The sequence below is a fragment of the Bacillus sp. KICET-3 genome (genome assembly GCF_033261025.1).
Taxonomy (GTDB): domain Bacteria; phylum Bacillota; class Bacilli; order Bacillales; family Bacillaceae; genus Bacillus; species Bacillus sonorensis.
This window is the reverse complement of sequence record NZ_CP137345.1, coordinates 461,371-576,713: the sequence shown is the minus strand read 5'-3', so window position 1 is coordinate 576,713 and position 115,343 is coordinate 461,371. Positions and strand designations below refer to the sequence as shown.

General features: G+C 46.7%; 104 protein-coding genes and 3 pseudogenes (2 of these 107 only partly in view). 44 read left to right on the top strand and 63 right to left on the bottom strand.

What is annotated here, in order from left to right:
• The 13 genes from R5H20_RS02845 to R5H20_RS02785 all read right to left on the bottom strand — a co-directional run.
• Positions 1-589 carry the beginning of a PTS mannitol transporter subunit IIBC gene (locus R5H20_RS02845; RefSeq protein WP_006638728.1) on the bottom strand. 845 nt of this gene lie to the left of the window's left edge, so 589 of the gene's 1,434 nt are visible here — the first part of the coding sequence; its start codon is at positions 587-589; its stop codon lies beyond the left edge, outside the window.
• 252 nt (positions 590-841) lie between these two features.
• The gene (locus tag R5H20_RS02840; RefSeq protein WP_224254456.1) at positions 842-1,480 is read right to left on the bottom strand and encodes a GDSL-type esterase/lipase family protein; all 639 of its coding nucleotides are present in this window, start codon (positions 1,478-1,480) and stop codon (positions 842-844) included.
• Between the two features lie 86 nt (positions 1,481-1,566).
• On the bottom strand, positions 1,567-2,316 hold the full coding sequence (locus tag R5H20_RS02835) for an IclR family transcriptional regulator (protein ID WP_006638726.1): 750 nt from the start codon (positions 2,314-2,316) through the stop codon (positions 1,567-1,569).
• 22 nt (positions 2,317-2,338) lie between these two features.
• A complete protein-coding gene (locus R5H20_RS02830) occupies positions 2,339-3,352 on the bottom strand; it encodes a 5-oxoprolinase subunit C family protein (protein ID WP_006638725.1) in 1,014 nt (337 codons plus the stop codon).
• Entirely contained in the window at positions 3,349-4,080 is a 732-nt protein-coding gene (gene pxpB, locus R5H20_RS02825) for a 5-oxoprolinase subunit PxpB (RefSeq protein WP_006638724.1), read from the bottom strand. Before pxpB ends, R5H20_RS02830 begins: the two co-directional genes overlap by 4 nt.
• 79 nt (positions 4,081-4,159) lie before the next feature.
• Positions 4,160-4,933, bottom strand: a complete 774-nt coding sequence (locus tag R5H20_RS02820; protein WP_236836295.1) for a putative hydro-lyase — start codon at positions 4,931-4,933, stop codon at positions 4,160-4,162.
• Between the two features lie 24 nt (positions 4,934-4,957).
• The gene (locus R5H20_RS02815; protein ID WP_006638722.1) at positions 4,958-6,169 is read right to left on the bottom strand and encodes an NRAMP family divalent metal transporter; all 1,212 of its coding nucleotides are present in this window, start codon (positions 6,167-6,169) and stop codon (positions 4,958-4,960) included.
• A gap of 24 nt (positions 6,170-6,193) precedes the next feature.
• Positions 6,194-6,955: a 5-oxoprolinase subunit PxpA gene (pxpA, locus tag R5H20_RS02810; protein ID WP_006638721.1), complete on the bottom strand. Its 762-nt coding sequence runs from the start codon at positions 6,953-6,955 to the stop codon at positions 6,194-6,196.
• A 310-nt stretch (positions 6,956-7,265) separates the two neighbouring features.
• Complete coding sequence (locus tag R5H20_RS02805; RefSeq protein ID WP_206702656.1) at positions 7,266-7,970, bottom strand: Cof-type HAD-IIB family hydrolase; 705 nt, start codon at positions 7,968-7,970, stop codon at positions 7,266-7,268.
• Positions 7,971-8,103: 133 nt separating this feature from the next.
• The gene (locus tag R5H20_RS02800; RefSeq protein WP_006638719.1) at positions 8,104-9,477 is read right to left on the bottom strand and encodes a PTS ascorbate transporter subunit IIC; all 1,374 of its coding nucleotides are present in this window, start codon (positions 9,475-9,477) and stop codon (positions 8,104-8,106) included.
• 5 nt (positions 9,478-9,482) lie between these two features.
• On the bottom strand, positions 9,483-9,764 hold the full coding sequence (locus R5H20_RS02795) for a PTS sugar transporter subunit IIB (protein WP_006638718.1): 282 nt from the start codon (positions 9,762-9,764) through the stop codon (positions 9,483-9,485).
• A 16-nt stretch (positions 9,765-9,780) separates the two neighbouring features.
• The gene (locus R5H20_RS02790) at positions 9,781-11,829 is read right to left on the bottom strand and encodes a BglG family transcription antiterminator (RefSeq protein WP_006638717.1); all 2,049 of its coding nucleotides are present in this window, start codon (positions 11,827-11,829) and stop codon (positions 9,781-9,783) included.
• A 325-nt stretch (positions 11,830-12,154) separates the two neighbouring features.
• Positions 12,155-14,692: an isopeptide-forming domain-containing fimbrial protein gene (locus R5H20_RS02785; protein WP_176463744.1), complete on the bottom strand. Its 2,538-nt coding sequence runs from the start codon at positions 14,690-14,692 to the stop codon at positions 12,155-12,157.
• A gap of 691 nt (positions 14,693-15,383) precedes the next feature.
• Here R5H20_RS02785 and R5H20_RS02780 point away from each other — a divergent pair.
• On the top strand, positions 15,384-16,100 hold the full coding sequence (locus R5H20_RS02780) for a YrpD family protein (RefSeq protein WP_141231099.1): 717 nt from the start codon (positions 15,384-15,386) through the stop codon (positions 16,098-16,100).
• A 47-nt stretch (positions 16,101-16,147) separates the two neighbouring features.
• Here the strand turns inward: R5H20_RS02780 and R5H20_RS02775 are convergent, their stop codons facing one another.
• Positions 16,148-16,540, bottom strand: coding sequence for a 3-hydroxyacyl-ACP dehydratase FabZ family protein (locus R5H20_RS02775; RefSeq protein WP_006638713.1), 393 nt, complete (start codon positions 16,538-16,540; stop codon positions 16,148-16,150).
• Positions 16,541-16,639: 99 nt separating this feature from the next.
• On the opposite strand from R5H20_RS02775, the gene R5H20_RS02770 reads away from it, so the two are divergent.
• Positions 16,640-17,038 carry a VOC family protein gene (locus R5H20_RS02770; protein WP_006638712.1) on the top strand — a complete coding sequence of 133 codons (399 nt, stop codon included), beginning with the start codon at positions 16,640-16,642 and terminating at the stop codon, positions 17,036-17,038.
• 417 nt (positions 17,039-17,455) lie between these two features.
• Complete coding sequence (locus R5H20_RS23505; protein ID WP_368409240.1) at positions 17,456-17,503, top strand: DUF3967 domain-containing protein; 48 nt, start codon at positions 17,456-17,458, stop codon at positions 17,501-17,503.
• Positions 17,504-17,635: 132 nt separating this feature from the next.
• On the opposite strand, the gene R5H20_RS02765 is transcribed toward R5H20_RS23505, so the two are convergent.
• Positions 17,636-19,273, bottom strand: a complete 1,638-nt coding sequence (locus R5H20_RS02765) for an SLC13 family permease (RefSeq protein ID WP_006638711.1) — start codon at positions 19,271-19,273, stop codon at positions 17,636-17,638.
• A gap of 224 nt (positions 19,274-19,497) precedes the next feature.
• Here R5H20_RS02765 and R5H20_RS02760 point away from each other — a divergent pair, with 224 nt between their 5' ends.
• Positions 19,498-20,175 (top strand): GntR family transcriptional regulator, encoded by a 678-nt coding sequence (locus R5H20_RS02760; protein ID WP_040348452.1) that lies wholly within the window; start codon positions 19,498-19,500, stop codon positions 20,173-20,175.
• Between the two features lie 14 nt (positions 20,176-20,189).
• Entirely contained in the window at positions 20,190-21,173 is a 984-nt protein-coding gene (locus R5H20_RS02755) for a glycerophosphodiester phosphodiesterase family protein (RefSeq protein WP_006638709.1), read from the top strand.
• A 29-nt stretch (positions 21,174-21,202) separates the two neighbouring features.
• On the opposite strand, the gene cobA is transcribed toward R5H20_RS02755, so the two are convergent.
• From cobA to nirB (R5H20_RS02725), 6 genes are all read right to left on the bottom strand, one after another.
• Positions 21,203-22,666 (bottom strand): uroporphyrinogen-III C-methyltransferase, encoded by a 1,464-nt coding sequence (cobA, locus tag R5H20_RS02750; protein ID WP_006638708.1) that lies wholly within the window; start codon positions 22,664-22,666, stop codon positions 21,203-21,205.
• 33 nt (positions 22,667-22,699) lie between these two features.
• Positions 22,700-22,864 carry a hypothetical protein gene (locus tag R5H20_RS02745; protein WP_155910130.1) on the bottom strand — a complete coding sequence of 55 codons (165 nt, stop codon included), beginning with the start codon at positions 22,862-22,864 and terminating at the stop codon, positions 22,700-22,702.
• The gene (gene nirD / locus R5H20_RS02740; protein ID WP_006638707.1) at positions 22,854-23,174 is read right to left on the bottom strand and encodes a nitrite reductase small subunit NirD; all 321 of its coding nucleotides are present in this window, start codon (positions 23,172-23,174) and stop codon (positions 22,854-22,856) included. Before nirD ends, R5H20_RS02745 begins: the two co-directional genes overlap by 11 nt.
• Positions 23,175-23,204: 30 nt before the next feature.
• Positions 23,205-25,625, bottom strand: coding sequence for a nitrite reductase large subunit NirB (nirB, locus tag R5H20_RS02735; protein ID WP_006638705.1), 2,421 nt, complete (start codon positions 25,623-25,625; stop codon positions 23,205-23,207).
• Between the two features lie 114 nt (positions 25,626-25,739).
• On the bottom strand, positions 25,740-27,899 hold the full coding sequence (gene nasC / locus R5H20_RS02730; RefSeq protein WP_006638704.1) for an assimilatory nitrate reductase catalytic subunit NasC: 2,160 nt from the start codon (positions 27,897-27,899) through the stop codon (positions 25,740-25,742).
• A 1-nt stretch (position 27,900) separates the two neighbouring features.
• Positions 27,901-30,216 carry a nitrite reductase large subunit NirB gene (gene nirB, locus R5H20_RS02725; protein ID WP_006638703.1) on the bottom strand — a complete coding sequence of 772 codons (2,316 nt, stop codon included), beginning with the start codon at positions 30,214-30,216 and terminating at the stop codon, positions 27,901-27,903.
• A 212-nt stretch (positions 30,217-30,428) separates the two neighbouring features.
• Between nirB (R5H20_RS02725) and R5H20_RS02720 the strand changes: the two genes are divergently transcribed.
• The 5 genes from R5H20_RS02720 to R5H20_RS02700 all read left to right on the top strand — a co-directional run bounded on the left by R5H20_RS02720 (position 30,429) and on the right by R5H20_RS02700 (position 34,850).
• Positions 30,429-30,725, top strand: a complete 297-nt coding sequence (locus R5H20_RS02720; protein ID WP_006638702.1) for a hypothetical protein — start codon at positions 30,429-30,431, stop codon at positions 30,723-30,725.
• Between the two features lie 250 nt (positions 30,726-30,975).
• Positions 30,976-31,548 (top strand): DeoR family transcriptional regulator, encoded by a 573-nt coding sequence (locus R5H20_RS02715; RefSeq protein WP_006638701.1) that lies wholly within the window; start codon positions 30,976-30,978, stop codon positions 31,546-31,548.
• Positions 31,549-31,556: 8 nt separating this feature from the next.
• Positions 31,557-33,203, top strand: a complete 1,647-nt coding sequence (locus R5H20_RS02710) for a copper resistance CopC/CopD family protein (RefSeq protein ID WP_040348468.1) — start codon at positions 31,557-31,559, stop codon at positions 33,201-33,203.
• Between the two features lie 2 nt (positions 33,204-33,205).
• Complete coding sequence (locus R5H20_RS02705) at positions 33,206-33,841, top strand: YcnI family copper-binding membrane protein (RefSeq protein ID WP_006638699.1); 636 nt, start codon at positions 33,206-33,208, stop codon at positions 33,839-33,841.
• Positions 33,842-33,962: 121 nt separating this feature from the next.
• Positions 33,963-34,850, top strand: a complete 888-nt coding sequence (locus R5H20_RS02700; protein WP_006638698.1) for an EamA family transporter — start codon at positions 33,963-33,965, stop codon at positions 34,848-34,850.
• Between the two features lie 57 nt (positions 34,851-34,907).
• Here R5H20_RS02700 and gabD read toward each other — a convergent pair whose 3' ends face one another.
• From gabD to gabT, 3 genes are read right to left on the bottom strand one after another with little or no spacing between them, the layout of a single operon-like run.
• On the bottom strand, positions 34,908-36,302 hold the full coding sequence (gene gabD, locus R5H20_RS02695; protein ID WP_006638697.1) for a succinate-semialdehyde dehydrogenase: 1,395 nt from the start codon (positions 36,300-36,302) through the stop codon (positions 34,908-34,910).
• Positions 36,277-37,668: an APC family permease gene (locus R5H20_RS02690; protein ID WP_006638696.1), complete on the bottom strand. Its 1,392-nt coding sequence runs from the start codon at positions 37,666-37,668 to the stop codon at positions 36,277-36,279. Before R5H20_RS02690 ends, gabD begins: the two co-directional genes overlap by 26 nt.
• A 28-nt stretch (positions 37,669-37,696) precedes the next feature.
• Entirely contained in the window at positions 37,697-39,013 is a 1,317-nt protein-coding gene (gene gabT / locus R5H20_RS02685) for a 4-aminobutyrate--2-oxoglutarate transaminase (protein ID WP_006638695.1), read from the bottom strand.
• Between the two features lie 101 nt (positions 39,014-39,114).
• Between gabT and R5H20_RS02680 the strand changes: the two genes are divergently transcribed.
• Positions 39,115-40,530, top strand: coding sequence for a MocR-like transcriptional regulator GabR (locus R5H20_RS02680; protein ID WP_006638694.1), 1,416 nt, complete (start codon positions 39,115-39,117; stop codon positions 40,528-40,530).
• Between the two features lie 49 nt (positions 40,531-40,579).
• Here R5H20_RS02680 and R5H20_RS02675 read toward each other — a convergent pair whose 3' ends face one another.
• Entirely contained in the window at positions 40,580-40,876 is a 297-nt protein-coding gene (locus R5H20_RS02675; RefSeq protein ID WP_040348450.1) for an ArsR/SmtB family transcription factor, read from the bottom strand.
• Positions 40,877-41,054: 178 nt separating this feature from the next.
• On the opposite strand from R5H20_RS02675, the gene R5H20_RS02670 reads away from it, so the two are divergent.
• The 5 genes from R5H20_RS02670 to R5H20_RS02650 all read left to right on the top strand — a co-directional run bounded on the left by R5H20_RS02670 (position 41,055) and on the right by R5H20_RS02650 (position 45,460).
• Positions 41,055-41,339: a putative quinol monooxygenase gene (locus R5H20_RS02670; RefSeq protein WP_006638692.1), complete on the top strand. Its 285-nt coding sequence runs from the start codon at positions 41,055-41,057 to the stop codon at positions 41,337-41,339.
• A gap of 23 nt (positions 41,340-41,362) precedes the next feature.
• Entirely contained in the window at positions 41,363-42,100 is a 738-nt protein-coding gene (locus R5H20_RS02665; RefSeq protein ID WP_006638691.1) for an NADPH-dependent oxidoreductase, read from the top strand.
• Positions 42,101-42,214: 114 nt separating this feature from the next.
• Positions 42,215-43,042, top strand: coding sequence for an isocitrate lyase/PEP mutase family protein (locus tag R5H20_RS02660; protein WP_006638690.1), 828 nt, complete (start codon positions 42,215-42,217; stop codon positions 43,040-43,042).
• A 109-nt stretch (positions 43,043-43,151) separates the two neighbouring features.
• The gene (locus R5H20_RS02655) at positions 43,152-44,033 is read left to right on the top strand and encodes a TetR/AcrR family transcriptional regulator (protein ID WP_006638689.1); all 882 of its coding nucleotides are present in this window, start codon (positions 43,152-43,154) and stop codon (positions 44,031-44,033) included.
• An 11-nt stretch (positions 44,034-44,044) separates the two neighbouring features.
• Positions 44,045-45,460 carry an MDR family MFS transporter gene (locus R5H20_RS02650; RefSeq protein WP_006638688.1) on the top strand — a complete coding sequence of 472 codons (1,416 nt, stop codon included), beginning with the start codon at positions 44,045-44,047 and terminating at the stop codon, positions 45,458-45,460.
• 80 nt (positions 45,461-45,540) lie between these two features.
• Here the strand turns inward: R5H20_RS02650 and R5H20_RS02645 are convergent, their stop codons facing one another.
• The 4 genes from R5H20_RS02645 to R5H20_RS02630 are packed head-to-tail and all read right to left on the bottom strand — an operon-like array spanning position 45,541 to position 49,142.
• On the bottom strand, positions 45,541-46,479 hold the full coding sequence (locus tag R5H20_RS02645) for a siderophore ABC transporter substrate-binding protein (protein ID WP_029418940.1): 939 nt from the start codon (positions 46,477-46,479) through the stop codon (positions 45,541-45,543).
• Positions 46,480-46,499: 20 nt separating this feature from the next.
• On the bottom strand, positions 46,500-47,258 hold the full coding sequence (locus tag R5H20_RS02640) for an iron ABC transporter ATP-binding protein (RefSeq protein WP_006638686.1): 759 nt from the start codon (positions 47,256-47,258) through the stop codon (positions 46,500-46,502).
• A complete protein-coding gene (locus tag R5H20_RS02635; protein WP_006638685.1) occupies positions 47,258-48,199 on the bottom strand; it encodes an iron chelate uptake ABC transporter family permease subunit in 942 nt (313 codons plus the stop codon). Before R5H20_RS02635 ends, R5H20_RS02640 begins: the two co-directional genes overlap by 1 nt.
• Positions 48,192-49,142, bottom strand: coding sequence for an ABC transporter permease (locus tag R5H20_RS02630; RefSeq protein ID WP_006638684.1), 951 nt, complete (start codon positions 49,140-49,142; stop codon positions 48,192-48,194). The genes R5H20_RS02635 and R5H20_RS02630 overlap by 8 nt, the downstream gene beginning before the upstream one ends.
• Positions 49,143-49,388: 246 nt before the next feature.
• Here R5H20_RS02630 and R5H20_RS02625 point away from each other — a divergent pair, with 246 nt between their 5' ends.
• The 3 genes and pseudogenes from R5H20_RS02625 (at position 49,389) to R5H20_RS23495 (ending at position 52,602) form a co-directional block, all read left to right on the top strand.
• Positions 49,389-50,750, top strand: coding sequence for an aspartate kinase (locus tag R5H20_RS02625; protein WP_006638683.1), 1,362 nt, complete (start codon positions 49,389-49,391; stop codon positions 50,748-50,750).
• 115 nt (positions 50,751-50,865) lie between these two features.
• Positions 50,866-51,600: pseudogene (locus R5H20_RS23500) on the top strand (MCP four helix bundle domain-containing protein); the annotation flags it as partial.
• Between the two features lie 48 nt (positions 51,601-51,648).
• Entirely contained in the window at positions 51,649-52,602 is a 954-nt protein-coding gene (locus R5H20_RS23495) for a methyl-accepting chemotaxis protein (RefSeq protein ID WP_373870239.1), read from the top strand.
• A gap of 40 nt (positions 52,603-52,642) precedes the next feature.
• On the opposite strand, the gene R5H20_RS02615 is transcribed toward R5H20_RS23495, so the two are convergent.
• Both R5H20_RS02615 and R5H20_RS02610 read right to left on the bottom strand, forming a co-directional pair.
• Positions 52,643-54,067 carry a sensor histidine kinase gene (locus R5H20_RS02615; RefSeq protein ID WP_006638681.1) on the bottom strand — a complete coding sequence of 475 codons (1,425 nt, stop codon included), beginning with the start codon at positions 54,065-54,067 and terminating at the stop codon, positions 52,643-52,645.
• Positions 54,057-54,746 (bottom strand): response regulator transcription factor, encoded by a 690-nt coding sequence (locus tag R5H20_RS02610; RefSeq protein WP_006638680.1) that lies wholly within the window; start codon positions 54,744-54,746, stop codon positions 54,057-54,059. Before R5H20_RS02610 ends, R5H20_RS02615 begins: the two co-directional genes overlap by 11 nt.
• A gap of 215 nt (positions 54,747-54,961) precedes the next feature.
• Between R5H20_RS02610 and R5H20_RS02605 the strand changes: the two genes are divergently transcribed.
• Both R5H20_RS02605 and R5H20_RS02600 read left to right on the top strand, forming a co-directional pair.
• The gene (locus R5H20_RS02605; protein WP_006638679.1) at positions 54,962-56,422 is read left to right on the top strand and encodes an ABC transporter permease; all 1,461 of its coding nucleotides are present in this window, start codon (positions 54,962-54,964) and stop codon (positions 56,420-56,422) included.
• Between the two features lie 16 nt (positions 56,423-56,438).
• Complete coding sequence (locus tag R5H20_RS02600) at positions 56,439-57,122, top strand: ABC transporter ATP-binding protein (RefSeq protein ID WP_006638678.1); 684 nt, start codon at positions 56,439-56,441, stop codon at positions 57,120-57,122.
• Between the two features lie 54 nt (positions 57,123-57,176).
• On the opposite strand, the gene R5H20_RS02595 is transcribed toward R5H20_RS02600, so the two are convergent.
• From R5H20_RS02595 to R5H20_RS02580, 4 genes and pseudogenes are all read right to left on the bottom strand, one after another.
• Positions 57,177-57,905: a MerR family transcriptional regulator gene (locus tag R5H20_RS02595; RefSeq protein ID WP_006638677.1), complete on the bottom strand. Its 729-nt coding sequence runs from the start codon at positions 57,903-57,905 to the stop codon at positions 57,177-57,179.
• 47 nt (positions 57,906-57,952) lie between these two features.
• The gene (locus tag R5H20_RS02590; RefSeq protein WP_224254454.1) at positions 57,953-59,062 is read right to left on the bottom strand and encodes a GerAB/ArcD/ProY family transporter; all 1,110 of its coding nucleotides are present in this window, start codon (positions 59,060-59,062) and stop codon (positions 57,953-57,955) included.
• Between the two features lie 25 nt (positions 59,063-59,087).
• Positions 59,088-60,311: a Ger(x)C family spore germination protein gene (locus R5H20_RS02585; RefSeq protein WP_006638675.1), complete on the bottom strand. Its 1,224-nt coding sequence runs from the start codon at positions 60,309-60,311 to the stop codon at positions 59,088-59,090.
• Positions 60,295-61,939: pseudogene (locus tag R5H20_RS02580) on the bottom strand (spore germination protein). Before R5H20_RS02580 ends, R5H20_RS02585 begins: the two are co-directional and overlap by 17 nt.
• A 127-nt stretch (positions 61,940-62,066) precedes the next feature.
• On the opposite strand from R5H20_RS02580, the gene R5H20_RS02575 reads away from it, so the two are divergent.
• On the top strand, positions 62,067-62,288 hold the full coding sequence (locus tag R5H20_RS02575; protein WP_006638674.1) for a YczF family membrane protein: 222 nt from the start codon (positions 62,067-62,069) through the stop codon (positions 62,286-62,288).
• A 33-nt stretch (positions 62,289-62,321) separates the two neighbouring features.
• On the opposite strand, the gene R5H20_RS02570 is transcribed toward R5H20_RS02575, so the two are convergent.
• Positions 62,322-64,058 carry a right-handed parallel beta-helix repeat-containing protein gene (locus R5H20_RS02570; protein ID WP_029418935.1) on the bottom strand — a complete coding sequence of 579 codons (1,737 nt, stop codon included), beginning with the start codon at positions 64,056-64,058 and terminating at the stop codon, positions 62,322-62,324.
• 295 nt (positions 64,059-64,353) lie between these two features.
• On the opposite strand from R5H20_RS02570, the gene R5H20_RS02565 reads away from it, so the two are divergent.
• Both R5H20_RS02565 and R5H20_RS02560 read left to right on the top strand, forming a co-directional pair.
• Positions 64,354-65,844 carry a peptide MFS transporter gene (locus tag R5H20_RS02565; RefSeq protein ID WP_006638672.1) on the top strand — a complete coding sequence of 497 codons (1,491 nt, stop codon included), beginning with the start codon at positions 64,354-64,356 and terminating at the stop codon, positions 65,842-65,844.
• A 369-nt stretch (positions 65,845-66,213) separates the two neighbouring features.
• Positions 66,214-67,365, top strand: coding sequence for a phytase (locus R5H20_RS02560; RefSeq protein WP_006638671.1), 1,152 nt, complete (start codon positions 66,214-66,216; stop codon positions 67,363-67,365).
• Positions 67,366-67,415: 50 nt separating this feature from the next.
• Here the strand turns inward: R5H20_RS02560 and R5H20_RS02555 are convergent, their stop codons facing one another.
• On the bottom strand, positions 67,416-69,488 hold the full coding sequence (locus R5H20_RS02555) for a beta-galactosidase (protein ID WP_155011492.1): 2,073 nt from the start codon (positions 69,486-69,488) through the stop codon (positions 67,416-67,418).
• A gap of 312 nt (positions 69,489-69,800) precedes the next feature.
• On the opposite strand from R5H20_RS02555, the pseudogene R5H20_RS02550 reads away from it, so the two are divergent.
• Both R5H20_RS02550 and R5H20_RS02545 read left to right on the top strand, forming a co-directional pair.
• Positions 69,801-70,718 (top strand): annotated as a pseudogene (locus R5H20_RS02550) (GNAT family N-acetyltransferase).
• Positions 70,719-70,734: 16 nt separating this feature from the next.
• Positions 70,735-72,000, top strand: a complete 1,266-nt coding sequence (locus tag R5H20_RS02545; RefSeq protein WP_006638668.1) for an MFS transporter — start codon at positions 70,735-70,737, stop codon at positions 71,998-72,000.
• 210 nt (positions 72,001-72,210) lie between these two features.
• On the opposite strand, the gene mmsB is transcribed toward R5H20_RS02545, so the two are convergent.
• From mmsB to R5H20_RS02515, 6 genes are all read right to left on the bottom strand, one after another.
• Positions 72,211-73,422, bottom strand: a complete 1,212-nt coding sequence (mmsB, locus tag R5H20_RS02540) for a multiple monosaccharide ABC transporter permease (protein WP_006638667.1) — start codon at positions 73,420-73,422, stop codon at positions 72,211-72,213.
• The gene (gene mmsA / locus R5H20_RS02535; RefSeq protein ID WP_006638666.1) at positions 73,397-74,965 is read right to left on the bottom strand and encodes a multiple monosaccharide ABC transporter ATP-binding protein; all 1,569 of its coding nucleotides are present in this window, start codon (positions 74,963-74,965) and stop codon (positions 73,397-73,399) included. The genes mmsB and mmsA overlap by 26 nt, the downstream gene beginning before the upstream one ends.
• Before the next feature lie 4 nt (positions 74,966-74,969).
• The gene (gene chvE / locus R5H20_RS02530) at positions 74,970-76,049 is read right to left on the bottom strand and encodes a multiple monosaccharide ABC transporter substrate-binding protein (protein WP_006638665.1); all 1,080 of its coding nucleotides are present in this window, start codon (positions 76,047-76,049) and stop codon (positions 74,970-74,972) included.
• Between the two features lie 126 nt (positions 76,050-76,175).
• On the bottom strand, positions 76,176-77,384 hold the full coding sequence (locus R5H20_RS02525; RefSeq protein WP_040348446.1) for a response regulator transcription factor: 1,209 nt from the start codon (positions 77,382-77,384) through the stop codon (positions 76,176-76,178).
• Complete coding sequence (locus R5H20_RS02520) at positions 77,371-79,134, bottom strand: cache domain-containing sensor histidine kinase (protein WP_006638663.1); 1,764 nt, start codon at positions 79,132-79,134, stop codon at positions 77,371-77,373. The genes R5H20_RS02525 and R5H20_RS02520 overlap by 14 nt, the downstream gene beginning before the upstream one ends.
• A complete protein-coding gene (locus tag R5H20_RS02515) occupies positions 79,127-80,119 on the bottom strand; it encodes a substrate-binding domain-containing protein (protein WP_006638662.1) in 993 nt (330 codons plus the stop codon). Before R5H20_RS02515 ends, R5H20_RS02520 begins: the two co-directional genes overlap by 8 nt.
• Before the next feature lie 482 nt (positions 80,120-80,601).
• On the opposite strand from R5H20_RS02515, the gene R5H20_RS02510 reads away from it, so the two are divergent.
• The 5 genes from R5H20_RS02510 (at position 80,602) to R5H20_RS02490 (ending at position 84,643) form a co-directional block, all read left to right on the top strand.
• On the top strand, positions 80,602-80,985 hold the full coding sequence (locus R5H20_RS02510) for a YwqH-like family protein (protein WP_006638661.1): 384 nt from the start codon (positions 80,602-80,604) through the stop codon (positions 80,983-80,985).
• 14 nt (positions 80,986-80,999) lie between these two features.
• Positions 81,000-81,278 (top strand): YwqI/YxiC family protein, encoded by a 279-nt coding sequence (locus R5H20_RS02505; protein WP_006638660.1) that lies wholly within the window; start codon positions 81,000-81,002, stop codon positions 81,276-81,278.
• A 16-nt stretch (positions 81,279-81,294) separates the two neighbouring features.
• Entirely contained in the window at positions 81,295-82,920 is a 1,626-nt protein-coding gene (locus tag R5H20_RS02500; protein WP_006638659.1) for a ribonuclease YeeF family protein, read from the top strand.
• A 379-nt stretch (positions 82,921-83,299) separates the two neighbouring features.
• On the top strand, positions 83,300-84,103 hold the full coding sequence (locus R5H20_RS02495) for a hypothetical protein (RefSeq protein ID WP_006638657.1): 804 nt from the start codon (positions 83,300-83,302) through the stop codon (positions 84,101-84,103).
• 93 nt (positions 84,104-84,196) lie between these two features.
• Positions 84,197-84,643 (top strand): hypothetical protein, encoded by a 447-nt coding sequence (locus R5H20_RS02490; RefSeq protein WP_006638656.1) that lies wholly within the window; start codon positions 84,197-84,199, stop codon positions 84,641-84,643.
• A gap of 33 nt (positions 84,644-84,676) precedes the next feature.
• Here the strand turns inward: R5H20_RS02490 and R5H20_RS02485 are convergent, their stop codons facing one another.
• From R5H20_RS02485 to R5H20_RS02470, 4 genes are read right to left on the bottom strand one after another with little or no spacing between them, the layout of a single operon-like run.
• Positions 84,677-85,135 carry a pyridoxamine 5'-phosphate oxidase family protein gene (locus tag R5H20_RS02485; RefSeq protein ID WP_006638655.1) on the bottom strand — a complete coding sequence of 153 codons (459 nt, stop codon included), beginning with the start codon at positions 85,133-85,135 and terminating at the stop codon, positions 84,677-84,679.
• 14 nt (positions 85,136-85,149) lie between these two features.
• The gene (locus R5H20_RS02480) at positions 85,150-85,377 is read right to left on the bottom strand and encodes a non-oxidative hydroxyarylic acid decarboxylases subunit D (protein WP_006638654.1); all 228 of its coding nucleotides are present in this window, start codon (positions 85,375-85,377) and stop codon (positions 85,150-85,152) included.
• Positions 85,378-85,396: 19 nt separating this feature from the next.
• Entirely contained in the window at positions 85,397-86,818 is a 1,422-nt protein-coding gene (locus R5H20_RS02475) for a non-oxidative hydroxyarylic acid decarboxylases subunit C (RefSeq protein ID WP_006638653.1), read from the bottom strand.
• A gap of 13 nt (positions 86,819-86,831) precedes the next feature.
• Positions 86,832-87,401 (bottom strand): non-oxidative hydroxyarylic acid decarboxylases subunit B, encoded by a 570-nt coding sequence (locus tag R5H20_RS02470; RefSeq protein WP_006638652.1) that lies wholly within the window; start codon positions 87,399-87,401, stop codon positions 86,832-86,834.
• A 126-nt stretch (positions 87,402-87,527) separates the two neighbouring features.
• Between R5H20_RS02470 and R5H20_RS02465 the strand changes: the two genes are divergently transcribed.
• Positions 87,528-88,400, top strand: coding sequence for a LysR family transcriptional regulator (locus tag R5H20_RS02465; RefSeq protein ID WP_006638651.1), 873 nt, complete (start codon positions 87,528-87,530; stop codon positions 88,398-88,400).
• Positions 88,401-88,581: 181 nt separating this feature from the next.
• On the opposite strand, the gene R5H20_RS02460 is transcribed toward R5H20_RS02465, so the two are convergent.
• The 3 genes from R5H20_RS02460 to R5H20_RS02450 are packed head-to-tail and all read right to left on the bottom strand — an operon-like array spanning position 88,582 to position 90,225.
• Positions 88,582-89,205 (bottom strand): FMN-binding negative transcriptional regulator, encoded by a 624-nt coding sequence (locus tag R5H20_RS02460; protein WP_006638650.1) that lies wholly within the window; start codon positions 89,203-89,205, stop codon positions 88,582-88,584.
• 24 nt (positions 89,206-89,229) lie between these two features.
• The gene (locus tag R5H20_RS02455; RefSeq protein WP_006638649.1) at positions 89,230-89,748 is read right to left on the bottom strand and encodes a spermidine/spermine N(1)-acetyltransferase; all 519 of its coding nucleotides are present in this window, start codon (positions 89,746-89,748) and stop codon (positions 89,230-89,232) included.
• A gap of 24 nt (positions 89,749-89,772) precedes the next feature.
• A complete protein-coding gene (locus R5H20_RS02450; protein WP_006638648.1) occupies positions 89,773-90,225 on the bottom strand; it encodes a MarR family winged helix-turn-helix transcriptional regulator in 453 nt (150 codons plus the stop codon).
• Positions 90,226-90,339: 114 nt separating this feature from the next.
• On the opposite strand from R5H20_RS02450, the gene R5H20_RS02445 reads away from it, so the two are divergent.
• Positions 90,340-90,984 carry a YczE/YyaS/YitT family protein gene (locus R5H20_RS02445; protein ID WP_081605391.1) on the top strand — a complete coding sequence of 215 codons (645 nt, stop codon included), beginning with the start codon at positions 90,340-90,342 and terminating at the stop codon, positions 90,982-90,984.
• 467 nt (positions 90,985-91,451) lie between these two features.
• Here the strand turns inward: R5H20_RS02445 and rocF are convergent, their stop codons facing one another.
• The 3 genes from rocF to R5H20_RS02430 form a co-directional block, all read right to left on the bottom strand.
• A complete protein-coding gene (gene rocF / locus R5H20_RS02440) occupies positions 91,452-92,345 on the bottom strand; it encodes an arginase (RefSeq protein ID WP_006638646.1) in 894 nt (297 codons plus the stop codon).
• Between the two features lie 11 nt (positions 92,346-92,356).
• Positions 92,357-93,751 (bottom strand): amino acid permease, encoded by a 1,395-nt coding sequence (locus R5H20_RS02435; protein ID WP_224254514.1) that lies wholly within the window; start codon positions 93,749-93,751, stop codon positions 92,357-92,359.
• A gap of 240 nt (positions 93,752-93,991) precedes the next feature.
• Positions 93,992-95,194 carry an ornithine--oxo-acid transaminase gene (locus R5H20_RS02430; RefSeq protein ID WP_006638644.1) on the bottom strand — a complete coding sequence of 401 codons (1,203 nt, stop codon included), beginning with the start codon at positions 95,192-95,194 and terminating at the stop codon, positions 93,992-93,994.
• A gap of 231 nt (positions 95,195-95,425) precedes the next feature.
• On the opposite strand from R5H20_RS02430, the gene R5H20_RS02425 reads away from it, so the two are divergent.
• From R5H20_RS02425 to R5H20_RS02410, 4 genes are all read left to right on the top strand, one after another.
• Positions 95,426-96,835: a sigma-54 interaction domain-containing protein gene (locus R5H20_RS02425; RefSeq protein WP_006638643.1), complete on the top strand. Its 1,410-nt coding sequence runs from the start codon at positions 95,426-95,428 to the stop codon at positions 96,833-96,835.
• A gap of 132 nt (positions 96,836-96,967) precedes the next feature.
• Positions 96,968-97,774, top strand: coding sequence for a cystine ABC transporter substrate-binding lipoprotein TcyA (gene tcyA, locus R5H20_RS02420; RefSeq protein WP_006638642.1), 807 nt, complete (start codon positions 96,968-96,970; stop codon positions 97,772-97,774).
• Positions 97,761-98,462: an amino acid ABC transporter permease gene (locus R5H20_RS02415; RefSeq protein WP_029418926.1), complete on the top strand. Its 702-nt coding sequence runs from the start codon at positions 97,761-97,763 to the stop codon at positions 98,460-98,462. The genes tcyA and R5H20_RS02415 overlap by 14 nt, the downstream gene beginning before the upstream one ends.
• A 14-nt stretch (positions 98,463-98,476) precedes the next feature.
• Complete coding sequence (locus R5H20_RS02410) at positions 98,477-99,220, top strand: amino acid ABC transporter ATP-binding protein (protein WP_006638640.1); 744 nt, start codon at positions 98,477-98,479, stop codon at positions 99,218-99,220.
• 37 nt (positions 99,221-99,257) lie between these two features.
• On the opposite strand, the gene R5H20_RS02405 is transcribed toward R5H20_RS02410, so the two are convergent.
• From R5H20_RS02405 to R5H20_RS02395, 3 genes are all read right to left on the bottom strand, one after another.
• Positions 99,258-100,979 carry a methyl-accepting chemotaxis protein gene (locus R5H20_RS02405; RefSeq protein ID WP_006638639.1) on the bottom strand — a complete coding sequence of 574 codons (1,722 nt, stop codon included), beginning with the start codon at positions 100,977-100,979 and terminating at the stop codon, positions 99,258-99,260.
• Positions 100,980-100,994: 15 nt separating this feature from the next.
• Complete coding sequence (locus tag R5H20_RS02400) at positions 100,995-102,659, bottom strand: pyridoxal phosphate-dependent decarboxylase family protein (protein ID WP_006638638.1); 1,665 nt, start codon at positions 102,657-102,659, stop codon at positions 100,995-100,997.
• Positions 102,660-102,993: 334 nt separating this feature from the next.
• On the bottom strand, positions 102,994-103,851 hold the full coding sequence (locus R5H20_RS02395) for a LysR family transcriptional regulator (protein WP_006638637.1): 858 nt from the start codon (positions 103,849-103,851) through the stop codon (positions 102,994-102,996).
• A 125-nt stretch (positions 103,852-103,976) separates the two neighbouring features.
• Between R5H20_RS02395 and R5H20_RS02390 the strand changes: the two genes are divergently transcribed.
• From R5H20_RS02390 to R5H20_RS02370, 5 genes are all read left to right on the top strand, one after another.
• The gene (locus tag R5H20_RS02390; RefSeq protein ID WP_006638636.1) at positions 103,977-105,095 is read left to right on the top strand and encodes a Gfo/Idh/MocA family protein; all 1,119 of its coding nucleotides are present in this window, start codon (positions 103,977-103,979) and stop codon (positions 105,093-105,095) included.
• Positions 105,096-105,240: 145 nt separating this feature from the next.
• The gene (locus tag R5H20_RS02385) at positions 105,241-105,903 is read left to right on the top strand and encodes a YczE/YyaS/YitT family protein (protein ID WP_006638635.1); all 663 of its coding nucleotides are present in this window, start codon (positions 105,241-105,243) and stop codon (positions 105,901-105,903) included.
• Positions 105,904-106,302: 399 nt separating this feature from the next.
• Entirely contained in the window at positions 106,303-107,271 is a 969-nt protein-coding gene (locus R5H20_RS02380) for a hypothetical protein (protein ID WP_006638634.1), read from the top strand.
• On the top strand, positions 107,226-108,536 hold the full coding sequence (locus R5H20_RS02375) for an MFS transporter (protein ID WP_317907762.1): 1,311 nt from the start codon (positions 107,226-107,228) through the stop codon (positions 108,534-108,536). The genes R5H20_RS02380 and R5H20_RS02375 overlap by 46 nt, the downstream gene beginning before the upstream one ends.
• A gap of 18 nt (positions 108,537-108,554) precedes the next feature.
• A complete protein-coding gene (locus R5H20_RS02370; RefSeq protein ID WP_006638632.1) occupies positions 108,555-108,956 on the top strand; it encodes a hypothetical protein in 402 nt (133 codons plus the stop codon).
• 136 nt (positions 108,957-109,092) lie between these two features.
• On the opposite strand, the gene R5H20_RS02365 is transcribed toward R5H20_RS02370, so the two are convergent.
• The 4 genes from R5H20_RS02365 to R5H20_RS02350 form a co-directional block, all read right to left on the bottom strand.
• Complete coding sequence (locus R5H20_RS02365; RefSeq protein WP_006638631.1) at positions 109,093-109,251, bottom strand: YrzI family small protein; 159 nt, start codon at positions 109,249-109,251, stop codon at positions 109,093-109,095.
• A 20-nt stretch (positions 109,252-109,271) separates the two neighbouring features.
• Positions 109,272-109,757 carry a GyrI-like domain-containing protein gene (locus R5H20_RS02360; RefSeq protein WP_224254453.1) on the bottom strand — a complete coding sequence of 162 codons (486 nt, stop codon included), beginning with the start codon at positions 109,755-109,757 and terminating at the stop codon, positions 109,272-109,274.
• A 63-nt stretch (positions 109,758-109,820) separates the two neighbouring features.
• Positions 109,821-109,964, bottom strand: a complete 144-nt coding sequence (locus R5H20_RS02355; protein ID WP_236836333.1) for a helix-turn-helix transcriptional regulator — start codon at positions 109,962-109,964, stop codon at positions 109,821-109,823.
• A gap of 246 nt (positions 109,965-110,210) precedes the next feature.
• On the bottom strand, positions 110,211-110,963 hold the full coding sequence (locus R5H20_RS02350; protein WP_006638629.1) for an alpha/beta hydrolase: 753 nt from the start codon (positions 110,961-110,963) through the stop codon (positions 110,211-110,213).
• Between the two features lie 106 nt (positions 110,964-111,069).
• Between R5H20_RS02350 and R5H20_RS02345 the strand changes: the two genes are divergently transcribed.
• Positions 111,070-111,741 (top strand): 4'-phosphopantetheinyl transferase family protein, encoded by a 672-nt coding sequence (locus R5H20_RS02345; RefSeq protein ID WP_006638628.1) that lies wholly within the window; start codon positions 111,070-111,072, stop codon positions 111,739-111,741.
• A gap of 40 nt (positions 111,742-111,781) precedes the next feature.
• Here the strand turns inward: R5H20_RS02345 and R5H20_RS02340 are convergent, their stop codons facing one another.
• The gene (locus R5H20_RS02340) at positions 111,782-113,131 is read right to left on the bottom strand and encodes an aminotransferase-like domain-containing protein (RefSeq protein ID WP_006638627.1); all 1,350 of its coding nucleotides are present in this window, start codon (positions 113,129-113,131) and stop codon (positions 111,782-111,784) included.
• Positions 113,132-113,243: 112 nt separating this feature from the next.
• Between R5H20_RS02340 and R5H20_RS02335 the strand changes: the two genes are divergently transcribed.
• Positions 113,244-114,191, top strand: coding sequence for a DMT family transporter (locus R5H20_RS02335; protein WP_051056692.1), 948 nt, complete (start codon positions 113,244-113,246; stop codon positions 114,189-114,191).
• 29 nt (positions 114,192-114,220) lie between these two features.
• Here R5H20_RS02335 and R5H20_RS02330 read toward each other — a convergent pair whose 3' ends face one another.
• Positions 114,221-114,952 (bottom strand): thioesterase II family protein, encoded by a 732-nt coding sequence (locus R5H20_RS02330; protein ID WP_006638625.1) that lies wholly within the window; start codon positions 114,950-114,952, stop codon positions 114,221-114,223.
• Position 114,953: 1 nt separating this feature from the next.
• Positions 114,954-115,343, bottom strand: the 3' portion of a protein-coding gene (locus R5H20_RS02325) for a non-ribosomal peptide synthetase (protein WP_006638624.1). Its footprint extends 3,456 nt past the window's final position; only the last 390 of its 3,846 coding nucleotides appear in the window; its start codon lies beyond the right edge, outside the window; the stop codon is at positions 114,954-114,956.

Here is a 115,343-nt window from a genome sequence, read left to right as displayed (position 1 = left end):
TCGCATTATTCAGAAACAGAACTTTTGCCGGTTCGACAAAGATGCTCGCCAGCGGAAGCAAATTGGCATTTACGATCACTTCAACCCCGGCTGCCAGTGTTTTATTCAAGCCGAGTACAACCGGACCGATCGCGAAAAACGCGAGGACGGTCAGAATAAATCCGAGGATTCCGGCCGTAAAGTTGTTAATGAGCATTTCAAAGCCTGAGCGAACCTTATCCTTAAAGAGCTTGTCTACCTGTTTGATCAAATAGCCGCCAAACGGTCCCATGATCATGGCGCCCAGAAACATCGGGATGTCTGCTCCGACAATGACCCCGATTGCCGCCGTTGCCCCGACGACGCCGCCGCGGTGATCGTACACCATCTTACCGCCGGTATAGGCGATCAAAAGCGGAAGCAAATACTTGATCATCGGGTCCACCAATGTAGCCAGCGCCTCGTTTGGCATCCAGCCTGACGGGATAAATAACGCGGTAATGATTCCCCAGGCGATAAATGCGCCGATATTCGGCATGATCATGCCGCTTAAATGGCTCCCGAACCGCTGAATTTTCACCTTTACATCTGATTGTTGTTTGTCTTGCATTGCATAACCCTCCTTTATTGTCCTTTCGATTGCATATAAAAAATAATGTCGAATAATGTCGGCCTTACCTTTATGTTAAAACGCTTACACCCCTTGTCTCAATTGAAAGAAAGCGCTGTTTTGTCATAGGCGGTGTGACAAAATTTAAGAGACTGATTTTCCAGTATGTCAGCAGATGCCGCTCTTCATTCCCCGAAGCCGCTTATGAAGGCATAAAAAAAAGACCTTCATAATCAGAAGGTCTTTCTTTCATCAGCTTTTTACCGATTCATAGCCGGAAGCTCTCAGTTTTTCCGCTATGGCTTCATATCCCCTGCAGTTCGGATGAACGTTGTCAAAGGATAAATATTCTTCCTCATGTCCTTTAAACACCGAATACGTGTCAACCACCTTGATGTGCGGAGCTGACTCCAACTGCCTTAAATGACTGTTAAAGCTCAAGATCCATTTTTCCGCCAATTCGATTTCAGGAAAAGGATTATATAAATTGAGCAGCCGGACAAAATAGCGTGGATTCTCTTCTCCTTTGATGTCTTTAATCTTTTTCAGCATGGCTGAATAGTTTTCCTGACAGTGTGAGGAAGCTTCCAAAAATACATGTTCATCCTTTTCCTGTTCATAATCATCAAGAGATTGAAGCAGATCGTTCCCGCAGCCCGTTATCGTGATGGCCTCCGCCTTTTCGAGTTGGTCTCTGATGAAAGGCTGGTCAAGCATACTGAGGATTTCGGCCGTTTTAAGACCCGATTTAGCGAACACCGCCAATGAAACATGCTGTTTGATGTCTGCTTCCATCTTCCTTTTATAGCGCAGAACAAATCCCGGTTCAAAAAGACCGGCGCCGACCCCGACGGTTAAGGAGTCGCCGAGAGCCGTATAATGAAGTGCCATATCCTCTCCCCCTCTGAAATTGCCGTTTCACTCGCGCATACGATATATGTACTCGCCAGAGGGGGAAAAGGATACTGCTTTTTCTTTTAAAAACCTAATTTCCGGGAAATGTCAAGCGCTGCCTGTTTTACTCTCTCTGTCAAATAGGGGAGCCGGTCTTTCTGAAAGCGGGCTTCAAATCCGGCGATGCTGATGCCGGCTGCGACTTGGCGCTTATGGTTGAATATCGGCGCGGCGACGGCGGACGTATAGTCTTCAAGCTCCGAATGGCTGACAGTGACGCCGTTTTGATATGATTCATCCAGCACACGGGCAAGCTCGTTCTTATCGCGGATCGTTCCCGAGGCGATCGGCACCAGTTCTGTTTTTCCGATATACTCCTCCCGCTCCTCCCGCGGGAGAAATGTCAAAATGCTTCTCGCACAGGCACCGGCGTATAATGGGGACCGCCTGCCAATCGCGGTGTAAAGGCGGACCGTTTGCGTGCCTTCGATTTTTTCTATATACATGGCCTCATTTCCGTCTTTGACGATTAAATGGACGGCTTCATCCACGTCATCGCGCAGCTGTTCCATAATGGGCAAGGCGATCTTCCGGATATCAAGCCTGTCAGAGACCAGCTGGCCGTACTGTAAAAACAGGAGCCCCAAAGCATACATCCCGTTTTCATCCCGATCCAGAAATCCCATGTCTTCAAGAGAGCACACCATCCGATAAACAGACGTTTTCGGCATGCCTGTAAGCTCAATCATGTCATTGAGCGACAGCTTGTCTCTCGTCAAAAACAGATTGAGCAGGGTCATTGCTTTGACAACCGTTTTATTCTTGCTTTCCAATCCCTTCCCCTCCTGATACACATCATACCATGGATTCAAGCTTAATTCTGGCTGCAAGTTCAACGATTTTTGTCTCTCTTTCAATGAATAGCCGTTCCGCTTCATATACAGAAACAGGCTGAAATTGCACCTGCTCTCCCGGCATCATCTGGGTGACGGCAGATCGATCGGCAGAGATGATATGAGCGATGCGCGGATAGCCGCCGGCCGTCTGCCTGTCTGCGAGAAGAATAATCGGATTGCCGTCGGGAGGCACTTGGACAGTCCCGAAAGTTACGGCTTCAGAAATCATTTCTAGCGGGCTCTTTAGTTCAAGCGGTTCCCCTTGCAGACGGTACCCCATCCGATCGGATTTTGCCGTCACACGGAATGCATCGGCAAAAAGCCGTTCCTGTGAAGCCTCTGTAAAATGATGGTACTGGTCGCCTTTGATGACGCGAATTACCGGATTTTTCTTCAGCGGAAGGAAATAATGGCGATTGACAGCCCAGTTCGGCGCCGCAAAACCGCAGGCTGTCATTTTTGTTTTCAGCCTGTCTTTCATATTTTCCGATAAAGGCGTGCTCTCTCCGAAGGTTAAACGGTCTCCCTTTTCCAGGGGCCTTCCCTGGTGGCCGCCGATTCCCGCTCTTACATACGTACTTTTGCTGTTCATGACAGACGGAACGTCAATTCCACCGGCGATTGCCATATAAGCGCGGCTGCCCCGCTTGCACATTCCGAAATTCAAAACGCTTCCTTCTTTGATCAAGATCGGCCGCCACAGCGGCACTTCCTCATCATCAATCATCAGTGAAAAATCCGCTCCCGTAACCGCTATCAGCGCTGTTTCGGCAAAACGGAGAGACGGGCCGGGGCCCATCAGCGTCACTTCAAGAGCCGCTTCATCCCCGCTGTTTCCGACAAGGAGATTGGCAAGGCGCAATGAATCCGTATCCATTGCGCCGCCTACGATGACGCCGTATTTTTGAAATCCGGTTCGCCCGAGATCCTGGACGGTCGTCAGAAGCCCCGGCTTCAACACTTCTATGCTCACGATTCTCCCTCCTTTAATCTGTCATACTCTTCTTCTGTCACGCGGACAAACGTTACGATATCCCCCGCCTTAAGCAGGCTCGGTGGCTGTTGGTAAGGCCGGAATAAATCAAGGGGCGTGTTGCCGATCAGCTGCCAGCCGCCAGGTGTTGATAACGGATAGACGCCTGTCTGCTTGCCTGCGATGCCGACAGAACCGGCCGGAATAGACGTTCGCGGCGAAGACCGGCGCGGAGCCGCTATTTTTTCAGACATTCCGCCTAAGTAAGGAAATCCCGGCGCAAAGCCGATCATATATACAAGGTATTCCCCCGATGTATGAATCTCAATGACCTCTTCAGGCGTCAGGCCATTGATTCGGGCAACTTCCTCCAGATCGGGGCCGAAGCTGCCTCCGTAGCACACGGGAATTTCTACTGTTCGTTTCGCGGTTTCTTCTTCAGCAGTCATCTCTTTGAGGCTTTTCTTCATGAAGGCTTTTACCTTTTCATAAGGAGAGTTACATGCGGAGCCTTTCATTTGTTCATGAACTTTTAATGGGTGGTAAAAAACTGTCAAGCTCGTGAAGGCCGGCACACATTCGATAAAACCGGGAAACGGATGGTTTTCAATATGCTTGGTCAGCGCACCGATCAGGCGGTGCGTCCGCTCATTGATTTCCGTTCCAAGCTGAATGAGGACCGCCGAATCTCCAAGCGGTGTTATCTTTGCATCAAATAGATTGTTCAATTCTACATCACCTTGCCTTTCATCCCCCAAAAATCAAAAATCAATACAGAAGCACTGCCCCGTATTGATTTGAAATCGATTATAAAACGCCAAACTGTTCATCACGCACGTCCGTGATCAGCATATGCCCCGGCGCATGCGTAATGACCAGCTCCGGCTTGACATGCATCGCGACAGCCTGAGGCGTGACACCGCATGCCCAAAATACCGGAACCTCCCCTTTATGAATCGTAACCGCATCGCCGAAGTCGGGTTTTGCAATGTCTTGAATACCGATGGCTTCGGGATGTCCGATATGAACCGGCCCGCCGTGGACGGCCGGAAACCTTGATGTGACCTGGACGGCGCGCACCGTCTGCTCTTCCGGAACCGGTCTCATGCTGACGACCATCGGACCTTGAAAACGGCCGGCCTTTACACAAGGAATATTGGTTTGATACATCGGGACATTCCGGTTCTCTTCAATGTGTCTGACAGGAATTCCGTTGTTTAATAACGCTTGCTCAAATGTAAAGCTGCAGCCGATCAAAAACCCGACCATATCATCCTCCCATAAAGAGGTGATATCGGTCACTTCATCGGCCAGCTCCCCCCTGCGATACACGCGGTATTTTGGGAAGTCAGTCCGAATATCAGCGCCAGGCGCTACAATCGATGGAACGGGAGATCCCGGTTCCGTTACGTCAAGTATCGGACACGGCTTTTGATTTCGCTGGCAAAACAGAAGAAATTCAAAAGCCAGCTCCTTTTTTAAAATAACCAAATTTGCCTGGGTGTAGCCTCCGGCCATGCCGGCAGTCGGCCCTGAAAGCTCGCCGCTCCGAATCAAGCTGCGGACTTCTTCAGGCCGCATCGCATTCAAGTTTTGCATATTTGATCATCCCCATAATTTAGGAATTTCATTGATCAGCGTATAGCCGCCCATTATCGCCATGACTATGACGACGGCAATTCCCGGAACGGTAAGCCAGATCGGATGTCTGTAATCACCGACGATGTTCTTTTTATAAGCACCGATTAGAAGTGCGCCCAGAGCGATCGGCAAAATCAAACCGTTTAAGGCGCCGGCAAGCACAAGCAGGTTGACCGGTTTTCCAATGGTTACAAAGCAAAGCGTGGAAATCACGATAAATGCGATAATAATGCCCCGCGAATTTTTTTCGATTTTAGGAGAAAATGTTTTGAAAAAGGATACGGATGTATAGGCCGCACCGACGACAGATGTAACGGCTGCCGCCCACATGACGATTCCGAACATTTTAAAGCCGATATTTCCGGCAGCCAGCTGAAAAACTGAAGCAGGAGGGTTGTCCGGATTAATATGCAAACCCTTTGATACAACGCCAAGAACGGCCAAAAACAGGGCAATTCTCATAACGGATGTAATGAGGATACCGGAAACAGAGCTTTTCGTCACTTGAGAAATCGCGTCTTTTCCTTTGACTCCGGCATCAAGCAGACGGTGCCCTCCGGCAAATGTAATATAGCCGCCGACAGTTCCGCCGACGAGCGTCACAATCGCAAGGATGTCGATTTTTTCAGGCATGACCGATCTAGCCAGCGCTTCTCCCGCAGGCGGATTCGTCGTAATCGCCACATAAACGGTCAGCAGAATCATGACGGCTCCCGCAATAAGGGTGAAGCGGTCCATCGCTTTTCCGGCTTCTTTAATGGCAAAAATCAAAATCGCAATGACGGCGCTGATCAACGCACCCGTCTGAGGAGTCACGCCAAATAAAACCTGCAATCCCAGTCCGGCGCCGCCGATGTTTCCGATGTTGAAAGCAAGTCCGCCCAACACGACGAGGGCTGCGACAAAATAGCCAAGTCCCGGAAAGACGAGGTTGGCGATTTCCTGCCCCCGTTTTTCAGAAACAGCAATGATTCTCCAAACATTGGTTTGAGCGATAATATCTAAAATAATGGAAACTAAAATGACAAACCCGAAGCTTGCGGCCAGGTTTTGCGTAAATACTGTCGTTTGGGTCAAAAATCCGGGTCCGATGGCTGATGTGGCCATTAAAAAAGCCGCACCCAATAATAACGTCCAGTTGCTTGAAGTTGTTTTTGTTTTTTTGTTTTGCTTCAAATGGCATTCCTCCTTTTGACTGTATCATGTTGAAAAAGCTTGTATGTTGATGTCTGCCTGTTCGAGTTCTTTGCGGATCTTTTTCGCAAATTGGAGGGCATGTGCGCCGTCTCCGTGAATGCATATCGTATCAGCCTTGAGAGTGACATCCGTCCCCTGGCGGCTGCGGACTTTCCCTTCTTTGACCATTCGGATGACCTGGCGGACGGCCTCATCATCATCTTGAATCAGCGCATCAGCCTGTGTACGGGATGTCAATGTTCCGTCTTCCTGGTAAGTACGGTCGGCAAACACTTCATGGGCCGTTTTCAGACCGAGTTTTTCTCCGGCGCGGACGAGTTCGCTCCCCGCCAGACCGAACAGGATCAGCTCTGGATCGATATCGTAAACCGCTTGAGCGATCGCATCCGATAACTCCCTGTTTTTTGCCGCCATATTGTAAAGCGCTCCATGAGGCTTAACATGCTGCATGGCAATACCTTCTGCTTTTAAAAAACCGGAAAGGGCGCCAATTTGGTAAACAACGAGATCATATGCTTCCTCAGCCGTGATCGCCATATTGCGCCGGCCGAATCCGGCTAAATCCGGAAGCCCGGGATGAGCCCCGATTTGAACCCCTTTTTCCGCTGCCATAGCGACGGTTTTCCTCATGACGCTCGGATCGCCTGCATGAAACCCGCAGGCAATATTGGCTGATGTAACAAATGCCAGAATATCTTCATCCAACCCTATTCGATAGGCGCCGAAGCTTTCTCCAAGATCACAGTTCAGATCAACAAGATTCATCGAATCCCCCCTATTGATTCGTGCACGATTCGTCGAATTTTAGTACTTTCCCCTTTTTGTTCCGATTATCGGAACATTAATTCCGAATAATCAAACTTAAGGTTGATTATAACAGGGATTTGTTGTCTTGGCATCAGTTTGTTAGAAAAGCTCACATAAAATAAATCGATTTGACTAAACATCATCCTGCCTAAAAGACCGTTTTTTCCCGCATTCCCATGGATGTTTGCTTATTTTATCTCGAATTCAATTTTTTTATATGTTGATTGTACCCATAAAAAAAAGAGCCGCTTTTCGGCCCTTTTTCATATCACGCCAGCACCCAATGCCTGATCGCTTTGGCGACGCCATTTTCATTATTTGTATCTGTAATCCAGTCCGCCGTTTCTTTGACGATGTCCTGGCCGTTCCCCATTGCAACGCCGAGCCCCGCTTCCTTGATCATGGCGATATCATTCAAGCTGTCGCCGACTGCCATGACATTCTCCATCGTAAAGCCGAGACGCTCGGATACTTTCGCCAAAGCCGCCGCCTTATTGATGCCGATCGCATTGACTTCGATGTTGGTCGGGCTGGAATTGGTGACTTCCAGTTCTTTGTTCTTTTTCAGCGCCTCCAGTACAAGGCTTCTTACGTCATCATCGGGTATATCAAACCCGAATTTCAGCCATTCATACGAATGGATATCTTCGGGAAATTCGCCTCTCCATACTTTATCAACGCTCGCCGCCCAAAAATCGGTGTTATGCAGATTCCGTAACTCCCACATCATTTTCACATGATCCGGATGAAGGAGCTGTCGTTCGACCAGCTGAAATGAGGAATCCCAGATTTCACTGCCGTTTGCGGTAATCAGAAAAGAAGACAGTTCCAGGGATTCCGCGAATTCCCTGCACGTCATCAGCGTCCGGCCGGTACTGAGCACGACATAAACCCCTTTTGCCTCGGCTTCTTTTATCGCTTTCCGATTTTCTTCCGAAATGGTCTGTTCATCATTCAATAACGTCCCGTCCATATCCAGTGCAACAAGTTTCACATCTTTTTGATTGATTGCCACGATATAAGATACCTCCACTTTTTTTAGGCTCCTTATATTCTAATATAAAAACCGGCCAGGACAAAGAAACCAGGATAAAAGGCGGTATGATTTATGCTTCAGCTTTCGGATCTGAGTCCCTCCGTTTTTCGTGTTGAAAGCCGAACAACACGAGAGCAACTGCAACAATCGCCAAGCCAATTGCTACGCCCGCCGGGCCGAGAAGCTTCACTGCATTCCCCAAAACAATGCCCGCCGCCGCAAAATCGGTATCGGAAAACGTCGTATTCGCAAAGCCAAAATCGCCAAGAACCGGCAGCAAAGCGACAGGGAGAAATGTAATGATCAATCCGTTGGCAAAGGAACCAAGGGCGGCTCCCCGAATGCCGCCGGACGCGTTTCCAAACACGCCGGCAGAGGCTCCGGTAAAGAAATGAGGAACCACTCCGGGAAGAATGACGATAGAGCCGGAAGCGCCAAGGATGAACATGCCGGTGATTCCTCCCAAAAAACTGCAAAAAAATCCGATCAAAACGGCGTTTGGCGCATATGGAAAAATAATCGGGCAATCAAGCGCCGGCTTAGAATCAGGGACAAGTTTGTCTGATATTCCTTTGAAGGCCGGAACAATTTCGGCAAGCACCAGCCTTACGCCTGAAAGAATGATAAACACGCCGGCCGCAAATGTGACCGCCTGTATCAGTGAGAAGACAAGGTAATGCGTCCCAGCGCTCAGCTCGCTCTCTACATAAGCCCGGCCGGCAAAAAAAGCGATCAATACATATAAAACAGTCATCGTAAGCGCAATGCTGACAGAGCTGTCCCTTAGAAACCCCAGGCCTTTTGGAAAACGGATATCTTCGGTTGAACGCGAGCCTTTCCCGGCCGCTTTTCCGATCAAGCCCGATATCGCGCAGCCGATCGCAGAAAAATGACCGAAAGCGACTTTGTCATTGCCGGTTATGTTTCTCATAAAAGGCTGTACGAAGGCAGGAAAGATGCCCATCATCAGGCCGAGGGCGATCGAGCCGGCGACGACCAGCAGCGGGCCTTTCAGTCCTGCCGCGATAAGAATGACGGCTATCAGACAAGCCATGTATAAGGTGTGGTGCCCTGTTAAAAAAATATAGGTAAAGCTTGTGAAACGGGCGATCAGGATGTTGGACAGCATACCGAAAAACATAATCAGGGCGATCGCCGTTCCGTATTCTTTGAGCGCCATCGCGACAATCGCTTCATTATTCGGAACAACGCCGTTTACATGAAAAGCCGCCTGAAACATTTTTCCAAACGGTTCCAGTGAATCGACAAGAATACCGGCGCCTGCAGAAATGACGATAAAACCCAAAAATGATTTCGTCGTTCCTTTTACAACTTCATTGGCGGGCTTTTTCTGCAGAATAAGGCCAATCAGAGAAATTACCGCTATTAGAACGGCAGGCTGACTCAGCATATCTATTATCAGCTTTAATGATCTTTCCCCCATCTGTTTTACAACACTCCCTTATCCTGCAATGTTCTCAACAATTTTGTCTTCAGTTCATCCAAATCAATGATACTGTCAAGCACGACGACTTCCCCCAAGTGGGAAGCTCCTTCTGCAATATCTTTTGCAACGACAAACAGATCAGCCTGATCTCGGGATGCTGAACTCAAATCAGAATGGCTTACGTCAATGCCGGCTACTCCGAGCTCCGTTAACAAATCGCGAATATTCATTTCCAGCATAAAGCTGCTTCCAAGTCCTGATCCGCAGACCGCCATGATTTTCATGATTTCCCCTCCCGTTTTAGTTGGTTGAATAGGCTTTTATTACACTCCTGACCTGTGCCAACGACTCGGTTTCTTTTAACAGTTCCTGATTGTCTTTTTTGCTAAGAAGGCGCGTTAATTGAGAAAGCGCCTTCAAATGAGTGGTATGGTCAATGGCCGCGATACAAAATAAAAGCTTTACAGGATATTGTTCATTATTCAAGAAATAGACGGGTTCTTTCAGTTTCAGCAGACTCATCCCCACATGATTCACCCCCATTTCAGGCCGCGCGTGGGGGATGGCAATCTCCGGGCCGATGATCATGTAAGGGCCCAGTGTTTTGACATTGTCGATCATGGCGTCTATGTAATGTTCCTTAATCAGTTCCTGATCAAGCAAAGGTTTTGCGGCCAGTCTAATCGCTTCCTCCCAGCTTTCGGTTCGTTCGGCCATTTGAATGGTTTTCTCTGTCAACAGCTCGTTCAGCACTGGTCGTTTCCCCCTTGATTCCGTCACTTTTTCAAAAAACGCAATCTGTTTCAATGATTCTCTCAGGCCTTTTTCATCGATGATATGCACGTATTTTTTCAGAAGCTGGAGAAACTCGTCTGTCAGTATCTCCCTCTGTTTGACCCCAAAAAGATGCCGATAGACTTCATTGACAAGCCTGCTCTTTTCGGCGGGCGTCATCAGCGGCCCCGCCATGTAATAACACCTTTCCGTTTTCAGCTCAATGGTTGAAAACACCGCATCATACTGGTCAAAGAGCTCTGGTGTGAATTCTTGCAACGACAGCGTCTTTTCTACACATATTTCAGAAAACAAAGATTCAAGCTGATGTTTGACCATTAGCGAGGAACTGACACCGCTCGGACAAATGACGACAGCCGTCTTTTTGAATGATTTCATCTGTGATGGTTCCTCAAGCATGGCCCAGAAGTGGATCGTAATAAAGCCGATTTCTTCTTCCGGTATCAGAATGTTCAACAAAGATTCAAACGGCTGCATAAGCTTTTGTACGATCGTATACAGTTCTTTATGCTCTTTCTTTATTTTGGTTAATAGAGGGTTGTGGATCGGAATGCGGTATTTCATCCTGAAATACGCCGGCTTCATGTGGCGGTACAGGGATTCAGCCACTTCATCCCGTCTTGAGAAGGTGACACAGGCTCTGGATTCAAAATTGAGAACAAGCTGCTCGCACAGCTGAAAAAGAGGATCATCTGCCGAATGGCTTCCAAAAGAAAGGCCCAAAAGCTGGATCATGACATAGCACAGTTCAGTTTCATGTTTTGGCATGTGCAGCTCATCCATAAGCTTTTCCGCCGCATGTTTCAGCGGATTTTGTTTGAAAGCCTCCATTTCTTTCTGATGAAATCGGACAATCTTGCCCTCAGCCACTCTCCGGGAATACAGGATAAGAAAGTGGATAAATTCATTCAGCCTTTCTTCAACGAACTGAAGATTGCATTCTTTGGAGATGCGTTCAACCGCTTTTTCCGCATCTTTACCGCAGCAGTCGGCACCGGACGTTTTGAAAATATACTGAAGCATTTCCCGTCCGTACGGCTTTTGTAAAAAAGAAGATAAATAATGCATGACAGGAACCCTTTTATCAAATTCGCTTCCTATTAAGTGATACCCCTGCTGTCTTGTATAATGAACAGATACTAAAAATGGGCGAAGCGCTTCATTCGCTTTTTTCACATCATTCATCACCGTGTTTTTGCTGACCTGCAACAGCTGGGTTAAATGAACGGATGAAATGGGCTCCCGCCTGATAAAAAGGAAGATATACAAAGCTTGGACCCGTTCTTCCTGAGTGAAAATAAAGAAGCGGTTACCCGCTGTTCCGGTTGAATTCCTTGTCAATTGAAGCACTTCTTCCGGAATGACCAGCCTGTTCTTTCTTTTATAATCGATTTCAGGCAGCTCATTCCCCGCCAGCCAGTGATTGATTTTTTCCAAATCGTAATAGATTTGGCGTTTTGTTAATTGAAAATGATCGATCAGTTGATAGATCGTAGCTTCTTTCACACGAACTAAATATTGGAGTAGATGAGCTGGACGTTTTTCTGTGATCATCTATATGTCCTCCTTGCTGTCATCTTACAATAAAATGTTTTGATTCCGTTTGCTGTTTGAGTACAAATAACGGGACTTCGGATCTACAAAATTGTGTTGAAATCAAAGCAGCCAGGCTGAAACCATTTCAGCTATGAAAAGCAAACCGGGAAACATCATCGTGATATAAGATTGATTCAAGGTATAAGCCGGATGATTCATCCAGCCTTTTATAACAATATGTATTCATATGTTCATGTTGATTGTCAGATAAAATCGCGAGGCATGTAAAAAGGGCGCCAAAATGTTGATTTGGCGCCCCTTCCAGCCCTAAAACCATGTCGATCTAGACATTTCGTTTTCTTCTAAAATACCAAAGACCTGTCCCGGCTAATAGCAGCACGAGACCTGCAAGAAGCAGATTAAACGTATCTGTTGCCGTATTCGGCAGCTCATTTCCTCCATCTGTCTTCTGATCTGTAGGCTTTTCTGGTTTGTTTGGTTTATTTGGTTCGCTTGGTTTTTCAGGATCAGGATCCTTCGGTTCTACGGTGATGCTTGTTCCCGGCTTATCAGGAGTTTTGACATTATCGCCGCCTGCGACCGCCACGTTTTTAATCGTTTTGCCCGCATAACCGGACTCGATTTTCGCTTCGAATGTCACCGTCCGCCATTCGGTGTCTGTGACATCGCCGAAGTTCGCCGTGATCTTGCCGTCTTCGATTTTCGCTTCTCCGCCGTTGCTTGCTTTTAAGCTGCCTTCCACATATGTCAGGCCGGCCGGAAGTTTGTCTGAAATCGTCAGGTTTTCTACCAGGCTGTCTGTTACCGTATTGCGGGTTTTAATCGTGTAGACCACCGTGTCGCCTGCTTCATATTTGTCCTTATCTGAATCAAGATTTTTCGCTGTTTTCTCAGATTCAAGCTTTGGCTCTTTCGGATCGACTTTGATGTCGGTTCCCGGCTTGCCAGGAGTCTCGACATTATCGCCGCCTGCGACCGCCACGTTTTTAATCGTTTTGCCCGCATAACCGGACTCGATTTTCGCTTCGAATGTCACCGTCCGCCATTCGGTGTCTGTGACATCGCCGAAGTTCGCCGTAATTTTGCCGTCTTCGATTTTCGCTTCTCCGCCGTTGCTTGCTTTTAAGCTGCCTTCGACATACGTCAGGCCGGCTGGAAGTTTATCGGAAATGGTCAGATCCTCTATCGTGCTCTCCGTAATTTTATTTCTGGTCTTGATCGTGTAGACTACCGTGTCTCCCACTTCAAATTTTTCCTTGTCCGCATCAAGGTTCTTCGCCGTTTTCTCTGACTCTAACACAGGATCCCGCGGATATACTTTGACCTCGTGATTCGGCTTATCTGGTTTGTCAATATTGTCACCTGTCACGTTTGCGGTGTTGACGATATCTTTACCGGATTGGCCGGACTTTACCTTCGCTTCGAATGTCACGGTGTGCCATTCGGTATCATTGACATTCCCAAATTGGCCTGCCGCTTTGCCGTCGGCATAATGTCCCTTATCGCCGTCTTTGGCATCGCTCACCGCAGTGCCGTCCACTTTCAGTGTGCCCGGGACATATTCCAATCCTTCTGGAATGGCATCTGAAATGACAAGATTTTTCACTTGACTGTCTTCAAGCGTGTTTCGTGTTTGAATCGTGTACAGAAGCGTATCTCCCACTTCCGGATGATCCGCATCGGTGTTCCCAGCCGCTTTTTGTTGAATGGATGCCGTTTTCTTTGATTCCAGCTTAGGCTCATTAAAGATGATCGGCGTCGTCACTTCATTTGATTCCGTTTGTTCATTTTTGTTCGTCAACAAATTATTGTAGTTAATTTGCGCCTTATTGTTGACTTTTGTAACGGCATAATCCGTCTTCGTCTTCACCTTAAATTGTACGGTGACTCCATTAGGCAATTGGGTTGTATTTGGCAAATTGCCGAGCTTGGCGTTGACCTTTTTACCGTCAAAATGGCCTTCATCATTATCGGCCGCATCCGTTAGATTTTTTGTGGTCGAACCGTTGATCAATTTTAATGATCCAGGGACATATTCCGTTCCTTCCGGGATCAGATCTGAGAAGTTCGCATTTGAGGCGATATCTCCGCCTTCGTTTTTGACTTGAACCGAATATGTCAGCTCATCGCCGGCATGCACCTCTCCCTGTGGAGAAACCGTTTTATTCGCAGTTACGCACGGCTCTGTACCAAGGAAGATATCGTCCAAAAAGTTGCCGGCTCCTATGCTTCCGCTGGCTACGCTAACAGCCTCAAAACCGAATCTTGTTGTTGTTTGCCCTGCTGGAACCGTATAAGCCCCCGTATAAGTTCCCCATTTGGTGTTTCCATCAGACATTTTTCTTTGCACCACGGTATCGTAAGGGTTAGCCGTTGCTGCACCAATGCGGAGCTGCATGGTATCAACCCCTCCGCGCCCCATGTGCGATAATCGCCAGTAGATGGTCTGTCCAGGCGTTGTCTTGACATCTTGATACAACATGCCATTTTCATAAGCGTTTAGTTCCGCCCACCGGTTTCCATCAGGAGGAGCTGGATAACTTTTTGCTGCCTCTGGATAACCCAGCTGATGATTCCAAATCTCAATTACTTTCTGGCCTGTAGGTGAAGCATTATCGGTTGTCTTCCACCCTGGAACCTCGGATTCCAGGAAAAAGTAAGGTGCACCGGCAGATCCCTTGGCAGGACCTTGTTCAAAGCTGCCGTTAATCAGTGCAACCGGTGCCGGGCAAGCATCTACTGCCGCCGGGGTTACCCCGGTATTATCCTCAGCATGGATCTGCTGAGGTAAAACGGTCAGCAGATTGCTGACGACTAATAAAAAGACCGCTAATAGCATGAAACTTTTTTTGATCTGCATTTTGCAAGACCTAGGAATAAAGCCCTTTCGCATCAACATCTCACTCCAATAGTCCTTTTTTAAAACATGACATTTACCATAATCGATACGCAAAATTCCAAATATTAATAATATTTCGAAATTTATTCTTAATATGACCCCCTTTCGGTGATTAAAATATAACAAAATAGTTCTATTATTCACAATGTGACAAAATATTCATATTTTTTCGTATATTGTAGATTATTGACGAAAAAAATGGCTTTTATAGCCCTTGAACCTGCTTTTTTGCAGTCATTAGGTGAAAGGGGATTTAGATCGCAGTATCGTTCGTTGCTTACATCAGCAGTGTTTTTTATATCATTTTCAGCTTATCCAGCCGAAACGTTTTTTCTGGGATAAATGACTTATGATGGATTTTTTAATGAACAGAGGAATGTCTTATTTTATCAAGTCATCATGATGTTTTTACCTGTTACCACTACTGTTTTCAGGCTATTTATCTACTAAAAACAAAAAAACAAGCTGTTCCTCAAGGATCATCTTATAATAAAACCTGAATGTTTTGATTGTCGATTGAGCACAAATGATGGTACTTCATATTTACAAAATTGGTCTGAATCCGACATCACATTTTGTCGATTTATTTCCACAAAAGGAATTCCAAAAAAAGGTATAATTAAAATTGATACTACGATGAACAGGGGGAATTTTGTTGAAAAAATGGTTGATGGCAAGTGCAGTTGGTATAGCGATGCTTTTCGCAGCATTTTCTGCGGGGATACCGGGTCTTCCAGGAGCAGACACTCACGTCGCAAAAGCGGCTTCCCAGCTTCCTAATGGCATCGGCGGGCGCGCCTACCTGAACAGTACAGGCTCTGTTTTCACGGCAAAAATTAAGCTTCCCGATACCATACAAATCAATAACGCTACCGCTTATATTTATTCCGGGTTCCGCGCGAAAAATGGAACAGAGTCAGATATCGGTCTTCAATACAGCACCCTGTACAAAGTCTGGAAGCCGCTCATGAAGGTCGGTGCAAAAAATGAGGAAACGTATATCGAGGGAAAAGACCAATTCACGAATCATAAAGGCTTCCGTCCTGGGAGCACGGTGCAAATGACGATCTATAAAAACATGAACGGCAATACCCGCGCCACCTTCTGGGGAACGAACAATGAGGGCTACACCGGACGAATCATCATGGAAATTCAAGGAACGAACGTCGGCACTCTTTTAAAATGGAAAACGCTTGCCACCGCAGCGGTGTCGTCTGAGAGCCAGCGATCTTCCATCAAAGCCGATTTTTCTGCCTCTTTTACCAATATCACAATCGATCAAAAGGCGGTCACACCTGTCGTCGATACACAGGATTTTGCAAAGGTTGTCCCTTCCGGCAACAATGTCAAGATTTGCGTGAAGAAATAACGAAAAACGGCATAAGGCCGCCGGCAATGCCGGGCGGCCTTTTCCTGTTATTTTCCGCTTTCTATAAAAATCCCCAGTTCGGCTTCCGCAATTTTTCTGCCGTTTACAGACGCCTGTCCTTTCCCAAATAAAAATCCCCGTTTATAGCGCGTCACTTCAAAATAAAGATCAAGCTTGTCCCCAGGAAGCGCCTGTCCGCTGGATTCAGCCTTTTTGACAGAAGAAAGAAATCCGAGCTCAGTGCGATCCCCCATGGCGGTAAACGCCGCGATTTGCGCCAGTGCTTCGATGATAAGGGAAAACGGCATATCCTTTTGGGTTTCCGTTATAAACCAGTCGTTTTCCGATATCAATTTATACCCTTGCGCCGATTTTCCCGGTTCATTTTCGACAACGCGGTCTACCAATAAAAATGGGTATTGGTGCGGCAGTGCATTCATCTTCACAGTCTTCATCCTTTTTATTCTTATTATACCGCAACCCGTACGTGATCACTTCTCTTATCTTAGGTATACTAAGAAAAAAAGGAGGAATCCGAATTGAAAAGCGCAAATCCTTATCTTTTTATCGACGGCTGTCAAGAAGCGGTCGCATTTTATCAAGAAGCATTGGGCGGAGACATTCGAAATGTCCAGCTTGCTGACGGCGTCGAAATGTTCAAGGGGCACGAAGGAAAATATCTGCATGCCGAGCTTCATCTCGGAGACAGCATCATCCATTTTTCTGACGTTTTTGGACAGGTTGAAAAAGGAGACCATGTCAGCATCACATTGGAGTGTGAAAGCGAGGATGAAATCCGCCGGGTATATGATATGCTGAAAAGCGGCGGACATGCGGCTCTGGAACTGCAAAAAACGTTTTGGGGCGCTCTTCATGCCAATGTGACCGACAAATATGGGGTCAAATGGCTGCTGAATTATCAAATGCCTGAAAGCTGACCGTTCTGTATGAAACAGAACGGCTCCCCTTTTTATCCGGCAGAGCGGTCTTTGCCCCGCTCTTGAAACACCTGTTTTGCGACATTCACTCCGTTCAACACTCGGGGAAACCCGAATAGAGGCCGTTACAGTCCGAAAGTATTCAAAGCTGCTTGAGTCTCACGGCTATTCTTTCGAACGCGATACCAAGGGATGGCGCCTCTTAAGCAAGAATGATTTATCCGCTATAGAGAACCTCTACAGCATGAACAAACCGGACGGCCACCCCCTTAAAAAAGCCGCTGAACATATAGCGCATCTGTATCGACCAGAAGAATTCAATCAAAAAATATTAGAGCGTATTGAACGTTTCGAACACGGCAGCGGGAAAGGGAAGAAACGCTGATGAATTCTCTCCGCGAATAAGAAACTCAAAAAATGATTGCTGCAGCTCGCGAAAAAAAGTGGTGGCAATTCTGGAAGTAATAAAAAACCAGGGCCGTCGGACAAACTGCAGCGCCACTTAGAAAAGATCGATGCGAAAATCGATTTTTTCTCATCTTTTCAAAAAGGAAAGGACAAGCATTAAAAAAGCCGGGCATCATGTGCCCGGCTTTTTTATGGCTTGAGCTGATCAGGAAAAACGGTCAGGTCCACTCCCCAAAGATGCGGGAGAATATAGAATACGGCTCCGATGATTAAGATTAATGTAAAGATGTTAATAACAAAGCCTGTTTTGACCATTTCGCTGATTTTAAGTTTTCCCGAGGCGAAAATAATCGCATTCGGCGGTGTTCCCACAGGAAGCATAAACGCGCAGTTCGCCGCCATTGCGGCAGGCACCATCAGCGCAAACGGATGCACATTGAGGGCCAGCGCAAGCGATGCCAGCACCGGCAGAATCATTGTAGCCGTTGCCGTATTTGACGTAATTTCAGTCAAGAATAGCACCAATGCTGTTGATACGATGACGATGACAACGAAATGAAACCCGTCTAATACGGTCAGCCTTCCGCCGATCCATTCCGCCAATCCCGTTTCTTTAAATCCGGCCGCCAGCGCGAGGCCGCCTCCGAACAGCAGCAGAATGCCCCACGGCAAATCTTTTGACACATTCCAGTCCAAAATCCGGCCGCCTTTATTCAGCGATGGGATCAGGAAAAGCAATGAAGCGGCAAAAATCGCAATCATCGTATCATCAATACCCGGTATTTTTCCGTCCCACAGAAATGTTCTCGTTACCCACATAAACGCGGCAAAGCTGAAAATGAGGAGCACCATCGATTCTTCAAAACTGATTTTTCCAAGCTTTCTTTTTTCTGCTTGAATCAGTTCCTTCCCGCCCGGAAGCTGTTTCATCTGAATCGGATGAGCGACTTTTGTCAAGTACAGCCAGACAGCCAAAAGCAGAATGACGACGACCGGAACGGCAAAAGCCATCCATCCGCCAAAGGAGATCTCAACTCCGTACAGCGTTTTAAAGCTGGCGGCCAAAATGAGATTCGGCGGCGTACCGATCAATGTCCCGAGACCGCCGATCGTCCCCGCGTAACCGATGCCGAAAATGAGCGCCTTTGAGAATTTTTCTTTTTCTGCCGCCAAATCCTTTCGTTCGGCTTTCATTACATCTGAGACTTGATAAATGATGGCAGTTCCAATCGGCAGCATCATCATCACTGCAGCGGTGTTTGACACCCACATGGACAAAAAGCCCGTCGCAGCCATAAACCCAAGGACGATTCTTGATGTGCTGGTCCCGACAACAGAAATGATGTGAAGCGCAATGCGTTTATGAAGATTCCATCGCTCCATCGCAAGCGCAATCAAAAATCCTCCCAAAAATAAAAACACAATCGGATCGCCATAGCTTGCCGTGACAACAGATCCCTCCAGAGCTCCTGTCAGCGGAAGCAGCACGATCGGCAGCAAGGATGCCGCGGGAATCGGAACGGCTTCAGTGATCCACCAAGCAGCCACCCATAAGGTGGTGGCCAATACCATTCTCCCTTCATGGCTCAAACCTTCCGGGAAAAAGAACAGAATAACGGCGAAAAACAATGCGGGCCCGAGCAGCAGGCCGATTTTCTGCGGCGTTTTATAGCCCGGCGGCATGTCTTCTTTCATGATCTGATCGGTCGTTATATTCAATCCGGCCTCTTTTCCCGCCTTCATAGGCATGGTGAACAACAGCAGCCTTTTGGCCTCCCGGTGAGACTTCCAAAGCGCCCCCCATGCGGACGCAACGCTAGTTTTCATCAACATCCCCTTCCCCTCTGTCGTTAAAGCGCTTACAATAGTAGTCAAATAGAAAAACTGCCGACTGTCGACAGGTTATAATTTTATTATAGCTGACCGTTGGTAGCAGTCAATCTTTTTTGTCACAAAATGGTCAATTTTATGGTAAATTAAGGAGTGTTGTCATACCGATTGCTGTTCGGTTTGCCGGCCCTTTGACAGTAAAAATGAAAGAGGTGTTCATCGTGACTTTTTCAATCCAGCGTCCCGTCTCTTACCATGATCAGGTTCACCGCTATTTAAAAGATATGATTATAAAAGGAAGGTATCAGCCGGGCGAACGGATCTATGAATCTAAAATCGCCAAAGAACTGCAAGTGAGCCGCAGCCCTGTAAGGGAAGCCATTCGGACGCTTGAACAGGAAGGCCTGCTTATGATTGATGAGAAATCCAAAATTACAGTTTACGAGCCAACGCTGAAAGATTTGGAAGACATTTATCAGTGCCGGCAAGCGCTTGAATCTCTTGCCGTGTCTTTGGCAACCCAGTCTGCCAAAAAGGAAACGCTCGAGCTCATAGAAAGGACACTGCGCGAAGCAAACCGGGAATTTGAGCAAAACAGCTGCCAATCAGCTCAGGCTTTGCTCCATTTAAATACAAGGTTTCACGATTTGATTATTGAAGCCAGCCAAAACAGACGTCTGCAAAAGCAGCTGCATGATTTGCGGTCACTGACTTTTTTTTACCGAAGCAAAAATATTGAAAAACGTGAACGCTGCTTTGAGATCATCAGCCAGCATCAGGGCATTTACCGCAGCATGCAGCAAAGAGACGAAGCAAAAGCGGCAGAATTGATGAGAAGACATATTGAAGCAGATCTTTGCTATTTAAAAACGGTGCTGTTCGGCGAAAAAAGCGAATGAAGCAAGAGGGCATCATGAACACACGAAAAAAACGCTTGAAAAGGCGGGCCGCTATGATCTTTCTCATATTCATCGCCTTTATCTATTTCAATAATTCATCCTTTCTCACGAAAGAACGCGGCGGAAAACCGCTGCTCTTGGCGCATCGGGGGCTGTCGCAGACCTTTTACATGGAAGGCGTAACAAATGATACGTGCACAGCCCGGCGGATCCACAGGCCTGAACATGCTTATCTTGAGAATACACTGCCTTCAATGGAAGCTGCTTTTAAAGCCGGAGCCGATATCGTCGAGCTTGATATCAAACCGACAAAAGACGGACGTTTCGCCGTTTTTCATGATTGGACGCTCGATTGCCGGACAAACGGCACAGGGACGACAAACGACTATACAATGGCTGAACTGAAAACATTTGATATCGGCTACGGCTATACAGCCGACCAAGGAAAATCATATCCGTTCCGCGGCAAGGGCATTGGCCTGATGCCGTCGCTTGATGAAGTTCTGGCACATTTTCCGAACCGCTCCCTTCTCCTTCATATCAAAAGCAATGACCCAAACGAGGGGATTCAGCTTGCCAAAAAGCTTGCCGCACTCCCTCAGAAGCGGCTTGATCAGCTGACCGTGTACGGGGGAGACGAACCGGTTGCAGCTTTACAAAAGAAGCTGCCTGAGCTTCGGGTCATGTCAAAAGAAACCATGAAACACTGCCTCATTCCATATCTCGCCGGCGGCTGGACGGGATATATACCGAAAGCGTGCAAGCATACTCAATTGCATATTCCTGAAAACGTTGCGCCTTGGCTGTGGGGATGGCCTGACCGTTTTTTGAACAGGATGGATCGAGCAAATACGCGGGTGATTGTTACAGGAGACAGTGACGGTGATTTTTCAAGCGGCTTTGACGCGCCTGAAGACATCCAGCGTCTGCCGGATCATTATACAGGGGGGATTTGGACAAACCGGTTCGACAAGATTGCGCCCATATACGGCAAATAACCAAAAAAGCAGGGGAATCCCCTGCCATTTTATTTCGGCAACAAAACCTTTGCTGCGCTGTTTTTTAGGTCTTTTAAACAGGCTTCAAGCGAAACCGTTTCTTCCGGAGCGTGAACAAGCTTAAACCCGCGGTCTTTTGCGGCTTTTTCCGCCTCGCCGCTGAGACAGACCGCGTGAATGGAGTCTTTCGCCTTTTGCGGAGACATGCCGATGCTAACCGCCGCTTTCACAAAAAGATCGATGCATTGCTTTCCTGAAAATATGATGGCATCAATGGGGAATTCTTCGATTTCCCGTTTGATCATCGAGGTAAAACGGCTGTCGATCATGTGATCGTGAGTCACGAATGTCGCGGATTCCTGATATCGTTTGTCTTGGACCGCCCGGCGGCTGCCGATGACAAGGCATGATCCCGGATCAGGGATGTCTGTCTGCAAAAAGGCGGCGAATCCCCGCTCCTCAAGCGCTTCTTTAATAGATGGTGCACTCGCATAAAGCTGCCCCCGGATGTCTCTGATGTCGATCTTCAGGAACTTCAGACGGCTGAAAAGCTCTTGAACCGCTCTCCTTGAGGTGAACAACAGGCTGTCAAAACGGCCGATATTCCTTAATTGCCCATCATCTGACACCGTTTTTTGCGGTTTCCATTTCGGCCATTCAATGACTTCCGCACCCTGTTCCCGGAGCTCTTCTTTCGGCAGATTTTCTTCTTCTCCGCTTTGAACGGCCAGGATGTTCAGTCCGATTAATGGCTTATCTTCAAACCAGCTGTGCTGCCTGAAGGACACGATATCGCCGATCACGATGATGGCGGGATTTTTAATATGATGTTCTGTTATTTTTTTATGAATGTCCTGCAGCGTCGCTTTTACGCTTCGCTGTCTGCCCCATGTGCCCCATTGAATAACCATAACGGGAGCAAGGGGGGATTTTCCGTGTTTGATCAGCTGCTCGCATATATAAGCCAGGTTTTTGATGCCCATATAAAAAACGAGGGTTTGAACGCTTCTGGCAAGCCCTTCCCAGTCCATATCCGGTCTGCCTGTTTTATCATGGGCGGTGATGACGGCAAAAGAAGAAGCAAAATCGCGGTGAGTCACCGGCAGTCCCGCGTAAAGGGGCGCCGCGATTCCCGACGTAATGCCCGGCACCATTTCATACGGAATACCGTGCTCGCTGATGGCTGCTGCTTCTTCTCCGACTCTGCCGAAAACACTGGGGTCCCCGCCTTTCAGCCTGACGACATTGAGACCTTTCAAGCCATTTTCAATCAGGTGTGCATTGATTTCATCCTGTTTCATATAATGCCGGTTTGGAAGCTTTCCGCAATAGATGAATTCGCATGATGCTTTCGCATGCTCAAGCAGCCGGGCATTGACCAGCCTGTCATACAGAATGACGTCGGCTTTCTCGATCAAAGCCTTTCCCCTGAGTGTAATAAGTCCGGAGTCTCCAGGTCCGGCCCCTACAAAAAATACTTTCCCATTCCCCATCAACCGTCATCCTTCCATCTGCCGATTCTTCCTTTAGTGAATTAAAACTGAAGAGGACCGCGCAAACGCTATCCAATGAGGCTCGCGGTCAAATTTCTCATGTGCTCTTTTGTTGGCCGCGATGCCCGGCGTCATCAGCATGACATGAAGCCCGCTGCAGCGGATGTTTTCGTGTCTGCCTGGAGCCTCAATAAACAATAAACAGGTCCTCCCCGTCAACAACCGTTTCATACGTTTGAATGCAGCCGGTGTCAGGCTCTTGAACTTTTCCGTCTTCAAGACTGATCTTCCAATCGTGCATCGGACAGAATACAAATTTTCCGCTCACCATTCCTTCGGCAAGCACGCCTCCTTTGTGGGGGCAGCGGTTTTCAACCGCGCGGACGCTGCCGTTTGAAAGCTTGAAGACCGCAATTTCCTTATTATCGATAACCACTGTCTTTCCCAGCTGATCCGGCAAATCGCTGATTTTCGCGACGAATACCTTTGTTAAATCTTTGTTCACCATGTGAATTCCTCCTCAAAATGGTTTCCGATATTAAGATGTGACAACATTTTCAAACAATTGTTTCGTTGTCTTTTCATCTTCCAGAAAATCCTTCCACGGATCTTTGTGGATAGACAGCGCTTCATTCATACGTCCGTTTAATTCTTTCCGTTTTGCTTCATCATTTAATACGGATTGAACGTGGGACAAGCCGACCCGCTCGAGCCATGCGGAAGTACGCTCTAAATAGTTGGCCGTTTCCCTGTAATATTGAAGATAAGCGCCTGTGATTTCCATGACTTCTTCAGTCGTTTTGACTTTCATCAGCAGATCCCCGGCGCGCAGATGTGTACCGCCGTTTCCGCCGACATAGATCTCCCAGCCTCCGTCAATGCCGACGATGCCGACATCCTTAATACCGGACTCCGCACAGTTTCGCGGACATGCGGATACCGCCATTTTGATTTTATGAGGTGCGTAAAGGCCTTCGAATTTTTTCTCAAGCTCGATTCCGAGAGCCATGGAATCCTGTGTACCAAAGCGGCAGAATTGTTCACCCACACAGGTTTTAACTGTTCTGAGCGTTTTTCCGTAGGCAAATCCTGAAGGCATGTCAAGGTCTTTCCACACTCTCGGAAGGTCTTCTTTTTTGACGCCGATCAGATCGATCCGCTGACCTCCTGTCATTTTTACAAGAGGAATGTCGTATTTGTCGACAACATCAGCAATCCGGCGCAAATCGCTGGAATTGGTGACACCGCCGTACATCCGCGGAACGACGGAATATGTGCCGTCTTTTTGGATGTTGGCGTGCATCCGTTCGTTGACGAAGCGGGATTCCCTTTCATCTTCATATTCTTTCGGATTGATCATGCCGAGATAGTAGTTAAGCGCAGGGCGGCATTTTGAACAGCCTTCCTCCGTTTTCCAGCCGAGCACGTTCATGACTTCTCTTGTATGGGTGAGACCTTTTTCTTTAATGGCGGCAACTACTTCGTCTCTTGAAAGATCCGTACAGCCGCAGATTGCTTCTTTTTGCGCGGATGCGTCAAATTCCGATCCGAGCGTATGCTGAAGAATCTCCGCGACAAGAGGCTTACATCCTCCACAGGAACGTGACGCACCGGTGCATGCCTTGATTTCATCCGTTGATCTACATCCCTGCTCTTTGATCGCCTGCACGATCATTCCTTTTGAGACGCCGTTACATCCGCAAACGATCTCATCGTCGCTCATTGCAGCCGTAATGCTCATGCCTTCCTCCTGATTCAAAGGCTGCAGAATTGAAACTTTGGAAGTCTCAGTGACGTCCGCCCCTTTTTGAATCATGGAAAACAGCCTGTTGCCGTCGCTGCTGTCGCCGAACAGCACGGCTCCGATTATCTGGTTGCCGCGGAGAACGACTTTTTTATAGATGCCGTCCTGATCATCAAACACCTTGATCGCTTTTTTGCCCTCGTCATCATCCTCATTAAAATCGCCCGCGGAAAAGACCTCGACTCCCGAAACCTTTAATTGGGTCGATAAAACAGAACCTTCATACGGTCCGGTTTCAGCTCCGCAAATTTTCTTCGCAAGCACCTTTGCCTGTTCGTAAAGAGGGGCGACAAGCCCATAGGCGATTCCTCTATGTTCGGCGCATTCGCCGACAGCGTAAATATGTGGGTTTTTCGTCTGCATGTAGTCATCGACAATAATACCTCTGTTCACCGGAAGACCGCAGTCTTTTCCAAGCTGAGCGTTCGGCTTGATGCCGACGGCCATGACGACCAAATCCGCTTCCAGTGTTGAGCCGTCTTTAAATTTCAATCCTTCTACTCGTTCGTTCCCGTAAATTTCTTCCGTTTGTTTTTCAAGTAAAAACTTCATGCCCTGCTTTTCCAGTTCTTTTTGCAAAAGACGGCCTGCAGTCGCATCAAGCTGGCGCTCCATCAAGTATGGGGCGAGGTGAATCACGGTCACATCCATTCCCAGATTGAGGAGTCCGCGCGCGGCTTCAAGTCCCAACAGACCGCCGCCGATAACCGCCGCTTTTTTGTACGTTTTGGAAGCCTCAAGCATCACATCTGTATCCTTAATATCCCGGAAAGCCGTTACGCCTTCTTTATCCGCTCCAGGCAACGGCAGAATAAAAGGGAGAGAACCTGTCGCCAAAATCAGTTCATCATACGGCTGAATCCTGCCCGAATCCGTTGTCACGGTTTTGTTTTCAGGGTCGACTTTGATGACTTCTTCACCCGTATAAAGCTGAATGCCGTTTTCTTCATACCAGTTCCAATCATTTAATGTAATGTCTTTGATGTCCGTATCTCCCTGCAACACTTTGGAAAGAAGAATCCGGTTGTAGTTCGGATGGGGTTCATTTCCGAAAATCGTAATTTGAAATTGGTCGCTTGAAACTTTAAGAATTTCTTCAATGGCCCTTACCCCGGCCATTCCGTTCCCAACAAGAACGAGCTGCTTTTTTTCCACTATGATCCTCCCCTTTTTCATAACAATTCACACTATCGCTCAAAAGATGTATTTCATCTACATCTTTAAAACTATCACAAAATATATTTAATTTTGTAAACTTTTTATGACTTTTTATGACAATTTATTCACATTTTTGTCATAAAAGGGACTTATACGGACGGAACACACCTTAAAACCGGGCATTTGGCAAGTCGGATCCAAATCTTCAGCAACCAGTCTGTTCACATTTTGCGAATCGCCCCAATGCATCGGCACAAAAACAGTATCCGGCCTGATCGCTTCAGTCCATTTGCTTCTGACGACAATGCTTCCCCTTTTTGATTCGATTTTGACCAAAACACGGTCTTCAATTTTATATGTCGCGGCGGTTTTCGGATGGATTTCCATAAAAGATTCAAAGTGTCTGGCCGCGAGCGCTGCGCTCTTTCTTGTCTGCACACCTGTTAAATAGTGTGGCATCACTCTTCCCGTCGTTAAATATAAAGGATACTCTTCTGTCGGCCGGTCCTTTTTGACGGCAGGCTCATTTGGGACGACGCACATGTCCGCTTTTTTATCCGGATGGGCGAATTCCGCTTCAAACAGGCGCGCTGTACCTGGATGCCCCTGTTCTGGACAGGGCCACAAAATGCCGCCTTCCTTTTTGAGGCGCTCATATGTGATCCCGGAATAATCTGCGATTCCCCCGCGGCTCGCTTTCCTTAATTCATTGAAAATCTCCTCGGCAGACTCATATGAGAAAAAACGGCCTTTGCCGAGCGCGCCCGCAATATCACAAATGATTTTCCAATCGTGCCTGACTTCGCCCGGACACGGTTTTGACGCTTCCCTCAGCATCACCCTGCCTTCCACGTTCGTCATTGTGCCTTCATCTTCAAGATAGGATGAAGCCGGCAAAATGACGTCGGCAAGCCTTGCCGTTTCTGATATAAACAAATCGATCACTGCAAAGAACTTCAATTTTTTCAAAGCCGCTTTGACAAAATTGGCGTTCGGATTGGATACGACAGGGTTTGAGCACATCAGAAACAGCCCTGTTATCTCTCCTTCATGAACCTTTTTGATCATCTCATAAGCGGAAACGCCTTTTCGCGGCAGCTCCTCGGCCGAAATTCCCCAGACATCCGCAATATAAGCGCGGTCTTCTTCATTTTCAATCGAACGATACCCCGGCAGCTGATCAGCTTTCTGGCCGTGTTCTCTCGCTCCCTGTCCGTTCCCCTGGCCTGTGATGGCTCCGTACCCGCAGGCAAATTTTCCGATTTTGCCAACTGATATTAGAATATTCAGTAAATTCCTGACAGCAGCGGTCCCATCTGTCTGCTGCTCGACGCCTCTCGCGGTAAACAGCATCCCCGTTTCTTCCCGGGCGAATTTTACAGCCGCTTTTCTGATCTGTTCTATCGGCACGCCCGTCCGGCCGGATATCTCTTCAAGGCTTAAGGTTGTGACATAGCGCTCGATTTCTTCAAAGCCGGATGTCCTCTGTTTGATGAACGACTCATCTATCAGCCCCTCTTCGATGATGATTTTCAGCATGTCGTTTGCAAGGGCCGCATCTGTTCCGGGCTTTACTTTCAGATGAAGGTCGGCGATGCGGGCAGTGGCCGTTTCACGCGGATCAATCACGATAATGTAAGCCCCGTTTTCCTTTGCCTCTTCAAAATACGGCATGATGGTCGGCTGGCATTCAGCGATATTCGATCCCGCAAGCATGATCACCCTGGCATGGGGAACCTCACTGAGCGCGTTCGTGAACCCGCGGTCCATTCCAAACGTTTGATTTGCCGCTGTCGCCGCAGCCGACATACAGAGCCTTCCATTGTAGTCAATATGCCTCGTTTTTAATGCGACACGGGCGAATTTTCCTAGCAGATAGGCCTCTTCGTTTGTGATTGAGGCGCTCCCGTAAACCCCTACTGCGTCATGTCCGTCTTCCTGCTGGATGCTCACGACTTGTTCTTTGATGAATTGAAGCGCCTCTTCCCACGATACACGGACAAATTCGCCGTTTTTTTTCAGCAGCGGATGAGTGATTCGCTCCTGGTGAAGCGCATGCTGATGGGCATTCATGCCTTTCATGCATAAGCGGCCCTTTGTCGTCGGATTCTCTTTTCCGACAGCGATATACTTCTTTCTCGTCACAACCGTTTGTTCGATCAGCTGCATTTTGCATTGCATGCTGCAAAAAGGACATTGTGTGTCATACGTCTTCTCTGATTGCACCTCTTTTTGCTTTGTGCGAAAGTATTTCAGCAGTAATTCTGTCACATCACATCAGCCCTTTTATCATTTCTTGCTCTGGCAGCCGGCTTTCTTCCTCAAGCCGCTCCATCAGCTGCCTGCGAAGTTCGTCATCAAATAAAACTTCCCTGACATGAATGAGGCCGGCGCGTTCGATCCATTGTCCGACCTGTTCGAGGTAATTCGCCGTTTCCCGATAATACTGGAGAAAACCTTTGATATATTCTCCGGCTTCTTCCAGTGTGCCGGCAACTGAAAGCAGCTCTCCGGCCCGGGCGTTTTGACCGCCCTGGCCGCCGGCGTACAGCTCCCATCCCCCGACCGCCTTCACGATTCCGATGTCCCTTACGGCTGCTAAGGCACAGTCATCCACGCATGCGGAGATCGCGATATCGATCTTTGCCGGCATTAACAGGGAGTCTGTATGTTTCTCCAGTTCGGCTGCCGCAGCTTGCACAGATTCCTGATGGCTGCACGGACATGTTTTGATCGGGGCGATCGCCTGCTTTTTCCGGGGGAAGACCGGCATATGCAGTTCTTCTTTTATATGCTGCAACTCGTCGCGCCTGATTCCCGAAAGCTGCAATCTCTGGTCATGCGTCAGGACAGCCTGCGGTATTTGGTATTTTTCCATGACATCCGCGATCCTTCTCAGCTCATCTTTATTTGTCAGCCCTCCGTACATTTGCGGAACAAGTGTGCACATGCCATCTTCCTGCTCCGTTTCCTCAAATGGGGTGGCCGCTTTTATGTCCGGCCTGATCATCCTTAAATAATAATCGATCGCCGGCACACAGACAGAGCATCCGCTTGTTTTGTTCCAGCCCAATGCAGAGATGACGTCCTGAACAGAAGAAAGCTGTCTCATCTGGATTTCCTGAACGACTTCATCTTCGGTTAATACAGTGCACGGGCACATCGTGTTTGCGCCTGCAGGCTCTTGATGGCTTCGTTCCGCAGTGTGGATCAGCAGCTCCTCGATGATCGGTCTGCACCCTCCGCAGGAGCCGGAAGCTTTTGTACAGCGCTTCACATCCTCGGCCGTTTTCAAATGATGGCGTTGCACGGCTTCGATGATCGCTCCTTTTGATACCGCATTGCATTGGCAGATCGTTTCTCCCAGCGGCATCGAAGCGACCGCGCTTTCTGCGCCCGATTGAAAAAAATCTTTTTTCACAACTGTGATATCCCTTTGTTTGACAATGCTATCCAGCAAGTTTTGCTTGTTTGCAATATCTCCGTACAACATCACGCCAACCATTTTATCTGCCTGAAACATCGCTTTTTTATAAATTCCCGCCGATTCGTCTATAAGTTGAATGGCTGTTGTCGTATCATCCTCTTTGATTTTCCCTGCTGAAAATACGTCGACTCCCGCAATTTTCAGTGTTGCCGATTGAACAGAGCCCCGGTACCGGCCGCATTCCAAGCCGCAAATGTGCTTGGCCAGCACCCGTCCCTGCTCATATAAAGGCTTGATCAGCCCGTATACGACTCCGTTATGTTCAGCGCATTCCCCGACAGCATAAACATTCGGAACGTTTGTCTGCATATGATCGTTGACGATAATGGCCCGGTTCACAGCGAGCCCGCTCCCCTTTGCCAGCTCTATATTCGGCCTGACACCGGCAGCCATCACAATCAGATCAGCCCGCATCTCCGTCCCGTCTTGGAAACGTACCCCTTCTGCGCGGGATTTCCCCAAAACGGCGTTTGTGTCTTTTTCTAAAAGAAAACGGATGCCCTGCCGTTCAAGCTCGCGCTGCAGCATGGCTGATGCGGCCGGATCAAGCTGATTTTGCATGATATGGGAAGAATGATGGATCACTGCAACCTCCATTCCAAGATTCACCAAGCCTCTCGCCGCTTCAAGCCCGAGGATTCCCCCGCCAATGACGGCCGCTTGATGAAAACGCTTTGAAGCGTCTATGAATGCCCGGCAATCTTCAATCGTCCGAAAACCGTATACCCCTTCTTTGTCTGCACCCGGAACCGGAAGGATAAACGGGGAAGACCCCGTGGCGATAATCAGCTTGTCATATGCCAATTCACGGTTTTTGTCCGTTGATACCGTCTGTTTATGCGTATCAATGTTGACAGCCGTTTCCCCCGTATAAAGAGTAATCCCGTGCTCTTCATACCATTTGCGGCTGTTCAGCGTAATATCCTTCAAGTTCGTTTCGCCCTGCAGGACGGAAGATAACAAAATGCGATTGTAATTTGGATGGGGCTCACTGCCGATAATGACAATATCAAACGCATGCCCGCCATGTTTTAAAATTTCTTCTATCGTACGAACCCCCGCCATGCCGTTTCCTATGAGAATCAGCTTTTGTTTCCCCATATTCTCCCTCCCCTCTGCTGCAGTTCCGATTTTATCATTTCACATCGCTGCACTAAAGCGTTCAAACCTGTTACATTTCCTTACAAATTATTTTAAGATCAGTCCTCGTCTCGATTTAGCTCTAATCTCCCAATATACTTTTTTTGTAATTTTTCAGGTTCGTACACGAATATGAATGACCGTAGTCTTAAATGTGGAAAGGAGTATGTCTGATGTATTATTACTATTATCCTTACGGGGTTCAACAGACGGAGCCGCAATGGGGGTGGGAAGATCAGCGGCAAGGGCGGTTCAGACAATACGTGGGAACATTTGTCAGCGCTACAGTAGAAGGGTTGATCACGACTGAAACACGCATTTTCATTCACAGGTCAACAATGCGGGGAGGGAGAGAGAACGTGACGATCGTGTTTCCCAGAAGAGAGGGCGGAACATGCACCATACGCTCTGCCACAGTCCCGGCTCGGCGCATTACGGTAATCTCCGGCAGAGACTGGGAGAATTCATGAGCGAAAGTAACATATCCTCAATTTTTCCGGATGTAACAGCACTCAGATAGGATTATTCCTTTTGCCGGCAAAAGTGTACAGCGAGATTCTTTCACGATTGAAATGGAAAATGCGATGTACACTTTTTGGTCGAATGTTTCAATTTGTTACTGTTCAACATTATTTCACATTTTTTATCATATTCGCGCTTGTTTCTTTCCCTTTCATCTAATAGGCTTATACATATAGGAATAAAGAATGGAGGGGGAGAATGTTACCGATCAAACGGAGGCAGCAAATTTTATCATGGATCAAAGAAGAGGAAACGCTTCGTATTTCAGATATTTCAAAAAGGCTTAACGTCTCGGAAATGACGGTATACCGCGATATTAAACCGCTGATTGATAACGGACAGGTCATCAAAACAGCCGGCGGAATCGCCTTGAATCGGCCGAAGCAGCAGCCTGGACAAATGTGTTCAGTTTGCGGAAAAGGACTGAATCCGAGACTTTCCGTGCAAATCGTCAAAACTGACAGTCTCATTGAACAGTTTTGCTGCGCCCACTGCGCAATGCTCCGCTATGAAAAAATCAAGAATGATACAGCACAGATCATTTGCAGGGATTTTTTAGTCGACACGACGATCAGTGCAAAAATGGCCGTTTTTCTGCTTGATGCGGAGATTCATCTGAATTGCTGCAGACCGCAGGCAATCCCATTTGCCTCGGTCACAGACGCAGAGAAATTTAAAAAGGGATTTGGCGGAAGGCTTTTTTCCTTTGAAGATGCGGCACATGAAATTCAAAAAACCATGAAAGAAAACTGCTGCAGCCTGAAAACATGAAAGATTGGATGAATGCTATGAAAAAAGCAACAATCTGGGCGGTACTGGCCGTTCTTTGTCTCGTCCTGATGCCCAAAGCAGCTTTTGCGCACGCTTATATCGTCAATTCAACACCTGCCCAAAACCAGGAATTGAAAAAAGCGCCTGTCCAAATCAAGATCGAGTTTAACGAAGCGATTCAGGAAGGGTTCCACTCCATCACGGTCAGAAACTCTTCCGGGGAACGGGTTGATTCAGGCGAAGCGCAGATCGATCCGAAAAACGCAAAAATCCTGACGGCAAAGCTGGACAAAAAGCTGAAGAACGATATCTACACGGCTGAATGGAGGGTCGTATCGGCAGACGGCCATCCGGTCTCAGGGACGATTCCTTTCAGCGTCGGAAACATTCAAGGCGGATTGCCGAAAGACCAGGGAAGCGCCTCTGCCGACCTGCCGAAAGCGGATACGGTGATCGAACGCGTCTTGCTTTATACGGGCTTTTCCCTCTTTATGGGATCGATTCTTTTTCAGCTTGTTTGGTATCGTCCGAAAAACAGCTGGGCTGAAAGGATGCGCAGCCGTCTTCAGCGGATCATAAAGCTCGCCCTTGTCATGATCGGCGCGGCCATCGTCATCCAGCTCCCGCTTCAGACCAAAGCAAACGCGGGCGTCTCTTGGGCGGAAGCTTTTCAGCCCGCTCTTTTGAAAGAAACGCTGCTGCGAACAACAGGGGGAGCGCTTTGGCTGGCCAGCATCGGCTTGATTGTTTTGCTTGCTGTTTGTTCGCGAAAAACCGGACGGACGGAAAATATACTCAAAATCATCTTTTTTGCCGGACTTTTGCTGGCAAAATCACTCTCCGGCCACGCCGCATCGACGAGCTACAGCTATATGACGGCAGCCATGGATTTCATCCATTTGGCGGCGGCTTCTGTATGGACAGGTGGGCTTGCAGCGCTTGTGCTGTTTTTCGGAAGGGACTGGCTGAAGCCGGATAAAGGCCATATTTGGGAGGCGATTCGGCGCTTTTCTCCATGGGCGCTTGGTTCAGCCGGGCTGCTCGTATTTTCCGGGCTGTTAAACAGCTTTTTCATTGTCCACACAATGGATAATCTGTTTCAGACCAATTATGGAAAAGCACTGCTGATCAAATCAGCACTCGTCCTGCTGATGATTGGATTTGGTGCGCTCCACTATTTCCGCTTCAGAAAAAAACCGGAACACTCGCGCGGGAACACGATCAGAGCCGAATGGGCGATCGGACTGCTCATTCTTGTCACAACGGCCGTTTTCACCAACATTCCGAGTCCTCCGGCACCGCTTCCGCAGCCGTTTAATGAAACAAAGCAGCTTGCGGACGGAGAAACCCTTTCTTTAAGGATCAGTCCGAACATGCCCGGCTCAAACACGTTTGAAGTGGTTGTCAGGAACCGGAATGGAGACGTAATCACCGATATCCAGAAAATCGAATTGACGGTTTCGAAAACCGGGATTTTCGGCGATAACAAGGAAAGCACTTTCACCCTTTCTAAAAAAGAAAAGGGCGTTTTCCAGACGAAAAATTTACATTTGAACGAAGAAGGCATCTGGAAAATCCGGGTTCATGGATTAACAGCGTCATTTGATGAAATCAGAACGGTTTTTAATGCCAAAATCAATAAAAAGGAGTCTTGATGATGTTGAAACGAAATATGTTTTTTTTAAGCGCCGTTTTTGCAGCGCTTCTGCTTATCACCGTGCCTGTCAGCGCCCACGTAACCGTAAAGCCGGATGAATCTGCGGCTGGGTCGTGGGAAACATACACAATCAAAGTGCCTGTGGAAAAAAATATGGCAACGACAAAAGTCGTCCTCAGCATGCCGGACGGTGTTGAATTTCAGCAGTATGAACCGGTTCCCGGCTGGAAAACAAGTACGGAAACCGCCAAAAATGGAAACGTCACAAGGGTGACATGGGAAGCTGCGAACGGAGGCATCAAGCCGGGCGAATTCCAGCAGTTTACCTTCACGGCGAAAAACCCCGACAAAGAACAGAAAGCCGCATGGGATGCCTACCAATATTATAAAGACGGAAGCATTGTCGAATGGACAGGTGATGAAAACGCCGATACGCCGCACTCAATCACAAACATAGTCGATGCTTCCAAACTCGGCAGCAAAACGGTTGATGAACACGGTGCGACAAAAAAAGAGGCACCGGCTGAAGCCCAGGGCAATTCAGGCATTCAAACCGCATCTCTGATTTTGTCAATCCTTGCCGTCCTGCTTGGAGGAGCCGCCCTGCTCATGGCAGTGCGCAGAAAAAAATCATAATCATGCAGAAGAGGCCTTTGGCCTCTTTTTTGCAGCCGTCATTTCCAATCATTCAGGCATGCTTTACAATAGAGAGAGTTCTAATGTTCGAGTTTTTTGTGTGAGAGGGAGAGATCGGGGGATGAAGATATCGGTTCTTTTGGTCTTGCTGGCCGCGGTATTGTGGGGAACGACGGGGACGACGCAGGCATTTGCCCCAAAGGAGGCGGAGCCTGTTGTATTCGGTGCCGTCAGAATGGCCGTCGGCGGGGTTACTCTGCTGGTTTTCGCGGCGGTCCGCGGACAATTGAAACGGCGGGGCTGGCCTGTTAAAACGGCGGTCATCGCAGCTTTAAGCATGGCGTTTTATCAGCCCTTCTTTTTTTCAGCCGTAAGCTTGTCAGGCATTGCCGTCGGAACGGTCGTCGCGATCGGAAGCGCACCGATTATCGCCGGCTGCCTCGAATGGCTGATCTTTCAAAAAATCCCCCGGGCCAGATGGTGGATTGCGACGTTTGCAGCGATAGCGGGTGTTTCCTTATTGTTCATTCCGTCCGCCGCTTCCGCCGGAAACGTTCTCGGCATTTTGCTTGCGCTCGGAGCGGGATGCTCCTTTGCCGTTTACACGCTGACAAGCAAACGGCTTCTTCAGCATCAGCGGCCCGAAGCTGTAACAGGCGTCGTGTTTTCCTTGAGCGCCGTTATGCTGGCGCCATTGCTGTTTTTATATGATCTCAGCTGGATATTTTCCGTTCAGGGTATGGCGGTAAGCCTTCATATCGGCGTCATTGCAACGGGAGCGGCTTACCTGCTCTTTACAACAGGGCTCGAAAAAGTGCCCGCTTCGACAGCCGTCACCTTGTCTTTGGCCGAACCGCTCACAGCTTCGCTCCTGGGAACGGTGCTTGTCAAAGAATCGCTGCCACTTGTGTCATGGGCCGGTATCGCGCTTTTATTGCTAGGAATTTTTTATGTATCTTACACACCTAAAAAGAAGCGGAAAATCGCCGGCTGTGAGAAAGAATCATGAAAGCCCATGTTCTTTATTAAAAAAGCCTGCCCGGCAAATGCCGGACAGGCTCTGTTTTTATTCATCCAAACCGATCGATAGATATTTTGTCTCCAAATACGGCTCAATTCCTTCTTGTCCGCCTTCGCGGCCGATTCCGCTTTCCTTCATGCCGCCGAACGGCGCCTGTACAGTGGACGGGCCTCCGTCATTCCAGCCGAGAATCCCGTATTCGAGACGCTCTGACAAATAGATGCCGCGGCGGTAATTTTCCGTAAAGAAATAAGCGGCTAAACCGTATGGAGTATCATTGGCAATCTGAATCGCCTCATCCAGCGTGTTGAAAGTAATAATCGGTGCGACGGGACCGAATGTCTCCTCATGCATAATAGTCATGGATAGATCGACATCCGTCAGCACTGTCGGGTGAACAAAATAGCATGATTTCTCGTCATCGCTCTCATATTCGGCTCCGATCAACACTTTGGCTCCTTTATCGACCGCATCATTAATTTGATCGACGATTTTTTGGAAGCCTTTTTTATTGATGATCGGTCCGACTGAAACGCCTTCTTCAAGTCCGTTGCCCACTTTGAGCTTGGCGACTTCCCGGCGGAGTTTTTCGGCAAATTCGTCCTTCACCGATTCATGCACAATCAGGCGGTTCGCACAGACGCACGTTTGTCCGGCATTTCTATATTTGGACAGCATCGCCTGCTTCACCGCGAGATCGATGTTGGCATCCTCGTCAACGATCAGCGGCGCATGGCCTCCAAGCTCCATTGATACGTGTTTCACCGTATCGGCGCTGTTTTTGATTAAATGCTTGCCGACAGGCGTTGAGCCTGTAAAGGTGATTTTGCGGATCAGCGGATGACTCGTAAAAATGCTGCCGATCTCCGCGCCATCGCCGATCACGCATTGGAGGACATCTTTCGGAATGCCCGCCTCATGTCCGAGTCGGACCAGCTCAAGAGCCGTTAACGGGGTGTCCGGAGCGGGCTTGATGATGAAAGTGCAGCCCGCTGCAAGTGCAGGCGCAGCTTTGCGGGTGATCATCGCCGCCGGGAAATTCCACGGCGTAATCGCCGCAACCGGACCGACAGCCTGCCGGGTCACGATAATCCGCTTATTGGTGACAGATGCAGGAACCGTCCTTCCGTAGATGCGCTTCGCTTCCTCCGCATACCACTCAATATAGCCCGCCGCATACATCACTTCACCTAAAGCTTCCTGATAAGGCTTTCCGTTTTCAAGCGTGATCATTTTAGCGAGCTCTTCTTTACGCTCAACCATCAAGTCAAACCACTTTTTCAACAATGATGCTCTTTCAGAAGCGGATGTTTTGGACCATTGCTGAAAAGCCTCATGCGAGCGTTCAATGGCGGCTTCGACTTCCTTTCCGGACTGTTGGGGAACGGTCTCGATTTTTTCTCCAGTTGCCGGGTTAAACACTTCTAGCATGCTGGTCATGTTGAATCTCCTCCCCTTTTTCTTTTGAATTGATGTTGTATAATACAATGCCGATCAATGTCCATCCCGCCAATATCAGCCATTCATACGGCCACGAAAGCGCAGCCGGCATGCCCGGCAGATAAAAAGCAAGGAAGATAACACTTAAGAGGATAGCAGATAAACCCGTGGTTTTCCACTGATTGATTTTATATGGTCTGTTTAAGTTAGGCTCCGTTTTTCTCAGTCTCATGAACGCAGCCGAGACGATCAGGTATCCGACAATGATGCCGGTTCCCCCGGCATTGACGATCCACACGAGGGCCGGCCGTCCCAAAAGCGGTGCGAAAAATGCCAGCGCCCCGAGAAACAAAATCGCATGTGTCGGTGTTTGATACTTCGGATGAATGTAGCTGAACCATTTCGGAACCATCCCTTTTTCAGACATCGCATACAAGATGCGGCTCGCCCCAATGATGAACGCATTCCAGCTCGTAATGATCCCCGCAACCCCTCCAAGGACCAGCACCGTTCCGAACACCTGGCTGCCAAACAGGTTGACCATCGCATCAGCAGTCGCCAAAGAGGTCGAAGCAAGCTCGCTTTCGGATAATCCCATCGTCACGCCGAAAACGATCAATAGGTAGAACAAAACCGCGCTGACGATCGAGATGATGAGCATTTTGCCGATGATTTTTTTGGGAGCATTGATTTCAGCGGCAACCTGCGGAATCACATCAAAACCGACAAACAAAAACGGGATCATGACGAGCACCGACATCATCCCGGAAAACCCGTCCTTAAAAAGCGGCTGCATATTTTCATAATCGCCGTTGACCAAAGCGCCGCCCAATAGCAAAAAGCCAGTGGCGATGATCGCAATCGTAAATACCGATTGAAAAATGGCAGCCGGCTTGACGCCGAAGTAATTGAGAGCGGTCAGAACGACCGCTCCTCCGGAACCAATCAGGGCCCAAGTGAAGTAGACATCCCAGCCGCCAAGCGTCCACATCAGACCTTTGTGTTCAACAGGCAGCACATAATCTATGACAGTCGGCAGGGCGACCGCCTCAAACGCAATGACCGACACATATCCAAACAACACACCCCAAGCCGCGATAAACGCGGGTTTCCGGCCAAACGCCCTGTAGACGAAAATCATGCCTCCACCCGTTTCGGGGATCGCAGAAGACAGCTCCGCATATGTTAATCCGATCAATATCACAAGAATTCCGCCGATGATGAAGGCGATGGCGCTTCCTAAAAAACCAGCCGTCGAAATCCAGTCTCCTGAAAGAACGACCCAGCCCCAGCCGAGCATGGCTCCGATCGCCAGAAATAATACATCCATTTGTGACATTGATTGTTTCATTTGCTGTTTACTCATGAAAATCCGCCCCCTTCTTGAAAGATGTTCACCTAGATCGTTCCAGCGCCTCTTCAATGATGCCGAGCCCTTCATGAAGCAGCTCGTCAGTGATCACGAGCGGAGTCAGAAAGCGGATGATATTGCCGTTGATTCCTGCCGTCAATAAAAGCAGTCCGTGTTCATTTGCGTACTTGGCGATGGCGGCTGCAGCCGCTTTATCCGGCTCACGCGTATCTTGATCCTTAACGATTTCGATCGCTGCCATTGCGCCGAGTCTGCGGACTTCGCCGATCTGCCGATAGTTCTCCCTCCAGGCGAGCGCCTGAGCTTCTATCGCTGTTCCGATTTCTTCAGAGCGTTTGTTGAGCCGCTCCTCCTCAATGATGTCCAGCACTGCAAGAGCGGCTGCGCATCCGAGCGGACTGCCGGCATATGTCCCGCCAAGCTCGCCTGGGGCCGCGGCGTCAAGCATTTCCGCCCTGCCGATCACCCCGCTGAGCGGCACGCCGGCTGCAAGCGATTTCGAGACCGTAACCAGATCCGGCACAACATCAAAGTGCTCGATCGCAAAGTACTTGCCTGTTCTCGCAAATCCCGTTTGAATTTCATCAGCCACAAAGACGATGCCGTGCCGCTTGCAGAAGTCTGCGACATGCTGAACGAATCGTTTGGAAGGAATGATAAAGCCCCCCTCTCCCTGAACAGGCTCCATGACAACGCAGGCAACCGTTTCCGGTGCGACGGTGGAAACAAAGAATTGATCAAACGCCTGGATGACCGTCTCGTCATAGCTTTCATCAGTCATTCCCTGCGGCTTTCTGTAATAGTATGGAAACGGAGCCTGATACACTTCAGGAGCGAATGGCCCGAAACCGAATTTGTAAGGCTTGACCTTGCTCGTCATGCTCATCGTCATATTGGTGCGTCCGTGAAATCCGCGGGTAAAGGAAACAACGGCTTGGCGTTTTGTATATTTTCGTGCGATCTTGACGGCGTTTTCCACAGCTTCTGCTCCCGAATTTAAGAAAATCGCTTTTTTCTCATGAGTACCGGGTGTAAGATGACACAGCTTTTCCGCCAATTCGAGGTAAGCCGTATACATCATGACGTTAAAGCCGGGATGTATCAGCTGATCGGCCTGCCTTTTGACCGCTTCCACGACTTTCGGATGGGAATGACCGACGTTTAATGTGCCGATCGCGCCTGCGAAATCGATAAAACGGCGGCCGTCTATATCATATAAAACAGCTCCTTCTCCCCTAGCCGCCAAGTGGCGGTTTCCATTGCTGACGCCTCTGGCCACATACTGATCCCGTTTGGCCTGCCAGTCACGCGTTGTGAATACTGTTGTGTTAAGACTCATCATCATCTCTCCCCTTTGTTTATTTCTTATAATTCTGAATATTTTTTGGTATGATGAAAAGTACCAACTTTTTATTTTTGATGGTACCAGAAGGAGGGGCTATGATTACGATTCCGATCGACCGCTCTGAGCAGGCGGATTTTATTTATCATCAGATTTATCAAAAGATCAAAGAAGAAATTTTCAGCCGAAACCTTCTGCCCGGCAACAAACTCCCATCAAAACGGGAGCTTGCCAAAGCATTGAAGGTCAGCATCAATTCCGTCAATGCGGCCTACCAGCAGCTTCTCGCCGAAGGATATCTTTATTCAGAGGAGAGGAAGGGCTTTTTCGTGGAACAAATTGAAACGTTTCATGCCGGACGGCACCCGGCTTCGCTTCAGCTTGAAGAAGAATTGCTTGAAACGGACGAAAAAAAAGACGGCTGGATTTCGTTTTCCCATATGAGCGTGGATACGGCGCATTTCCCTTTTAAAACATGGTTTCGCTGTGAACAAAAAGCGGCCGCTTCCCATACCGTTGAATTGGGGGAAATGACGCATCCCCAGGGCGTCTACAAAGTGCGCCAGACGATCGCGCGCTTCATCGCATTAACGAGGGGCGTCAAATGCCATCCCGAGCAAATCGTAATCAGCGCCGGCACACAGCCGCTCATCCACACCATCCAGGATCTCCTTCCGGAATCGGCGGTATATGCGATGGAAGAGCCGGGATACAGCCGGATTTATCAGCTATTGAAAAATGCGGGCAAACAGGTGGTCACCATTGAGCTGGATCATAAAGGGATGCGGATCGGCGATATTCACAGCCTCAATCCGGATGTTCTGTTTGTCACCCCCTCACACCAGTTTCCAACAGGGATTATCATGCCCGTTTCCCGGCGGATTCAGCTTTTAAATTGGGTATCTGACGGAGAAAACCGCTATATCGTAGAGGATGATTATGACAGTGAATTCAAATACGGAAGTGACACGATTCCGGCTCTGCAAAGCCTTGACCGTTCCGAAAAGGTCATCTACATCGGCACCTTTTCAAAGTCGCTGCTCCCGGGTTTGAGAATCAGCTATATGGTGCTGCCGCAAAAGCTTTTAAAACAATACAGAAAAAGGCATCATTCCTCCATTCAATCAAGCAGCGTTATGACGCAATTCGCGCTGCAGGAACTGATTGAATCAGGCGAGTACCAAAAGCACATCAAAAAAATGAACCAGATTTATGAAGAAAAACGGACAAGATTGATCGGCAGCCTTGAGAAAACATTCGCCGGCCGGGTGAACATCAAAGGGGAAAGCGCAGGCCTGCATTTTGTGGCTGAATTTGAAACAGACCGCCCTGAGGAAGAAGTATTGGAGCGGGCCAGAGAAAACCGTGTGGAAGTATACGGCATGAACCGGTTTATCTTACAAAAGAAAACGAAAACAAACGGCCCGGTTTCCCTTGTACTTGGATTTGCCAAAATCGGCATGGATCAAATCGATGACGGAGTCACAAAGCTTTATGAAGCGGTGTACGGCTGAACATAAAAGCACCGGCAGAGCCCATGCCTGCCGGTATCTGTTTTTTTCGTTACCATTGTTTTTTTTCAACCTGAAGGATCGCATGGATCAAACCTGGAAACTGCTGCTCCATCTCATCTTTGCAAAGCGAATAGTAATGATGCTTCCCTTCGATTCGCACCTTGAGAATGCCGGCTTCCCTCAGCACCTTAAAATGATGCGACAAGGTTGATTTTGCGACGTTTATGGTGGTGCACGAGCCGCACGTCTTTTCCGGTGTGTCAGCCAAAGCCTTGACAATTTCCAATCTGATCGGATCACTCAGCGCGTGCAAAACGGACGTTAGCTTCATTTCTTTTGTACTCATGGGTTAAATGTATCATAATCTTTATTTCAAGACAATGAGCCCCACCATGCAAAATGGTTGCAGCATGACAGCCGAGCATGATACGATTCAACTGTTCGATGATTTTCGAACAATGAGAGAAATCGTATACAACATAAATGAGAAGGCACCCTATATTTTATGATGGAGGTTTTAATCAATGATCGTATTGCAGGCTTATATGAAAGTAAAACCGGAACAGCGCGAATCCTTTTTGGAAAGCGTCCAGCCATTGCTGAAGCATTCAAGAGCCGAAGCGGGAAATGTCCAATACCAGCTATTTGAAGATACGGAAAATGCCAATACATTTGTCATGCTTGAGCAATGGAAAGATCAAGAGGCACTTGACGCCCATAACCAAACAGACCACTTCCAAACGTTTGTTAAAGCGGCAGGAAATCTCTTGACAGAGCCACTCAACGTCGTGCGCACTGAAACGCACTAAATCAGAAAGGACGGGATGAACATATGAATGAAGTGTTGAAAACATTAACAGATCACAGATCGATCCGCAGCTATACAGATGAACCGGTAAGCCCGGAACAGCTTGACGCCATCATCGAGGCGGTTCAGGCCGCACCAACATCTATCAACGGTCAGCAGGTCACCGTTATTACGGTGCAGGATCAAGCGCGGAAAAAGAAAATCGCCGAACTTGCTGGAGGTCAGGCCTGGATTGAACAGGCTCCCGTTTTCCTCTTGTTCTGTGCGGATTTCAACCGGGCCAACATCGCCCTTGAGAAAAGCGGTCAAAAACTTGCGATCACAGACGGAATCGAATCTGTGCTCGTCGGAGCGGTTGATGCCGGAATCGCCCTGGGAACCGCTACTGCCGCCGCCGAATCAATGGGGCTCGGCACCGTACCGATCGGGGCAGTCCGCGGCCGCGCCGAAGAGCTGATTGAGCTTCTCGACATTCCTGAATTCGTCTTTCCTGTTGCAGGGCTTGTCGTCGGCCACCCGGCGGACCGCTCGGCGAAAAAGCCGCGTCTGCCTGAACAAGCGGTAAGGCACAGCGAAACATATCACCATGACTTGAAACCTTTGATCGATGCATATGATGAAGAGATGTCCGACTACATGAAAAAGCGCACAAATGGAGAAGAATCAAGAAACTGGTCGCAAGGCATCTCCTCTTATTACAACCGCGTCTACTATCCTGACGTTCGGACAATGCTTGAAAAGCAAGGATTTAAACTTAAATAGACGAACTTTTAGGCTATCGGCAGTCGATAGCCTTTTTTCATGCTTTGTATTCCACATTTCGATGAGCATCGAAAGATACAGCTTCTATACTGATTTAAAAAAGGAGTGGAATACATGAAGCAATTTGCGGCATTCAAGACATTTCAAGAGCTCCATCATCAATCAGCCCCTTTTCTTCTGCCAAATGCGTGGGATGCGGCAAGCGCCCGGGTGTTTCAAAGAACAGGATATAAAGCCATTGGAACAACCAGCGCCGGAATCGCCATGTCGTTAGGCTATGCGGACGGAGAAAACCTTCCATTTGAAACATTGCTTGTAGCCCTCAAAACCATTGTTGATTCGGTCGATATACCCGTAAGCGCAGACATTGAAGCAGGCTACGGCACATCTCCGGAAGAAATCAGCGAAAACGTCAGAAAAGTCGTTTCAACAGGTGTTGTCGGCATCAATATTGAGGATGGTACTGGCAGTCCCGGCCAGCCTTTAAGAGATGCTTCACTGCAAGCTGACGCAATTGCCGCCGTCAGGCAACTGGACCTCCCCCTTTTCATCAATGCGCGCACTGATGTGTATTGGCTTGGAATCGGCGATCCCGCTTTCCGCTTTCAATCAGCCGTCAAACGGGCGAACATTTACAGAGAAGCGGGTGCAGACTGCATATTCATCCCCGGAGTTGATGATATTGAGACCATTGTCAGGCTGAGGAAAGGCATTTCCGGCCCGCTCAATGTCCTGGCGGGTTCAGACACCCCTTCAGTCAAGCAGCTTTCTGACACGGGAGTTGAAAGAATCAGCTGTGGATCTGCGCCTTTCAGAGCCTGTCTGACCTTGCTGAACACAATCAGTGAAGAGATCATCACCCGCGGAACCTTTCAGCACATGACTGACGGTGTGCTCTCCTATCATGAAACTGCGGAATGGATGAGTCCGGCAAAAAAATAAATCAAAATCATTGACTGAGCAGGAGTGCTTCTGCTAATATATCGTTTATGAAAACTCATGAGTTTTTTTGTGACTCATGAGTTTTATCATTGTGAAAGAAGGAGCACGGATGAGGGATAAAAAAGCCGATATTTTAAAAGCTGCCAAAAAACTGTTCGCTGAAAAAGGCTATTTGAACGTTTCCATGCAGGCAATCGCCGAAGAATGCAAAGTGTCAAAAGCTTCGATTTATAAATTGTTTCAGTCTAAAGAAGATCTTTTACTGGCATTAATTAAATTTAAGCAGCAGGAAATGCTGAAAAGAAGCGCACTGCTGAACGCGGAATCCTCGCTTACCCCAAAAGAGAAATTCGCCAAAAAAATCGCCTTGGAGATTACGGAATTCAGGGAAAACCGCCAATTTATCAACATGATCACTAATGATGGATCTCCGCATACCGCGGTATTAAGAAAGCATCTCAAACAGACGAAATCGATGATCATCTGCTGGCACAGGGATTCCATCCTTCAAGCGTATGGAGAAGAGGTGGAGCCGTTCATATGGGACCTCGTCATTATTTTTCACGGTTTAATGAGAGAGTTTCTTTTCCTTGTCGCCGTTGAAAAGACACAGGCGGATATTGAGACGATCCCACATTTCATCATGACGGTAATCGATCTTGTCGTAGAGCAAAAAAAAGCCGGTGATCCGAATACCTCATTGAATGAAGATATTATTGCTTTCTATAGAAATGCGGCTTCATGCCGGATGCCTAAAAAAGAGGAGCTTCTCGCCGGCCATTTGCAAAAGCTGAAGGACATGATCGGCGCGCTCTCAAAAGATGAGTATGATGTCAAAGAACTTCTGTCTGCCGCCGAACTGCTGAACGGGGAATTGTCAGCCAAGGAGCCGCGCATGTTTTTGATTCAGGCCCTCCTTGATTACTTGAACCAAATCGAGATATTGCAGAATTCCATTTCACAAATCAAAACAATATGTATGAAAGAATAAGAGGGATGCACATGAGTATAGAATCAGAACAACACACATACAACAGGAAGATCATCGTAGGTTTACTTATGGCCGGAGCGTTTATTGCCATTTTGAATCAGACGCTTTTGGTCACCGCACTGCCTCATATCATGTCAGATTTGAACATCGATGCAACAAAGGGGCAATGGCTGACGACGGCATTTATGCTGACGAACGGCATTCTCATTCCGATTACCGCTTTTTTAATTGAGAAATTCTCAAGCCGCGCCCTTGTTATTACCGCAATGGGAATCTTTACGGCCGGAACGATCGTCGGCGCGTTTGCGCCCAATTTCCCGGTTCTATTGGCGGCGCGCATTATTCAGGCCGCAGGCGCAGGAATTATGATGCCGCTGATGCAAACGATCTTTTTAACGATTTTCCCGGTTGAAAGACGGGGAGCCGCGATGGGAATGGTCGGGCTGGTCATCGCCTTCGCGCCTGCCATTGGTCCGACTTTGTCAGGCTGGATCGTTGACAGCTTTACATGGAGATACTTATTCTACATTATTCTGCCGATCTCCCTCATCGACCTCGTGCTCGTCATCATGCTGATGAAAAACGTAACGACATTAAGAGAAACATCTCTTGATATCCTGTCGATCATCCTGTCAAGCTTAGGCTTCGGCGGACTTCTTTACGGGTTCAGCAGCGCAGGGTCAGATGGCTGGGGAAATCAGACTGTCCTGATTTCTTTTGCAGTCGGCGCCGTTTCTTTGCTCTTCTTTATCATGAGGCAATTGAAAATTAAAAGACCGATCCTCGAATTCCGCGTCTTTCAATCATGGACGTTTAGCATCACCACATTGCTGGGAATGATCGTATTTGCTTTAATGATCGGAACGGAAACGATTTTGCCGCTGTACACGCAGAACGTCAGAGACATTTCCGCTTTTGATTCGGGATTGATGCTGCTGCCTGGTGCTATCGCAATGGGCATTATGTCTCCGATCATCGGCAGAATTTTTGACAAGATCGGTGGAAAAGGGCTGGCTATTATCGGCTTTGCCATCTTGCTGCTGACGTCGATCCCGTTTACGGATCTTGCGGACGATACATCCATACCGTTCATTGTCATCATTTATACGGTGCGCATGATTGGAGTTTCCATGATCATGATGCCGCTGACGACGGCCGGCATCAATTCATTGCCTCAGCATCTTATCGCACACGGAACTGCGATGAACAACACAATGCGCCAAATCGGCGGATCAATCGGTACGGCTGTATTGATCTCCGTAATGAGCAGCTCAGCTAAAAACGCAAGTACAACCAATCCGTTAAATGCGGTCATTCACGGCATGAACACTGCCTTTATCGTCGCCGCTCTTATGGCGCTGGCCGGCTTCATCCTCTCCTTTACGCTGAAACGCAAGGTGCAGAAAGCAGGACAGCCGGCTCGTTAGCCTTTGACGCCAGTTCAACATTGAACTGGTGTTTTTTCTTTCCATAAAAAAAAAGACTGCCGATATGGCAGCCTCTTTTTTTATTTCAAACCGTTTTCGATTTCTTTCACCATTTCAGACACGGACTCGAGCCCGCCGCCGGATAAATACCAGTAGCCCGGGTCAAGGTATATGATGTGTCCTTTTTTATAGGCATTTGTCGATTTCACAATTTCGTTTTCGATGACTTCTTTTGCTGATCCTTTTTCGCCGATGGCGGCGCTTCTGTCAATGACGAACAGGTAATCCGGATTTTTTTCTGAGATATACTCAGATGAGACGCTTTGGCCGTGAAGTGAAGCTTTAATATTTTGATCGGCTGGTGCGACACCGAGTACGTCGTGAACCAAGCCGAATCTTGATCCTTTTCCATAGGCGCTGATATGTTTATCATTTGTCAGGACGACCAGTCCTTTTCCGCCTTTTTCTTTTGCCAATTTATTGGTTTTTTCTACTTGAGCATCAATTTTGGCGAGGGCATCTTTTACAGCGTCTTCTTTTCCGAAGATTTTTCCGATGCTTTCAGTATTTTCTTTAAAGCTTTTCATGTAGTTTTGATCATCAAGCTCAATGTTAATCGTCGGAGCGATCCTCTTGAACTCATCGTATTGTTCTGCCTGTCTGCCTTCAATGATGATCAGATCGGGAGCAAGCTCCGCGATTTTCTCAAAATCAGGTTCTTTCAGGCCGCCGACGCTTTCATATTTTTTATCCTTATATTGTTTAAGGTAAGACGGGATATTTTGCTTCGGCAGGCCGACAACGCGGTCGCCGAGCCCCAATTGATCAAGCGTGTCGAGCACTCCGAAATTGAAGACGACGATTTTCTTCGGGTTTTTTGGAACATCTGTTGAACCGCTGCTATGCTGAATCGCAACCGTTTCTTTCTTTTTCGCATCAGATTGTGCATCTTTGCTTCCGCAAGCGGCTATCACGAAAACTGCAATAATGGCCATGAAACATAATGATAGTTTTTTCAATGTAATCACCTCATCCTTTTTTATGAAAAATAGATACATATTTTTTGATCACCGATTTGCTGAATCGGGATGTCCATGTCATAGATTTCTTTCAGCACCGGTGTTTGAATGATATCCTCTGCCGGCCCTTCTTTGACGATCTGCCCGTTTTTCAGGGCGACAATCCGGTCGGAATAGACAGAGGCGAAGTTAATATCATGAATCACGATGGCAATCGTTTTGCCGTGCAGAACGACGAGTTCCTTCAGAAGCTTCATAATTTCAACCGAATGCTTCATATCAAGATTATTTAATGGTTCATCAAGCAAAATATAATCGGTGTCCTGGGCGATGACCATCGCGATAAACGCCCGCTGGCACTGGCCTCCGCTCAATTCGTCCAAATGTTTGTGTTCAATGTCTTTCAGTTTCATATAATCGATCGCCTTGTCGACGTATGTCCAATCTTCCTTCGTCAGCCTCCCCTGTGAATACGGGAACCTTCCGAAGCTGACGAGCTCTCTGACGGTCAGCCTGATATTGATCTGGTTGGACTGCTTCAAAATGCTGATTTTTTTGGCCAAATCATTGCTTTTATATGCGCTGATACCCTTTCCGTCGATCAAAACCTTTCCCGAGTCCATCGTGATCAGCCTGCTGATCATGGAAAGCAGTGTGCTTTTTCCGGCTCCGTTCGGCCCGATAAAGGATGTGATCGTCCCTTTTTGTATCGATACCGTCGCATGGTCCACAACGGCCTGGTCTCCATATTTTTTATTCACATCTATGACTTCTATCATCATTTACGCTCCTTCAGCAGCAGGTAGATAAAGTAAATCCCGCCGATAAAATCAATGATCACTACCAAGGTCGAGGTTAGGCCGAACAGCTTTTCAACGATGAACTGCCCTCCGACAAGCGCGATGATGCTGAAAAGAACAGCTCCGGGAATCAATATGCTGTGCTTGTATGTCTTGAAAAATTCACGGGCGACATTGACAACGAGCAGCCCCAAAAAGGTTATCGGTCCGACGAGCGCAGTTGATACAGAAACAAGCACCGCTACAATGATCAGCATCTTCTTCACTGTTCGGTCATAATCGATGCCAAGATTGACGGCCTGGTCTCTTCCAAGTGAAAGCACGTCAAAATAGCGGCGGAACCGCCATGCATACATCAGAACACCGGTAATGACGACGGAAGCGAGCATTAATATATCCGTATTGACATTATTGAAGCTGGCAAACATCTTATTCTGCACAACCTGAAATTCATTCGGATCGATCAGCATCTGCATAAATGAAGACAGGCTTCTGAACAGTGTGCCAAAGACGATCCCCACCAGAAGCAGCAAAAAAATATGCCGTCCGCCGCGGCGGAACATCAAAGCAAACAGCACGAATGAAAAGGAGATCATCAAACCCGTCGACAACAGGAAATTCCCGTTTTTTCCGAGTTCGTTCAACTGTGCAGCGCCAAAAAAGAAAATAACCGCGGTTTGCAGGAGAACATAAAGCGAATCAAGCCCGAGAATGCCCGGCGTTAAAATTCTGTTGTTTGTTATCGTTTGAAAGATCATCGATGAATAGCCGATCGCCGTCCCGACGAGGATGATGGCCAAAACCTTGGCCGCTCTTCGCGGCAGCGCGTATTCCCAGACAGACGGCAATCCGTAAAACAAAAACAAGCAGATACAGACGGCCGCCGCTGCGATGAGCACATACATTTTCTGTTTATGCATAGGCTTTTCTCCTTAAAAGCAAGTAAAGAAAAATGCCGCTTCCGATGATGCCGACCATCAGCCCGACCGAAATTTCATACGGATAAATGATGATCCGGCCCAATATATCACACAGCAGGACAAAGACGGCGCCGAGAACCGCCGTGTGAGGCAGGCTGTTTTTCAAATGGTCCCCGCGATAAATCGAGACAATGTTTGGAATGATCAGCCCTAGAAAAGGAAGCGTGCCGACCGTCAAAATTACGACCGATGAGATGACCGATACAATGATCAGGCCGGTGTTGATCACCCGCTTGTAATTGAGCCCCAAATTGACGGAGAAGCTCTCACCCATTCCGGCCACCGTAAACTTATTGGCAAACAGATAGGCGATAATAACGAGCGGGATGCTCACGTATAAAAGCTCATACCTCCCTTTCATGATCAGTGAAAAATCCCCCTCAAACCACGCATTGACATTTTGAATGAGGTCATACTGATAAGCCATGAACGTAGATATGGCGCTGACGACGCCGCCAAGCATCAATCCGACAAGCGGAATAAACACGGCGTCCTTAAACCTGATCCTGTCCAAAATCTTAATGAACAGAAAGCTGCCAAACAGTGAAAAAGCAAAGGCAAACAGCATTTTCACAAAAATACCCGCCGAAGAAAAAAGCAAAATCGAGATGATAATGCCGAGCCTGGCCCAGTCCATCGTTCCGGCCGTCGTCGGCGAAACGAATTTATTGCGCGTCAGCTGCTGCATGATCAGTCCGCAGATGCTGAGGCTCATGCCCGCGAGCACGATGCTGATCATGCGCGGAAACCGGCTTATGTACAGCGTTTTTACGGCATCCTCATTGAACCTGAATAGATCCAGAGGCGACAGCTGTTTGACGCCGATGAAAATGGAACTGAAAGAAAGAATGATGAGCAGAAGCAGTAAGTATCGTAATTTCATGACGCAATCGCCTCCCCCCGCGACAAAAACACATCCTGCATCAATCGTTAATGATTATCATTATCAATAGGATCCATCCATCATATTATCACTTTTTCTAACATAGTCAATATGAAAACCGAGTTCCGTCCTCCCTAAAAGCACATTTGTTTCCTACATAAAGAAAACCCTTGATTCTTCTTCTAAAAAGCGTAATAATAAAAATTAAATTTATTGCGAAAATTTAAACTTTAGGAGATGTCAGAAATGAAAGTCGTTAAATTTGGCGGCAGTTCGCTCGCAACAGGTGCGCAGCTTGAAAAAGTGTTTCAAATTGTCACAGCAGATCCCGAACGGAGAGCTGTCGTCGTATCAGCGCCGGGAAAACGTCACCCACAAGACATAAAAGTAACCGATCTGCTCATCGCTTGCGCCGAGCAGTATGCAGCAACGGGAGAAGCCCGCGAGCTCGTTGAAACGATTATTGGACGCTATGCCGATATCGCCCGGGAGGTTGGACTGGGCCATGATGTGATCGACCAGATCCGCGCAGATTTGCTTCGTCTGCTTCAAAGTGATCAACAAAACCCGGAACGCTTCATCGATGCGGTCAAAGCAAGCGGTGAAGACAACAATGCCAAGCTGGTCGCGGCTTATTTCCGGCATCGGGGGGCTGACGCCCACTATGTCAATCCGAAAGATGCTGGCCTATTTGTGACGAGTGAGCCCGGCAACGCCCAAGTGCTGCCCGAATCCTATGATCATCTGTTCCGGCTCAGACAGCGGCAGGGCATTATTGTATTCCCCGGATTCTTCGGCTTTAACAAAGAGGGCGAAGTGATTACCTTTTCCCGGAGCGGCTCAGATATTACGGGCTCGATTTTGGCGAATGGCCTAAAAGCAGAGCTGTATGAAAACTTCACCGACGTGGATGCCGTCTATTCGGTCAACCCTTCGATCGTGTCAAACCCGAAAGAAATCCGGGAACTGACGTACAGGGAAATGCGCGAGCTGTCCTATGCGGGCTTTTCCGTCTTTCATGATGAGGCACTAATACCCGCTTATCGCGCGAACATACCGGTGCAGATTAAAAATACGAACAATCCGGCCGCAGAAGGGACAAGAGTCGTTACAAAGCGCGACAACACCAACGGCCCTGTCGTCGGCATCGCCAGTGACAGCGGATTTTGCAGCATATATATCGGCAAATACTTGATGAACCGTGAAGTCGGATTTGGGCGCCGCGTTCTTCAGATTCTTGAAGATGACGGACTGACATACGAACATATCCCTTCAGGCATTGACGATATGACGATTATTTTGAGACAGGATCAGATGGATGAAGCGATTGAAAAACGGATCATCCAGCGGATCAAAGAAGAACTGGATGCTGATGAAGTCGCGGTAGAGCACAACATTGCCTTGATCATGGTTGTCGGTGAAGCGATGCGCCACAATGTCGGAACGACGGCCAGAGCGGCAAAGGCTCTGTCTGATGCACATGTAAACATTGAAATGATCAATCAGGGCTCCTCTGAAGTCAGCATGATGTTCGGCGTCAAAGAAGCTCAGGAAAAACAAGCGGTCCGCGCTTTATACCAGGAATTTTTCGCAAAAGTGCTCGTCTAAAAACCCCTTTTTTTATGGGGTTTTTTTGTTGTCAGAAAATCTCCCCTCCTCCAAAAAACTCTTTCAAATTTTATTTCAAATTAATCTGCAAAAATCCGATATATAAGATAAACAAATGGATGGGAGACATAATATGAAGCTTCTTAAAAATATAAAAATCAGAAGTAAACTATTTATCATTATCGTGATTTCTGCACTTGCCCTGGCAATTGTCGGAATTCAGGGCATTACTGACCTCAGCAGGGTTTCAAAGGGGTCGGAGAAGATTTATGAAGGCCAATTAATTCCGAACCAATTGTTTTCAAAATTAAGGGTGAACAGCCTTGAAATTGATACGAATAACTTCGAACTGATGGTAACGAAGGACAACAGCATCAATGAAAAACTGCAAAAAAACGTTCAGGAAAAAAGCGAAGAAAACATTGCCGCGATGGAACAGATTGACAAGCTGAATTTAGCGGAAAACATAAAAGAAAAATATGAAACGTTTAAAACAAAATATACAGACCTGCAAAATGCCAGCAAGAACATGCTTCAATTGGCGCTAGAAAATAAAAACAAAGAAGCATATGCCGTTTACCAAAAAGATGTGGAACCGCAAAGAACCGCCGTCAATCAGCTGTTCGAGGAGATCCAGGCATTAAATTCAGAGAACGCCAAAACCATCTATCAGCAAGATTCCAAAGATGCAGGCTCAACGATCACCCTGCTGATCATTATGATAGCCGCATCCCTGATTTTATCTATCTCCGCCGGTCTTCTGATGACAAGATTGATTGTAAGACCGATTCGGGAGATTCAAAGTTTGTTTGCCAAGACTGAGAAAGGCGATTTTACGGTTGAAGGAACCTATCAATCAAAGGATGAATTGGGACAATTGACAACATCTTTTAACAATATGGTCTCCGGCGTGCGTTCGATTATTGAAACAGTCGGCGAGACTTCCCATCAGGTTGCCGCTTCCTCTCAGCAGCTAAGTGCAAGCGCCGAGGAAAGCACGAAAGCCAGTGAATACATTTCCACGACCATTCAGGAGCTTGCATCAGGTTCTGAACAGCAGGCTGAAAGCGTCGAAAGCAGCAGAACGGTCATCAAAGGGATGACGGAGTTTGCCGGAAGGATTTCTTCAAACGCCGAACAAGCGGCTTCAACCGCCGGTGAATCGGCTCAAATGTCGATCGAAGGAACGAAAGCGATTGAAAAAGTCAGCACGCAGATGAAATCCATCAATGAAACGGTTGTTTCTTTATCAGAAGCGTTCAGACATTTGTCAGAGCGTTCTAACGAAATCGGCAATATTACAGAAGTGATTACGAGCATCGCCGAACAAACGAATCTGCTGGCGTTAAACGCGGCAATAGAAGCGGCAAGAGCAGGTGAACAAGGAAAAGGGTTTGCCGTCGTGGCGGATGAAGTCAGAAAGCTTGCCGAACAGTCGGCACATTCCGCAGAACAGATCACCAAATTGATTACCATCATTCAACATGATACAAAACAAACGATGAATACGGTCATGTCGGCGACCAGCGAAGTCAAGGAAGGTCTTGTCGTCGTCAACGAAGCCGGCGGCGCCTTCGGCAAAATCGAAGATTCGATCAAAGAAGCGGTCGCGCAAATCAATGATGTCACAGCTTTAGTCAAGAGTCTTACAGCCGGCACAAACGAAATCGAAACATCCATTTCCGATGTAAAAGCAGTGGCCGAATCAGCGGCTGAAAGCACGCAGACGGTAAGCGCGGCGACGCAGGAGCAGCTTGCTTCAATGGAGGAAATCGCATCTTCTTCGCAAATTCTCGCGCAAAACGCTGAAGAATTGCAGCAATTAATCGAGAAATTCAAAATCAAAGCGTAAATAAGAAAAGCCGCCCGTATATCGCCGGGCGGCTTTTTTTCTAATCATCATCCCTTGATGTCAACGGCAGACGAATGACAAACTTCGTTCCTTTGTTTTTCTCGCTCGAAAGCTCCACTGTTCCTTGGTGAAGGGCAACGAGCTGTCTGACGATCGACAGACCGAGCCCGTATTCTCCATAAGGCGTGTTCGTCCGCGACAGGTCCGCTTTGTAAAAACGGTCCCAAATGCTTTCAATATCCTTTTCATCGATGCCGATTCCGGTATCCTCTATTTCAATCACCGTTTCTTTGTAGTCTTCCCATCCTCTCAGCCAAACCGTTCCGTCACTAGTGAATTGAATGCTGTTTTTCGTGATGTTGACGAGAATTTGAATCAGTCTGTCATAGTCGGCATTCACCATCACTTGCTCGTCTACATCGAGAATCAGTTGATTGTTTTTTTCCTCCGCTTGAATCGCAAGCTGTTCTTTAATAATTTCAAAGACCTCGATCAGCGGATAATGCAGCTTATTCAGCGAAATCTGGTTGGAGCGGATTTTTTCATAATCGAGATTTTCATTGACAAGGCGGATGAGCCGTTTCGTTTCTTCCGTAATCAGCTTGAGGCATTTTTCCTGCTGATTTTCCGGGATGGTCTGGCTGTTCAGTCCTTCCACCAAACCGCTGATCGTCGTCAAAGGCGTCTTTAATTCATGGGAGACATCAGTGATGAACTGGCGCCTCCGCTTCTCAAGCCGATCGATTTCTTCGCTTGAACTTTTTAGTTTCTGCGCCATGACATTAAAATCTGCGCCGAGATCGCCGATTTCATCCATGTTGCGGTTTTCGATATGGATGTTATAGTCGCCCGCGGCTACCTTTTTCGTGGCGTCGCGAAGCTTTTGGATGCGGCCGACATGAAATTTTGACGTCAGCCAGCTCAATAGGAAGGCGAGCATGATGACGCCTGCCGCCGTATAGAGCATAAACTGGTTCATTTGGCTGATCATTTCCTCCGTCCCGCTGATCGGAGCGGTGAGCATGATTCCTCCCTTGAACTCATTGTTGACGAAGTTGGGGAGCGCTACGACCGATACTTCCTGGTTAAAGCGCTGAAGATCTGTTTTGATGACAATGGGCTTGCCTTCTTTCAGCTCTTTCCACTCTTCATCCTTCAGCAGCAATTTTCGCGGACGCAAGTGATCCGGTGTCATCAAGGCTTCTTTTTTTTCATTAAAAAGAAAGAAACTGATCTGCCTGCTTTTTAAAATTTCCGCAAACGGCTTCATGATCGGCTGATCTCCAGGAGGCCGCTGCTCCATTTCCCCCATGATGCGGTATCCGTAGGACGTCAGTTCGCTGACTTTGTTCTGGTACGCGAAATCTTTGACAAAGTGGGAAAACACCGCACCTGAAATGAGAAAAGCCAGAACTAAAATGCTGATGTGGCTGGCCAGCAGCTGATACAGATACTTAATCTTCATCAAACTTGTACCCTACTCCCCAAACGGTATAAAGAAAAGGCCGCGACTCGCTGCCCAGTTTTTTTCTCAGCCGTTTAATATGAACATCGACGGTCCGCTCATCTCCGTAAAATTGATATCCCCACACTTGCTCAAGAAGCTGCTCCCTTGAAAACACCTGTTTCGGACTTTGCACCATATAGTACAGCAAATCAAATTCTTTAGGCGTCAGGTTCTTGATTGGAACGCCGTTTAAGAATACCTCTCTTGTTTTTTTATTGATTATAAAGCATTCGGTTTCGAGAATGTCCCGGTCGTCGGCGCCACCCTGCTGCTCTGTGCCCTGATACCTTCTGCTGACCGCTTTGATCCGGGCCACAAGCGCGAGCGGGCTGAACGGCTTCGTCACATAATCGTCGGCGCCGAGTTCAAAGCCGAGCACCTGATCGGATTCCGTATCCTTTGCCGTCAGCATAATAATCGGAACCATGCTTTCTTCCCTGACCTTTTTGCAGATCGTGACGCCGTCCATGGACGGCAGCATCAAATCGATGATCAGCAGATCCCACTTTTCCTCCCTAAAACGGTTATATCCTTCAAGGCCGTCATGGACAAATTCGGTCTCAAAGCCTTCTTTCGCAAAAAACATTTCAGTCATTGTACATACGCTCAGATTATCTTCAATCATTAATATTTTCATCGCAACTGCGCCTCCGCTAGACAAACGTTAGATTCATTTTACACATGGCGTTATCAATTCTCAATTCTTTGGCGGATATTTAAAAGACCGGCAACAGTTTGGTCATAATTTTTTCATAAGTAGCCGCTAATATGGAGGCAGACAGTAAGGCAAAAGTCCTGCTGCTCCAATTTGACAGCAATAACAATCATATAGATATGGGGGAATCACATGTTATGAATTTTTTCAAACGCGCCTTTTGGAGCATGAAATCGAAGAAAGAAAAAACACTTTTACAATTATTTGTCTTTACGATGATTTGCGTTTTGGTTCTTACAGGACTTACGATCCAGTCAGCCGCCACGAAATCGAGCGAATTGGCGAGAGAACAGCTGGGAGGCAGCGTCACGCTTAAAGCCGACAGGGAAAACATGATGAAACAACAGCAAAAATCTGGAGAGCGGCAGCGCTTTGAATCAACTCCCGTTTCCATCAAGTCAGCTGAAAAAATCGCGAAGCTTGACTATGTCAAAAGCTATAATTTCATCTCTTCAACGTCTGCTTTAGCCGGTAACTTCGATCCGATCGAAAGCGGTGACGAGGATTCATCTTCTGATACATCGGATTCAAACAGCAGCCGGCAGTCTGTCGGACCTGGCGGCAATGAACAAGGCGGACGCCAGATGATCCAGGCGGATGTATCAATCGAAGGTGTGACAAGCACATCCCTTGTGGATGATTTTTCTGACGGCACGTCAAACATCACGAAAGGGCGCGCTTTGACGGAGGATGATGTGAATAAAAAAGTCGCCGTCATTGAAAAAACCCTTGCTGAGGAAAATGATTTGAAGGTCGGCGACACGATCAAACTCAAAGCAAGCACAAATGAAGACACAACAATCAACTTGAAAATTGTCGGCATTTACAAAACGACGTCTTCAGGAGATAACCATGCGCAAAATTTCGCTTTTCTCAATCCGTATAACAAGATTTACACACCTTATACGGCCGCTTCCGCCTTAAAAGGCGACGACTATAAAAACGCGATCGACGAAGCCGTTTACAACATGGACGATGCTTCAAACATTGACACTTTCATTGCGGCCGCAAAAAAAACAGGCATCGATTTGGACACATTCACATTGGACGCAAACGATCAATTGTACCAGCAGATGGTCGGTCCCATCGAAAACGTAGCCTCTTTCTCCAAAAATGTCGTCTATCTCGTTACAATTGCCGGCGCGGTGATACTCGGACTGATCGTGATGATGTCGATTAGGGAAAGAAAATATGAGATGGGCGTCTTGATGGCCATTGGTGAAAAACGCTGGAAGCTGATCGGGCAATTTTTGACCGAAATCTTGATGATCGCGGTCCTGGCCGTCGGCATTTCAGCATTAACCGGAAGCTTTATTGCAAATCAAATCGGAAATCAGCTCTTATCACAGCAGCTTGAGCAAACGTCAAACAGCCAGTCCGCAAGCGGTATGATAGGCGGAGGTATGCCGGACGGCGGATTCTTTGGACAAAGCTCAGCCCAAGTCGAAGCTATTGACCAGCTTAACATTCAAGTGTCATTCGGGGACTTAATGGCCCTTGGCGGCATCGGCCTTCTCATCGCCGTATTCGCGACATTGCTGCCATCGATATCCGTTTTGCGGTTCCATCCGAAAACGATTTTAACGAAACAAGAATAGAAGGAAGGGGAACATCATGACTACTATTTTAGAGTTTAAGGATGTTTGCTATTGGTATAAAAATCAGGATCAGACCCTGTTTGAAGATGCCAATATCGAATTCAAGCAAGGGAAGTTTTACACGATTGTCGGAACGTCCGGTTCCGGCAAAACCACCTTTTTGTCCCTTGCCGGGGGGCTGGATGTTCCGAAAGAAGGCGACATCCTCTATAAAGGCCGGAACATTTCCAAAATCGGGTTGACCCATTACCGCAACCAATATGTATCAATCGTGTTTCAATCATATAATCTCCTGCCTTATATGACAGCGCTGCAAAACATCACATCAGCGATGGAGATTACGGGATCTAACATCAAAAACAAAGATCAATACGCATTGGACATGCTTGAAAAAGTCGGCATCAGTGAAGAGAAGGCGCGGCAAAAAGTGCTGACGCTGAGCGGCGGGCAGCAGCAGCGGGTTTCCATCATCCGCGCATTCTGCTGCAATGCCGATCTGATTGTCGCCGACGAGCCGACGGGAAACCTGGATGAAGACACGTCAAAAGATATCGTTAAGCTGTTTCAAAACCTGGCCCATCAAGAAAACAAATGCGTGATCATGGTCACCCACGACGAACAAATCGCCAAGGTTTCAGATGTCAACATCAGACTCTCGAGAGGCGGCTTTACGATCAAGCATAGAAAACCAGCGGGATAACAGACACAAATAACGGCGGCGTCCATTCGGAACGCCGCCGCTTTTTGATATTTCTCACCCGGCAAATGCTTCAGCCGCCGCCAGCATATAATAGGAAAGCCCTGTTTGCTGATGCTCAAGGACGCTGCGATGAAAATCGTCTTCGATAAAAAAACGCGCCTGCATCTGAAAATCAGCGGCCGTTATTCCCAAAAAGCCGATATGCTGTTTAATGGAGTCCTGCACTTGTTCATGATCGTGCTTCAGCCCCGATCTGAGCGCATCTGCCATCCCATTCATAAAACGGCTCGCTTCCATGGCCTTGTCATTCATCTCTTCCGCTTCAATCGGCCTTTCCTCGAGCAAATTATAATCATATGTCTTCTGCAAATATTGGTTCTGCTCCTGCAGCGCTTCCTCCCACTCTTTCCCGCTGGAAAAACCTTTAAACATTTCTGACTGATCCATAGCTTCTCCTTTCTCGGCGTGCCTGATCGATTCATCAAGCGTTTGAATGAGCTCGTTCATTCTTTTCTGCCTCGCAAGAAAAAGCTTTTTTTGCTCGTTCAAAACCGCCAGTCGATCAGCATCGCCATCAAGCATTTGTTTAATGTCCTTTAGAGGAAATTCCAGCTCCCGGTAAAACAAAATCTCCTGAAGCCGCTCCAGTTCTTCCATTCCATACAGGCGATAGCCGGCTTCCGTCACCGTGCATGGATACAAAAGACCGATTTTGTGATAATGGTACAGCGTTTTGATCGTGACGTTTGCCATTTCCGCCGTCTGTTTTACCGAATAGAGCATATGAAATCACCTCGTTTGTCATGTTAAAGGCTGCCCTAAGGTCGGGGTCAATACTTTTCGCTTTTTTTATTTTTGCGTTTTTTCCAAAGCGCTGCAAGGCAAATCAAAGCAGGCAGAATAATCTGCATGGGCAAATGCACGTACACAGGGACGAATTCGATCCCTTCTTTTACATGTTCGGAAATGTTGCTGGCGATAGAGACCGATAAAATCAAAATGACAATGCCGATCACATGGACGACCTTTGACGGCTTTGTCATTTTGAATAAAACAGAGACCCCTTCTGTAACAGCATACATGAAAACACTCATCTTAAAGAATCCGCCTATCACCAGGACGAGCATGAAAAATACATCAAGCCTGTCCAAAAACTCAGCCACTTGAATCGTCTGGATCGTACTGAGCAAAGGAAAGCGCGAGCGCATATTGAGATCAACGCCCAGCACGCTGATGTTAATGGCTACATTCAGCGCCAAAATGATGCCGCTGATGCCAATCGCCCACAAGCCGGTTTTTTTCACTTTTTTCGGCTCATTGAGATAGGGGAGGATTAAAGTGAAGACGATGATTTCCCCAAACGGAAAATACAAGGTTTGCGTAAACACGGCATCCATTACCGGTCCGATACCGTTTCCCAGGACAGGCCTTAATTCGTTCAGATGGATCAAGCCTGAACAGATAATCAGTATAAAGCCTGTCGCGGCCAATACCAGCATGATGCCAAACAGCAGCTCACCGGATCTCGCCAACACTTCAATCCCTTTGCGTACAGTAAAAATGCAAACTGCGATTAACAATCCATTGGCAAAAATAATCGGTGTATTCGGATAAGCCGATGTTAACAGCATTTCGCCGAAATCACGCAAAATCCTTGCCGCAACATATGCGTAATAAATAATGTAGAGAAAAGACAACCCCCAGCCGAGCGGCTTCCCCAGCACCTTCATCATCGTTTCATAAGGCGATGATTGTGGATCGACCTGATAAAAAAAATGATGCATCGAAAATAGAACAAGACCGCCGGCGGTCACGAACAAAATCGCCAGCCAGGCGTCCTGTTCGGCAGACTGTCCAGGGAAAATCAGCAGGGAACTGCTTAGTTCAAACAGGATGATCAAAACGAACAGCTGCTTGTTGCTGATTTTTGCCTTCTCCATTTGTATATCCTCCTTTACCTTCCCGTTAAGATCGTCCTTCCCCGTGGTCCAAATTGTTTGGATTGTTTCTTAAACCGGTTCTGCGGACATAGGCATCCACTGTGATGTCCACATCGAGATCAGGGAAATATCGATTGCTCCATTGATGTTTCATTTTTCCCCATAGTCCGGGATAAGAGCGGTAAATGATATCGCCGAATTGAAGGACATCGGTTTTGTTTTGCTTGGCGACGCTGATCGAATGCTGCAGTTCCTTTTTTAATTCCTGTCCAGCCGATTTTTCAATTTTATTGAGCACTTGCGGATCATCAAGATGGATCGGTATGGTCGTTTCGCCGATATCCCCCTCCATTTCCACATGGACGGAGATGGCCGGCCGGTTATGTTTCAGTTTCGCAGAAACATTCGTTTTTTGCCTTATCACATCGTATGTGACCGATTGTTTCTGCTGGCCCCATTCAAGGGTGATGTAGCTTCTGTTCACTTTATTCCGCAGCCATAAAACGCCTCTCGCCGTCTCTCCTTCAAGCCAATTGACAAGCTTCCCTTCCTTGAAAACGGCGAGGCCGTCCGCTTCCACCGTCGCCGCCGGAGCGGTTGACTGAACATTCTCCATTTTGTCCGCCTTTTTTAAATCCCCTTTCACCCGAAAAGATGTGATGATCGGATGCCTGGACTGGGATGTTAAGCATTTGATCACATCTTGAACGCTTGTTTTCAAATGCTCCCCCAGCTGCTGTTCGGTAAATTGCAGTGTTTTGTTCACTTTGTTTGATGGAACCTTATCAACCGGCGTAAGCGTTTTGATGAAAGTTTTTGCTTTATGTCCGCGGGAGATGATGATCGTCGCAGACGAGCGGAAATCCGTATCCCGGTCAAGCACATCCAAGATTTGAATAAGCCCTTCATCCTTGGCCAGTTCTTCGTCAACGACAACAAGGTTTGTATGCGAGTAATATATTTGCCGTGAAATTTTGGCTGAAGCATGGCGGCTCATCTCTGTCAGATTGTTCCCGGCAATCGAATAGTTGGTCACGGGCGGGCGGTCTCCTCCCTGCCCCCCTTGGAGGCCCCCCGTCACGTTGATGGGGTTGACGATCTGAAAACTCAATTCATATTTGGTTTTTTCACCTTTATCGATGCCAATGGCAGAAATAAGCAACAGGTCCGTCAGTTCTTTTTTATCCCAGCATCCTTGAAGAAGGATAACGGCGGCAAGCATGATCAACACTTTAATGCTGCGGTTCATTTCCATCACCCTTTTGTTGGTCAGTCTTCATATCGCCCGGTTCTGGAGGCTGCGGTTTTTGATCATGGCCTTGGCGAAGCTTATTGTCATTGCCAAGCAGCTCCGGCCTTTTTTCATGCGTCCACCAAGGCGAACGGAAAATCGTATCGCCCCAGTTTTTCGGAATGAATGGAGCAAAAGGCGTCATATATGGAACACCGAAGGAACGCATGCTGCTTAAATGGACAAACATGATGATCAGTCCAAGGATGATGCCGTAGAATCCGGTCGTCGCCGCAGCGATGATAAAGAAAAAGCGGACGATCCGGGCGGAAATGGCCATCGCAAAGGCCGGCGTCGCAAAGCTTGAAATCGCCGTAATCGCCACGATGATAACCATCGCCGGCGAGACGATCCCGGCCTGCACCGCAGCCTGTCCGATTACGATGGCTCCAACGATCGAAACGGCCGAGCCGATCGCCTTCGGAAGGCGGATGCCCGCTTCCCGCAGTATTTCAAAGGAGACTTCCATCATTAAAGCCTCCACAACGGCCGGAAAAGGAACGATTTCACGCTGGGCGGCAATGACAATGAGCAGCTCCGTCGGAATCATTTCCTGGTGAAACGTCGTTGCTCCCACATAAACGGCGGGGGCGATTAATGAAATAAAGAATATCAACACCCGCAAAAAGCGGATAAACGTCGCAATATCAAATCGGGAATAGTAGTCTTCAACAGATTGAAAAAACTGAATAAATACGGCGGGAACGAGCAAAACAAACGGCGTCCCGTCAACAAAAATGGCAATTCTCCCCTCAAGCAGGTTTCCCGCGACCATGTCAGGCCTCTCCGTATGGTAAATGGTCGGAAAGGTCGTAAACGGGACATCTTCGATCAGCTGTTCAATATAACCCGATTCCAGTATGCTGTCGATTTCGATGCCCCCGCCAGCCTTTTTTTGACTTCCTTCACCGTTTTTTCATTGCAGATTCCGTTGATGTACATGAGCGCGACATCGGTTTTTGTCACGCTGCCCATCGTCATCTTTTCGACCCACAGATTTGGATTTTTGACGATTCTTCTCACTAACGAAAGATTGGTATCAAGTGATTCTATAAAACCTTCCCTTGACCCGCGAAACGCCTGCTGGTTTTCTGGTTCCTTGATGGAGCGCTTCTCGCCGCCTTTTGTGCTGGCAACTACAGCAAACTGCGCTCCGTCCGCTAAAATAACCGTATCTCCGGCCATTAAAGAATCGAAAACTGAAGCAAGCCGTTCTTTCTGATGGACACCGCCCAGCGCCACTGCATCTGCGGCAATCGAATCAAGAATGTCCCGGCTGTCTTCCTTTTTTTTCAGCTCCTTGGAATTCAAAATCGATTCAATCAGGAATTCATGAATGGCTTTTTCATCGGCGATTCCGGCGACATACACAATGGCTGTTTCGACTTGCCCACCGAGACCTGTTTTCAGCTGGCGGACCACGATATCAGAACTGTTCCCCGTTTTTTCTTTATAATATTCAGATTTTCAGAAAGGGACTGACGGATGTTGCCTGTGACATGGTCGTTTTCCGGGCTGCTATCATCTGTCTTAAGAGATTCCTGATTTTTTTTCGCTTTCTGGTTGCCTTTAAAAAAGAATGGCATAGCTGTCAGAATCCCCCCTTTTTCTCGTTTTTTCGTATTTTTCCTTACAACTGAACATTTATACTTGTCCCGCGCATAGCGCTGTGTGAAAACAGAAAAAATAACGGGGAACGGAGAGTGGTTTTTTGTGAAAGTAATCGGAATCGGGGTTTTGCTGTTCATCTGCTTGATGGGCATGTCTGTCATGCTTGATTTTTTTCAAGGGATGTCATTGTATGAAGCGGTAATCAACAATCTGTCATTCAACATATTGGAAATAGGAGAATGGCTGATGATCCTGTTATATATATCGATTGTATTTGCGGAAGCCTTGGGGGATCTGAAGAGGAAAAAGAAAAAAAGAACATAAAAACGGCTCCCTCTATCATGGGAGCCTTGTTTTTCATACAATGACATTGCCGCTTACGACATCTGTCTGATGACTCTGGATCGTCCCTTTCGCAATCGTGTTTCCGAGGATCATGGATTGTCTTGAGGTATTCGTTTGAATGGCTGTAATGCCGTCTGCCGAACGGCTGCGGATGGTATTGTTCATAATGGCTGTGCCTGATGATTGGGTAAGGTAGAGAATGACGGCCGGTCTAGACGCCCTCATAAGAGTAATCGTATTGCCGACGATTTCATGAGTCCCATTGGTGATATAAATCGTGACGACAAGCGGGGAATCTTCAATCGTATTCCTGATCAGTTTCGTTTGCTTTTCAGTTGAACAATAAATCGGGAAATTGGTAAAACCGCTGATGCTGTTATTCTGTATGACAGCGGAGGCTTGATTTGTGACAGATATTGAATAGGATTCGGGGACAATCTGAAAAGATGCCGGGGAAATAAAGTTTCCATCGATGACTGCACTGCCTTGTGATATCCATATTCCTCTCGAGAACCGGGTGATGACGTTTTGTTTTATATGCGCGTCGTCCGCTTCGCTTCTCACCGCAAGGATCACATTGGCGATGTTGTTATTGGAAAAGGTGATATTGACTGATTGGGTCATGCTGAGGCCGATGCTCATCTTTTTTTCCGGTACGCCATTTTTAATATCATTTCCTTCGATGAAGACGTTTGTTGCTTGATAAACGGAGATGCCCGCATTTTCAAAATTGATGATTTTGTTGCCTGAGACAAAAACGTTTTCCCCGCGGATATCAATTCCTGTCGAAAAGCCGCTGATCAGGTTTCCTTTAATCACCGCTTCGCGGGTCGATCCCGAGGTGTTTGCCCCTTGGCCGGAAATGCCCGTATTCTGCCCCGAAACTTCGGGATTGTTTTCGATTATATTACCGGAAATGATCGTCCCGGTTCCATATCCGTAGGAAATGGTGCCGTCTGTTTGATTTCCTTCAATACGTACAGAGGCTCCGTTGAAATTTGTAACCGCGCTGTTTACATTGCCTTTAAAGGTATTGTTGCGAATGATAATATTGACGGGCTTTTCGTAGATGACAGCTCCTTCGCTGTACCCTTCAATATCGATTCCAAACCGCGGGGACGTTCCATTCCCGGTTCCTGCATCCACAATGCTGCAACCTTCAATCAAAACGCCGTCACAGCCTGTCATCGAGATGTTGTTTCTGCGGGAACGGCTGATTTCACAATTTCTTACCGTTACACGCTCTGAAGATTTGTAGCCTTGGCCGCCGGCGCTGATGATGATGCCGTCGCCGGTAAAATCTGCGATTCTCACATTTTCGATCAGCACGTTTGACGCTCCTTCGACACAGATGCCGAAGCCCCACTCATGCGTCGGCCTCGGTGATGCCGTATAGGTATGTTCATCCCTGTCGCCTATAATGGCGCCTCCGGTTATTTTGACGTTTGATTCACCTCCTATATAAAAAGCAGAGTACCCCCATGAGCTGTTCGGTTTGATTTTTATTACAGTTTCGGCATCCATCAGGATTGAAATGTTGCTTGGAACATTGATTCCCCCGTTTCGAAACGGGAATCCGGGATCGCCGTTCAACGTCCCGTCGATCAAATAGACTCCATTCGGTATCCATACTGTATGCAGCCCCATAGATTTTGTCCAGTCCAGACATTCATTGATTGCTTTCGTGCTATCCGTTTTGCCGTCGCCGACGGCGCCGAATTTCGTCACATCGGCAATGATCATGGTCATGTCTTCAAGTTGCCGATCTGGCATGTACATCCATCCTCCTTTTAGGAAAATCCACTCTTCTTATTAATATGGCAATCTAGTAACATTCGCTTGTACAAAATAGATAAAATTTTATCAAAAAATCTTTATATCAAACCGGATTTCCAAAATCTTTTTTTCACCGCATGTAAAGCGCTTTTACAAAAAGAGCCTAATGTCCTATTCGATCATCAAATCAATTTGCGATCTATTGACAGGATCATTATATAAGAATATGATTTTTATAATAAGCTCAGAAAAAGAAGGAGTATTGCGAATGTCTAATCATCAAAATGAAAGTATTCAAAACATTCCGCAAAAGGGGTTTTTTGGACATCCCCGCGGACTCTTCACTCTATTTTTTACTGAATTTTGGGAGCGCTTCTCATATTATGGAATGAAAGCGATCCTTATCTACTATTTGTATACTGAAATTAATAAAGGCGGCCTCGGCTTTGATGAGGCCACGGCCAACAGCATCATGGCCGTATACGGCTCCCTCGTCTACATGTCGGGAATCATCGGCGGCTGGATTGCGGACAGGCTGCTGGGAACGGCAAATACCGTATTTTACGGCGGTGTGCTCATTATGTTCGGCCACATTCTGCTCGCTTTCCCAGGCAGCGTACCCGCTTTCTTCGCCAGCATGTTTTTGATCATTATTGGGACAGGCCTTCTGAAACCAAACGTTTCAAGCGTTGTCGGCGACCTGTACAGCTCTGAAGATACACGCCGCGATTCCGGCTTCAGTATTTTCTACATGGGAATTAACTTGGGTGGATTTCTGGCGCCTCTTATTGTCGGCACAGTCGGCCAAACTTATAATTACCATCTCGGGTTCAGCCTTGCCGCCATCGGTATGTTCCTCGGACTTGTCACCTATTTGCTGACGAGAAAGAAAAATCTCGGACCTGCGGGAAAGACCGTTCCAAACCCGCTGGCACCATCTGAGCGGAAAAAAGTGTTCGGCCGCATCGGCCTCGGTGTTCTTGTTATTGCAATCATCGGCGCTTATTTGATCTCAAAAGGCATTTTGACAATCAGCGTGTTTACGATGCTTGTCAGCATTCTCGGCATTTTGATTCCTTTGCTTTATTTCATCGTGATGTTTTACAGCTCGAAAACGACAAGCGATGAAAAATCACGGCTTATCGCCTATATCCCGCTGTTTGTCGCATCGATGATGTTCTGGGCGATCCAGGAGCAGGGTTCCAATATTTTAGCGACATATGCGGACAAACGGACTCATTTAGAATTTATGGGACTGCAATTGCAATCATCATGGTTTCAATCTTTGAATCCACTGTTTATCGTCGTGCTCGCACCGGTCTTTGCGTGGCTGTGGATGCGTCTCGGAAAACGCCAGCCGTCAACACCGACGAAATTTTCACTCGGTTTGATATTGGCCGGCTTGTCATTCATCGTGATGATTTTCCCTGCCTATATCAACGGCACTGAGTCACTGGCAAATCCAATGTGGCTCGTACTCAGCTTCCTGATTGTCGTGCTTGGGGAATTGTGCCTCTCTCCAGTCGGTTTATCTGCAACGTCAAAGCTTGCTCCGGCCGCTTTCTCCGCGCAGACCATGAGCCTGTGGTTTCTATCAAACGCTTCTGCGCAGGCCATTAACGCGCAGATCGTCAAGTACTACAGCGCAGATACCGAAATCGCCTACTTCGGCGTCATCGGAGGTATATCAATCTTATTAGGATTGATTCTGTTTATGCTTTCTCCTAAAATTCAAAAATTTATGAAAGGCGTTAATTAACAAAAAAACGGCAGGCTGTCTCTAAGGCAGTCTGCTTTTCTTTTTTCATGTTCCCCCTTGACATATACCTGTATAAGACACCCTCAGCATAAGAACTCCGAAGCGGCCTATCAAAAAATCGATCGCAGGGTTTCCTATTCCGAAGCTTTCCCCGATGAATCAGGATCTGCCTGTAAAAAGGCCGGGAATTCTGATACACAGCAGCCGCGGCAAGCGATTCAAATAGCACAGACGATCATGTGACATTAGTTCAATATGCATGATCATATTGGTTTATTTTAGAATTTTGATCAAAAATTCACACTTTCTTAAACTTAATCTTACATAAATTTGCTAACATGAATGTCATCATAAAGGAGGGGATAGAACATGAAACAAAACCTTTACAAAACGATCACAGCCTCAGCTCTTGCAGCAGCAATTTTCGTTCCTTCATGGAGCGGAGCGCCGCATGCAAGGGCAGCTGCCATAAACGATTTTACAGTGACTGCCGATATGGAGACGGAACCGGTGAAAACCGCTGATGACGCGGCAGATGATCCGGCCATCTGGGTTCATCCAAAACACCCGGAACAAAGCAAATTGATTACTACAAACAAAAAATCCGGCTTAATAGTTTACAATCTGGATGGAAAACAACTCTCTTCCTATTCATTTGGAAAATTAAACAATGTCGACCTTCGCTACGATTTTCCACTCGGAGGCAAAAAAGTCGATATTGCCGGCGCTTCCAACAGGTCAGCCGGAAAAAACACAATAGAAATATACGCTTTTAACGGAGACAAGGGCGAATTAAAAAACATCGTCAATCCGGACAAACCAATCAAAACGTCCATTAACGAAGTCTATGGATTCAGCTTATACCACAGCCAAAAAACGGGTAAGTTCTATGCGATGGTAACGGGAAAGGACGGCGAATTTGAACAATACGAGCTATTCGATAACGGCAAAGGACAAGTTGAAGGCAAAAAAGTCCGTGCGTTTCAAATAGGCTCCCAGACGGAAGGAGTTGTGGCAGACGATGAATATGGCGCATTGTACATCGCAGAGGAGGATGTTGCGCTTTGGGAGTTCAGCGCCGAGCCGAATGGCGGTCAAGATGGAAAGATCATCGACCGTGCAGGCGGCAAACATCTGACCGCCGATATTGAAGGACTGACCATTTATTATGGAGCAGACGGCAAAGGATATTTGCTTGCATCAAGCCAGGGCGATAACAGGTATGCCATTTACGACCGGCGGGGAAATCATGAATATCTCGGCGCATTTTCGATCGGAGGCGGCCAACAAATCGACGGGACAAGCGATACAGATGGAATCGATGTCCTCGGTTTCGGGCTGGGCGAGAAATATCCGTATGGAATCTTTGTTGCCCAGGATGGTGAAAATATCGAAAACGGCCAATTGGCAAACCAGAATTTCAAAGTCGTCTCTTGGGAGAAAATCGCAAAATCATTGCATTCTATTCCAAATCTAAACGAACAGGTCAACCCGCGCACCTTGAAAAACCGCGCAAATTAACGGTGAATTTGAAACATCCGGAGAAGCGTTCTCCGGATGTTTTTGATCTTTCATTCCGCCTGACGGCTCCGGCGGAAAATGACGGTTCCATACGGAGGCAATTTGACAGTGCCTTTCTTGCGGGTCCCTTTCAGCATATCTGTATATGTTTCATCAGGAAGGGCGACGCTCCGGTTTTCTTCTGTAAAGTTCAGAAGAAAAACATAGTCATGCTTGCCGTCTGTGCGAAGCTGGGCTGTAACACCGTCCGGAAGATCTGTGTCGAGCACCTTTGCGATCCCGGTTTCTTCAATCAGCTTGGATATGAAAGCTTTCTGAAAAGACGCTTCATTTCTCGATGCGATATAATAGGCTTTTCCTGCCCCGAACAGATTGACTGTCAAGGCCGGCCGCCCCGCGTAAAAATCTTTGTCGTAAAAGGCGAGCGCTTCGGCTCCCTCCAAATGTACCAAGTCGCAAAGCTCAGACGCTTCATAGCTTCCGCTCAATCCAAGCCGGTTATCGCTGTCCATCACAACTGTGTTCTTCTGTCCATCGTAAAGGGCATCGATTTCTTCAGACCAGATGCCGAGCGTTTTTCTCAGCCCGCCCGGGAAGCCGCCGAGAAAGGCGAGATCATGTTCATCAACAATCCCTGACCAATATGTCGCGACAAATGTACCGCCGTCTTGAACAAACCGCTCGATCCGTTTGGCCGTATCCTTTTTCAGCATGTAGAGCATCGGCGCAATCACAAGCTTATATTGTGAGAAATCACCATCCATATGAATGACATCGACCGGGACCCCTTCCTCCCAAAACGGCTGATAAAACGATTTAACGGTGCGTTCATAATGGCTGATATTGCGCGGCCCCTGGGCATCTTCCAGCGCCCAGTGGTTTTCCCAGTCAAATATGACCGCTACTTCCGGTTCCACTGTCGTACCGGCGATTTCATCAAGCTTGGCGAGCTTTTCACCGAGCTTTTTGACATCTTGAAAGACGCGCGTATGCTCTGATCCTTCATGGTCGACGACAGCACCATGCAATTTCTCGCTTGATCCGCGGCTTTTCCTCCATTGGAAATACTGCACGGTATCAGATCCGTGGGCGATCGCCTGCAGTGAAGATAATTCATGCATCCCCGGACGCTTCAGCTTGCTGACATCCTGCCAGTTTGTCATGCTTGGCGTACTTTCCATCAGCATGAACGGCCGGCCGCCTTTTAAGGAGCGGTTGATGTCATGGACAAACGCAATGTCGGCGCCCAGCTCGCTTTCTTTCTGGCGATTGTTGTGCCACGCCGGGTATGAGTCCCAAGATATGACATCAAGCAGGTCTGCGAATTTCCAATAGTTCAGACCGGCGTATGTCCCCATGAAATTCGTTGTGACGGGAAGTTCCGGATGAAAAGAGCGGACATGGGCGATTTCATGGCGGCAAAAATCAACCGTCTGATCGGTGACAAAGCGCTTCCAGTCCAAATTCAGCCCGTGCACGGCGTCTTCGCCGTGGGGAGCAGGCGATTCAATCTCATCCCAATCGGTATAGGTATGGCTCCAAAATGCCGTCCACCATGCATGGTTAAGCTGATCAAGCGTTTTGTATTTCGCCAGCAGCCATTCTCTGAATTTGGCCTGGCATAAATCACAATGGCATTCTCCGCTGTATTCGTTGGAAATATGCCAGCCGATGACAGCCGGATGATGGGCATACCGCTCTGCAAGCTTTCCATTCATAATCGCCGTTTTTTGGCGATAGACAGGTGAAGTATAACAATGGTTGTGCCGCTTTCCATGAAGATTGCGAACCCTGTTTCGCTCCGTTCTCAGTACTTCCGGATACTTCTTTGACATCCATGCCGGCCTTGCGCCGCTCGGCGTAGCCAAAAACGAATATATGCCATTTTCTTCAAAAGAATCCAGCACTTGATCAAGCCAGTCAAATGTAAACCTTCCTTCTTCAGGCTCGAGGGAAACCCAGGAAAAAATACCGACAGACATCACATTGCAGCGGGACAGCTTCATTAAGCGGATATCCTCTTTTAACACATCGGGATATTTGAGCCATTGATCCGGGTTGTAGTCGGCTCCATGCAGTAATCGGGGAACTTTCCGGCTAATCGGGGGAAATGGTGTCACCATCCGCGATTCATCCTTTCTTCATCATATTCTTGGAACGCGATGACAGCGGTGTTTATTAAGTGGAACGCTTTCAAAAAACAGGTTCGTATGTTGCGGGATTGTCCGTTTGTTAGGTTATATACGATTCCGTCTGTCCGCTTTCCTGCCCTGCAGCGCCGGATTTTATGGAATATTTGTAAAATATATTCTATAATTGTTATTGTCTACAAAAACGGAATGACCCTCTACCTGCTGCCATATATATACTTGACTTAATCAACTATTTTATTATAATTGATTCAAGCAACTATTTAAGGGAGAGAGGTTCTCAATATGGCGGAAGTCGACCATTCGATCACATTAGAATTCAGAAAGTTCAATCGATTCTACACAAATGTTCTAGGTTTTCTAAATGAACATATTTACGACAGTCCGTTTTCTTTAACGGAAACACGGATCGTATTTGAGATCAAAAACACCCCCCATTGCACGGCCAAGCTTCTTCAAGACAGGCTCAACCTTGACCGCGGCTATGTGAGCAGAATCATCAAGCGGTTTGAAAGAGAAAACATCCTCTACAAGGAAAAAAGCGAGGAAGACAGCCGCAACCATTACCTGTATTTAACGGATTTCGGCCAAACGATTTATAAAAAACTGGAGACGAAAGCAAATCAGCAAATCGAATATATGCTCAAGCATGTGGACGCCAAAAGCCAGGAACAGCTTGCCCGGGCGATGCAGACGGTCGAAAGCATATTGTCAGAGCAGCTGTCGCCGCAAGAAAACACGATTTCAATTAGGGATTAATATCTATCAGACGATATAAAGCTGATGATTGAAAAACAGCGGACATTTTATGCCGAGGCGCACGGGTGGGACCAGACATTTTCAGACTATCTGCAAGAAACGTTTGACGCCGACATCGAAAAAATTTGGATCGCCGAAAGTGCGGGAAGGTTCGCGGGATGCGTCGGACTTGTCAAGCACGATGATCGGACAGTGCAGCTCAGATGGTTCCTTGTCGATTCCGCTTTTCGCAATCAGGGAGTCGGCAGCCGCCTGCTCGGGGAGCTCATCGATTATTGCCGGGAAATGCGATTTGAACGGATCTTTCTTTGGACAGTCAGCACAATGGCTGAAGCCCGCCCTCTATATGAAAAATTCGGATTCAGACTGACTGAAGTCAAAGATGAGGCGCCGTTATGGGGGCAGCGGCTCCAAGAGGAACGATGGGACAGAGAATTAGACTGATGATACGGGAGGATTTATGAAACGAAAATTACACTATGCTTGGATTATCGTTTTTGTGACGTTTTTGACGCTTTTGGCCGTTCAGGGAGTCCGCCTTTCATTCGGGGCCTTTATCCAGCCGTGGGAGGAAGAATTTTCGCTGGACAGAGGGACAATTTCACTCATTTCCACGCTAAGCTTTATTATCTACGGGGTTTCTCAGCCTGTAATCGGAAGGCTGGTCGACCGGTTTGGCCCGAGGGTCATTTTGTCGTTCAGCACGCTGCTGGTGGGTCTGAGCATCTTTTTTACATATCTTGTCACATCTCCATGGCAGCTGTTTATCCTTTACGGCATCATCGCTTCCCTTGGGGTCGGCGGAGCCTCGAATGTCGCTTCAACCGTAATTGTGACAAATTGGTTTAATGAAAAACGGGGCCTTGCCTTCGGCATTATGGAAGCGGGGTTTGGCGCGGGGCAGATGCTTCTCGTGCCGGGGTCCTTGATGCTGATTCACTGGTTCAACTGGAAGATCACTGTGATCGTGCTGGGGATTTTCTTAATCCTGATCGTATTTCCGATCGTCTTATTGTTTTTGAGAAATAGTCCTTCCGAAAAAAACTTGCAGCCGATTGGAGGGGCGAATAAGGAAAGTACGAAAAGCGAACCAGCTGATAACAACCAAATTCCGTACCGGGCCGTTTTTTTCAGCAAAAAATTTTGGTTTCTCATTTTGCCGTTTTTTATATGCGGATTTACGACAACCGGATTAATGGATACCCATCTGATTCCATTTTCACATGACCACGGTTTTTCAACCGGAGTCACCAGCGCGGCTGTCAGCCTTCTGGCGGGCTTTAACATCATCGGCATTTTAATATCAGGGGTCGTCGCTGACCGCTGGAGCAGCCGAAAAATCTTATGTTTTCTATATGCCGTGCGGGCGCTGTCCCTTGTCATTCTGCTGTCAAGCCATCAGCCCGTTCTCCTGCTCGGGTTCGCGATTTTGTTTGGCCTGGTTGACTTTGCGACCGTCGCACCGACGCAAATGCTCGCGACCCAGTATTTCAAGCAGTATTCCGTCGGGTTTATTCTCGGCTGGCTGTTTCTCAGCCACCAGATCGGTTCAGCGCTCGGGGCTTATTTGCCGGGCGTGTGGTACAGCCAAACCGGCAGCTATTCTCTGTCTTTCTATTTGTCGATCATCATTTTGGCAGGAGCAAGCATTTTGAACATCCTGCTGCCTGAGCCTAAAAAGATCAGCAGCACGCTTGAACATGATCACTCCGTCCAGCAGAGCTAATGATAGAAACCTGTTTTTGCCTGTTCAAAAACAGGTTTTTTTATGTTATTTGCCGCCACCTCTTGAATGCTTTTTAAATTGGTGAACGGTTTCCTCAAGCTGATCAGCTATATTTTATAGACTTAAAGAAATAGCCTCCTAAAAAATAAGCATTTATGTTTTTTACAGACAAAAACATCTCCTTTCTCAATCCGAAAGGAGATGTTTTCATTACGATACTTTATTTTTATTGTATATATCAAAAGCGACGGCGATGAGAAGAACAAGTCCTTTAATAGCCTGCTGCCAGTCAATTCCGAGACCGAGCAGGGACATGCCGTTGTTCATGACGCCCATGACAAGACCGCCGATAATCGCTCCGCCGATCGTGCCGATTCCGCCGTAGGCCGAGGCGCCGCCGATGAAGCAGGCCGCGATGGCGTCAAGCTCAAACAGGTTCCCCGCCTTCGGCGTCGCCGCATTTAGACGCGCGGCAAAGATAAGCCCCGAAAGCGCGGCCAAAACCCCCATGTTGACAAAGACCATAAACGTCAGCCGTTTTGTTTTGACCCCGGACAGCTCGGCCGCTTTTTCATTCCCGCCAATCGCATAGATTCTCCGCCCGGCTACGGTTTTTTTCATGACAAATGTATAGCCGGCTATCAAGACAAACAGCGTGATCAAAATAAGCGGGATCCCTTCATAGGTTGCGAGAATGTAAGTGAACAGATTGATGATGGCGATGATAAAAAATACTTTGGCAGCAAACAGCCCTTTTCCCTGTATGTCAAACTGAAATTTTTTCTGCATGTTTCTTTGCTGCAGCTGATACACGATATATATAACCGAAGCCACGATCCCGACCGCAATCGTCGTCAGATGAAAAGCGCCACCGTTCAGCCAGTCCGGGATAAACCCGGAGGCCATCCGCTGAAAGGAAATGGGGAACGGCGCGATCGACTTGCCTTCAAGAACGATCATCGTCAGCCCTCTGAACAGAAGCATCCCCGCCAGCGTTACAATAAATGCCGGAATCTTCACATAAGCGATCCAAAAACCCTGCCAGGCGCCGATCACCGCGCCCAATAAAAGCGACAGTACGACAGCGGCAAAGATCGGCATGTCATTCTCGATGATCATCATCGCCGATACAGCGCCGACGAAAGCGGCCACCGAACCGACCGATAAATCAATATGCCCTGTGATAATGACAAGCATCATCCCGATCGCCAAAATAAGAATATAGCTGTTTTGCAGTACGAGATTGGTAATGTTCAGCGGCCTGAGCAAAATCCCGTCCGTCAGTATTTGAAAGAGCAGCATGATAAACACGAGCGCAATCACCATGCTGTATTTCCGGATGTTCTGTTTATACATGTCGCGAAACAGCTGTAAATATCCGGGCTGCCCCCGGTCTTTATCGGTTTGCACCGGTGTCTGCATACGCCTCTCCCCCTCTCTCCATCCGTATTGTCATGTATTTCATCAATAGCTCCTGATCGGCTTCTTCTTTGGCGAATTCGGCGGTGATCGCCCCTTCGCACATCGTATAGATCCTGTCGCACATGCCAAGCAGCTCAGGGAGTTCTGAAGAAATGATAATCACCGCTTTTCCTTCCTCAGCCAGCTGATTGATGATCGTATAGATTTCATATTTGGCCCCGACATCAATTCCCCGGGTCGGCTCATCGAGAATTAACACATCAGGCTCTGAAAAAATCCACTTGCTCAGCATGACCTTCTGCTGATTTCCCCCGCTCAAGTTTCCGGTTTGCTGATAGACGTCCGGCGTCTTGATGTTTAATTTCCTGCGGAACGCTTCCGCTTCATGTTTTTCTTTCCGCTCATCCATCACAAGGCGGTGTGATACCTTTTCCAATTTTGCCAGGGTGATGTTTTCTTTAATGCTGTCCATTAAAATCAATCCGTTGCCTTTGCGGTCTTCAGTGACATAAACGATGCCGTTTTTGATCGCTTCCCCGGCATTCCTGAGCGTCAATTCCCGGCCGTCTTTGTTAAGCGTGCCGGAAATGTTTTTTCCGTAGGATCTGCCGAAAATGCTCATCGCAAGCTCTGTTCTTCCCGATCCCATCAATCCGGCGATTCCGGCGATCTCGCCTTTTCTGACGGACAGATTAGCGGTTTTCACCACTTTCCGATCCTGTCGAAGAGGATGGTGCACAGTCCAGTCTTTTACTTCAAAGATGACCTTTCCGATCTCGGCGTTTCTGTCAGGGTAGCGGTTTTGCAATTCCCGGCCGACCATGCCCCTGATGATCCGGTTTTCAGTCAATTGCTCGCTTTTGACATTAAGCGTTTCAATCGTCTGTCCGTCACGGAGCACAGTAATCGAATCCGCCACTTTCGTAATTTCATTTAATTTATGCGATATCATAATCGAGGAAATCCCTTGTTTTTTCAGCTCCAATAAAAGCTGAAGCAAATTTTCGCTGTCAGACTCGTTCAAAGCGGCCGTCGGTTCATCTAAAATCAACAGCTGAACCTTTTTTGCCAGCGCTTTCGCAATTTCGACCAATTGCTGTTTTCCGACGCCGATTTGGGAAATCAGCGTGTCCGGCGATTCCTGAAGGCCGACCTTTTTCATCAATTCGAGCGTTTCCAGCTTTGTTTTCCTCCAGTTGATCACACCGCTTTTAGCCTGTTCATTTCCCAAAAAGAGATTTTCCGCAATAGAAAGTCCGGGGATCAGTGCAAGTTCTTGATGGATGATGACAATCCCCGCTTCCTCGCTTTGCTTAATATTTTTAAACTGGCAGACCTCTCCTTTGTATAAAATATCGCCCGTATACGTTCCATAAGGATAGACACCGCTCAACACCTTCATGAGCGTCGATTTGCCCGCGCCGTTTTCCCCGCACAGCGCATGGATTTCGTCCGCTTTGACGCGCAGATGCACGTTATGAAGCGCTTTGACGCCGGGAAATTCTTTTGTGATTCCTCTCATCTCTAAAATGACATCTGACATGGCATCACTTCCCTAATTCCGATTCTTTGTAATAGCCGCTGTCGACCAAAACCTTTTGATAGTTTTCTTTATCAACGACGACCGGCTCAAGCAAATAAGACGGGACGACTTTTTCCCCGTTGTCATATGTCTTTGTGTCATTAACCTCGGCTTTTTTGCCCTTTAAGACAGATGTCGTCATCTCAACGGCTTTTTTCGCCAGTTCTCTCGTATCTTTAAAGATCGTTGACGTCTGTTCGCCTTTTATGATCGAATTGACGGAAGCAAGCTCCGCATCCTGCCCGGTGATGACAGGCAGCGGCTTTTTATCCGTTCCATAGCCGGCTCCCTTTAATGAGGAAATGATTCCGATGCTGATGCCGTCATATGGTGAAAGCACCGCATCAAGCTTCGCCTTTGTATAATGGGCGCTTAGCAGATTGTCCATGCGCGATTGCGCGGTCGCGCCGTCCCATCTCAATGTCGCCCCTTGTTCAAAAGAGGTCTGGCCGCTTAAGACTTTCAGTTTTCCGGAATCGATGTAGGGCTTCAATACAGACATTGCCCCGTCAAAGAAATAATGCGCATTGTTATCATCGGGCGACCCGGCAAACAGCTCGATGTTAAACGGCCCTTTTTTGTCTTTTAAACCAAGCTTTTCTTCAATATATTTCCCCTGGAGCTGACCGACCTTATGATTATCAAATGTCGCATAATAGTCGACATGCTTGCTGTTCATAAGCAGCCTGTCGTAAGAAATAACCTTGATATCCTGTTTATTCGCTTTTTCAAGGACATCTGTCAGCGCTTCCCCGTCAATTGAAGCAATGACGAGCACATTGACACCTTTTGTTATCATGTTTTCGATTTGCGATACCTGGTTCTCGACTACATCTTCCGCATATTGAAGATCTGTTTTATACCCGAGTTTTTCAAATTCTTTCACCATATACTTTCCGTCATACACCCAGCGTTCCGATGATTTTGTCGGCATTGAAATTCCGACGTAGCCTTTTTCTCCCCCTCCGCTCGCCTGATTGCCCGAGCAGGCGGAAACCATTAAACAAAGCAGCAGTGCAGCGATCAACAGCCAGCTTTTCTTCACGCTTAATATCCCCCTTTTCATTTCTCCCATCGTGAATCAAGCCAACTGTACCACTTCTGATCGTTTTTCGTCTTTTGAATTAATTAACTATTTTTATAAAAATCAGACTTTTTTAAAGCGCTTACATTACAATTTTCCACCTGTCCGTTCAATTGTCGACATGCGGCGGTACTGATTCGGTGATGCTCCCATCGTTTTTTTAAATACGGTGCTGAAATAGTGCTGTGTATCATAGCCCGTCTGTTCAGCGATATCATGGATCGGCAAAGCCGTTGTCTTCAAAAGATGCACCGCTTTTTGCATGCGCATTTCCGTCAGCAGCTGAATAAATGTCACTCCGAGCTCACGCTTCATCATCCGGCTCAAATAGACAGGCGACACTTGCAGGGCATCGGCCGTCTGCTTTAAGGAAAATGACCGTTCAGCAAAATGCTTTTGCATATATTCCCTGGCCCGGGCCACAACCGGTGATACGTCTAACGCCTGCGCGGCCTTTTTTCTGCAAAATTGATAGGCTTGAGGTACGGTTTGCCCCGTCTCCGCAAGATTTACGAAGCAGAAAGTAACACCAGTCTGCAGTTCGGCCCGCATCTCATCTCTAAACGCCTGCTGCTCTGCTTCTGTCAAAACGCGCCACAAGCAAATGCCGATCAGATGTTCATCACCAGAAAAAACCGCTTTTTCAGGCTCTTCTTCGAAAAACCGTTCAGCCTTTTCTTTTACACGATCCGCCGTGGGCGACTTGAGCGACAAAGTCCCAGTGCCGACAACGCCGAGCATATCGGGCATCCGCGCCGGAAGCTGAAGACATTCGAGCTGCTGGTGCACATCCTCATCCCGGACCCGGCCGTGAATCCAATTGTTAAAAAAATGCACTTTGAGTAGGCCGAGATTGTGCTGAATATGGCGTTCTGCGAGTATTTGCTCGCGCTGCTTCTGTTTTTCACTTGCAAGCGAGCTGCTGATGTTTCTCAGCACTTTGTCGAGCTGGCCGGGCTCCACAGGCTTGAGCAAATAGTCATCGACCTGAAGGCGGATCGCTTCCTGGGCGTATGAAAACTGATCATAGCCCGTCACAATAACAAACCGGCAGCGAGGCAGCGCCTGGCGCAGTTTTTTCATCAGATTCAATCCATTCACGATCGGCATGTTCAAATCGACGATCAATAAATCGATCGAATGTTGAAGGGCAAGCTCAAACGCTTCTTCTCCATTTTCCGCTTCAGCCGACACCTCCATATAATAACGCTCCCATGAAACGGCATCCCGTATTCCCTCCCTGATCCAGGGCTCATCATCGGCGATCAGCACACGCCATTTGTCATTCAATTGCATCCACTCCTTTTTTTAAAATCGGCAGACGAATCGTGACGGCGGTTCCGGCTCCTTTTTGGCTTTCAACCGTTAAACCGTATGCCTCCCCAAATGTGAGGGCAATCCGTTCATGAACATTGATCATGCCGTAGCCTTCTGTGCTTTCCCGCTTTTTCAATTGATCGGAAATTTGTGCTAATGCATCCCCGTCCATTCCGGCTCCGTCATCTTCAACGCGTATGATCAGACAGCCGTCTGTTTCCTTTCCGGTGATCGTGATATGCCCAGGGCCCTTCTGTTCTTTAATCCCGTGATAAATCGCGTTTTCTACAATGGGCTGAAGGACGAGCTTGAGAATCAAGCGCTCTTCCCCAATGGCTGGGGCCACAATCTCATAATTGAGCTTATCGCGGTATCTCGCTTTTTGGATTGTCAAATAGTTTTCTACATGTTCGAACTCATCTGATAAAGGAATGATGTCCCTGCCTTTGCTTAAGGAGATGCGAAACAGCTTTGATAAAGCCTGTACCAGATCCGTGACCTCATGGGCTCCCTTTTTTCTCGCCATCCAGTTGATCGTATCCAGCGTGTTATAGAGAAAATGGGGGTTGATTTGTGCCTGCAGCGCTCTCAATTCCGCCTCTCTTTTTTGCCGCTCCTGTTTTTCGGTTAATGACATCAGCTCCTTGATTCTGAGCATCAAGCTGTTGAAGCTCCTTCCCAAAAGCCCGATCTCATCCTGTCTGTCCTCTTGGTAAAGCGTTGAAAAATCGCCGCCTTCCGCTTTCTGCATAAAAGAGTTCAGCTTCAAAATCGGCTTTGACATCGAATGGGATAAATAATAGGAAGCGGTCATCCCCAGAAAAGCCGCCGCCAATAAAAACAGCATCACATATAAGTGGATTTCCTTCACCTCGCTGACCGGTTCACCCGCCTTAAACACACCGACTGTCGTCCAGTTTGTAAAAGCGGACGTCTCATAGATAAGCTGATATTCCTCCCCCTTGATCCGCTTTGAAAAAGCCCCGGAGCTTTTTTTCTGAAACCACCGCTTCGGTAAAAACAGCTCTGAAGCTTCAGGCAAATAAATATTCCCGCCATTCTCATCCATGATCAGCAAATAGCCCGTTTTTCCCAACCGGATATGTTTCGTCGCTTCAGCCAGCACCCTCAGCTTCAGATCGATTAATATCACGCCTTTAACACGCTGTGTGTCCGGATCGATCACGGCTTTGACCGCTGATACGACTTCATCTTCCCTGTAGTGCACATGGTTTCTGATATTCCGGTTGACGGGTTTACCGATCATTTTGAAAATCCCTTCATTTTTTACAGCCTCTTGATACCACGGCTCCTTTGTCAAATCTGTCTGCGTCCGTTCATACATCTCATTGCTGATCATGTCCCCTTTGTCATTTACAACGAGAATGCCTGCCGCCTCAGAGTATAAAGAAGTAAGCCCCTGCAAAAATGACCGCCGTTTGTAATCCGCTTCACCGTCATCTGTCTTGTGATCAAAAAACGCTTCCATTTCTTCATTCATTGAAATCAAATATGTCAGGTTCTGCATGTGGCTGACATAGACTTCCGTCGTTTTATTCACTTCACCGATCAATTGCAGCGTATGATCGATCACCTGTTTTTCGATAATGTTTTCAACCGCCCATCCCGACAGAACACCCAGACCGATCGACGGCAGCATGCTGATCAACAGCAGAAGGCTGATCAGTTTATAGCGGATCGGCGCGTTGTTGATAGAGCGTTTAATCATTCGCATAGTAGGCTTCCACATTTTCCTTTGTGATGATCGTAATTCCTGTATCGATTGAAGACGGGAGTGGGCGCGGTTTTTTCAAATGATGGTTTGAGAAAAACAGCATATGCAGCGACCAGTAGCCCATCTGCCATGTGTCCTGGCCGAGGGTGGCGGCAATCGATCCGTCTGTAATCCCGTCAAGTGTTTTTTTATCTTTATCAAACCCGATGATGTTCACTTTTCCTTTTAATCCGGCCGTTTCCACAGCCTGTGCCACTCCGCTCGCACCATTCGCTTCAGTCGTGAAAATTCCCTTGATGCGCGGGTTTTGCTTCAATAGCGCTTCAGCTGCTTTTTTCGAAGTGAGTTCATCCCCTTTGCCGTCCAGAACAGCCGAAACCTTCATATTCGGATAGCTTTGCTCAATCGTTTTCCGAAATCCTTTCGTCCTTTCCTGATGATTGTATTGATTCGGCTGGGTGATGACGGCCGTTTCCCCTTTTCCCTCCAAAAATTTGGCCATTTCCCGGGCGGCGGCTGCGCCGGCTTCCCTGTTATTGGTGCCGATGTATGTCGAAGCATTGCTGAGGGGCGCGTCTGAGTCAAATAAAACGACCGGAATCCCCTGCTCGCGCGCCTTATCGATAACAGGGTTCAGCGCCTCGGGATCAATCGCCGAAACGGCAATCCCCGCTGGTTTTTTGGCGATGACCTGCTCCAGCACGGTCGTTTGTTCATGGGCATCATAATGAGCCGCACCGCGGTATTCGACTGATACATTGAAAAGCTGTGCAGCATCTTCAAAGCCTTTCAAACCGCTTTTCCAGTATTCAATCCCGGACTGAAATGTCACCATCACATACTTTTCCGACAGACTCCCTGCTAAAGGCCCGCTTTCCTCCCCTTCGTTTGAACCGGCTTTTTCACTGTGTGAATAATCGTAAACATATACAAAAAACAAACAAAGCATGACCGCATACAAAGCCAACAGCTTTTTCATCTTCCTCCCCCAGTTGATCAGGAACATGACAGCGGTTTCCAATCATCAATAACTACGTATTTTCCAACAAATATTCAATAGCGTTCAGTTGCGGCAATTGACAGGAAACTCGTCCCGTCCCCTTTTTTCATCACAAATAGACAATGATCCCCCTTGTGCATATGAAATACCTAAACTATTTGACATTTCGTGTGAAAAACCTTGTTCGGCCATTTTTTTCTTAACATAACCTTAAATTTCTCGAAAAAGTAAATAAATATCATAACGGAAGAACTAGGCCTATAGATCTATCCATTAGTTGATCGAGAGCATATTGCTTTTTATTTTCAGCTTTTCCATATTCCACGCGATTTTAAGGGTTATAGTAACGGTTCATTTTTCCTATTCACCTTATTTATACCATGTAGTAACATTAAAATGGTCCTTTTCCGAACAATTACAGGTATGCCATTTGAATCAAATTCATCAGGAGGTGGCAGATCATGATCTGGGAAAAAACGAAACTATTTACAATGCAAGGCATGCTCAATGCCAAAGAAGAAGAACTGAAACAGTTAAAACATTGCAAAACTGACTTAGAACACATACAAAGGGAATTCAGCGATTCGAAAGGCAGCATGAAAAAGCCGGAACTATCATCGACAACGTGGCAGGGCAGCCTTGCCGATTCTTTTAAAAACGTCAGAAATGATATGAAATCAGACTATGATGATATTTGCGGGAAGCAATTTGATGATCTGTTCAAAAAATTAAACGAGCGCATCAACTCTTTAAAGAATGACATCCACTCGCTCGGCCAAGATATCAGCTCACTTCACAAAAAGATTGAGAAACTGGAAAAAGAAGCGAAAAAAGCTCACCACTAAAGGAGTCTGAAAACATGAGCCAAGAAATCAAAGTCAAAACAGGTGAAGTCAAACAAGCACTCTCAAAACTGAAACACTCGGCCTCCGCGATCAACCCGGCCGTTCCGACGGACATCAAAGGCCAAAATAAGCTCGATGTCGTCGACAAAATCGAAGACATGAACAAAGACTTAAAAAAGCTGACAACGGCCTATGCTTCGGCACTCTCAAAACAAATCGTCCAAACCGAATCAGCCGTAGAGATGATGAAAGATACAGACAAAAAACTGGCATCATCGATGAAAGCAAAATAGAAGGAAGGGAATCGCATTGAAAACATTAGATGTTCAGACGTTTCAAAACGGCCTTGACAAAACGCTCTCCGAATTGAAAAATCAGAAAGACGACATTTCAAAAGTCAAACAAAGCGTCAAAGGCATCACCTCTCTCGACGATGCTTTAAAAGGCTCAGGCGGCGAAGCGATCCGTTCCTTCTACGAAGAGTGCCACACCACTTTTCTTCTTTTTTATGAATCTTTTATCTCAGACTATAAAGGAATTTTAGAAAAGACGAAAAGCGCCCTTCACTCCCTCGAACCGAACCATAACGGCTTCATCTCACAGAGCTTTCTCGAAAATGAACTCCATGACGGCGTCAGCCAGGCCGAATCATTGACAGCCAAATTGACGGCAAAAGCCAATCAGACAGCCGCCACGGTCAGCCACATTGTCGATCTGCCTGATCTCGACGATTCCGCTGTCAACGAAAACGCAAAAAAAGCCAAAAGGCAAATCAGCGAAACGCTCGAAAAGCTCCACACCTTCGACCGCGAACAAACAAACGCGTTAAAAGCGGCAAGGCAGGATCTCGATACGATGAAGCAGTATGTCGAGCAGCTGGAGAAGATGTATACGGGGCCGAAGATCGAGATTCAGGATTATCAGAGCGGGTCGATATTGGAGCCGCAAGACGATTCAACAATCAATCAAGCTTCCGGCGGCTTGCAAAGCGGTGTGCAGAACACCGGTAAAACGCCAATGGAGAAAATGCTTGGACGATTGGAAGAAAAAGCGGAAGCGTCATTAAAGAAAACCGATAAACAAGATAAAGACAAAACGAGTACAGCACACGAAATCCTTAGTTATTTTGAAACAATCGGAGAACCGTTAGATGTCGGCGATAAAGCCTTATTAGGGTATCACGCAGCAAATGCAACAGCATCAATCGCCTGGACGCGAAAGTTAAAAATTTATTATCAAGGAGGAAAACCGACTAAGTGGCAACGAATTAAAGGGGAATATAAATTCCAGGTCATGACACATCGCTCTTGGACTTCTCAAGGGGATCACAGTTCTAGAGTAGCGAGAACCATTAAAAATATCTCTAACTCCAATCCTAGCAACCCATTACTGAAAAAAGCGCAAAAATTTGTCGCTTCTTATGATAGTCCTTCCATGCTATTTAAACATGCTGTTGGTTTTCCTAAAAATCAGCACAGTTTTATAGATGGAAAAGAGTTTCGCGGAAGAATTGCATCAAGGACAGCAGCAGGGACAGCTGATATAATGGAATCTGCAGCTAAAGCTAAAGGACTTGCAAAAATAGGAGAAAGAATCCCAGTGGTCGGTAATGCTATTGCTGTTGGATCTAATTTAACAGAATTCACAGATCCTGATAATTCCGACAAAACTGCTGTGGAGAAAACCGGGCGCTTTATAACAGGTACAATGACAGATATTGGTGCTGTAACTGTTGGTGCTGAAGTTGGAGCCACAATTGGGAGTGTCGGTGGTCCTGTAGGAGTAATAGTAGGGGGAGCAATAGGTGGAGTAGTCGGCGCTGTAGCAAGTTCCCAGTATGGGGATGCACTTAAAGATGTTGGTGAGAAAGTTGCTGGATCGATTGAAAATGGAGTAAAGAGTGGTCTTAATTCTATTAAAAAATGGTTTAGCTAAGCAGGAGGGATTATGACACCCGAAATTTTTGTTGAATATTCAGAATATGCGTTATGCGCTATTTTAGGCGCTCAATTTGGTTACGGATTATTACTATTAATACTTGGAAACTTAATGATAAATAATTATGAACGTGGAACATTTGAAATACCTTCAAACTTGTTCAAAAAGATTGTTAATTTTTATACTGGTCTCTTTTTCGGTGCTAGTTACTTTGTATACAAACGACTATACAAGTATAACTGGTTCCTGAGAAAACTATATTTTTCCCTCTACCTTCTGGGGAGCGGTATTTTAAGTATCATCATTTTCTATATTTTATCTTTTATCCTTCACTTCATTTTCAAGGTTTAAGTTTATAAACAAGGATGTGAAAACAATGAAACATCTCATCACATGTACATCAGAAGAGCTTGCACTTTTAGTAGGGTTATGCGACTACCCTGGTGTTGGAAAAGGAATTCTTGAATCATCGCTAGGAAAAAAATCAAGAAAAGAATGGGACGCAATTGCAGCCGCAACCGTCAACCAGCTCATTTTAAAACAATACTGGAACGAAGAAAAAAGCGCCAAGGATGAAAATCCTTTAAGCGAAGAGATGCAGAAGTTCATCGTTTCCTACGTGAATTCAGAACAAATGATCCGCTGTTCCAATCTTGATAATAAAAACACTTTAATGCTTCACCATTTTGAAAATGAAACATGGCTTTTCCATATGATTGACCGCGACATCATCCACGAGTTTGCGTATGCCGACGAGCAGGAAATTGCCGAGCTGATGAAAGACTATTACCACTTTTCAGCTGACGAAGAGCATGTCCCTTTAAAACTGCGTCTTTCAGATAAGTGCTTTGACTGGCTGAGTAATAAAGACATGACAGAAAAGGTTAGGAAGAAAAGTTCTTTTTCACCGGAGGAAGAACATAGCTTTAATCAGCTGATAGCAGATCTTGAAGCAAACCAATGGTCGCTACACAATATCTCACATTTTTACATCCCAAGCTTAGAAGATGGGCCATTCTTGCAAAATATCGTCTTCTTCATTCCATCTGCCCGCGGCGTTTGGGTTGCTCAGTATGATGAACACAATGAAAAACCTGTACATATTTCATTAAAAACACTTGAACAATGGAACCAATTATTAAAAGGGCTTGAGTATACAGTATCATTTCAAAATACATAATGCAGCAATGCGAGAATGAATAATTTCAAAGCATCTCATCCCCGGGATGCTTTCTCTTATGCAAAAATCTCATTCAGGACTGGAGAGATAAAAATGTCCAATTTTTTTCAGAAACCGAGAAACAAAGCGATCTTTGGCATCTACCTGTTTTTCGTATGCGGTTCCCTTATCACCATTCCCCTTAACCCTGACATGGGCTGGGGGGAAAAACTGTTTATGATCTGTTTTAATATCATTTCGGCAACGATATTCGCGTTTATCATTTATATCTTGCTAAATAAATTGATGAAACATGAAGACCGCAAACATCCGTCTGATCCCGCCAGAAATGGGATCAACCAAGTGATTTGGATGAAATACAGAAAGCCGCTTATCCTGTTTTTTTATTTTGGCAGTCTTTTTGCCGTCTGCACCGCTGTCTTTCTGATGCCGATGTATACCGTTGCCGAAAAGCTCGTGATCCTTTTGATCGCAATTGTTTTGATCACAATAGCTTGCATCCTGGCCTACAAAGTGACGAATAAAATGCTGCAGAAATAATGGAAAGGACCATGGTTCGCCATGGTCCTTTCTTCATTTCCTTAATTCTTCAAGCGTCTCTTCCCACCGCTTGATAACCGCCTCTTCATCCTTTAATTCAATTTGAATCCCTGATATGATGTCAGCGTATTTCGCAATGTCTTCCCGGGTCGATTCGACGGTGCCGGAGAACCGTGCTCTCGGGTGTTTCGCACCTTTTAATTCGGGCAGTTCGGATAGGGACAGCCTGACATAATGGGCTTTGCCTTTCCAGCATGTGACAAGCATCGCCCGGCCTGTGCGGACGATATTTGCCGTTGTTGTGGTGCCTTTCCAGAGAGCCAGGCGGATATCGGTTCCGTTCAGGGCAATGATTTCGCCGGCGCTGATCATGGCCGTGTGGGGCCATCCGTCTTCTGTGACGGTTTGGAGCATCATCGCTTCGTGCCGTTTAGAAGCGAGGTTTTTGCCGTTCAGCAGCTCCAGCAGTTCGCTTGATATTTGAAGTGGCATGTCGGACACCGCCTTTAGTTTTTTCGTTTCGGAACCGCCGGTACTTGGACGGCGGTTTCAACTTCGGCCGGATCGATTTTAAATGATGGATTGTATTTTTCCGGGTTTGTGATCGTATCCGGTTCAGACGATCTCCAAGTGAAAAAGCAATGCTGGCATTGGTAGGCTTCCCATGCACCTTCTACTGGAGACTTGCTGACGGTTTCCGCTTTTTTCGAATCACAGCGTGGACATGTATGCATATTGAAACACTCTCCTATCTTATCGATTTAATAGATCCATTAATCTCTTTTCCCATTCCTTCGTATTGACTGGGGAATCAAGCGGCTGTGAATAGTGTCCTCTTGTTTCCGGTGCAACAGGTGTTGTGGCGTCCAAGATCATTTTGTGGGTAATACCCGCAGGTTCAGAACCTGGATCAAGCGCCAGAACAGATAAATCCGGGATGATGACTGCATCGTGTTTTGGATGCATTTTCGTTGATAGCGCCCACATGACCTGCGGGAGGTTAAACGGATCGACGTCTTCGTCAACGACGATCACCATTTTGCAGTAGCCGAGGCCGTGCGGGGTTGTCAGCGCGCGCATGCCGACTGCTTTGGCGAATCCGCCGTAACGGCTTTTCGTTGAGACAATGGCGATCAAACCGTGGGTATACATCGCGTTTACTGCGACAATTTCATTCGGATATGCTTCTTTTAGCTGCTGGTAAAGCGGCACGCATGTATTAATGCCGACCATATAGTCAACCTCAGTCCAAGGCATGCCTAAATAAAGATGTTCAAAAATCGGGTTGTTGCGGTGGCAGACGCGCTTGATTTTGATGATCGGCATGCTGCGTCCGCCTGAATAGTGGCCGGTAAACTCGCCGAACGGACCTTCATACTCGCGTTCGCCCGCCAGGATTTCACCTTCGAGCACCACTTCCGCTCCCCACGGGATGTCTAAATCGGACAGTTTTGATTTGACGATTTTATAAGGTTCGCCTTGCAATGCGCCTGCCATTTCGTATTCTGATTGATCGTATAATAGCGGTGTGGACGCCGCCGTTGTAATGACCGGTTCACAGCCGAGCGCGATGGAGACAGGCAGGTTTTCGCCGCGTTCTTCAGCCTGGCGCAAGTGGATCGCAATGTCATGCTGAGGGACGGGCTGAATGCCGAGGCGGTCTTTTCCTTTTACCTGCAATCTGTACATGCCGACGTTTTGCTTGCCGAAGTGATCCGGATCCTCGACGTCTCTGGAAATGACGCACGCCTTGTCTAAATAAAAACCGCCGTCGCCCTGATTGATACGGAAGAGCGGCAGTATGTCAAACAGATTGATGTCTTCTGTGATTTCGTTTTCGTGAAACGGCGCCGTCGCCTCTCTTTGCACTTTGACAGGAAACTGATCATAGCGGCGGGCAAATTCAAAGAATTGTTCTTTGACGGGCGTGTCTTTTGGAAGGCCGAGCATTAACGCGTGGTTCGGCCAGGAGCCGATGACATTCAGCGCGATTTGGGCATTGTTGTAGCCGTAAATGTTGTTGAATAAAAGAGCGGGCGACTTGTCTCCGAGGTTGTTTGCGGCGCGCGCGGCGGCTCCCAAATCGGGTTCCGGTTTCACCTCTTCCTGAACTTCAAGAAGCTGTCCTTCTTGTTTTAATGAGTTTAAAAAATCTCTAAAGTCTTGATAAGCCATTCTTTCATCCTCCTTATTTTTCCTGTTTCATTCCTTCCCAGCGCTTCGCTTCCGATAGATGGATGCCAAACTGGTCCAGCGTGCGGAATACGATATGGTCGACCATTTCGGTCAGATTTTGGGGATGGTTATAAAAAGCCGGCATGGGCGGGAGAATCATCGCACCCATTTTGGTCAGCTCAAGCATGTTTTCGAGATGAATCTGGTTGAGCGGGGTTTCCCTTGTTAGCAGAACGAGTTTTTTCCGTTCCTTTAGCATGACATCCGCCGAACGGGTCAAAAGATTGTCCGCCAAACCTGTACGGATGCCGGCCAATGTTTTCATACTGCACGGTGCCACAATCATTCCGTCTGTTTGAAAGGAACCGCTTGAAATACGGGCAGCCTGGTCTTTATGGGAATACGTAAAAGACGCGAGCGCTTCTAAATCTTTTATGGTGTATCCCGTTTCATGCCGGATGGTTGCGCCAGCCCACGGAGAGATGACAAGATGCGTCTCAACGCCGGCTGTATTCAGCCACTCCAGCATCCGCACGCCAAAGATAGCGCCGGTCGCGCCCGTGATTCCGACAATGATCTTCATATGCGTCCTCCTTTCTCTTCTGTGATGCCTCCAACTCAAATGATACGCCTCTATTTACCATATTGAAAATATCTATTATATCTATATATAATACCTTTAAGGTATATAAGGAGAGTGCTGCCGAAAATGGATATCCGTCAGTTAAAATACTTTGTCACGATTGCGGAGGAAGGAAAAATTACAGCGGCGGCAAAGCAGCTTCATATCGCCCAGCCGCCGCTTTCCAGACAGTTGAAGCAGTTGGAGGAAGAACTCGGAGTCGTATTGTTCGACCGCAACAAGAAGAAGAATCTGACGCTGACCTATGAAGGGGAAGTCTTTTATAAAAGGGCGAAAGACATTTTGCATAAACTGAGGGATTCGATTCTCGAAGTGCAGGAATTGCGTGAGGAAGTCGCCGGAACGCTCGCCGTCGGCTCAACGATCTACTGTGCCGCGCTTTTATTGTCAAAGGTGTCGCAGATCAGAGAGAAGCATCCCAACCTGATGTTTAACATTTGGGAAGGGGAGCCCTCACGGCTCCACAAACTGCTGGAGAACCGGCAGATTGACGCCGCCATTACGACAACGCCTTTTTACAGCAAAAACATCGAATCGAAAAGTCTTCCCGACATCCCCTGCAAGCTTGTCCTTCCGGGGAATCAATCATACGGCCTCAGCGGAGATGCCGACATGAAAGAAATTTCAGAACTGCCGTTAATCCTCCTCAGGCCGTCACACGGAAAAGGAATATACGACAAGGTTATCGAAGCTTTTCAAAAATCAGGCGCAGAGCCGAAGGTCGTCTGTGAGTGCCATGACTCAACAACGCTGCTCAGCCTCGTCACCTCGGGGTTTGGAGCCACGATTCTGCCTTTATCAATGCTTCCCGAGCATTTTGCCCGTTACGTTCAGACGTTGGAGATCAAGGACAACCCGTTTATTTTGACGCCGTCGGTCGTCTGGCGGGCCAACAGCTTTTTGCAGAAGCCTGTGAAGGAGTTTTTGGCTTTGTTTTAAGGACAATTAGTTAAGGTCTGTATCGTAGATTAGCGAGTAATCATTGATACAGGCTTTTTTTGAAAATTTCTCTTCAACTAAGGCATCCGTTACTTTAAGTACAATCTGAAGAGAAGCCGCCAATATGACAGCTCCGTTCCGTTCTTTAGTTCTTGCATCTGAGGGTTGAATAAAAGTGGGCTTATATTTGATTTTTTAATCTTTTTTCCATCAGCTCTGCCATTTGTTTCGAATTTGGATTTCCTTCATTTCGTAATTGATCAATGATGTTAATATAATCCGTTTCATTTCGGTTCTGACTTAACTTATATGCAGCCTGAATTTCTCCCACCTTAATCTTAAATCCAACAATACCTTTCAGTTGACTTTCTAAGAGTTGAGGAGAAAGTTGATCCCATAAAATCGGATTTTCTCGATGTTTTTCGTATTTTTCCATCATCATTGTTAATTCTGCTATTAATTCATCTTTCTCTAAAATGCTTGCTTTACCATATACATGGACGGCTTGATAATTCCATGTTGGAACATCTTCATGCCCATACCAAGAAGAAGAAATGTAAGCGTGCGGTCCCTGAAACATAACAAGCACATCTTCACAGGTTTCAAATGTTCTCCACTGGGGATTTCCATAAGCCATATGCCCGGTGAAATAGTAATCATCACCTTTTTTATGTAATCCCAAGGGCAAATGAGTGGCAATTGGTTTCCCTTGTTCTGTCGTGACAATCGTGCCAAAAGAGTTGTCTTGTATAAAATCCCAAATTTCATCAGCATTTGTGACCTTATAATATTTTGGAATATACATCATTATCCCCTCCCCTAAAAAAAGTTATATGATTGTTTTGGTCATGATAAAGTCTGTTTGTTCTTCATCACCCATATAAAAAGAGTGGGCTCCGGTTTGAACAAACCCCATTTTCTTATAAAAAGCAATAGCATTTTCGTTTTTTTCCCATACACCCAGCCAGATTTTCTTTTTATTCAGTTCCAGCGCAATTTCCTCAGCTTTATTTAGCAGATACTTACCAAGCCCATGTTTTTGAAATTTGTTCTTGATATAAATCCTCTCGATTTCAAGTGATTCATCACCCATTTTTTCAGACTGAGCATGATCGGTGTTGACCTTTAAATATCCAGCGGCTTCATTATTAAAATAAACAAAAAAGAATTGCGAAGAAATATTGGATAATTCTTTTTCTAATTGTTGTAAGTTAAAAGCCTTTTCTAAATAGGCATTCATATTTTCAGGTGAATTCTGATGCTTAAATGTCTCATTAAATGTTTCACAACTAATTTCTTGAAGTTTGCGTAAGTCTTTAAGGGTACACTTTTTTATATTTATAGTCATTTAAATATGTCACTCCTTATAACATCAATAATTTCTCTTGTTTCCCTTTTTTACAAATTCCCAGTCTTTTTCGATATTTTTTCTTACTCTTTGAAGAAGATTGAAAATGGTTTCCGCTTCTCTTTCGGAAAATCCCGCTAATGCAACATTATTCGAATGCTCATTTTCTCTTTTTATAAAAGGAAATACCTTTTTTCCCTTTTCTGTTGGAAAGAGTTTTTTTATTTTTTTGTTATGTTCATCATCTTTCTTTTCAATAAAGCCCTTCATTTCAAGTTTTTTGATTGCACGAGCTGCGGTTGTTCGGTCTACTTTAATCATCTCAGCTAACTTTTCCTGAATGATTCCCGGGTTTTCACATATTCGGACAAGGTACAAATACTGCCCTTTTGTAAGGTCATATTCTTTAAATTCGATATTGCTTATAGAATCTAACGCCCTGGCAATCATTCCAATTTCACGAAGAATTTCTTTCATAATTTCCTCCTTGGCACATATTTTTGTTGCAAATGCAATAAAAAAGGTATACATTGAATATAACCCAACTTTGTTGCATTTGCAATAAAAATCATGATCAAGAGGTCGACTAAAATGAAATATGTTTTTTATGTATTAGGAATTTTAATATTATCTCTTGGTATTTCTTTCACGATCCAATCAGACTTTGGAACTTCACCTTTTGATGCACTTTTGGTAGGACTGTCTATAAATGTCGGGCTAACTGTGGGAAGTTGGGAAATAATAATAGCTTCCATATTGATATGTTGTAATTCATTTTTAAAAAGACAAAAACCAGAAGTTTTGGGGTTGTTAACAGCATTTATAACGGGTATTGGTATTGATATGTGGCTTTTTTTATTGCACTCTTTTGTAACACCTGAATCTTTGTACAGTAAAGTTGTTTGTTTTGGAATCGGCTTAGTTGTTATAGGATTAGGAACTGCAACATATTTACACACAAATTTTGCACCGATTCCAGTTGACCAATTAACATTAATCATACAAGAATTAACGAGGACAAATATATTTTTTTCGAGAACATGCATTTACCTCGTATTCTTGATAATGGCAATGATTTTAAATGGACCAATTGGCGTTGGAACTGTATTAACCGTTTGTTTAGGCGGGCTAATACTTAATTGCTTTATGCCATTTACCGGAAAAGTATTAGATCGCATATTAATACACTCTAGTACACCACCAAATGAGGAAAAAGAGGAAAACCATTCAATATAAAATGCAGCTTACATGTTTTTTCCTACAAGCTTTTGATCACTCGTCCATTTTTTATGTTCAGAAAGAGAAAAAGCCCTCCCGCACACCTAGCCAAGCTTGGCCGGTTGAGGGGGGCTCTTAGCGGCGGTGAGGGGAACTTGTTCGCTCACATATTGTCTTAGTAGCGCAGCCAATGCAGCTGTTTTGAATATGCAAAGCTTCGCTCTATTTTTTCTTATTTTGCAGAGGATTTTTCCGGAGTCAAGTCTTGAGAAAACCTCCTGATGATTTTTCGATCTGATATAGTTCTCAAGCGAGGGCTTGAGACGACAAACTGATCAAACAACACCGGGAAGAATTCCTTGTATTGAATATGGACACAGACATCGTCCTTTTAGAAGGTTTTTCTTTGTTATAAAATGGTGAAATGAATAAAAAGGCTGTCGATTTTCTCGACAGCCTGAGAGCGATGATGCGTTCTTTTTTGTTTACAGCAGTTTTTTCCCCAGCAATGACTCGACCAGCTCGACGGCCGCTTCACCGGTTTTATTTTTATGATCCAGTATCGGATTGACTTCGACAAATTCTGCGGAAGTAATGATATCCGCATCATAAAGCATTTCCATCGCCAAATGGCTTTCCCTGTAGCTGATGCCGCCGACGACCGGTGTACCCACTCCGGGAGCGTCGCTTGGATCAAGGCCGTCCAAATCCAGGCTTAAATGGATGCCGTCGCAATTGGCCGACAGGTATTCAATCGTCTCCTCGATCACCTTCGACATTCCCAACCGGTCGATTTCATGCATCGTATAGACCTTCATTCCGGTCTTCTTGATATATTCCCGCTCTCCTTCATCAAGAGAACGGGCGCCGATGATGACGACGTGCTCAGGTTTGATTTTCGGGGCGTACCCGTAAAGATTGACAAGCTTTTCATGGCCCAGGCCAAGGCTTACAGCAAGCGGCATGCCGTGGATGTTGCCTGAAGGCGATGTTTCCAGCGTATTTAAATCTCCATGTGCATCATACCAAATGACACCGAGCTGTTGATAATGCTTTGCCACACCGGCCAATGTCCCGATGGCAATGCTGTGGTCTCCCCCCAGCACGAGCGGAAAACGGTCCTGCTCAATGACATGGTCGACAATATCGGCCAATTTTTGATTCCCTTCCAAAACAGAGGCTAAATTTTTTAATCCTTCGTCATGTTTAGGCTGGTCGCGGTTGATCGGCACATCCCCGAGGTCATGAATGTCGTATCCCAACTCAGCGATGCGTTCCACGATATTTGCGTAGCGGATGGCGCTTGGCCCCATATCCACTCCGCGCCTTGACTGTCCCAAATCCATCGGCATACCAATTAAAGAAATGTGTTGATTCATCAGCTTTCACCTCATTGTTGATTTTGTTTTGGGTAGATCATGACGTTTTCCTGTTTTTGCTGCGCATCCATGCGTTTCTTTCTATAAAACAAATGATAGACAAAATAGCAGCCTGCCATAAATAAAATCCCGCAGTATAATGCCATCCTCTGCTCTGAATCAAAGGCTAAGCTGACCAGCACGGTGCTGTTTAAAATAAACCCGGCAAGCGGCAAAAACGGATAGAAAGGCGTTTTGAATTTCAGATCTTCCACCTTTCCGCCTTCTTGCACATACCGTCTGCGGAACAACAGCTGCGACAGCGTGATCGTGATCCAGCCGACCTGCGCGCTCAAACCGGCAAGCGACAGCAGCCAGATATATAAGGTTTCTGCGGCGACAACGCTTGAAACAAGAGACAGTCCCGCAAAGCCCAAGGTGATCCAAAGCGCGTTCATCGGGATGCCCCGATGATTGACCCTGCTTAAAGCAGAAGCGGCCATCCCTTCTTTCGCCAATGAATACAGCATCCTCGTCGATGCGTATAAACCCGAATTCGCAACCGACAGCAACGCGATCAAAATGACGAAATTCATCAAATCGGCGGCATAAGGAATCCCAATCTGTTCAAACACGATGACAAACGGACTTTCGACGACTCCTGCTTTTTTCCACGGAATCAACCCGGCAAGCACGAATACGGACAAGCCGAAAAACACGAGCGTCCGCCATACGGTTTGCTTAATGGAACGCGGCACCGTCTTTTCGGGGTTTTCGCTCTCCCCTGCCGCAATCCCGATCAGCTCGGTTCCCTGGAAAGCAAAGTTGACGGTAATCATCGTAATGAAGATGGCGCCGATCCCGTTTGGAAAGATGCCGTCACCCACCAAATTGGAGAAAAACGGTGCAGGCTGCCCTCCTTTCATGTCAATCAAGCCGAACATCGCACCTCCGCCAAGAATAATGAACAGAAGAATAACGATGATTTTAATGCCGGACAGCCAAAATTCGGATTCTCCAAAAGCTTTTGCAGACAGCGCATTCAGCATAAAAAGCAGCCCCCCGAAAACAAGGCACCATATCCAGACATCGACATGGGGAAACCACCTTTTCATCAGCTGCCCGGCGGACAAAAATTCCAAAGCGACAGTCACCGACCAGCCGAGCCAGTAGATCCATCCGACGGCAAAACCAGTCGCGGGTCCGATAAACTTTGTCGCATATGTCTGAAATGATCCTGACACCGGCATGGCCACCGCAAGCTCTCCAAGACAGAGCATCGTAAAATACATAATCATCCCGCCCGCCAAATAGGAGAGAATCGCTCCGATGGGCCCCGCCTCATTGATGGTATATCCTGTACCCAGGAAAAAACCCGTCCCGATCACCCCGCCGAGCGAGATCATAAATAAATGCCTTGACTTCATCGTCCTTTTCAATGTATATTGCTGATCTTGTTCACGATTCAAACATTCCACACCCCTTCTGATTCATTTCTCCCTGTTTTTTAGCACCCTTTGTCAGACATCAAAACTGTCCTTGCATATGACAAAATAACTATTTTTTCAATCTTCTGAACATTTTCCTTATATTTCAATTTTTGACAAACTTCGCAAAACAGCGAAAAAAACAGGCTGAACAACCCCTTTATTGTTCAGCCGTTCCCCTTACTTCGACAAAACACGGGTAATCTTTTCAATGGCCCAGTCGAGATCCTCTCTAGAGATCACCAAAGGAGGCGCAAAACGAATGACCGTCTCATGCGTCTCTTTGCACAGCAGCCCTTCTTCTTTCAATTGTTCACAATACGGACGCGCTGCTTCGGTAAGCTCCACTCCGATAAAAAGGCCTCTTCCGCGGACTTCCTTAATCTTAGGATGGTCGATTTGCGAAAGCTTTTCTTTAAAATAAGCCCCAAGCTCCAAAGAGCGTTCGGCAAGCCGCTCATCTTCCAAAACCTCAAGGGCGGCGATGGATACGGCGCATGCCAGCGGATTTCCGCCGAAGGTCGACCCGTGAGAGCCTGGATTAAACACGCCCAGTACATCACGGTTTGCTGCAATGCATGAAATCGGAAATACGCCGCCTCCAAGCGCTTTACCCAAAATGTACATATCAGGATCGACTTCCTCCCAGTCGCAGGCAAACATCTTGCCCGTACGCCCCAGTCCGGACTGTATTTCGTCGGCGATGAACAAGACATTGTTTTCCTTGCAAATCTCAGCGGCCTGTTTTAAAAAGCCTTCAGGCGGAATGACGATTCCGGCTTCCCCTTGTATCGGCTCGAGCAAAAAAGCCGCGGTGTTTGGCGTGATCGCCTTTTTCAGCGCTTCCAAATCTCCGTACGGAATCAGCTTGATGCCCGGAAGCATCGGCCCAAAGCCGCGCTTATATTCTTCTTCTGATGAAAGGGACACGGCCAGCATTGTCCGCCCGTGAAAGTTTCCTTCACATGCGATGATTTCCGCTTGATTGTCGGCTACGCCTTTGACATCGTAAGCCCAGCGCCGCGCCGCTTTGATTGCGGATTCAACCGCTTCGGCCCCGGTATTCATTGGGAGCACCATGTTTTTTCCAGTCAATGCTGCAACCTTTTCATAAAAAGGACCGAGCCGGTCATTGTGGAAAGCTCTTGACGTCAAGGTGATTTTATCGGCCTGGTCTTTCAGCGCCTGAATGATCTTCGGATGTCTGTGCCCTTGGTTGACGGCGGAATAGGCGCTCAGCATATCCATATATCGATTTCCTTCAGGGTCTTTTACCCATGCCCCTTCAGCCTCTGAAATAACGATCGGCAGAGGATGATAGTTGTTTGCACCGTATTGTGCTGTTTGCTGCATAATTTCTTCGGACTTAGATAAAACAGTCATTATGATTCCTCCTTCTTGTTATAGGACAACAGCCAGATGTCATTTTTTCTGTCTCGCTCTTCTTAATTGCAAGTTTCATGCCAAGCGACAAATTACCGGAAATTCAGGCAATTCGCGCAACTCATATGCCAATTTTTTTGCACTTTTACATCGTATATGCATGAAAATTTTGCACCCCGGAACATTCTTCGCTTAAAATAAAAGCAGATTGGGACAAAGGGGGATATTCATATGCTGATGGATCTTGAACTCCTGCAGCTTATTTTTCAGCGAATCATCAATGAAATTGATATCGGCCTGCACATCGTCGATGAAAACGGCACATCGGTCGTATACAACAATAAAATGAAGCAGATTGAAGGAATGGATGTGGAGGATGTGCTCGGCAAAAACCTTCTCGATGTGTTTACATTTGCAGAGCATGACAGTACGCTCCTCCAGGCTCTTCAATACGGCAAAACGATCAAAAACGTGAAGCAGACGTACTTTAATAACAAGGGCCAGGAAATCACAACCGTCAATCATACGTTTCCCATATTGAAAAACGGGAACATTAAAGGTGCGATCGAGATCGCAAAAGATGTCACAAAGCTGGAGCGGCTGATCAGAGATAATATGAATAAAACGGAAAATGCAAAGTATACGTTTGACAGCCTGATCGGGGACAGCCCGGCGTTCAGGGAGGTGTGCGAACACGCAAAACGGGCGACCCGCACCTCTTCATCGATTCTCATCGTCGGAGACACCGGAACCGGAAAAGAGCTGTTTGCCCAAAGTATACATAATGGAAGCCAAAGATCAACAGGGCCATTTGTCTCACAAAACTGCGCCGCTCTCCCCGAAAGCCTTGTCGAAGGCCTTCTGTTCGGAACGACGAAAGGAGCCTTTACAGGCGCTGTCGACCGTCCCGGCCTTTTTGAACAGGCAAATGGCGGTACACTGCTGCTTGATGAAATCAATTCACTGGATTTAAATTTGCAGGCCAAACTTTTGCGTGCCATCCAGGAGAAAACGATTCGGCGGATCGGCGCTTCCAAAGACACGCCGATCGACGTCAGAATCATTGCGACGATGAACGAAGATCCCGTCGATGCCATCAGCGCCCAGCGGCTTCGCAAAGATTTGTATTACAGGCTGAGCGTCGTCACCTTGTTCATTCCTCCATTAAAAGATCGAAAAGAAGATATCCTGCCTCTCGCACTCCATTTTATCGATAAATACAATGCGCTGTTTCAAATGGAGGTCAAAGGCATGGAGGATGAAGTCAGCGAATTTCTGCTTTCTTATGATTGGCCTGGGAACGTCAGGGAGCTTGAACATTTGATCGAAGGCGCGCTGAATATGATGTCATATGAAGAAACCATCGATCTTACACACCTTCCCTTTCAATACCGGACAAAATCACAGACAAAAGACCGACTGCAAAAACACTACGGCTATGAATTTTTTGCAACGCTGCCTTCCGGTTCCGCTCCCCCTTTAAAGGAACAGATTGAGAATGCCGAGAAATATTTTATTCAAAAAACGATCAAAAAATGCGACAACAACATATCAAAGGCGGCAAAAACACTGGGGATCAGCAGGCAGAGCCTGCAATACCGCTTAAAAAAATGGGGAATCCGGCCGGATCAAGAACGGTGATCACCTTCAAACGCTTTTCATCACTAAAAACGAATTTCTTGACTCATACTAAAAAAAGTTTATGCTTTACTTTTGGAAGGCCCTTAAGTAAAATCATATCAAATAAATCCAATCAGAAAAGTGGGGAATAAAATGAAAAAAGCAATATTCGCAGCGCTCATGACACTATTGATCGCCGTAACAGCGGCTTGCGGAGCCACAGGTGATAATGCTAAGGATCAAAACACAGGGGGCGGCAAAAACCTTTGGTCTCAGGTGAAAGATAAAGGTGTACTAACAATCGGTACGGAAGGAACGTATGAACCTTTCACGTTCCATGATAAAAAAACCGACAAACTGACCGGATATGATGTAGAAGTCATGCAGGAAGTCGCAAAACGGCTCGGCTTGAAAGCTGAGTTTAAAGAAACGCAGTGGGATAGTATGTTTGCCGGCCTGAACTCAAAACGTTTTGATGTCATCGCCAACCAGGTTGGTAAAAAAGGCCGTGAAGACAAATACGAATTTTCCGATCCATATACGACTTCCCAGGCTGTCGTCGTTACAAAAAGCGGCAGCGAATTGAAAGCTGAGAACGATGTCAAAGGAAAAACAGCGGCACAGTCATTGACGAGCAACTATAACGATCTGGCGCAAAAAGCCGGCGCGAAAATCGAAGGCGTTGAGGGCATGGCCCAGGCTTTCCAGCTGATTCAGCAGGGCCGTGTTGATCTTACTTATAATGACAAGCTCGCGGTGCTCAACTATTTGAAAACATCAGGCAACAAAAATTTGAAAATCGCTTTTGAAACAGGCGATCCGCAAACAACACATTTCACATTCCGAAAAGGAAGCGGCGAGCTGGTTGATAAAGTGAATGGTGCGCTGAAAGAAATGAAAGAGGATGGTACGCTGTCTAAAATCGCGCAGAAATGGTTTGGCGAAGATGTTTCTAAATAATATGCAGGCGGCCATCGGAACAGCCATCCCGTGGGATCTTGTCCGGGAGTCGTTTTGGCCGATTTTTTTAAGGGGAATCTACTACTCGATTCCCCTTGCCATTCTCTCTTTTATATTCGGAATGATCATCGCGCTCATTACGGCGCTGGCGAGAATGTCAAAATCTCGGATTTTAAAAGCGATTTTCAGCATATATGTCTCAGCGATCCGCGGAACGCCGCTGCTCGTTCAGCTGTTTATCATCTTTTACTTGTTTCCGGCGTTTCAAGTGACGATCGATCCTTTTCCAAGCGCTGTCATCGCGTTTTCTCTTAATGTCGGCGCCTATGCGTCAGAAATTATCCGCGCTTCCATCCTGTCGGTTCCAAAAGGGCAGTGGGAAGCCGCTTATTCGATCGGGATGACCCAGAAAACGGCGCTCTCACGAGTCATTTTGCCTCAGGCTGTGCGCGTTTCGATTCCGCCATTATCAAATACATTTATCAGTTTGATTAAAGACACATCTCTCGCATCACAAATTTTGGTTGCCGAATTATTCCGGAAAGCCCAGGAAATCGGCGCTGCCAATCTTGATCAGATTTTAATTATCTATATAGAAGCCGCATTTATCTACTGGATCATCTGCTTTGTTCTTGCGCTCGTTCAGCAGCAGATCGAACGGCGCTTAGACCGGTATGTGTCCAAATAAGGAGGGATATCTCAATGCTTGCGATAAAAGGGCTGAATAAATCTTTTGGCGAAAACGAAATCTTAAAAAAGATTGATTTGAATATCGAAAAAGGGAAAGTAATCGCCATTTTAGGGCCTTCCGGTTCGGGAAAAACGACGCTGCTTCGCTGCCTGAACGCGCTTGAAATTCCAAACCGCGGAATCCTTTCATTTGACGACTTTACAATCGACTTTTCAAAAAAACATAAGCAGGCCGACCTGCTTCGACTGCGGAGAAAGTCGGGAATGGTGTTTCAAGCCTATCACCTGTTTCCACACCGCACCGCGCTTGAAAATGTGATGGAAGGGCCGGTAAAAGTGCAAAAACGCGACAAAGCGGAAGTCAAAAAAGAAGCGATTCAGCTTTTAAAAAAAGTCGGCCTCGAGGAAAAAATGGACCTCTATCCGTTTCAGCTTTCAGGCGGACAGCAGCAGCGCGTCGGCATCGCCCGCGCCCTAGCCATCAAACCTGAGCTGATGCTGTTTGATGAGCCCACATCCGCCCTTGACCCTGAGCTGGTCGGAGAGGTGCTGAAGGTGATGAAAGATCTGGCAAACGAAGGCTGGACAATGGTCGTCGTCACCCATGAGATCAAATTCGCGCAGGATGTCGCGGATGAAGTCGTGTTTATCGACGGAGGCGTGATCGTTGAACAGGGACCGCCGGAGCAAATCTTTTCGGCGCCAAAAGAAGAGCGGACAAAACAGTTTTTAAACCGGATTTTGAACCCGGTGTAAGCAAAACAGCCTGATCTTAGATCAGGCTGTTGCTGTTTTATTCGGCTAATTTAAACCGGGACGCCGCTTCTTTCAATTCTTCAGACAGCGAGGACAGCTGCTCAATGGCTGAAGCGATCTCTTGCATGCCGGCGCTTTGCTGCTCGGCTGCGGCGGCCACTTCTTCAGAGCCTGCCGCCTGCTCCTCGGTAACGGCAGATATCTGCTCCATGGCAGAAGAAATGTTCTGATAGGATTCTTTCACTTTTAACAGAGATTGCAGCAATTGATCCGTTCTCTCGGCAAATTGAGAAATCCCTTGAAAGATGCCTGAAAAATTCTCATATGTTCCATTAATTAAAATCTGGCCTTTATCGACCGCTTCACTGCCTTCATGAATGCGCTCCATGACAAGACGGCTGCTCTCCTGCGTTCCCGCTACAAGCTGTGAAACGGATAATGCGGCTTCTGCCGAGCGCTCGGACAGCTTTCTGACTTCCCCGGCGACAACCGCGAAGCCTTGTCCTTCTTCACCGACCCGCGCAGCTTCAATCGAGGCGTTCAGCGCCAGTAAATTCGTCTGTTCGGCAATTGAAGAAATCATTCCAATGACTTTTTCGATTTCCTCTGTATGGTTGTGCATGTCTTGGGCCGCTTGCTTTGACTCTTCCATAACGTTTTTGATTGTATTGGTTTGCTGCAAAGTTTCTTCCACAAGCTCCTGCCCTGTCTTGGAATCTTTGCTGACACCTTCTGCAACCTGCTTCATCTCGTTCACCTTGTCGGTCACGTGTGAGATCTGCTTATCGATTTCAGCTGCGGATGTATGACAATCCGTAACAGATGAGACGACTTCATTGATTCCCTCGCTCATGCTGTTCATCGATTCCGCCACCTGCGCCGCGCTCTCACTTGACTCGGAAGATACATTTTTCAGCTGAAGGCTCGTGTTTGACACCTCTTGCGAAGAGGCGGATATGTGCCCGATCAAACGTCTTAAATTATCGCTCATCCGCTCAAAAGAGGCCGCTAATTTGCCGACTTCATCGCTGCTTTTGACGGACACTTCGGCAGATAGGTCACCGTCGGCGATTTTTTCCGACGCCTTCATCAACTGTCTGATCGGCTTGGCAATATACGTGCCGAGGAAATAGGCCATCAGCATTCCGATCAGTATGACAAACAGCGAGATCCCCAGCGTATACCATTGCGCTTTTTCAGCTGTTTTTGGGATCACGGAAGCATCAAGGTCAATGCCCAATATACCGGTCTGCTCCCCGGAATCGTCTGTAAGCGGCAGAAAAATCGATTGATGAATCCCGTATTTGTCTTGATATACGTCGCTTACCATCGTTTTATTGTCGGCTATCGCCTTTTTCATATCGGATGAAAAAGCATACGCCGTCCCGAAATCATTCTCTGTATCAGATAAAGCGATGATTCGTTCTTTGCCGCCTTGGTTGGAAAGAATATAAATATTTTCGAGCTTGTTTTTCTTTTTCAGCTCATCCAGGGCTTTTCTCGTTTCCTGGTACAAATCGCTGTCAGCGGATGTAATGTTCAGCTTATTGCCTTCAATGCGGTTAATCTGGCTTTCTGCAAGATGGATATCTGTATAAAGCCGGTTTTCAAACTGCTGTTTTAATTGCTCTGACAAATCTTTGCTGATCACGTTGAAAATAGCTGAAAAGCATGCAATCGTAATGATCAGGACCAAAGCGACGCCGAGCATGATTTTGACTGAAATGTGCCCTGTTAACTTTTTCTTTAGCTTGTTCATCATCCATATCCCCTTTTACTTCATCACCGTGACAGTTTCAAACTGCCGGCAGACATCCTCGATGTTTTCTTTTAAGTAGTCGATGATTTGCGGTACATGCTCAGGCAATGTATAAGGAGAAATCACGAAAAATTTGCTGACGTACAGCGGAATCTCAGCACCTTCACGCGTTCCCGCCAACAGGTGCTTTTTCGTATCTCCGAAAAACATCTTGTCCCGATTCGCACCCAGCTTCTCGAATAGCTTCTCATTCAAACGGTTGTTTCTTTCAAGCTCTTGAACGGTGCATTGTCCCGATATTTCATCGGCAAATCTCGGCGCTCCTTCAGGATAAATCCGAAACAGCGTAGACATGCCGTGGTTATCAGGATTCATAATGTCCGCCTGCGGTATGCGGCGGATGAGCTGTTCACGAAAATGAAGATTCACTTCAAGGAACTGGCCGAGCAGTTTTTGATACCCTTCGCGCCCAAATGCCATCAGCGCGCTGTACATGCTGATGGAGCTGGCCATCCGTGAACATTCCAACGTATAGCCTGTATGATAGTCGCCGTAGCCGCGGTGGCCGACATAAGGCGTCTCCTCAGGATCAAGGTCGATCCGTTTCAGATCATTTGCATTTTTGACAAGGAACAGGCTTGTGACATAAGGCGTCTGGCCCAGCTTCTGAAAATCAAAGCAAAGCGAGTCGGCTTCATGCAAGTGCTGCATTTTATCCTTGATCGCCTTGATCATGCCAAGGACGCCCGGACTGAAGGATAAAGCGTTCTCATCCACATCATAATCATTGAAAAAAGCAAAAAATCCGCCCAGAGCAGAATCTGCATGAATATGCGGAACAGGCAGATCAAAATCACCGGCTATTTCCTCAGCGGCTGACCGTACGGCCCGGACATCATCGATCCCGATCGCATCCGTCGTTCCCGTCGTGGCGACGATATAAACCGGAATACCGCCATTTTCGCAAACTTCTCTCATTTTTTTCCGCAAATCGTCCGTGTCCATGGAGTGATCAAGGTGCGTTTTGACTTTGATCAGGCGGTCGCTGCCAAGACCCGTCGCCTCCATTGACTTATACAGGCTGTAATGAGCCGCTTCTGAACAGAAGGCATAGAAGTTTCCGGGAACTCCTTCCTTAAGAGCCGAAGGCGACATTTTCGCAATCGCGATCCGCAGCCCCGTGTAAACCGCGCCTTGTCCGCCCCAAGTCGTATAGCCGCCGCTTGTCTCGGCATCATAGCCCGCCAGCTTCGACATCATCGCGGTGACCTTCACTTCAGCCTCCGCACCGGCCGGCCCGTACACATCCCATAAATTATTGCCATTGACCATAAAGGCGGTGAGCATGCCTAAAATTCCCGGAATGCTGGCCATCGGAAGAATATTGGTAAAAAAGTATTTTGTATGGTACGGATGGCTGTGCAAAAGCTTCAGCAGCTCTTCATTGACATCTTCCATCGGACGTCCTGAAACGGGAATTTTGCTTTCGGAAATCAATTTTTCATAAAAAAGGCCTTCCCTGTTCTTTTCCCCCTTGAGGTTGACCTGATCCGGATGTTTTAAATCGTCGACTCCGCGGATCAGCTGCTCGATCAGAGATAAAAATTCGCTTCTCTTCGCTGCATTTCCGTCTTCGCTCGGAAACCATTTCTGTACATCTGATGTCTTGCTTTGCTGCATGTTTCTCTCTCCTGACTGTATTTATGTTGATTTTCAAAAAAAATATCTCACTCGCCATATCGGGCAATATACCTAAATTTTTAGGATTTCGAGCCAATTTTCGTGAAAATGTTTTATTTTTGCGGTTTTTGCGGTAATGTAAAAAACTTCTTAACGTGTTGTTAAGAAGCTTATGTGAAATTATGCTTAAAAACCTGTTCCATTGACCTATAAAAAGAAGCTTCAGATTGAGGAGCGTAAACACGGGACAGAGACGGATGCAAACATACCGGCTAAAAAACAAAATACAGCACCATGAATCTCCATTCTTTTTCAGTTTGAAAAATCTCAGTTTCTAGTCATTGTACATAAGCGACTGGCTCAGCTCTCTAAACTGCTTTTCGATCGGTGTCAGCTGATGATGCAAACGGGTGATCATATACGTATTGACGTATCGATATGAAGGCGGCGCCTCCAAATACGGTCCGGTCTTAAAGCGTTTTGCGACTCTTTTGGAAACGAGGGAAATGCCCATGCCGATTGAAGCAAGCTGAACGAGCGTCTGGATGTCGCCGACCTCGATCGTTTCGCCGCGGGTTATGTTCATGTCTGCGAACATATTGTTCAAGATCGAGAGGTACAAACATTTATCTGAAAGGATAAGGACGCTTTTGCCTTCTATATACTCTTCCAATCTCGTGTTTTCTCCAATCCCTTCTCCGATGATAACCATTTCCTCCACACCCAATTGTTCGTAATGGATGTTCTTGTTGCCCATTGATCCGATCGCATGCGCAATATCAATATTTCCCAGAAGAAGCTGTTCCTCGATATATTCCGTTGATCCTGTTTTCAGCGTCACCGATAAGTTCGGATGCATTTGATAAAGCGTGCTTAATGAACCCGCCAATTGCCTTCCGCCGACCGATATCATCGTGCCGATCCGGAGTACCGGATCATATTTTTTCATTTTATTTTCTGTTTCTTCCCATAGAAGCAGCATTTTTTTAAACTGCTGATAGAGAACCTCGCCTTCTTTAGTTAATTGAACACCCTTTGAGCTTCTGATGAGCAATTCTTGACCGTAATGGGCTTCAATTTTTTTCATCTTGGCCGTCATATTTGATTGCAGATGATTGAGCTTGACCGCGGCAGCCGATATGCTGTTCAGCTCCGCAACGGAAACAAACGCCTTCATGTTTTCGATATCCACCGATTTTCGCCTCCCATCAAAAAAAGTGATATCAGCATCATACATTAACATTTTTCATGATCATGATGTCTCATTATACTTGAATTACATTTAATTGCCACATCACGGCATTGGAGGGAACATTCATGAATCATCATGTAATCAAAACGGGTATTATCGGCGGCTCTATGAATAATCAGTGGGCCAGCCGGGCCCATATACCGGCTCTTACAGAGCATCCGGATTTTCAAATCACGGCGATCGGAACATCCAACATGGAGTCTGCCAAAAAAAGCGCGGCGGCTGTCGGCGCGCCGCTCGCTTTTGCGGATATCCAGGCATTGGCTGAATCAAAAGATGTCGATTTAGTCGTCGTCAGCGTAAAGGTTCCGTTCCATTATGAAGCTTCCATCGCGGCGATCGAGGCGCACAAGCATGTGTATTGCGAATGGCCGCTTGCGATTGACACAAAACAAGCGAAGAAGCTGGCGGAATTGGCGGAGAAAGCGGGCATCCATCATGCCGTAGGCCTGCAGGCAAGGCAATCCCCTGAAATCAACTACTTGAAGCAGGCGGTGCAAAAAGGCGAGATCGGAAAGGTGCTGTCCTGCACCATGCATGTCGCTACTCAGGGAAAAGGCGGGATAACCGATGAGAAAAGCAGCTATCTGTTATATCAAGAAAACGGCGCCGACTTGCTGGCAATCAACGGCGGACATTCTCTTGATGCGCTATGCTATATCCTTGGCGGCTTTAAAGAGCTTTCCGCTCTGACGAATATCAATTATCCGGAAGCCATTGTACAGGAATCCGGTGAACGGATTCACAAAAACACCGCTGATCAAATATTAATAAACGGAACCCTTACAAGCGGCGCATCAGCTTCCGTTCATATTCAAGGGGGCGTTTATCCGGCATTTCGTTTAGACATACAAGGAGAAAAAGGCGCTTTCCGCCTGTCACAGCAGCGTTCTGCCGGACATGTGCAATTCGGCCGGCTTACGCTTGAAAAACTGTCCTATTCCGACAGCTCGGCTCTATTCACAGATGCTGAAGAAATCCGCTGGGAAAGCGTAAGACAGTCATCGGAAAAAGACGCGCATCCGGCGGGCTACGTCAAAAAAGCGTTTCATGTGCTGGCGGGAGATATTGTTGAAAACAAACGGGACATTCCCGACTTTCACGACGCGGTGAAGCTGCACATGCTGTTGGATGCGGTTCGCGAGTCGGCTGAGACAGGACGTAAAATCGTTATCGCACAATGATCGGAAGGGCTTCATCTTGCCGGCGCAACGGTTCATTCCTCTAAAACGCTTGTTCCACGGCATTCAGTGAATAATTCCTATTCTGCTCCGCATCTGATTATGATACAATAACACTCGATTGTGTTTTGGAAAGAGGGGAATCCATTTGAAGCGAGAACTTGTTCTGCGCTGGCTTTTTTATTTTGTCGGATTGCTTGTATTGTCTTTTGGGGTTTCTCTAACGATTGAAGGCAAAGTGCTCGGCATCGGTCCGTGGGACGCGTTCCATTACGGGCTGTTTGAGCTTTTGGGGCTGTCAGTCGGCCAATGGGCGATTATTGTCGGAGCGGTTATCGTAGGCTTGACATCGCTGTTTACAAAAGCTTGGCCGAAAATCGGCGCCGTATTGAACATGCTGCTGATCGGTATTTTTATAGATTTCTTTAATTATATTCTTCCTGATCCGAAAACGCTTGCCTCAGCGACCGCCGTTTTTCTGTTAGGGGTGGTTTTCATCGGCTACGGCGTCGGCATTTATGTGTCGGCCAATCTTGGCGCGGGTCCCCGCGACTCCCTGATGCTTTTGATTTCCGAGAAAACGGGCTGGAATGTGCAATGGGTCCGCAACGGAATGGAGCTGACGATATTGTTTATCGGCTGGCTTCTCGGCGGTCCGATCGGCATCGGAACCGTATTAACCGCGATCATGACAGGCGCGATTTTGCGCTTTTCGCTGCCGCAGTCCAAGCGGCTCCTTGCATACGCCGTATCAGGACGCCGGGTGGAAGCGGTCCGGCCTGTTCAGTTTTCATTGAAGAAAAACGGATGAAATATATCATCCGTTTTTTTAGTGCTTTCAGGTTAAATATTCAAAATATTATAAAATTTTTTATTGACTCATTTATTGGAATTAATGTATTATTTATACATATTAACAAAGCAAGCTATTTTTATGATTGTCATCGGAGATATCACCTACATATTTCATGTTCTCTATATACATTAAGTCATACTTAATGTATTGAGAAATAAAAATTTTGTTGGGGAGGAGGTATAGAAATGAGTATTCAAAATAAGGTGAAAAAGCTTACACAGCGCCTAGATCACATGGTTCCTGATAATACACCCGTTAAAAAACCTGCTAAATAAGTAAATGACCCTTAAATGGAGAATCCTAGACTGTAAAGTTAGGATTCTCTATATAAAATGAGTAAGGAGATGGTCAAAAATGTCCATACCCGGTTTGGTTCATTTTAAAATTCCTAAAGGTTCATTCTTTGATATACAAAAAAATGAATGTAAGGAAAAAAAGGAGTACCTTTCCCATTTGCATTTAACAGCTGAACTGACTGGAATTCCTCATCCTGATCAACACTTATCATCGATTGATGGAGAAAAATTAAAAGTTGGCAATGATACATTTTTCATGATTACAAAACTGCCTGAGATGATATGGAACAAGCTTCCTATAACTTCACATGAGATTCTGCAAGCTACAAAGGAACAAAAAGAACTGCTTTCTATGGCACTTCATCATTTGAAGAGAAATTATTCTAGAGCTTATCAGTTGATAAAAGAATTTGTCAGATCCATAGTATGGGTCAGGATACGGAAGAATTTTGTCGATAAAGACACTCAAATAACATCAGCTTCCTTTCCGATTATGCCGCTTTGTATATACATATCTGATAAAGCTACATTTCATATTCCGCCAAATAGTCTAAGCACAATACAATCCTTCCGATTTTTAGCAGAAAACCTATACCACGAAGCTGTACACCAAGTCATCAACATGAACTTACTGCTTTGTGATATTTTCAATGAAAATTACGACAGCAAAACATCAGCTAAAATAGAAATACCTTGGAGAAATACGCAAGCTATTCGCAATCAATATTGGGAATTAGATCGAGTTTTTCATGCAGCCATTGTATACAGTCAAATGCTGAAGTTTCGCATCTCTGAATTACATGAAAGCAGTCTTCATCATGAAGAGCGTAAAATTTTTGAGGAAGCGGCAGCTTCAGGATTGCAATCGGCACAACATTTAAGTGAATCACTATTAAGTCATAAAGATTCTTTTACTTCTGTTGGCATTAAACTGATCGAAGAATTGGCAAACGACATTCATGATACCGCCAAAAAAATGGAATCACATTCAGTCTTTTCATTTATCGGATCAGGAGGGAGTCAATAATTAAAACGAATAGTAAAATTGAACCTCATCAGTCTGTCATTACAAAAAAACATTCGCTAAATTATTATTTTTATTTATTATGGTCAAGCCAAACGATAGAATCTTTCGGAAGACAGATTACCATTATCGCATTGCCTTTAATTGCAATAAATCATTTAAGCTCAGGTAATTTTGCCGTGAGCCTGATCAGTTTTCTTTCTTTTCTTCCAAATTTGTTGCTCGGTTTTCATGCAGGTGCATTAGTTGACCGAATGAATAGGAAACGAGTCATGTTGTTTTGCCAATCGATGAACGCATGTCTTTTATTGATTATTCCGATCAGTTATCTGCGTGGATTTTTATCCATAGAAGTGGTTCTGGCAGTTGCTTTTCTAACCGGATGCTGTTCTATTTTTTATCAAATTTCGTATTCATCTTACCTGCCGGAAATTGTCCCCTCTCAATCTTTACTGAATGGAAATGCAAAACTGGAAGTCACCAATGGTGCAGCTCAAGTCGCAGGACCTGGAATTGGAGGATATATCATTCAATTGTTAACAGCTCCGATCGCTGTTTTTCTAGATGCAGTCAGTTTTATCATTTCTTTTATCCTAACGCTTTTTTTACCTGAAAGCAGAGTAAAAAAAAGAGATCCTTCAAATAGGCAAAGCGTCTGGAAAGACATTGGAGAGGGCATTGCATTTACCTTTCAACACCAGATATTGCGTCCCATATTGATCAGTTATAGTTTAAGCGTTTTATTTATCGGATTGTATCAATCAATTTCAGTCATATATATGACTCGATCACTAAATTTTTCCGCAAGCGATATTGGCGTCATTTTAGGTCTTGGAAACGCCGGCTTTCTTGTAGGCGCTCTGATAAGCAGAAAATTGGCCGAAAAGCTCGGAGTCGGTCGTGTGATTGTGGGTTCGTTGGGGCTGTTGGCCGTCGGTTTTTTAATTATCGGCAGTGTACCAAACAACCAATACACACTATATTTGCTCCTTCTTGGACAGTTTTTATTAAGTATGGGAGTCCCTATATATAATGTGAATTTGGTGAGTTTACGCCAAGCGATTACACCCGGACATCTTTTGGGGCGAGTCAATTCAGTATCAAAAGTATTCGGACGAGGTTTAGTTCCCGTCGGCGCGGTTATAGGAGGTATTCTCGCTACAACAATTGAGGTTCGTTATGCCGTCATTGCGGCAGGGATAGGCGGAATACTATCCATTCTGCCTGCCTTATTTTCAGAAGTCATCAACATGAAAACGATTGATTAGAAAAGGAGAATCGATGATATGGAAAAAGAATGTATCGTTAAAAAATTCAGCAAAGAAGATTACATTCCAAAATTTGAAGAAGATTTTGAAGAAGTTTGCCGACATTTACAAGCCCATAGCCAAAGGCTTTTTGAATTATTGCCGGATATCTCACTTTCCCCTGATGAAAGGCTTGAAAGGCTGGCACGCGTAATACCGACCAGTATTTTAAAAAGCGCCAATCATAAAACGGCAAGAGAAAAACTAAACGGTTTACGACACAGGCTTGATGAATTAATTCCTGATCAAAACATGAGCTATTATGATAAGATCGAGTACCTTGTTAACATCGCAGATGAAATGGTGCCCGGACAAATGAAAATGTATGAAAAATTAGAAAAAATAGGTGACAAACGCTGGTCTGATATCGGCCGTTCATAGAACCATAAAGAGCAGCATTAGGTATAGCTTGTAGAGAAAACACTACTTTCTCTACAAGCTTCCCTCACTTAATCGTTTAGAAATATGAAATATCAAAAACAAACCTTTGACAGACTTATGCCCTTCATCCACATCATCATTTGTATATCCTGGCCGCCACCTCAATCCCGGATCTATAAAGATACCTTAACCATCGATCTCTCATCTCATTGTATATTTCCTCAATCTCGTATTCTTCCGGACTTTTACTTTTTTCGCGGATGGTCAATGTGATAAAGAATAAATCAATCGTCATAGCGCAAGTATCATATATGTTTAGCGTTTCTTTACAATCGGAATCCAAATCTGCGTGACATAGTCGTCAGCCGAGATATTTCCGCCTGCCCGATAGGCTTCAAATTCTGGAGCGTCTGCATGCTCATAACCTGTAGCCGGAAACCATTCCGAGAAAATTCGCTCCCATGTTGCTTGAACGGTTGGATTCACGGGACCTACGGCATCGAACACGGCCCATGTTGATGCGGGGACTTCTTTCACGATACAGCTCTCAGGGAGGTTTTCGGCCGTTTTTTCGATGCCGATAACATAGGTGAATGTGCCGTCCCGCTCATCAAAATCCATGCAGACGCCCAGAAAGCCGAGCGGTCCGGCAAATGGTTTCAATGAGCCGGTAAAGCCGTTGTGGTTTACCTCTTCCCAGAAAGCCGGAATCTCCACTTTGTTTTGCGCCTTGTCCATAGTCGTCTGAATCGCTTTGCCGGCGATCTGAAAGGCTTCTTTTTCAACAATTTTGCATTTCATATCCTCTGCTCCTTTGATTTGAATTTGAAAGGAAAGACGGGGAAATGCCTTGAGCATCCGGCCTCATACACGGGCCTGCGAAAGGCTCATGCCGTGAAGGTTGCTGAACGCTTTTGAAAACGATTCAGGGGTGTGGCAGCCGTACTTCAACGCAATATCAACGACTTTTGCATCTGTTGCGGCGAGTTTCTGGGCCGCGACTGTCAGCCTTCGTTTGCGGATATAGTCGGCCTGCTGCCCGTCAGCATGTAGAACATGCGCTGAAAATGAAATTTTGAACAGCAGGCGATTTTCGCTGTATCTTCATGCTGCAGATCCTGGTCCAGATTTCGATAAAGTCGATGCTTTCAGCCAAACGTTTCAGGATATCCATTTTTTCTCCTTTCGGCTTCTACCTTACCAGTCCGGTTCGACGATTTCCTGTCATTCTGTGCACTTCTGTGACAGGGAAAGTCAGCTGCCTGCAAACAGCCATTTGACCGCTTCGGGAAAACGTTTCGTAAACCGCTCAAGCCGGTGGGCTCCACCTTCATCAATGACAAATTTGAGATCTTCCGGCGACACTCCGTTTTCAATTAAAATACGGAAGGCTTCCTTCGTTCTTGGAATCATTTCTTTCTGAAGATTTTCGCGGTCAGTGCCTTCCGTGCTCCCCACATCCATATAGATGCGCAGATTGGCATTTTCAAAGGATTGTGAGCGCATATATTCGGTTATACCTTGAAACCAGAAAGAACCTGACAGACTTCCGATCTTGCCGAAGGTTTCAGGGTGCAGACAGGCTGTATACATCGAAATGAGCCCGCCGAACGACTTCCCGATGATCCCGGTGTTTTCGCGGCTCCCATCTGTAGGGTAGCTCCGGTCGATAAATGGCTTGAGCTGCTTGGCCAAAAATGCGGCGTAAAGAGCCCCGTTTCCGCCATATATATGATCTGTTTTCTTTACATGAGGCTGCCGAAAAGGGGTATATTCGTTTTCCCTGTCCGCTGAAGCCACGCCGATCAAGATTAATTCAGGCATTTCTCCGCGCTCGCAGAAATGTTCAATTCTTTCTAAACTATCGCTGAACCCGGGATCAAACAGATCCCCCCTGTCATGAACATAAAGCGCGGGATAGCGTTTTCGGCCGCTTTGATATGAAGGGGGCAGATAGATGAAAAGCTCCCTTCCGGAAAACATGTCGTTGATCAGTGTGCCATTCATGATTTTTAGCTCCTTCCGTTTTGGTTCAAGAGACGCGGGTCTATCTTTCACACTCCCTGTTTGCTACAATCAATATAGACTACATATCGTAAAGAGGTTGCATGTGATGAAGATTTACGCCGTTTATATGAATCAGCTGCCAAAGCCCGATCAGTTTGAACGAATGATGGCCATCGTACCTGAGGAGAAGCGGGAAAAAGTAAACAGATACAGATATCCGGAAGACGCCAATCGGACGCTGATCGGAGACGTTCTGGCGAGAAGTATCATCAGGGAAACTTTCGGTTTGCCGTATGACCGCATTACATTCACTGCCGGACGATATGGGAAGCCGTCTGCCGAAGGCCTTCCCGATTTTCATTTCAATATTTCCCACTCTGGTTCTTGGATCGTATGCGCAGCCGGCGATTGTCCGGTTGGAGTGGATGTAGAAAAAATCAAACCGGTCAATTTTGACATCGCAGAACGGTTTTTTTCACCTGAAGAGCACCGCGACCTGATGGCAAAAAGCGAATCTGAACGCCTATCCTATTTCTATCATTTATGGACGATGAAAGAAAGCTTTGTCAAACAGGCGGGAAAAGGGCTGTCACTGCCGCTTGATTCGTTTACCGTCAAGCTCGCAGAAGACGGCCGTGTCTCACTCAAAACGCCTCCGAACTATCCGCCTTGCTATATGAAAACATATGAGCTTGATCCCGATTACAAAATGGCGGTCTGTTCCGCCGCTCCCGATTTTCCCGAGGAAATTGTGATCAAAGGGTATGATGACCTGTAAAGGCCGTGACAGATTCACGGCCTTTTTTTAAGTCCGCTCCTTAATAATAGGATGTTTCGATCGCTTGCTGCAGCCGCTTGATTCCGCGCCGGATGTCTTCCTCCTTTACATTGGTGGTGTTGATTTTTAATAGATTTCTTTTTTGAAATCCGGGTAAATAATGGGCGTCCACCGGTTCCAAAAGGATGTCGCGCTTTTTTAAGCTTTTTATGATGCGGGACGCCGGGAGTTTGCGGTCCAATACAAGATGGGTATGAACACATGGCTGATCAGGAGGATGAAACTTAACAAGACCTCCCGATGATTCGGACAGCTCCTTTAGCAGTGCGTGCAGCAGGCGCGACCTTTTTTCATAGGAAGAACGGATTTTTTGTTTATGCCTTTCAAACATCCCGCTTTTCAAATAGATTTCCAAAGCGGCCTGCGACAGCATCGAACTGTCGATATCAGTGAGTCGTTTGTATTGGTTGAACACCTCTGTCAATGAGTCCGGCAGCACGGCAACACCAACGCGCAGACCGGGAAAAATGATTTTAGAAAAACTTTTCAGATAAATAACCCGTGAAGAAACATCATATGCATATAACGGATCAGCCTTTTTATTTCCTTCCAAATCTCCTAAAAAATCATCCTCGACAATATAAACGCCGTACATTTCGGCAAGCCGGACGATGCTCTTTTTTTCTTTTTCAGAATAAGAGCTTCCAAGGGGATTGTGAAACCTTGGCATCGTGTAAAAAAATTTAATGTCTTCCGTCCGAAAAAGCCGCTCCAATTTCTCGAGATCGATTCCCTGCGACGTTCGTTCAATTCCGATTACCGGAAGCTGATGAACTTCGAGATATTTGAGCAATAAATGATAAGTCGGCTGTTCGATCAATATGTTCCGCTTCTGATTGGGAAAGGGAATCGAGGCCAGCAGAGCCAAAGCCTGCTGGACGCCTGACGTGATAAAAATATTGTTTTCGCCGGCGAATACCTGGCTATTCGCCAGCTCTTTTTGAATGACGGCTACTAGAGATGGAAGCCCTTTGGGCGTTCCATAGATAAATAAATCATTTTTATACGTATCGATCGCTTTGTTGATGCAATGCTGAAAATCGATGTATGGAAAAACATCCGGGTCAGGAGCGGATGCGGCGAAATCAATTACCGTCCTTTCCCTGTTCTGCTGCCTGTTTGTTTTTTTGACGACGTAATAGCCGCTTTTCGGCACTGAATAGATGATATGCCGTTTTTCCAGTTCGCCCAGCGCCCGAATCACCGTGCTTTTGCTGACGCGAAAGTTCTCTGCAAGCGTGCGGATGGACGGCAGCCTGTCACCTTCTTGAAACGAACGGCCTTCGATCAGCGCCTCCAGTTCATTCATCAGCCCGACGTATTTTTGCATGTTCTGCTCCTTTATCCAAAATCTGTATCGGTACAGATCTGCTTTTTTTGTATTGTATCAAACTTTGCTTCCATATAAGATGACAAAAGCCGGCAAATCAAAAACGTATTGCATGCATACGCTATGGAGATGGTCATTTTTGCACAAAACTGCTTATCTTGCAGCTGTCTTGTACGCTTTTATAATTGGGTTTTCATTTTTCTTTGTGAAATTGGCGCTTACAGCGGCGGGTCCGCTTGATATACTCGCACACCGCTTTACAATCGCCTTCTGCGCTGCGCTCGTGCCTCTTTTATGCGGATGGGTTAAAATCGCGATCCGCCCGAAGGATGTGCTGTTTATGTTGCCGCTGGCTTTATTTTATCCGGTGATGTTTTTTGCTTTTCAAGCCTTTGGACTGGTCTATACATCTTCTTCGGAAGCAGGCATCATTCAAGCCTCGATCCCGATTTTGACGATGATGTTGGCCTCCTATGTTTTAAAGGAACGCTTCAGCAAACGGCAGTTCTTTTTCACCGTATTATCAGCGGCGGGCGTGGCTTGCATTTTCTTGATGAAAAGCGCAAACATTGAAGCCGCCAATCTAAAGGGAGCCGCACTGATTTTGCTGTCGGCTCTTTCTTCGGCGGGCTACAGTGTATTGGCCAGAAAGATGACCAGGACATTCGGCTCACTGGAATTAACGTATGTCATTACAGCCGCGGGCTTCCTCTTTTTCAATGGAATCGCCGTCTTCGGCCATGCGGCGGACGGGACGCTTACCGGATTCTTCGCTCCTTATGCTCACCCGGTCTTTGTCCTGGCGATTGTTTATTTGGGCGTGTTGTCATCATTTGCGACATCCTTTTTGTCAAACTACGCTTTATCGAAAATTGAAGCCGCGAAAATGAGCATGTTTAATCATTTGGCAACATTGGTGACGATTTTGGCGGGGATTGCATTTTTGGGGGAAACGCTTGAATGGTTTCATCTCATCGGTTCCATCATGATCATTGCCGGAATCGCCGGCGCTGCTGGAGAAAAAAAACTTCCTCAACTGAAAAAGCGGAAAATCGGCTGACAGGCGCCGATTTTCCGCTTTTTGCTGATTTATTTTTGAGGCTGGCCGGCGGCCGCGATGATCGACCTGATAAGCGCGGATATCTGTTTCGTTTGCGAGAGGAGAAACATATGGCCTCCTTCAAAAGAGTGAAACTCGGCTTCCCGCACCCACTTTTTCCAGCCGTGAGCGTCCTGCATACATTTTTCATCCTTGTCCCCGTTCAATATATAAACAGGCGAGCTGACAAGCGTATGATCGGTATGGAGAAACGACTCCAGCGCACGGTAGTCTGCTCTGAAGGATGGGAGGAAATAATCCATCACCTCCCTGTTTCTTACAAGCTCATCAGGCATTCCCCCCAGCTGGATGATATGGTCAAGAAAGGCATCATCATCATAGTGGGAAACCTTTTTCCGCTTTATATCCGGCGGCTGAATCGCCGAAATGATGACGGCTTTCGGGTATATCCCTGCCTTTTCAAGTTTCTGCGCCATTCTATAGGCGACCATCCCTCCCATGCTGTAGCCAAACAACACAAACGGGCGTGTGAGCTTTGGCTCAAGTGCTGTTTGATACATTCCGACGAGTGTCTCAAAATCATCTACTAGGTCCATTTGATTTGTCCCATGGCCGGGCGGTTCGATCGCCAGCATATCGCAGTCCGCTTTTAAATGCTCATATAGCGGCCTGAATGATGTGGAATAGCCTCCCGCAAATGGAAAACAAATCAATTGCATATCGTTTGAAGCCGGTCCGAAAGCTTTTATTAAATCGTTCATATCATACACCTCCGTTTACTGCAGCGGCCCGCTCGCTTAAAATCTGTCTGATGATCTCCGTATTGCGTTTTACGAGGTCTTCAGCCAGCATTTCATCATGTTTTCCATAACCTTGATATTCTTGATAGGATGCCCGTGTTCCTTCTTTCCAGGAAGAAAGCCATGAAGGGAGCGGTTTTTGATATTCTGATTTAATAAAATGGATATCCGTGCTGACCTGCCCGTTATTGATCAAGCTGACAAAGTACGAATAATATGCTTTCAGCTTTCTCGCGATGCCTTCTGCGACGGCCTCGATCCGCAGGTATTCATTTTCTTTGTTCGCCTCAAGCAGTGCGGCTACGTCAGCTTCGACAGTCCGGCCCTCCAAATCGCTGATATTGTTTTTCAT

Bases quoted from the DNA above. Each gene is read 5' to 3' on its own strand.
- R5H20_RS02840 (WP_224254456.1), bottom strand. From the start codon at position 1,480: ATGGCACTTCATTATACGGCTCTCGGCGACTCCTTAACCGTCGGGGTC.
- R5H20_RS02820 (WP_236836295.1), bottom strand. From the start codon at position 4,933: ATGCGGCCTGAAGAAGTCCGCAGCTTGATTCGGAGCGGCGAGCTTTCA.
- pxpA (WP_006638721.1), bottom strand. From the start codon at position 6,955: ATGAATCTTGTTGATCTGAACTGTGATCTTGGAGAAAGCTTCGGCGCC.
- R5H20_RS02805 (WP_206702656.1), bottom strand. From the start codon at position 7,970: ATGGACGGGACGTTATTGAATGATGAACAGACCATTTCGGAAGAAAAT.
- R5H20_RS02800 (WP_006638719.1), bottom strand. From the start codon at position 9,477: ATGGGGGAAAGATCATTAAAGCTGATAATAGATATGCTGAGTCAGCCT.
- R5H20_RS02795 (WP_006638718.1), bottom strand. From the start codon at position 9,764: ATGAAAATCATGGCGGTCTGCGGATCAGGACTTGGAAGCAGCTTTATG.
- R5H20_RS02790 (WP_006638717.1), bottom strand. From the start codon at position 11,829: ATGATCACAGAAAAACGTCCAGCTCATCTACTCCAATATTTAGTTCGT.
- R5H20_RS02785 (WP_176463744.1), bottom strand. From the start codon at position 14,692: ATGCAGATCAAAAAAAGTTTCATGCTATTAGCGGTCTTTTTATTAGTC.
- R5H20_RS02775 (WP_006638713.1), bottom strand. From the start codon at position 16,540: ATGAATGCACTGCCGCACCAATACCCATTTTTATTGGTAGACCGCGTT.
- R5H20_RS02765 (WP_006638711.1), bottom strand. From the start codon at position 19,273: ATGAAAACTAGCGTTGCGTCCGCATGGGGGGCGCTTTGGAAGTCTCAC.
- R5H20_RS02755 (WP_006638709.1), top strand. From the start codon at position 20,190: ATGAACACACGAAAAAAACGCTTGAAAAGGCGGGCCGCTATGATCTTT.
- cobA (WP_006638708.1), bottom strand. From the start codon at position 22,666: ATGGGGAATGGGAAAGTATTTTTTGTAGGGGCCGGACCTGGAGACTCC.
- nirD (WP_006638707.1), bottom strand. From the start codon at position 23,174: ATGGTGAACAAAGATTTAACAAAGGTATTCGTCGCGAAAATCAGCGAT.
- nirB (WP_006638703.1), bottom strand. From the start codon at position 30,216: ATGGGGAAACAAAAGCTGATTCTCATAGGAAACGGCATGGCGGGGGTT.
- R5H20_RS02720 (WP_006638702.1), top strand. From the start codon at position 30,429: ATGTATTATTACTATTATCCTTACGGGGTTCAACAGACGGAGCCGCAA.
- R5H20_RS02715 (WP_006638701.1), top strand. From the start codon at position 30,976: ATGTTACCGATCAAACGGAGGCAGCAAATTTTATCATGGATCAAAGAA.
- R5H20_RS02710 (WP_040348468.1), top strand. From the start codon at position 31,557: ATGAATGCTATGAAAAAAGCAACAATCTGGGCGGTACTGGCCGTTCTT.
- R5H20_RS02705 (WP_006638699.1), top strand. From the start codon at position 33,206: ATGTTGAAACGAAATATGTTTTTTTTAAGCGCCGTTTTTGCAGCGCTT.
- R5H20_RS02700 (WP_006638698.1), top strand. From the start codon at position 33,963: ATGAAGATATCGGTTCTTTTGGTCTTGCTGGCCGCGGTATTGTGGGGA.
- gabD (WP_006638697.1), bottom strand. From the start codon at position 36,302: ATGACCAGCATGCTAGAAGTGTTTAACCCGGCAACTGGAGAAAAAATC.
- R5H20_RS02690 (WP_006638696.1), bottom strand. From the start codon at position 37,668: ATGAGTAAACAGCAAATGAAACAATCAATGTCACAAATGGATGTATTA.
- gabT (WP_006638695.1), bottom strand. From the start codon at position 39,013: ATGAGTCTTAACACAACAGTATTCACAACGCGTGACTGGCAGGCCAAA.
- R5H20_RS02680 (WP_006638694.1), top strand. From the start codon at position 39,115: ATGATTACGATTCCGATCGACCGCTCTGAGCAGGCGGATTTTATTTAT.
- R5H20_RS02675 (WP_040348450.1), bottom strand. From the start codon at position 40,876: ATGAGTACAAAAGAAATGAAGCTAACGTCCGTTTTGCACGCGCTGAGT.
- R5H20_RS02670 (WP_006638692.1), top strand. From the start codon at position 41,055: ATGATCGTATTGCAGGCTTATATGAAAGTAAAACCGGAACAGCGCGAA.
- R5H20_RS02665 (WP_006638691.1), top strand. From the start codon at position 41,363: ATGAATGAAGTGTTGAAAACATTAACAGATCACAGATCGATCCGCAGC.
- R5H20_RS02660 (WP_006638690.1), top strand. From the start codon at position 42,215: ATGAAGCAATTTGCGGCATTCAAGACATTTCAAGAGCTCCATCATCAA.
- R5H20_RS02655 (WP_006638689.1), top strand. From the start codon at position 43,152: ATGAGGGATAAAAAAGCCGATATTTTAAAAGCTGCCAAAAAACTGTTC.
- R5H20_RS02650 (WP_006638688.1), top strand. From the start codon at position 44,045: ATGAGTATAGAATCAGAACAACACACATACAACAGGAAGATCATCGTA.
- R5H20_RS02640 (WP_006638686.1), bottom strand. From the start codon at position 47,258: ATGATAGAAGTCATAGATGTGAATAAAAAATATGGAGACCAGGCCGTT.
- R5H20_RS02635 (WP_006638685.1), bottom strand. From the start codon at position 48,199: ATGCATAAACAGAAAATGTATGTGCTCATCGCAGCGGCGGCCGTCTGT.
- R5H20_RS02630 (WP_006638684.1), bottom strand. From the start codon at position 49,142: ATGAAATTACGATACTTACTGCTTCTGCTCATCATTCTTTCTTTCAGT.
- R5H20_RS02625 (WP_006638683.1), top strand. From the start codon at position 49,389: ATGAAAGTCGTTAAATTTGGCGGCAGTTCGCTCGCAACAGGTGCGCAG.
- R5H20_RS23495 (WP_373870239.1), top strand. From the start codon at position 51,649: ATGGTCTCCGGCGTGCGTTCGATTATTGAAACAGTCGGCGAGACTTCC.
- R5H20_RS02615 (WP_006638681.1), bottom strand. From the start codon at position 54,067: ATGAAGATTAAGTATCTGTATCAGCTGCTGGCCAGCCACATCAGCATT.
- R5H20_RS02610 (WP_006638680.1), bottom strand. From the start codon at position 54,746: ATGAAAATATTAATGATTGAAGATAATCTGAGCGTATGTACAATGACT.
- R5H20_RS02605 (WP_006638679.1), top strand. From the start codon at position 54,962: ATGAATTTTTTCAAACGCGCCTTTTGGAGCATGAAATCGAAGAAAGAA.
- R5H20_RS02600 (WP_006638678.1), top strand. From the start codon at position 56,439: ATGACTACTATTTTAGAGTTTAAGGATGTTTGCTATTGGTATAAAAAT.
- R5H20_RS02595 (WP_006638677.1), bottom strand. From the start codon at position 57,905: ATGCTCTATTCGGTAAAACAGACGGCGGAAATGGCAAACGTCACGATC.
- R5H20_RS02590 (WP_224254454.1), bottom strand. From the start codon at position 59,062: ATGGAGAAGGCAAAAATCAGCAACAAGCAGCTGTTCGTTTTGATCATC.
- R5H20_RS02585 (WP_006638675.1), bottom strand. From the start codon at position 60,311: ATGAACCGCAGCATTAAAGTGTTGATCATGCTTGCCGCCGTTATCCTT.
- R5H20_RS02570 (WP_029418935.1), bottom strand. From the start codon at position 64,058: ATGACCATGATCATTGCCGATGTGACGAAATTCGGCGCCGTCGGCGAC.
- R5H20_RS02565 (WP_006638672.1), top strand. From the start codon at position 64,354: ATGTCTAATCATCAAAATGAAAGTATTCAAAACATTCCGCAAAAGGGG.
- R5H20_RS02560 (WP_006638671.1), top strand. From the start codon at position 66,214: ATGAAACAAAACCTTTACAAAACGATCACAGCCTCAGCTCTTGCAGCA.
- R5H20_RS02555 (WP_155011492.1), bottom strand. From the start codon at position 69,488: ATGGTGACACCATTTCCCCCGATTAGCCGGAAAGTTCCCCGATTACTG.
- R5H20_RS02545 (WP_006638668.1), top strand. From the start codon at position 70,735: ATGAAACGAAAATTACACTATGCTTGGATTATCGTTTTTGTGACGTTT.
- mmsB (WP_006638667.1), bottom strand. From the start codon at position 73,422: ATGCAGACACCGGTGCAAACCGATAAAGACCGGGGGCAGCCCGGATAT.
- mmsA (WP_006638666.1), bottom strand. From the start codon at position 74,965: ATGTCAGATGTCATTTTAGAGATGAGAGGAATCACAAAAGAATTTCCC.
- R5H20_RS02525 (WP_040348446.1), bottom strand. From the start codon at position 77,384: ATGCAATTGAATGACAAATGGCGTGTGCTGATCGCCGATGATGAGCCC.
- R5H20_RS02520 (WP_006638663.1), bottom strand. From the start codon at position 79,134: ATGATTAAACGCTCTATCAACAACGCGCCGATCCGCTATAAACTGATC.
- R5H20_RS02515 (WP_006638662.1), bottom strand. From the start codon at position 80,119: ATGAAAAAGCTGTTGGCTTTGTATGCGGTCATGCTTTGTTTGTTTTTT.
- R5H20_RS02510 (WP_006638661.1), top strand. From the start codon at position 80,602: ATGATCTGGGAAAAAACGAAACTATTTACAATGCAAGGCATGCTCAAT.
- R5H20_RS02505 (WP_006638660.1), top strand. From the start codon at position 81,000: ATGAGCCAAGAAATCAAAGTCAAAACAGGTGAAGTCAAACAAGCACTC.
- R5H20_RS02495 (WP_006638657.1), top strand. From the start codon at position 83,300: ATGAAACATCTCATCACATGTACATCAGAAGAGCTTGCACTTTTAGTA.
- R5H20_RS02490 (WP_006638656.1), top strand. From the start codon at position 84,197: ATGTCCAATTTTTTTCAGAAACCGAGAAACAAAGCGATCTTTGGCATC.
- R5H20_RS02485 (WP_006638655.1), bottom strand. From the start codon at position 85,135: ATGCCACTTCAAATATCAAGCGAACTGCTGGAGCTGCTGAACGGCAAA.
- R5H20_RS02480 (WP_006638654.1), bottom strand. From the start codon at position 85,377: ATGCATACATGTCCACGCTGTGATTCGAAAAAAGCGGAAACCGTCAGC.
- R5H20_RS02475 (WP_006638653.1), bottom strand. From the start codon at position 86,818: ATGGCTTATCAAGACTTTAGAGATTTTTTAAACTCATTAAAACAAGAA.
- R5H20_RS02470 (WP_006638652.1), bottom strand. From the start codon at position 87,401: ATGAAGATCATTGTCGGAATCACGGGCGCGACCGGCGCTATCTTTGGC.
- R5H20_RS02465 (WP_006638651.1), top strand. From the start codon at position 87,528: ATGGATATCCGTCAGTTAAAATACTTTGTCACGATTGCGGAGGAAGGA.
- R5H20_RS02460 (WP_006638650.1), bottom strand. From the start codon at position 89,205: ATGTATATTCCAAAATATTATAAGGTCACAAATGCTGATGAAATTTGG.
- R5H20_RS02455 (WP_006638649.1), bottom strand. From the start codon at position 89,748: ATGACTATAAATATAAAAAAGTGTACCCTTAAAGACTTACGCAAACTT.
- R5H20_RS02450 (WP_006638648.1), bottom strand. From the start codon at position 90,225: ATGAAAGAAATTCTTCGTGAAATTGGAATGATTGCCAGGGCGTTAGAT.
- R5H20_RS02445 (WP_081605391.1), top strand. From the start codon at position 90,340: ATGAAATATGTTTTTTATGTATTAGGAATTTTAATATTATCTCTTGGT.
- rocF (WP_006638646.1), bottom strand. From the start codon at position 92,345: ATGAATCAACACATTTCTTTAATTGGTATGCCGATGGATTTGGGACAG.
- R5H20_RS02435 (WP_224254514.1), bottom strand. From the start codon at position 93,751: ATGAAGTCAAGGCATTTATTTATGATCTCGCTCGGCGGGGTGATCGGG.
- R5H20_RS02430 (WP_006638644.1), bottom strand. From the start codon at position 95,194: ATGACTGTTTTATCTAAGTCCGAAGAAATTATGCAGCAAACAGCACAA.
- R5H20_RS02425 (WP_006638643.1), top strand. From the start codon at position 95,426: ATGCTGATGGATCTTGAACTCCTGCAGCTTATTTTTCAGCGAATCATC.
- tcyA (WP_006638642.1), top strand. From the start codon at position 96,968: ATGAAAAAAGCAATATTCGCAGCGCTCATGACACTATTGATCGCCGTA.
- R5H20_RS02415 (WP_029418926.1), top strand. From the start codon at position 97,761: ATGTTTCTAAATAATATGCAGGCGGCCATCGGAACAGCCATCCCGTGG.
- R5H20_RS02410 (WP_006638640.1), top strand. From the start codon at position 98,477: ATGCTTGCGATAAAAGGGCTGAATAAATCTTTTGGCGAAAACGAAATC.
- R5H20_RS02405 (WP_006638639.1), bottom strand. From the start codon at position 100,979: ATGAACAAGCTAAAGAAAAAGTTAACAGGGCACATTTCAGTCAAAATC.
- R5H20_RS02400 (WP_006638638.1), bottom strand. From the start codon at position 102,659: ATGCAGCAAAGCAAGACATCAGATGTACAGAAATGGTTTCCGAGCGAA.
- R5H20_RS02390 (WP_006638636.1), top strand. From the start codon at position 103,977: ATGAATCATCATGTAATCAAAACGGGTATTATCGGCGGCTCTATGAAT.
- R5H20_RS02380 (WP_006638634.1), top strand. From the start codon at position 106,303: ATGTCCATACCCGGTTTGGTTCATTTTAAAATTCCTAAAGGTTCATTC.
- R5H20_RS02370 (WP_006638632.1), top strand. From the start codon at position 108,555: ATGGAAAAAGAATGTATCGTTAAAAAATTCAGCAAAGAAGATTACATT.
- R5H20_RS02365 (WP_006638631.1), bottom strand. From the start codon at position 109,251: ATGACGATTGATTTATTCTTTATCACATTGACCATCCGCGAAAAAAGT.
- R5H20_RS02360 (WP_224254453.1), bottom strand. From the start codon at position 109,757: ATGAAATGCAAAATTGTTGAAAAAGAAGCCTTTCAGATCGCCGGCAAA.
- R5H20_RS02350 (WP_006638629.1), bottom strand. From the start codon at position 110,963: ATGAATGGCACACTGATCAACGACATGTTTTCCGGAAGGGAGCTTTTC.
- R5H20_RS02345 (WP_006638628.1), top strand. From the start codon at position 111,070: ATGAAGATTTACGCCGTTTATATGAATCAGCTGCCAAAGCCCGATCAG.
- R5H20_RS02340 (WP_006638627.1), bottom strand. From the start codon at position 113,131: ATGCAAAAATACGTCGGGCTGATGAATGAACTGGAGGCGCTGATCGAA.
- R5H20_RS02335 (WP_051056692.1), top strand. From the start codon at position 113,244: ATGCATACGCTATGGAGATGGTCATTTTTGCACAAAACTGCTTATCTT.
- R5H20_RS02330 (WP_006638625.1), bottom strand. From the start codon at position 114,952: ATGAACGATTTAATAAAAGCTTTCGGACCGGCTTCAAACGATATGCAA.